Below are 109,413 nucleotides of genomic sequence, written 5' to 3' on the forward strand. Positions count from 1 at the left end.
TCCTCCGGAACCGCAAGCCCGGCTGGCGGCTGCAGGTCGGTCGAAAGGGGCGGGACAGCGTCGAGCGCGGCCGGCTCAGTTGGCCGGTAACTCGAGGGCGCGCCGGCCTCTGCCGTGTTGAAGTCCTTCTCCGACTGCGGATCGAGGAGCATGGAGCCCTCATCGATTGGAGAACTGACCACCTGCTCCGGCGCCAGATTGCGGTTCAGCAGCGCCCACGCACCGCCGTAAGACGCTGCCAGGACCGCGATAGCGCCGCAGCCGAGCATCAGGCGCCGGCGCAGGGAGGTCTTGGCCGTAGTGGTCTTTGGCTTTGCAGCCTTCTTGACCTTCGTGGCGATTGGCGAGGTTGGTGCCACGGCTGCATCTTCAAGAAGCCTCGGCGCATCGACGCTGCGGACATCCGGGGCAGGTGACGTGGCGGCCTGGCGTCGTGCGGCGGCGATGAAGGATCCGCGCTCCTGCGCGGCTATGAGGGGCGCGGTCGCGGAAGCCTCGCCGGGAGCAGGGCGGGGCAAACGCTCCGCGACAAGTTCAAGCGTCTCCCGCACGGCATCGAGCATGTCGCAGGTGCGGCGTTCGCTTGCCGTGCTGCCCGCCTTCAGGTCCGCGACGAGATGAGCCACATTCTCGATGCGGCCGGCGAGTGTTCCGCCAAGGGTTTCGAGGCTTGTTTCGATGGCGCGAGCGGCGCCCGCTTCCGCTGCCTGGGCGGTGGCGGCATGGGACTCGCGGATGGCCTGCATGATTTCGGAATGGCAGGCTTCGAGTGTCGCAAATCCCCGCGCGGTGGTCTGCTCGAAATGCGCGGCGAGGCGGCCAACGGCCTGCTCGACCGTTTCGTGCCCATGCTCGGGCAAGTGGGCGTGTTGGAGAATGGAGGCTTCCGGCTCGATCTGCTCGAAGGGCAACTCGACTTCGGCAGCAAGCGGCTCGACCGGAATTTCCGCGGTCACGGCTTCCGATGCAGCCGGGCTCCTGCTGGGGGCGCCGAAATAGCTGTCGATGGCGTCCACCTCGGTGGCCGCCGCCTGCGCAGAAAGGCTGTTCTGGCGTGCGATGATATCGGCGAGGGCAAGGTGGAGAGCCGGCCCGACGAAGTCTCGCGGAGCCTCTTCGGTGTCCTTCTCCAAGCCCGGCTCAACTGCGATGCCCGCGGCACCTTCCCGAGCCTTGCGGGCTTCGAGACGGCGGTTCAGCATCTCCGCGAGCCCTACCGACTGAAGGGGAGGCTCGCCCGCCTTCACGCGGTCGAATTGCGCCGTGAGGCGGTTTAGGACAGGCGTAGAGCCGCCCTGCGGGACAGGGCTGTTGCCCGGCGGGTCCATGCGCCGCGCCGCCGGTGGCGTTTCCTGGTGGCGCAGCCAGTCGGACAGGCGCCGAGCCTCGCGTCCGCCCGTACCCGTGTTCGAAGCTGCGTCCGTGTTCTTCGTCATCTGCCCTCGCGCGCCGTCCGCCATCGTCGCCCCGCCCTCAGGAATGCAGGTCAAAATTGCCGACAGGTCCGGCAATGAAGGTGCGGACACTCCGCGCCGGTCATGACCACGACCCAGGCGCCAGTTTTCCGCCGTCGTGGTAAACAGCGGGTTAAGGTTAAGCATCTCGAAACCATGCCGTGTATGCTGCGTTGCAATCCTGCCTGAAAGATCGGCCAGGCGCGTTGAACCTGCGCCCGCCTGTCTTCGTTGAAGCTTGACCCAACAAGGAGAGCGCCATGCTCACCCGCATCCTCTTCGCTGCGCTTGCGCTGACGGCCGTATCCTTTCCCGCGAGCGCACAGGATCAGGCGGATGCCCGGTTCCAGCTGGAGCGCCGCGGCGACAACATCATTCGGCTCGATCGCCGCACCGGAACAATCTCCACGTGCACGGAGAGGAACGGCTCGCTCGATTGCCGCGCGAGCGCGGACGAACGCGCTGCCCTGCAGGAGGAGATCGACCGGCTCGCCGCCGAGGTGGATCGCTTGAAGGGCGGGACCGGCAAGGCGGAGGCGTCCGACGGCAAGTCCGTGACCCTCAAGCTGCCGTCGGAACAGGAGATCAACGGCGCGCTGGATTTCCTGCGCGAATGGGGCCAGCGAGCGGTGGACGCCGTCCGGGCCCTGATCAACGGCAATGCCTGATGGGCTCTACCGGCGGTGAACTAAGAGCGCTGCACCGGGAACTCGACGCCGCCACCTCCGGAGAGGGGTTCACCGACATCACGCGGCCCGTGGCCGACTGGCTGTCGAAGATCGGCGCTGGGGTAGGGATGCTTACCCTCTTCGTGCGCCATACATCGGCATCCCTGACTGTTCAGGAGAACACCGATCCCGATGTGCAGGCGGATCTCGTCGACGTGCTAAGGCGTCTGGCTCCGGAAACCGCGCGCTACCGGCACGATCTCGAGGGCCGCGACGACATGCCGGCCCATATCCGGTCCATGCTGACGACGACGAGCCTGTCCGTGCCTGTCGCGGACGGCCGTGCGGTGCTTGGCACCTGGCAGGCGGTTTATCTTATCGAGCATCGGGCGCAGCCGCACCGCAGGCGGGTATTCATGATGTTCATGGGTGCGCTGGCGCACGGGACTTGAATGCATTCGGGGCTGGTTCTACGAACAGGGGCAGCAACCGCTGTCCGCTAGGCAAGCTGCGGTTGTCGCCGTTTCCCGGTCCTTGTCCCACGCTCACCTCCACACGGCAGGCCCGATGCCCCAAGGTCACAGATTCATCATCGCAGACGATCACCCCCTGTTCCGGGGTGCCTTGCGGGCAGCGATCACGGGCTCCTTCCGCGATTGCAACATCGAGGAAGCGGGCTCGATCGAAGCTCTCGTCGCCGAACTGGAGAAGGGGCCCGAGACCGATCTGATCCTGCTCGACCTTTCCATGCCCGGCGTGCGTGGTTTTTCAGGGCTTCTCCTGCTGCGGGCGCAATATCCCGGCATTCCCGTGGTCGTGGTGTCAGCGCATGAAGAGCCGGAAGTGGTTCGCCGCTGCCTGGAGTTCGGTTCTTCGGGCTTCATCCCCAAGACCACCGATGTCGAGACCATGCGCAAGGCGCTTCAGACCATCCTGGTCGGCGGCACATGGACACCGCCCGATCTGAACCTGTCCACCTCCCCCGATGACGAAACGACTGCGCTTGTGCGGCGGCTGGCAACGCTGACGCCACAGCAGGTTCGGGTGCTGATGATGCTGTCGGAAGGCCTGCTGAACAAGCAGATCGCCTACGAGTTGTCGGTCTCCGAAGCGACCGTGAAGGCGCACGTTTCTGCGATCCTCCAGAAGCTGAACGTGGACAGCCGTACCCAGGCAGTCATCGCGGCCTCGCGCATCGAGGCGGGACAATGGCTGGGTAGCGCCGCCGACGAGTAGCTATTCGGCGGCCGAGCGAGCAAGGCGGTATTGGCCGAGCAGCGCGCGCAGCGATGCCGGCCGCAACGGCTTGTGAAGCACGGTGATGCCGTCGCGGTTCGCCGCCTCCCGGACCGCCGCGCCGCGGTCGGCCGTGATGAGGATGGCTGGAATATCCCGTTCGATCTCACGCCGGATCTTGCCCACGGCCTCTATGCCGTCGCCATGATCGAGATGATAATCCGCGATGACGACGTCGGGTGCGCCGAACTGCTGAAGTTTGAGCAGCGCGGCCTGCAGGGTGGGCGCCTCATGCACCACGCACCCCCATCCGGTCAGCAGGATCTGCATCCCCTCCAGGATCGCCGGTTCATTGTCGATGCACAGGATGCGCATGCCCGTGAGAGCCAGGCCGGGAGGCGTGGCGCTTGCCGGTACCAGCAGCGTTTTCTCCTCCGGCGGCTCGGCGCGCGGCACCTCGACACGGAAAGATGACCCTCGCTCCGGCACCGAGTGCATCTTCAGCGGCAGATCGAGCACGCGGGTGATGCGTTCGACGATGGACAGGCCAAGCCCAAGCCCCGTGGCCACCCGGGCCCCCGATTCGAGCCGCTGGAATTCGCGGAAGATCAGCTTCTGCTTGCTGGGCGCGATGCCGAGCCCGGTGTCGCAGACCTCGACCACGAGCTTGCTGCCGCGCCGCCTGCACCCGACGAGAACCCGCCCGCGCGGCGTGTACTTCACGGCGTTGGAGACAAGGTTCTGCAGGACCCGGCGAAGCAGCCTGCGGTCCGTCGTCACCCAGTAGCTTCCGCCGCTAATAGTCAGCCTCAGGTCCTTGGCGGTAGCGAGAGGCGTGAATTCCAGTTCCAGTGCACGAAGCACGTCGCCCAACTGGAAGGTGCTGATGTCGGGCTTCAGCGCACCGGCATCGAGCCGCGAGATATCGAGAAGGGTGGAGAAGATCTCTTCGACGGACTGGAGCGCGGCATCGATGTTGCCGACAAGGCCCTGGTTCGGCCCGTTGTCTGCCCGCTCGGCAAGACTGGACACGTAGAGGCGCGCCGCGTTCAACGGCTGCAGGATGTCGTGGCTGGCAGCGGCCAGGAAGCGTGTCTTGGAGAAGTTGGCGGTGTCGGCCGCAGCCTTCGCGCGGGAAAGTTCCTGGTTCAGGTGCACGAGTTCGCGCGTGCGTTCATTGACGCGTTCTTCCAGCGCGCGCTCGGCCTCCACGGTTTCCGTCACGTCTGTGAAGGTGCCGACCAGTCCACCGTCGGGCATGCCGTCTATGCGTGTTTCGATGACGCGGTTCGTCGGAAAAACCACCGTGCGATACACGCCTGCACGTCCGGAGATCCGCTCCATCCGCTCGGCGAGGTGCTCATCCACGCTGCCGGGCCCGTAGATGCCCCGCACCGCGATGGACCGCATGATGGCATCGACCGGCGTCCCAACCTTCAGCAGTTCAGGGGGAATGCTGAAGATGCGGGCGTATTCGCGATTCCAGCAGACGAGGGTCATGTCCTGATCGAGCACGACCATGCCGTGATGGGCATGGTCCATCGCCGTCTGGAGCAGGTCGCGGGAGTATTGCAGGGCCATGGACGCGTCATCGAGCAGCTTGATGGCGCCTGTCTTGCTCATGGCGCCGTGGCGCAGAAGAAGAGACAGCACTAGGCGAGACGACGAGGTGCCGATCGCGCCTGCGAGGAGATGCTCGGCATAGCGCAGCAGATGGACGTCTGCCTTGTCGCTGTCCGCCAGTTCCGTATTGCGCTTCTGCTCGAAAGCGCGAAGAGCTTCATCGACGGCGCCTTCCCCGAGGTAGCGGCCGAGCGTCTGCCGCAATTGGCCGACGCTTACCGGCGCGTGCCAGCCGCGGAAGCTCTGGGCCATGTCGGCATCGCTGTTGCCGATGAAGGCGTTTGCCTGCAGCCGCTCCAGGGGGGAGGGAGTGGTGCTGAGCGACCCCGCGACATAGGCAAACAGGTTGACGGCGAGGCTCCAGAAAACCCCGTTCACCAGGGGATCGATGTTTAGCCCGAACAGCGCCTGCGGCCGCAGCCAACCGAGCCCGAGTGGACCTTCGGAGAGCATATGATCGCCGAGGAGGTTCGGCCCGAGGCTGGGGAGCAGAAGCGTGTAGGCCCAGACCGCCAGCCCGCCACCGATCGCCAGCAGCGCCCCACGTGCCGTTGCCCGCCTCCAGATCATGCCGCCAAAGAAGGCCGGGGCGAACTGCGCGATAGCCGCAAAGGAGATCAGTCCGGTCTGGACCAGCGGCCGGGTTGTCGCAAACCCCTGGTAGGCGAAGGCCAGCAGCAGGATGCTCAGGATCGACAGCCTCCGCATCACCAGCAGGAAGCCACGGACATCATCGATCTCCCGCTTCTGGCGGCGCACCATCAGCGGGAAGACAAGGTTGTTCGACACCATGATCGCGAGCGCGACTGCTTCAACGATCACCATCGTCGTTGCGGCTGAAAGGCCGCCGACGAAGGCCACCATGGCGATGGAGTTTGCGCCAGCGCTCAGCGGCAGCGTCACGACGTAGAGATCGGGAGAGGTGGAGCCATCCCCGAACATCAACATGCCTCCGATCGCCAAAGGCACGACGAAGAGGTTGATGGCGATCATGTAGATCGGCACGAGCCACGCCGCGTACCGCATCTCCCGCTCGCCCGTGTTCTCCACGATGGTCACGTGGAACTGGCGCGGCAGCAATATGGTGCCGGCAACCGAGATCAGCGCTACGGCCACCCAGATGGACGGACGGGGCATCTGCTCGAAGGGACCCAGCAAGTTCACGAACGCGGCGCGTTCGATGAGATCGTCCGGTCCGTTGAACATGAACCAGGTGACGAAGATGCCCACCGTGAGAAAGGCGAGCAGCTTCAGCACGGACTCCATCGCGACGGCGAGCATCAGGCCATGCTGGCTTTCGGACGCGTTCACGCGCCGGGTGCCGAACAGGATTGCGAAGACGGCGAGGACAAGCGCGACCACGAGGGGAAGATCGGCGCTGAGGGTCGCCGGCTGCACGCCTTCCTTCTCGAGCATGGCTCCGACCACCTGCGAGATGGCTCGCAGCTGAACCGAGATATACGGCACGACCCCGATCACCGCGCCAATGGTGACCAAGGTGGCAAGGCTCTGGCTTTTGCCGTAGCGCGCGGAGATGAAGTCCGCCACGGAGGTGATGTTCTGGGACCGCGCGATCCTCGCCAGCCGGGTGAGAAGCGGCGAGCCGAGCGCGAAGACAAGGATGGGCCCGACATAGAGAGCCGAGAACTCCAGCCCGTGCCGCACCGCCAGCCCTATGGACCCGAAGAAGGTCATGGCCGTGCAGTAGACCGCGATGGAGAAGGAGAAGATGAACGGGCGCGCGCGGCCGGTCATCCACGACGGCCTCTTGCGGTCACCGAAGGTTGCGACCGCGAAGAGGAGGCCGAAATAGAAGAGCGTTGCCGTGACCACAGCCCAGCTGTGCAGCATTTTGTTTCATGAACTCCACGGGGAACTAACCCCTACCAGTCGGCCATCTTCACCGCCAGATGAACGGTAGCGAACCAAACGCGTCCGCGCGTGTTGTGCTCACGGAGGTGCCGACATGGGCCAGCGCACGCAGAAACTTGTGATCGCCACCTTGCTGGTGGCTGCTTCGGCAATGGCCATGCCTGCGGTCTCGCGTGCGGAAAGCCCGCTCGATTTCTTCTTCAACCAGCATCGCCGGGCCAACGCGGCCCAGGAAGCCCCGCCGCAGGCGGCGCCGCCACCGCGCAGGGGTTTTTTCGAAGGCTTCTTCGAGGCTCCGCGCGTGCAGCGCGCGCCCCGCATATCGCGGCCCGCGCAGCCCCGGCCAGCCCCCGTCGAGACCGCGAGCTACCGGGGCGATCTTGAGCGCGTGGTGTGCCGCCGCGTGTGCGACGGCAAGGAGATCGCGCTGGGCATTCTGCCGGAGAGCAAGAACCATGGCGACCAGGAAGCGATGTGCCAGGCCGCCGGACACGGTCTCGCGACCGAACTGGTCGTGCAGGACTTCACGCCCGGAGCAGGCTTCACGCCTCTGGTCGCTTCAGCGCCAGTCAAGGAAGGACGCGCCGCTGCCTCCGACACGGCGGTCTCCGCAGAGGCTGCCGATCAGTGCGCATCGGCAAGCGCGGCCAGCGATTTCATGGTGCCGCTGCTAAACGATGCCACGCTTCGGCGCGGCGACATCGTAGCCACCGCCGACGGCTTCAAGACTTTCGTGGGACGCGGATCGCCGCCTTTCAAGGATAGCGATTTTGTGGATCCGGAAGACAAGAGGTTGCCGAAAGAGGTGCGCTCACTGCAGATCGCCACCCGCTAGGTCTGCTTGCGGTTGCGCGCCGCCAGATCCGGCGCAACAATGCCCCGCACATCGCAGGGGGCCTCTTAATGCTTGATGAGTTCAAGAAATTTGCATTGAAGGGCAATGTCGTTGACCTCGCCGTGGGCGTGATCATCGGCGCGGCCTTCAGCCAGATCGTCACATCCCTGGTGGCCGACGTGGTGATGCCCATCATCGGCTTCATCACCGGCGGACTCGACTTCTCCAACTACTTCTTCCAGCTGACCGGAGAACCTGCGCCTACTTACGCGGCGGCGAAGGCGGCAGGCGCCACGATCGGCTACGGCCAGTTCCTCACCGTCGCGCTGAACTTCATGATCGTGGCGTGGATCCTGTTTCTCGCGGTGCGCGGCATCAATCGCTTGCGCCGTGCTGAGGAAGCCAAGCCCCCGCAGGTGGCTGAAGTGCCGCGCGAGCAGAAGCTGCTCGAGGAGATACGCGACCTGCTGGCAGCGCGTTCCGCACCGCCGCCGCCGATGGTCTGACCATCCGGGGCCGGGACTACTCGGCGGCTATTGCCATCTTTTCGAGGCGAAGGGCCGCCCAGGTCTCGTCCAGCGCGTCGGCAAGTTCGAGGACCAGATCATCGGTGTGGAACGGCGTCGGCGTGAACCGCAGACGTTCCGTTCCGCGCGGCACGGTGGGGTAGTTGATCGGCTGGACGTAGATGCCGTGACGCTCCAGCAGTCGGTCCGACGCCGCTTTCGCAAGCGCGGGATCCCCGACCAGAAGCGGCACGATGTGCGTGTCGCCGGGCATCACCGGCAGCCCGCGGGCTGCGAGAGCGCGCTTCGTGGCGGCCGCCTGCCGCTGCTGCATCTCGCGCTCCACCCCTGAGTTCTTCAGGTGGCGCACGGACGCCGTGGCGGCTGCCGCGACGGCAGGTGGCATGGTGCTGGTGAAGATGAACCCGCTGGCATAGGAGCGCACGACGTCCACGATGTCGGCAGACGCCGCGATATAGCCGCCCACGACGCCGAAGCCCTTGGCCATGGTGCCTTCGATCACGTCCACGCGGTGCATCACGCCGTCACGCTCGGCCACTCCGGCACCCCGGTCGCCGTACATGCCGACCGCATGCACTTCGTCCAGATAGGTCATGGCGCCATAGCGATCCGCGAGATCGCAGATGTCGCCGATGGGGGCGACGTCGCCATCCATGGAATAGATGCTCTCGAACAGGATGATCTTGGCCCGCTCGCGCGGAACCGCCTTCAGGATCTCTTCGAGATGACGGAGATCGTTGTGGCGGAAGATCTTCTTCTCCACGCCTGAATTGCGGACGCCCGCGATCATCGAAGCGTGGTTCAGTTCGTCCGAGATCAGCAGGCAGTCGGGGAGCACGCGCGCCAAGGTGGAGATCGCGGCTTCATTGGCGACGAAGCCCGAGCTGAACACCAAAGCGGCATCCTTGCCGTGCAGGTCCGCAAGCTCGTGTTCCAGCACCACGATAGGGTGGTGATTGCCCGAGATGTTGCGCGTGCCGCCGGCACCGGCGCCCGTCTTGAGCGCCGTTTCGGCCATTGCTGATACGACGTCGGGATGCTGGCCCATGCCCAGATAGTCGTTGGAGCACCAGACCACGACCTCGCGCGGGCCTTCCGGATGATGCCAGATCGCGCGCGGAAAGCGCCCGTTCTGGCGTTCCAGATCCGCGAACACACGGTATCGGCGCTCGCTGTGGAGCCGCTCGATCGCAGTGCGGAAATGCGTGCCGTATGCGGGAGAGGGGGATATCGATCGCTCAACCATGGAAACAGTCTAACCTGCCGGGCGGCCCCTGTCGCCGGGCCAAACCCACAAATTTGGGATGTGTCTTGGACAAAACGCCTCAGCAAGCGTCCGCGCCTCGATGGCGATAGGTTGCAAGGAAGGTCTGCACTGCCTGGGTGACGGAGGCTTCGGCGCGCAGTTCCCGCTCGTGCGCCGAGAGGTTCACGCCGAAGAGCAGCGGGCGCGACAGATTGCTCTGGCACATATCCGCGAACTGGAGGGCGGCAAGAGCGGTGTTCTGGATCGCCAGTTCACCTGCCGCCACCTTCCGATCGAGATAGGCAGCGAACACGCGCGCGCTGTGGCCCGGCCCATTGTCGTAGAAGCGCGCCCCAAGCTCCGGCATCTGCTCTGCGATCCCGGTCACCGTCCTGATGGCCATGATGACCTCGGGCTCAGCCACGAAGCGCGCCAGTGCCATGCCGAAGCGGCGCAGTTCATCTTCGACCGGTGCCTCATCGTGGAAGTCCAGGACGCGGGCGAGAAAACTGCGGCGCTTCTCGTCGATGCAGGCTTCGAACAGCTGCTCCTTGTTCTGGAAGTAGACGTAGAGAGTGCCTTTCGAGACCTCCGCAACGCGCGCTATTTCGCCCATGCTGGCCCCGTTGAAGCCCTTCGACATGAAAACACTGCTTGCGCCGGCGAGGATCTGGCGACGCTTGAGGCTTTCGCCTCCGTCCCAGCCTTCCTCAACGGGCCGCGCCTGCGTGCTGGATGACATCGGCATCCTTTTTCGACCCCTTTTGAACGATCCGCCCCGTCGCGGCTTGACGTAGTTATACGGTGATCCTACTTCAACCGCTACAGAACTGAACGGTTCGGTCAATGACCTCTTGAGGCGGTTTCGTCAAGGTTTCGAACATGGCCAGCATCAACAATCGCCAGAACAAGGCCGCACCCGCGGACGTCACCCTGCTGCGGCCCGGTCCTGCTCCGACAGTTCCCCCTGTGGATGTTCCCGCGGACCAGCCGAAGGGGGATGCGGCAGCCGCGCCTGCGGAGGGCAAGCCCAAACGCTCGCGGAAGCTGCTGATCGGGATGTGCGTCGGTCTCGTCGCACTGCTGGCAGGCAGTTATTTTGGCTGGAACTGGTGGACGGTGGGCCGCTTCATGGTCTCGACCGACGACGCCTATGTGCAGGCAGACGTGACGACCCTCGTCGCCAAGGCCAGCGGCTATGTCTCGAAGATCAATGTGCAGGACAATGCACGGGTCAAAGCGGGCGACGTGCTCGCCGAGATCGATCCCGTGGACTACCAGCTCGCCGTAACGTCTGCGCGTGACAAGATCACCGCAGAACGGGCAACGATCGCGCGCATCGAGTCGCAGATCCCGGCATCGGAGGCCGCCGTCCAGCAGGCACAGGCGCAACTCGATGCCGCAGAGGCGACGCGGGTGCGTGCACAAGCGGACTTCGACCGTGCCCAGCAGTTGGCGGCGCGCGATTTCGGCTCGCGGCAATCGCTCGATCAGGCGAGGGCGGCGCGTGACAACGCCATCGCGAACGTTGCCAGTGCGAAGGCCGCTCTTGCTCAGGCGCGCGCCAATGTGGATGTGACGAAGGCGCAGCGCGCGGAAGCCGAGGCGGCACTTGCCGGGCTCCAGACGCAACTGCAGTCCGCCGAGCGCGACCTGTCCTTTACCACCATACGGGCGCCCGCCGATGGCGTCGTGGGCAACCGCGCCGTGGATGTCGGCTCCTTCGTCAACACGGGCAGCCGCCTGATGGCACTCGTGCCCACCGGCACCGTCTATGTTTCCGCGAACTTCAAGGAGACGCAGCTGGCAGAGCTCGTGCCGGGGCAGGAGGTCTCCCTCAGCGTGGATGCTCTGGAGAAGATCGAGATCAAGGGCAGGGTGGAGAGCATCGCCCCGGCTTCGGGCTCGGTGTTCAGCCTGCTGCCGGTCGAGAATGCCACGGGCAATTTTACCAAGATCGTCCAGCGTGTTCCCGTGCGGATCGCGATCTCGGCGGACGACGCGCTGCGCGCCCATCTGCGGCCGGGCCTGTCCGTGGTCGTGGACGTCGATACCCGGACCACGCCCGCAGGCGCGCGCCCGGCCGAGGGCTGATCATGGCCACCACCGCAGCGGGCGCACCCACGGCGGAGCCCGTGGTGGATACCCGAAAGATGATCGCCTTCCTGGCGATGGTCTTCGGCATGTTCATGTCCATCCTGGACATCCAGGTGGTCTCGGCCTCGCTGGCCGAGATCCAGGCCGGCCTCTCCGCATCCTCGGACGAGATCTCCTGGGTGCAGACCAGCTACCTCATCGCCGAAGTCATCATGATCCCGCTGTCGGGGTTTCTGGCCCGCCTGCTGTCCACGCGCTGGTTGTTCGCGGGCGCGGCGGCCGGTTTCACGCTGACGAGCTTCCTGTGCGCCACGGCGACCAGCATGGACCAGATGATCGTCTACCGCGCGCTGCAGGGTTTCATCGGCGGCGGCATGATCCCGAGCGTGTTCTCGGCCGCCTTCACCATTTTCCCGAAGTCGAAGCAGGCCTTCGTCTCGCCCATGATCGGCCTTGTGGCCACTCTGGCGCCCACGGTCGGCCCCACCATCGGCGGCTACCTCACCGAATACATGTCATGGCACTGGCTGTTCCTGATCAACATCGTGCCGGGCATCATCGTCACCGTCACGACGGGAAGCCTCATCGACTTCGACGAACCCGATTTCTCGCTGTTCGAGCGCTTCGACTGGTTCGGCCTCGCCTTCATGGCCGGCTTCCTCGGCTGTCTCGAATATGTGCTGGAGGAGGGGCCGAACAATGACTGGCTGCAGGATGAGGCGGTGGCCATCTGCATGGTGGTCTGCGGTGTATCCGGCGTGCTGTTCTTCTGGCGCGTGCTGACGGCGGAGGAGCCTATCGTCAGCCTCGCCGCGTTCAGGAACCGCAATTTCGCGACGGGATCCGCCTTCTCGTTCATTCTCGGCATCGGTCTCTACGGGCTGACCTATGTCTACCCGCAATATCTGGCGCATATCCGGGGCTACAACTCGCTGCAGATCGGCGAGACCATGTTCGTGACCGGCCTGACCATGTTCTTCATGGCGCCGATCACGGGCATTCTGTCGCGCAAGCTGGATGTGCGCATCCTTCTGGTGGTCGGCATGATCATCTTCGGCACCGGCACCTGGATCGCCAGCCATCTCACGGCGGACTGGGATTTCTGGGAGCTGTTCATCCCCCAGATCCTGCGCGGGATGGGGCTGATGATGTGCATGGTCCCCATCACCAATGTGGCGCTGGGGACGCTGGACCCGCCGATGATGAAGAACGCGTCCGGCCTGTTCAACCTGACCCGCAATCTGGGGGGCGCCGTCGGGCTCGCGCTGATCAACCAGGCTTATAACAGTCGTCTCGACCTGCATCTCCAGCGGCTGCACGACGGCGCGAACTGGGCAAAGTCCTACACGCTGGAATATCTCGACACCCTTCAGCGCGGGCTGGCTCCGCTGGGCGATCTGGCCGACGTCGCCGCGCTCAAGCGGCTGAGCATGCTGGTGCGCCAGCAAGCCATGGTGATGGCCTATGCCGACACCTTCTTCCTGCTGACCTGCCTGTTCGCACTTACCGCGTGCTGCGTGGTCATCCTGAAGAAACCGCAGGCCGCGCCGGCTGGCGGCGGCGGGCACTAGAAAGAGAAGCGGGTGGAGACGCTTTCCCGTCGTCTCCACCCTCCCTCACGCAGCAATCGCTTACTGCGGTATGGCGCTGCTGCTGGTCGTCGTGCTCTTCACCGGCTTCTCGCCGGGCTCGTGCGACATGGTCTTCGTGCGGGATTCTACCTCACCCGCCTTGACCTTGGTCTTCGTCTTGGAGTCGCTCCAGGTTCCGCCGTCCTGCGCGCGCGCCTTGGCCATCCCGTTGAGGTTCTGGTCGTTGCCATTCACGCGCGAACTGGTGGATGTGCGCCCCTCGGCGGCGGCCGCACTGCCGCCCGTTGAGCTGGATGAGGACGTGCCGGCTTCACCGGCGGACGTCGCGCCGACGCCGACCGTGGAGGCAGACGTTCCGCCACTGGCGGCGCTGCCGCCCGACCCGGCCGTCGCGCTGCTTGTCGGCAACGGTGCCTGTGCCATTGCCGTGGTGCTCATAAGAGCGGCGGCGAGGAAGGCTCCTGCAAAAGCTTTCATGATTTCCTCCTAGTCGTTCTTCGTGGCCGTGCAGGCACGACCGCCCGCCATGGCCACCATGTTGGTGCCGCCGGCGGAGGTGGAACTCGAACTGGTGGACTGCGCCTGAACCGGCTCCTCGGTGCCGAAGCGGATCTGAGTTCCGCCGCCGGCACTCGTGGTCTTTCCGCCGGGCATGGTCGTGGAGGCGGACACCTGGCCGTTGCCGGCCGTCACCTGCGTCGACATCTGCGACCCGCCGGTGCCGGTGGCCCGTTCGATGATGATCTCGCAGGACTGGCCATCGGACGTACGGCCGATCACGCTTTCGCTTCCGGCCATGGCGTGTGCCGTGACCGCGAGTGCCGTGACGAGAGCGCCTGCGAAAGCTGTTCTGATCTTCATGCCAACCTCCTCGGCTTCGGGGCGCGGATCGACCGCGCCCCGTTTGCTGATGACCGCTGATCAGTCCGCCTTCTTCATCTGCCCGGGCGCCTGTTCCTTCTTCGTCTGGCCAGGCGCCGAAGCGCGGCCCGACTCAGCCGAACTGCCGCCGGTGCCGACGGAGCTGCTGCTCGATCCGCTGCCTGCGGAAGAGCCGCCCGTGCCAACGGTCGACGAGGATGAACCGCTGCCGGAGCCAGCCGTGGACCCGCCCGTGCCCACGGTGCTGCTGCTGTCCCCGCCGCCGGCCGAAGACGATCCCGTGCCGACTGTGGAGGAGGAGCCTGAACCGCTGCCCGCGGCCGAACCGCCGGTGCCGATGGACGTGCTGGTCTGCCCGCCGCCGGCCGAAGCTGCGCCGGTGCCAAGCGTGGACGCGCTGCCGGAGCCGCTGGTCGACGACCCGCCGGTGCCGATTACGGTGTTGCTTTCGCCGCTGCCGGCGGTGCTGCTGCCGGTGCCGACCGTTGAGCTGGTCTGGGCCATGGCGAGGCCGGATGCGCCGGCAAGGAAAGCAATGGCAAGAGCGGACGTCCTGAGATGCTTGAGATCCATAAGTCGTTCTCCATGTGCTGCTGCCCCGCAGCAATCTGCGAAACCCAGGGTGAAGAACGAGTCGTTGCGAAGGTTTATTCCAGGATGCCAAAAAAAATATGCGCATCAGAGCGGATCATGGCGAATTCGTGCGCGATTCTCATGTCAGCATAAAGAGTAGGGCTAGGAGGCGACGCCTTTCATCTACGCGGCACCTATCCGTGATGATGGAACTTTAGCCGGAGAGGTAGCGTTTTTGTTCCAGTTCTGACGGGAGAACATGCATGAACAAGATGTTGATCGCGGCCGGCTTGCTGGTCCTCACTTCGGCGCCTGTGCTGGCGCAGACCGTGATTGTCGAGCCGGCACCGCCTCCGCCGCCACCGTCCTCCACCGTGATCGTTACCGAGCCCGCGCCACCGCCGCCGCCAATCACCGAGTGCCGGACAGAAACCAAAACCGAGGACAAGCTCATCGGTTCCGAGAGCAAGACGACAAAGGAATGCGCGACCGTCGTTCCGCAGTAAGCCCAGCTTCCAGACTGTGAGAACCAGCCGCGGCGTGTCCGCGGCTGTTTTGCGTTCTCAGGCGTCGCTGTCCTTGGCTGGGGGGCGGGGGCAGCTTTCATCCTCGCCCGCTGCCATGGCCTCGTAGAACCGGCTCAGGCCTTCGAAGGTCCGCCGGCTCTCGGCCGTGTAGTCGATGTTCACGGCGAGGCGTCTGCAGCGTTCTGCCTCGATCTCGAACCACTCAGGATCGAACCGATCACCACCGGGCTGCCGATTCCGTGCCGCACTCATGTTGCAAGTAAGGGCGCATGCAGGCGCTGGTCATTAACGTGCATCAACGCCAGCCACCGGTGCGGTAGTGCACCGGAACCGCCCCGCCGCGCCAGCCGTATCTCAAGCGATGCCGATCTACCGCTTCCATGTCCCCACGGGGGTCGATCCCGAGCCTGTGGAACTGCCGCACGATGATGCGGCGTGGTCGGAGGCGGTCACCCTTTGCGGTGAGATGCTGCGCGATGTTGACGGCAACCTGCCATCGCCGACAGGATGGTTGTTCGAGGTCTTCGACGCGAGTGGCGGCAGGATCATCGAGATCGAAGTAAGGGCCCAGAGGCACGGCGCGGCTCCTGAGCAGCAGGGAGACTAGCCCATGTCGCACCCGCTCATCGCAGCCCTTGAGAAGCATGGGCCACTGACCGACGAGGAAAAGGACGTTCTCCGTCAGATATCCTCCCGCGTAGTGAGTTTCGCGCCGAAGTCCGAGATCGCGTCCGAGGGCACCCTGCAGTCGGAGAGCAAGCTCCTCATCGAAGGCTTCGCGATCCGCCACGTCCATCTGGAGGACGGCGACCGGCATATCAGCGCCTTGCACATTCCCGGCGATTTCGTCGACCTGATCAGCTTCCTGCTCAAGAAGATGGACCATGGCGTCGCCGCGCTGACGCCGTGCAAGGTGGCGCTGGTGGCGCACAGCGACCTCCTGGAAGTGACGCGGCGATATCCTTTCCTCACACGTGCATTCTGGCTCCTGACGCTGGTCGATGCGGCGACTACCCGTCAATGGCTGACCGGCCTCGGCCGAAAATCGGCCCGGCAGCGGCTGGCGCACTTTCTCTGCGAGATGCACTGCCGCATGGAGGCCATCGGCATGGCCCGCGACGAAAGCTTCGAACTGCCCGTCACACAGGAAGAGCTTGGCGATGCGCAGGGCCTCACCACCGTGCATGTGAACCGGACGCTTCAGGAACTGCGTGCCGACGGCCTCATCAGGTCGTCGGGAAGAACGATCGTGATCAGCGACTTGCAGGCTCTTCGCGAAGAGGCGGAGTTCGACCCGGCCTACCTGCATCTGCATCAACAGTTGGAGCGGTGAGCGGCAGGTGCGACCTCCGTCGTGAAGGCGGGCCGCTGAACAGGTATGTCAGGGAAACGGCAGGGGACTGGTGCCGCAGGGGAGGATTGAACTCAATGCGAGAAAGCTAAGTGGCTGATACTGCTTTCTTTTATATAGGACTAAGATCCTTTTTGTAACATTGGAATGTCTGTGGATATGTTCAGCTGAGCAGCCATTGCGCCCCATTGACCAGCGCGGCTAAAGCTCCTGCGAGGCTTCCGAAAAGCACAAGCCCCGAAATTACCGGATGCGCTTGCACTGCTCCAAGCACGCGGGCAAGCCAACCTGATTGTGTTTTCAGGGAACCATCTTCCACCCTGCTGATGATCGCACCGAAAAGATCCACCTTCCTCAGCGTGGAGCGATGTAGGTCCAAGAACCGGCCCTGATCCCAAGCATCAGATTCTTCCTGCCCATTGAGGAAGCCTGTCGTTGTCATCGCGTTGCTCATCACGAGCGATTCAAGCCGAGGATGGCCAGTGTAGTCGCGCCCGTATCGGTCCACTAACAGCCGGGCAAGATCGATGCGGTTCTGTTCCGGCACGCTCGCGCGAGGCGAACCACCTAGGACTTGGTAGCGTCTCTTGATCGCCTCAAAGCCGTAGTTTTCATCGCGCATGTTCCAGTGGACCCACTTCACATGCGCATTCTCAGCAATGAACTCGTAAAACTCGTCGAGCATCTTTCGCTCTAGGGCGTCATAATGATCTCTTATCCGGTCCATAGGAACGCAGTCGATCTCTGCCATTTTGTGGATTGAGAACGATATCGTCTGCCCTGAGCCATATCTCCGAGCTGCTATGGATGTGATCCTGGGTGAGCGTCCATCGGTCTTGTAGAAGCTTTCGCAGGAGTAATGGACGAGCAGCGCCGAATTAGGATTTTTGAGAATCTGATCGAGCTGTGCTTGCGCGGCTTGCTGGCGACGGTAATCGACAATCAGACTCACGTTTTGATTCCCTCACCTTCAAGTGGAAGGTGACACCATCTGCTCTCACGAACAAACTTGTGCAGCCTGTGAGGGAACGTACAGGTTGAACATTCCTACCTCTAGGAACATAGACCTGCAACCGGTATACTTATCCCAAGTTGAAATCACCTTGGGATCGAAGTGCGTCTATCAGCAACAATCGGAACAGTTCGGAGCTGGATCGGGCTCGACACCAAGTCCGGTCTAACGTCTCCAGAACCGTGGCTGTCCGACATGTTCGGCGGTTCTCCGGTTGCGTCTGGCGTGGCTGTCACGCCGCGCACGGCGATGACCTGCGCACCCGTGCGTTGCGCCGTTCAGGCCATTGCAGAAGCGATCGGTCAGCTCCCGCTTCACGTCTATGAGCGTGATGAGGATGGCTCGAAAGAGCGCGCGGCGGATCATCCCGCCCAACGTGTTCTGATCGATCCGAACGACTGGACCGCTGGCCCTGAGTTCCGCGAACAGCTCACCCGCGATGCTCTGCTCCACGGCAACGGCTATGCCTTCATCAATCGCGTGGAGGGCCGACCCGTCGAGCTGCTTCGGCTCGATCCCGAGAGCATCAGCGTCACCGCCCATCCGGTCACCGGCGAACCCGTCTACAGCCGCAAAGACGGCAACGTTCAGCGCATCATCCCGCGCTCTGAGATCCTCCACATTCGCGCTCCAGGATTCGACGGCCTAAGCGGCACAAGTCCGGTCCAACAGGCTCGCGAGACGATCGGCCTTGCTCTTGTGATGGAGCAGCATGCGGCACGACTCTTCGGCAACGGCGCACGCCCATCCGGCCTGATCACCTTTGCCAACACCCTGACACCTGAAGCCGCTGCCCGTCAGAAAGCTGCTTGGCAGGCGGCTCACGGTGGCAGGAAATCCGGTGGCACGGCAGTGCTCGACAGCGGCGCTTCCTTCCAAGCGCTCACGATGACGAGCACCGACGCTCAGTTCCTCGACCTCTGGAACCGCACCGTTCTCGACATCGCTCGCGTGTTCCGCGTGCCGCCCGTCCTGATCATGGATTACAGCCGCCAGACCTGGACCAACGCGGAAGTTGGCGGTCAGCAGTTCGTGACCTACGCGCTTGCCCGCTGGCTCGCAGCCTGGGAAGGCGAGGTTCGCCTGAAGCTGATCGCTCCTGAAGATCGCGACACTTTCTTCGCTGAGTTCATCCTCGACGCGCTCGTGAAGGGCGATATTGCCGTTCGCATGGAGGCCTATAGCAAGGCCATTGCGGCACGCATCCTCTGCCCGAACGAAGCCCGCGCTGCCGAGAACCGCCCGCCTTACGAAGGCGGCGACACCTTCGAAAACCCCAACACCATGACAGCCGCACCGGCTCCAAAGCAGGAGGCCGTGTGATGGCCGACACCTCTGTCAGCCGCTTCTTTGGCGATGCTCAGCGCACCTTATGCCTCACACCTCCAATGATCTTGGAGCTGGAGAAGCAGACGGGTGCGGGGATCGGCTCTCTCTTCCGCCGCATGCTGGCTGGCGAGTTTCACCATGGCGACATGGTGCAGACCATCCGCCTTGCTTTGATCGGCGGCGGTGCCACGCCCAAAGACGCCGCGTCTCTGACAGCGACCTACGCCACGGAACGTCCCATCGGTGAAGTCTACCCGCTCGCGGTCGAGATCCTGGACGCGCTCTACAGCGGCACGCCTGCGGAGAAGTTCGACGTCGATAAGCTCCGCGCCGACATCGCTGAAGCCTTCGAAAGCGGGGCCGAGTGATGGATCGCCTAGAGATCAAAGCCGCCTTCACCGTCTCGGTTGAAGGCACCATCACCGGAATGGCGTGGCCTTTTGGCTCGCCTGATCGCGTTGGCGACCTGATCGAAAAGGGTGCTTTCGCCACCACGACAACCCGCCTGCCGATGCTGTTCGCTCACGATCAGGCGCAGGTGATCGGCGTCTGGGAAGAGATCACGGAAACTGACAAGGGCCTGATCGTCAAAGGCCGTCTGCTGGTCAATGACGTGGCGCGTGCTCGCGAAGTGCGAGCGCTTGTTCTGGAGGGTGCCGTTAGCAGCCTCTCGATCGGCTTTGTCAGCAAGAAAGCCGCGTCCCGTCGCGGCGGCGGGCGCACGATCAGCGCCCTCGATCTCCACGAAATCAGCATTGTTTCTGTCCCGTGCCACCCCGGCGCGCGGATCATCACGGCCAAATCGGCCAACAAGGAGGGCCGTTCGGCCATGGAAGAAGAGAACACCGCGCCCGACCTGTCGGCGCTTGAAGCCAAGATGACCAAGCTGGAAACCGAGACGAAGAGCCTCGCCAAGATTGGCGATCGCCTCGACAAGATGGAAGCCAGGCTCAACCGCCCGTCGATCATCGCCAATGATGAGCCGGCTGAACTCACGCTCTCTCGGAAGGCGTTCGTTTCGTTTGCCCGATCCGGTCTTGAGCGGATGCCGCAGGAAGAAACCAAGTCGCTGACCGTCGCTAATGACGCATCGGGCGGCTTCCTCGCACCTGAGCAGTTCGCCAGCGAAATTCTGAAGAAGACGGTCGAATATAGCCCGATCCGTCAATATGCCCGCGTGGTCACCATCGGCGCTGCTGAGATCAAGCTCGCGCGTCGCGTCAGCGGCACAACGGCAACTTGGGTTAGCGAGATCGCCGACCGCACCGCCAGCGAGCCGGTGTTCGATCAGGTGACGCTCACTCCTTTCGAGCTGGCGACCTACACGGATGTCTCCACTCAGCTTCTCGAAGACAACTCCTACAACCTTGAAGGCGAGCTGACTGCTGACTTCGCGGAGAGCTTCGGCGTTGCCGAGGGTACGGCTTTCGTGAAGGGCACCGGAACGGGCCAGCCGAAGGGCCTCCTGACGGCAACTGGCATTGCCGAAGTGAAGACCGGCCTTGCTGCGAACTTCCCAGCCGCGAACCCTGCCGATGTGATCATCGGCATGTTCCACGCCTTGCCGACAGTTCATGCGCAGAACGGCGCGTGGGTGATGAACCGGAAGACTCTGGGTGAGATGCGGAAGTGGAAGGATTCCACGGGGCGCTATCTGGTCATCGATCCGATTTCGGAAGGCGCAGCGACCACGCTCCTAGGCCGTCCGATCGTCGAAGCCCTCGACATGCCCGACATCGCGGCGAACGCTTATCCGATCCTCTTCGGTGATCTGCAGGGCTATCGGATCGTTGATCGCGTCAGCCTCTCGCTGCTCCGTGATCCCTTCACGCTCGCGACTAAGGGGCAGGTCCGCTTTCACGCGCGACGCCGTGTAGGCGCGGACGTCACGAACCCTGACAGGTTCGTAAAGCTGAAAGTCGCGGCCTAAAACCATGCAGCTCGCAGCCGACGACATCTCGATCCAGCTCGCAAACACGCGGCTGATCCTGCGGCCTACGCTGCGAGCAGCAACGCGCCTAGAGCGAAGGTTCGGGGGCTTCCAGCCGCTCGCTCATGCAATCACCAAGGGCAACATCACGGCGCTTGCGCAGGTGATCCAGGAGACGGCAGCGCAGCCGACCGAGCTTCCTGACCTGCTCTATGAATTTGCCGCGTGGCCTCTGCGCGACACATTGGCGGCAATCACCGGACCGTGCCTGGAGGTGATCATCGCCCTTGCAGGTGGTGATCAGGAGCAGAGCCAGCCTTCCGGCAAGAGCACCAGCTCCACGACCTATTCCGAGTTCTTCGAACAGCTTTTCCAAATCGCCACGGGCGTTCTCGGCTGGAGCCCTGACGCCGCTTGGAAAGCCACGCCTGCTGAGATCGTCACCGCCTATCGCGGTCGCATGGATCTCCTGAAGCAGATCTTCGGCAGCTCCAGCGACGCCGATGAAGACGCCTATGACCCCACCAACACCGCCTTTGATCGCGAGGGCCTAGCTCAACTGAAGATGATGGGAATCTGACGTGCCGAACCTCTCCGAAATCCTCCAGGCCGTCACTGATCGCGAAAGCGCCTCTTATTCTGGTGTCCAAATCCAGGGCCTTTTCGCCTGGCGCTCATTCACGCCGAACACGACCGCGTCCGGCTTCCCCACGAAGCCGCCGATCGGTGTCTTTGTCTCGGAAAGCGGCTCATATGAGCTGGAGCTTGCGACCGAGGGCAACGGCACCTCTGAGATCGTGACGCTGCCCCTGATGGGCGGCGTTCCATACGAGATCGCAAACCTGCTCAGGGTCCGCTCAGGCGCGCCTTCTGTCATGCTCCTGTATCCGGCTGAGTGATGCCGATCCGAGCCCCACGCCTCTGCTTATGTGGAAAGGTAGTCGCCAGCGGCACACGCTGCGAATGCCAGCTCAAGCGCGACACTGAGCGCAAAGCCCGCTTCGACGCCAAGCGCCCTTCATCCCGTGAGCGTGGCTATGACAGCAAGTGGCAGCGAGAGCGCGCAGCGTATCTGCAGGCGCACCCTGTCTGCGTCCGCTGCCCTGAGCCGTCCAAGGTGGTGGACCACATCACCCCGCATCGTGGCGACCTGAAGCTGTTCTGGCGGCGCTCCAACTGGCAACCGCTCTGCGTCTCCTGTCACTCCCGCGCTAAGCAATCGGAAGAGCGCAGGGCAGGGCCAATGACACGACCTGATCGCTCACCAGAAACGACGGCGTAGCCGTCCGATGACGATGAATGTTCCTACAGCAGCACCGCTCCCAAGGATGAGCATCAGCGTTTCAGCGGATCGGTCAACGCCACCGTGGTTCGAACACGCGCCAGATCGCCCGATGGAGGATGACGCCCAACCGTCGCGACATGTCTGCGAACCCGACAGCAGGCCGACCATGATGGCAACGGCAAACCCGACGAGCCCAGACACAATGAATCGGTTCTTGAACATGCCCCGATCATCTACGCGGCCTGCCGGGGGTGGGGAAGAACTTCCGAAGAAGCCTAAGGACCGGCGGAGGATGGTTCGCGCAAGATTGCGTCTGAATAGGATTTTTTGCTCGTGATCTCTGCCGACGACTTCAAGGCTCACGCCAACATCAACTTCGACACTGACGACACGCTGATCGAGGCGAAGATCCTCGCGGCGTCAGAATACGTCTCGACCTTCCTCGACCCCGAAGTCATGGCCCGCTTTAGCGACACACCGGCTCCGGTCAAAGAGGCCGTGCGTCAGCTCGTGTCGCACTTCTATGAGGACCGGGAAGGCGAGGACGGCACGCCTGAGAGCGTGCTCCAGCTCATCGAACCCTATCGAAAGTGGGTGTTCTGATGGCGAAGAGCCCTGGTCTTGCCCGCTTGGAGAAGCGTCTCGCTGCCATTCCCGTCGAGGTGAAGAGGGCGATCGAGCCTGCGCTCCAGAAGAGCGGAGACGAGCTGGTCGCGCGCATGAAGCTGCTCGCTCCTGTAGACGAAGGCCACCTTCGCGACAGCATCGTCGCCACACCAGCGGGGCAGGCAACCCCGCCCTACAGCCAGCCGGGCGGCGCTGCCCTGGTCCCTGAGCTGACGGTTCGCGTGACTGTCGGAAACGATGCCGTTCGCTACCCGCACCTTGTGGAATACGGCACGACCGACGCCGCTGCTCAGCCGTTCTTCTGGCCCGCCTTCAGGCTCTCCCGAAAGCGCCTCGATAGCCGCATCAAGCGAGCGATCAGCAAGGCTGTCCGCGACGGATGGGCGAAGCGATGATCGACCCCTCGCTCGCGCTCCAGGCCACGGTTCGCGCCCGCCTTGTCGCTGATCTCACCACCGTGCCGGCAGGCTCCATCGTCTCTATGGCGGCGAAGCCTGAGCTGTTTCCGTGCGTGATCCTCCGCGACGGGCAGACCGTTTATGGCGACGACTTCGACAGCTTCAGCGACCGCACCTTCCTCGATCTCCACGTTTGGGCCGACTCGGATGAGACAGTGAAGCGCATAGCGGGTGAGGTAAGGGCGGCTCTTCGTTCGCGTCCCTGGAACGTGGAAGACCATGTCTGCCACGCTCTGACGATCGCTTCAGCTCGCTACGTCACCGACCCATCCGGCAAGGGCCATGGCGTGCTCACGGTCGAGGCTGTTCTCCAGGCGAGGGCAGCAGCATGAAGGCCGGAAAGCTCGATCGGCAGCTAACGCTTCAGAGATCCACCACAGCTCCGAATGAGTTCGGAACGCCCGTCGAAACCTGGAGCACGGTCGCGACCTTGCGCGCCGAGCTTGTCAGCGGCGGCACAGATGAAGCGGCGCGGGCTCATGGCGACAGCGCCGAGACCATGCTCACATTCCGCACCCGCTACAGCCCCGGCGTCAGCGTTGCCGATAGGCTCACGTTCGAAGGCCGCGCCTACGACATCAAGGCACTTTCGGAGATCGGCAGACGCCGCGAGCTGGAGATCCGCGCACTGGCGCGGGGCTTCTGATGCGCGGAAGGAAACCAGACGCGATAACGCCTGGAACGATCCAGGACGTGCCGAAGCCGCCCGCATGGCTCTCCAAAGACGCGAAGGCCGTCTGGCGATCCGTCGCCTCTATCCTCACGGTGGAGCGGAAGACCCTCACCGAAGGCGATCTCGGCACCCTAGAATCGTATTGCACGGCGACCGGCACCGTTCGCGAGACGCAGCGAGTGCTTAGCCGCGATGGCGTCGTGATCGTGAACGCCAAAGCGGAGCTGAAGCGGCACCCGGCCATCGGGATCCAGAATGCCGCCATGCAGACCGCGCGCCTTTGCGCCTCCGAGCTAGGCCTCACGCCTGTCTCGCGCTCCCGCCCCTCAGTCCGCGCCGAAGAAGCGACAGATGACGACGATAATCCGCTCGCCATCTAGCACCTATCCAGGCTGGATCTATGACGGCTCACCGATCGAAGACACGTTCGGGGATGGCGAGCGCGCAGTCGAGTTCTTGCGTCGTCTTCGGCATCCAAAGAGCGGCTTGCCGAAGAAGGCATTCCAGCTCGACCCATGGCTGGAGCGCATCATCCGGCGCATCTATGGCCCTCGAAATCCTAACGACGGCACCCGCATAGTGCAGCGCGTAACGCTGCTTTTGCCGCGCGGAAACCGAAAGACCTCCACCGCTGCGGCGTTGGCGCTGCTCCACACAATCGGCCCTGAGCGCGTTCCCCATGGCGAGGCGATCTTCGCCGCGCTTGATCGGACGCAAGCCAGCATCGCTTTCCTCGAGGCCGCTGGCATCGTGCGTGCTGACCCGCGGATCGCGAGGGCGGTGAAGATCTATGACGCGCACAACAGCGCGAAGAAGATCGTCTTCACGAAAGACCGGGCAACGCTGGAGGTGATCTCCGGCGAAGGCGGTCGCGTTCACGGCAGAACCCCGAGCTTTGTCCTAGCTGACGAGATCCACCTCTGGCCTAACGGCGATCTCTACGAGGCTCTGAGCACCGGCCTGGATAAGTCGGACGAGTCGCTTCTCGTCATCGCGACAACGGCAGGTCGAGGGAACGAGAACATAGCCTGGAGGCTGATCGAGGATGCTCGGAAGATCGCCCGTGGCGACGTGGACGACCCGACACACCTGCCGATCCTCTTCGAAGCCGATCCCAAAGCCGATTGGGAGGATGAAGCCCTCTGGCTTGCCGTCAATCCAGGCATGGAGTTCGGCTATCCGCCGATCAAGAAAATGCGGGATGCTGCAAAGCGCGCTGAGCGCAGCGCCATGGAGCGCGAGAGCTTCCGACAGCTACGGCTGAATATGTGGGCGGAGAACAGCGAGTCTCCCTTTGTAGACATGGCAGTTTATGACGCGGGCGCTGCGCCGATCGATCTCGACGCTCTCGCAGGCAAGCCGTGCTGGCTTGGCGTAGACATGAGCACCACGACCGATCTCAGCGCCGTGGTCGCCTGCTTCCGCGATGACGATGGCATCTTCACCGTGCTCCCGCACTTGTTCTGTCCTGGTGACAATCTTCGAGCTCGCGCTGATCGCGACAAGGTGCCGTATCCGACCTGGGCTGAAGAAGGCTTCATCACCGCCACACCGGGCAACGTGATCGATTATCGCGCCGTTGAGCAGCACATTCGCACGCTTGCTGAGCGCTATGAGGTTCGCGAGATCGCCTTCGATCCGGCCTATGCCAATCCGGTGATGTCGCCGCTCCTAGATGACGGCTTCCCGGCGATCACCATGCGCCAAGGCTGGGTGACGCAAAGCCCTGCTCTCAATGAGCTGGAGCGCGCCATCGTTAGCGGCAACTTCCGCCACGGCGCGCATCCGGTGCTCAGGTGGTGCTTCTCCAATGTCGCAATCCACACCGATAGCGCGGGCAACCGCACGATGCACAAGGGCAAGAGCACCGACCGCATCGACGGCGCGGTCGCGACCTGGATGGCGCTCTCGCGTGCCGCCGCGCACGAAACTCGCACCTCAATCTATGAAAACCCGGCGATCACCGCCGACGATCTTGTCTGGTAGGAGCCAATGGCCGCTGAGAACGAACGCCTAGTTGTAGATGTCGAAGCCCGTATCACGCAGCTCGAAAAGGGCATGGTGAAAGCCAGCCGGGTTGCGAACGATAACTGGGGCAAGATCGAAGGCCGCACGAAGCGCGCGGGCGCTCAGATGCAAAGGGATACAGCGCAGGCTTCGGCTGGCGTGATCTCCAACTTGCGGGGCATCGGCGCGGCATTCGCAGGTGGTTTCGTCGGCGGTGCGGCGTTCTCGGCTCTCCAGCAGCTTCCGCGCGTCGTGCGTGACGTGACCAGCGAACTAGCGAACCTGAAGGCCGAAGCCGCGCGCGCCGGCATCGATGTCGAGGATTTCCAGGCGATCGGCATCGCGGCATCTGAGAGCAAGGTGAGCCTTGACGCGCTCACGGACGGCCTGAAGGAGATGAACCTCCGCGCTGATGAGTTTGTGCTGACCGGCGCGGGCAGCGGTGCCGAAGCGTTCCAGCGTATCGGCTATCGCGCCGACGAGCTGAAGACGAAGCTCCGAGATCCGTCTGCGCTGTTCTTGGAAATCATCGGCAGGCTTCAGCAGCTCGACCGCGCGGCGCAGATCCGTATCTCTGACGAGATCTTCGGCGGCACGGGCGGTGAACAGTTCGTGCAGATGCTCCAGCGTGGCGAGGTTGGTATCCGCTCCAGCATGCAGGCGGCACGCGATGCAGGGCAGGTGCTCGATCGTGAGATGATCAACAAGGCCGCTGAGATCGACCGGAAGTTCCAGGATATCAGCCGCACGATCGGCACGACCATGAAGGGCGCTATTGTCGATAGCATCACCGCGCTTTCGTGGTTTAGCAGTGAGGTATCGAAAGCGCTCCAGGTTGCAGGCGATCCCTTCGCGGCGATCGAGGAAGGCGCGAACCGCTCGACCGATGCGCAGATAAAGCGCGCCGCTGCTCTCAAGCGCCTCCGCGACGGTCTTGCCGATGGCAGCAAGGCCGATGGCGCTTTCAGCCGTGCCGATCTTGGCAAACCCACGCCGCTGACGTTCACGCCGATCCTTCCGAAAACGAAGGAAGACGGCGCTCGCGCAGCCAAGCTGAAGGCGATCCAACGCGAGAAGGAGGCCGTATCCGAGCTGATCGATGAGCTGTCCGAAGAGCTTCGCTTGGTTGACGCCTCCGAGGTTCAACAGCGTGTCGCGGCAGAGCTTCGAAACGCTGGAGCCGCTGCTACCGATCAGCAGCGCCAGAAGATCACGGCGCTGATCAACTCGATCGAAGCGGAGAAGGCTCAACTCGCGGACCTAGAAGCAGCCATGGAGGGAATGAAGGGGGCGGCGAAGGACGTCTTAGGCGGCATGGTCAGCGACTTGCGCGCAGGGAAGACCGGCGCTGAGATGCTGCTCAATGCCTTCAACAGCATTGCCGACCGCCTGATCGACATCGCCATCAGCAACCTTGTAGAGAACGCTTTCGGCACCGCGTCCAAGCCTGGAGGGCTTGGCGGCATCGTAGGTGGTGTCGGGAAGCTCCTAGGCTTCAGCGAAGGCGGCTACACCGGCAACGTTGGTACGGGGAAGGTGGCCGGTGTCGTCCATGGCCGTGAGTATGTGATCAACGCCGACGCCACTGCTCGCTTCCGCCCGATGCTGGAGGCGATCAACGCTGGCAAAGCGCCCTCAATCTCGCTGCCAGCGATGCAGCCGGTGAACTCCGCACCGACACAAATGATCTCTATTTCCGCACCCGTCACAGTCAACGCGACTGGAGGCACTGCGCAGCAGAACGGTGATCTCGCGAAGCAGGTCTCTCGCGAAATGGAGAATGCGATGAGAGCGGTAGTTGGTCGCGAGCTCCGCGCGCAGATGAGGCCTGGGGGCATACTGAGCCGATAGCGTCACTTCGCATTAACCACGATCTTTCCATACTGAGCGATGGAGAGGGTGCCTACTGATGTCGAGCAATTCCGAAGAGTATCGTCGCCAAGCTGATCATTGCCGCCGAAGTGCGGAAAAGGCGTCAGATCAGGCCGAGAAAGCGACGTGGCTCAGGATGGCAGATCAGTGGGAGAAAATGGCCGAAAGGCGTTCTGCTAATGCTGATCGTCCAACCGCTGCGTCAACAAGCAGGCGGTTGCAGTGAATAGCGTTTTACCACTCTCATCTCTCACGCTGATCGTCACGGGTGTCGGCCCAACTTTAAGAAGCAGCTCGCGGCAGATTTCCGCTGCCGCTAACGTTGCTTCGCGTTCGGCTTCGTCAATGCCCGCAAGAACGACTCCCACGTCGTCAGGGACGAAGCGCTCGCCTTCGGTCGAGTCGAAAAAGAACCTCTCCATAAAGTGCCAACACCCGTAGGGCGGTGCTGTTGCCGTTCGGTGGCGCACGGGCTTCGGGGAAAAAAGCCTCCGGGCCGAGCAAAATATCTCTGATGGTCCGATGTCCGCCCGCTATAATAGTGCTAATTCAACCAGCGTAAGGACGCGACAGAGTGCAACCCGTAATGATCCGCCTGCCTGCCGAACGTGGCTTGCAGCTCAAATTGATAGCCAAGGACTTGGGCGTTACGCTCACAGAAGCGATCGAGACCCTGATCAATCGAGAGATCGAGGCTGGCCGTCTCGAAGATCAGCTTCCGCTCTGGGATATCGACGTCTTCACAGACGGGATCATCTTCGACGCCCCGACCTTTGCCCTTCCGAAACTTACCGCTCAGCAGGCGCTTAACGTCGCGAACGCGGTCGACAAGGTGATCGAGCGAGCTGAAAAGGGCGGCTTCAACCTCATCTTGGAGGGAGAGAAGGTGCTCACCATCGCCCGCATCGGACGCGGCATCACGTTCGCCTCTGGCGAGAAGGCGGAAAGCGTCACGGTGATGATGGCTCAGGATCTCGCGCGCCAGCTCCGCACCGCCGCCAAGGCACAGTCCAACTAAAGAAAAACCGCCCGACCTGATGCTGACTGGTCGAGCGGTTCTGGAGAATACAGTTTTGCTTACACTGTCCGGATATAATAGCGAAGTAGAAGATGGCGTTCAAGAGTCAGCAAGCGAGTTCGATGAACTTGCTGCTTGGCTTGGTGAGCACATGCACGATGCTTTCCGTGATCCCGTGTCTGACGCGGAGATCGACGCATGCATCGCAATCCTCGGCACGATCTAGGCCGTGGCAATGCAGGCGCGCGACCCCTCAGAAGCAGGCGAAACAGCACCTGCAAAAAACGCGAATAAAGGTAAAATCCGGCCTGTCCGCTCCAGGCGTCGAGGGACGAAAATCATTAGAGCTAAGAGGCGTTTAGACCGTTCGAAGGCTGCTGGTGCAAGACGCTTACACGTAGCGAACACCCACACCCCTTCTAACCCCTCTAATCAGCCCTCTTACACAACCCTCTCATACAGTCAGACCAGCACTCAGAAGACGGCTTCTAACGATAACACCCCTAAGAGAAAGCCGGGGAAGGCCTTCAGGCCGGATCGATGGGAGACCATCCCGGATAACGTAAGGCTCTGGTCGGCGGCGCTTGTCTTGTCTGCAATGGATGAGACCTACGCCTTCACCTTGAACCTGGGTCACCAGATCGATGAGAAGGCCCGCGCGGCGGCTGCGAACGACAACTCACCGGGCGCTGCAGATTTCATGCGCCGTCGTATCATGCGGGAGCTGAAGCCCGCGCTCGACCGCCTCGGCCTGCCTCTGTTCTGGTTCGCCCTGGAGATCAGCCCTGACGGCAAACTCCACATTCACGGCGCGATCGCAGCCAGAAAACATGAGATCCCGGCCATCGAGAAGGCGCTGTGTCGGGCAGGGGGCGCTTGGACGCCTGTCCCTGGTTCGTCTCAGGTCCATACCAAGCGCCAGTTCAACGCCGAGGGCTGGTTCAACTACTGCGATGAGGATCTCGCTAAGACAGGCCGGGTGATCGATGGTCCGCTCTTCTACATCCCGGATGAGCTGAGACGCCGTGCTAGAGCTCGCTACATGGCGGATCGTGACGAGCTGATCGAGTTTCTTCGCGGCGAGAATCAGCGACGGATGCGGCCATAGCTGGAATAGCCCGAAGTCGTTTAACCTGTGGATTGCTGTTGATACCCGCTTTGCGTTTGACAACGCTCTGCAAAGCGCTCGTGATCAACCTGACCGACCCGACCAACCACACCAAACGCTTTTTCAATGGCGAGGTGTGTCCGTGGCTTATCTTCGAAATCTGATCTCCCGCATGGTGGCCTTCTTCAAGGCGCACCCGAACACGCTCATCAGCGTGGCCCTGCTCATCATCCGGGAGGGCATCATCCCGATCATCTTCGGCGACCGTCTGTAGCGCTCCAGCAGGCCGGGAGATCGTTAGCTCGCTGGTGTTCATCCCCGACGAGCTGAGACGCCTTGCGAAAGCTGGCTACATGGCGGATCGTTCGGCTCTCATCGGAGCGAGAACATGAAGAAGGTAGCTCGTGCGCTGGTCGCATGCGGGTTGATCACGGCGACGATCACCTCGGCAGGCGCTGAGGCGGTAAATTGGCAGACAATGAGCACAGAGCAGCTCAGCAAACTAACGCCTGAGCAACTTGCACCCTTGCCTCTGCTAGAGGTGGGGAAGAAAATTCAGCCCGATTACGCTGCCATGCTGCTCCCGGCTGTCTCGATGGCGTTGAGCCGTCTCTACTACGGCATGTCCGTACCGATGATGCCGTTTGAAACGTACGTTCCGATCGCGGTTCGCGAGTTTCAGCAAGACATTGGTGCCACAGCAGATGGCTTGATCAAAGCCAGAGAGTTCGATGACTTGATAAGCCGGGCAAACCGCGTGAACCGTGATGCCTCCCCGATCTTTCCTTCTACCGAACAGAAAATTTCGATTAGTGGCGATCTAGCTACATTTGGGGGCACCTGGATCATAGAAGGCGAAAAGCACGCCTTCCCGGTGAACTACTCGCTCTACAAATGCTGGAAGTCACGTGCTCTCTGCGATGTGTCAGAGGGCATTGTCTACCGCCCCGCAGGGCCAAGCGGGACGATGAACATCACCTCGGAGACGTGGAAGGTAATCAAGTGGGATGCCGCTGAGATCCTGATGGAGTCGAGCGCCGCATGTCGCGTCACCACCATCAGCGCGAACATCGCCTCCAAAGAGGTGTTCCAGATGACGAGAAACAATGGTGACAGCTGCGGCGACGATGCTGTTCTGCCAAAGCTCGCCTCTCCGAGGATCGCCCGGCTAGTAGATGGCCTGCAAGTGATTTCGAGTTTGCACAACCAAGAACGCGATGAGAGTAACAAGCTCCTTAGTCACTCTATGCAGAAGGTGATGAGCGATTTGAAAGAATCCTCTGAGCGTCTGATTAGAAGATAAGTCAGTATTGACTGTCGCAACTTATTTTACTTACTTGTTGATCTGCAACGAAGCCCCTGTCACTATGATCTAGCTGAGAAGCTAACCATGCGATTAGAGGCTGATATGTCTACATACGTCAACGACGAAACCTACCAGAACGCTGTCACCGCACTCGCGAACGCTTGCTTTGATCCTATCACCGGCAGGCCGGACGCATCACTGATCAAGACCATCCTGGGCGAACAGCTCGACATCTGGCCTCAAGCGATCCGGCTCGATGTCGCGCGCTCAGACGCGCACCTGGACCTAACGCCCTACCGGAAGCCTGGTGGTGGCTATGAGCTGGATCTCAGCGCCTACAAGGACGATGCGAACATAGCCGCTCACGAGCCGAAGCCCGGTGACCTCCTGCGCAACGCGAAAGCCATGGTGTTCGCCTCAGTGCCAATGGAGCGCCTGGAGAAAGAGGCGAGGGCGCATGAACTCGCCAAGCGGAAGATCAAGCCGGAAGAGCAGGATTGAAGCAGCTTGCAACGCGAGTTCACAGGGCGAAAGATCCTGGAACTCGCGCCACCGAGATGTGTAGGAAGCCGCATGTTCCCGACTTGTTCCGGGGCCAGTTGCTGCTATATGTGGGTTCAGTATATGCAGGGGAGATTAGAGGACTTTCCGATGCCTGGACCATATGACGCGAAGGCAGTCGCTAATGCGATCCTGGAGAAGAGCTTCCAGGAGAAGAAGCCTGTGAGCCCTCTTAAGCTACAGAAGCTCCTCTACTACGCGCATGGCTACTACTCTGCTGCAGCCGGCGTCCCGCTCATTGACCAGCCATTCGAAGCTTGGGAATACGGCCCTGTAGTGCCCTCGCTGTATCGCGAGTTTCGTCATTGCGGGAACTCGCCGATCAACTCGCTTGCCAGCGATTACAGCTGGGAACTCGAGGATTTCTGCCCAGTTCCGCCGGTGTCAGACGATCGTAAAATGAGGCGGGTGATCGACTTCGTTTGGGAGGCTTATGGCGACTACTCACCAATCGAGCTTTCGGAAATGACCCATCAGCCAGACAGCCCCTGGGACAGAACGAGAAAGAAGAATAAGGGCATTAAGAATGCCGATATCTCCCAGGAAATGATTGAAGCGTATTTCTCGCCTCTGGTGAATAAGAAGTCTGCATGAGCTGCGATGACACGCCGGAATTCAAGAAGGATGAGATTCCGAAGGTCGAGACTACCGCCATCGCTCAAGCGGAGCAGGCTTTCTTTGATTCTCCGAAGCCGCCGAACACCTTCGAGCTGCGCTTCGGCAAGTTCGGCCACATCTCCTGGCATAGTGACAACAGCACTGCGGTGCTTGCGTTAATCGTTCTTGTCCTTCTCTGTGTAGTGGTCCTGATTGTGTCGATCGTCGGCGCTTGGACCACCGACAAGGGCTGGCTTGATTCGATCCTGCGCATCTTGGGAAACGCGATCTCAGCTGTTGCTGGAGCGGTTGTGGGTGCGAGTGCGGGTGCTACGAGCACTCGGCGGCGTAAGTGACGCGGCGCTTCGTGGCTCCCTGTGTGTCGAGGTCGGAAAGTAGGTACGAGGGAAACATCGCGATTGTTATCGCCCTCGCCTTGAGTGTCACGTCGCCATAGTCATCCCCTGCGGTTCGCGCAGCATGACCCTGGATCGCATCTAAGACGCGAGGATCGACGCCAGCCTCGCGCCCCACTGTCTTCATCCGGTGTCGCCAGCCGTGGTTCGGATCGACATCGCTAGGGATGATCTTCAGCGAGCGCAGCCAAACGCCAATTTTCGAGCTGTTGTTCTTGGCCGGATGAAGCTTGCCCTTTCGATCCGCACGCTCGGAGTAGAACAGCGGTCCAGGTTCTGAAGCCGCGACAAACTCCAGGAAGCCGCGCTCGACTAACTGCGGGTGCAACGGCACGTCGCGATACTGCCCGGTCTTAACCGAACCAGCGTCGGGCGTGATCCGCACGAAGTGAATGCCGTTCTCCGTCCGCACGTCCTGCTTCCGAAGCTGCGTCATCTCGGAAACCCGCGCCCCTGTATGAGCGCAAAGCCACGGCGCCCACTTCTTTGCAGCGCTGAGCGTGGGATGCTCGCGGCGTTGTGCGGCGCTGGAGTAGGGCGGTCTATAGTCGCTTGCCGCCTTAAGCACCGCGAGAGCTTCTTCCAGCGTGTAGCCTTTCTCGCGGGAGCGAACGGCCCTTGTGACGCGGACCTTCACGCCAGCCACGGGATTGCTTTTGATCCGGTCGTTTTCAGTCGCCCATTGGAGCACGGCCCGAAGCGCGGCGATGTTCACGTCGCGCACTGTCTTTGCGGCCCTGGTGAGCAGAAGCTCGTCTTTCCAGCGGAGCACGTCGCCCTTCGTCACGCGAGCGGCATCGTCGTGCTTCAGGAACTCGGTGAACTGACGGAAGCAGGGCTTCCAACGCTTCTCTGCTTCAGCGCCCTTGCCGGAGGCCCTCAGCTCAGCAAGGTAGCCAGAAAGCAGCCCCATGAGCGACACGGGTGAAGCGCGCTCAGGTTCGGCTGGCAGCTTCAGCAGCGGGTGTTTTGGCTCGGCTGGCAGTTCGCCTGCGTCGCGCGTCTTAGACCGCTCCAGCGTCTCCAACTGGACGGCTGCCAGCACGCGTGCTGTTTCGCGCCACTCAATCGAACCTGGCTCAGCGGTGATGTTCCCGCGATCGCGAAAGCGATCGATCGCCCATCCGATCACAGCGCCGATCTCGTCATTCCCCGCCTGACCGGAAACAACTCGCCTAAGCACGGCTGCTAAGCCATCACGGAAGAGGTGCTCATACTCAGGGTGATAGATCGGGCTTCCATCCTCGCCAGTCAGGTTGCGGAGGTTCTCATCCAGGATGTCTTCTTCAGCGAAATGCGTCTGAGCGACCTCCGAGAGGTTCATGCGCCGATAGGAGAGCGGGCCGCTGGGCAAACCGGACTTGCGTCGGGCTTGATCGATGACATCGTTAAACCGCGCAACAGCAGCGGAAAGCCTGCGAGTGGCCGTCCTGCGGTCTGGGCCGAGGGCTTCGCGAAGCTCCGACTTCCCGATGATTGAGCGTAGCTCTGAAGGCACCACCACGCGTGCGAAGTAGCGCCCGTCACGCTCCAAAAGGTGCCGCACCTTGCCCGTCATTCCACACCCGTTTGTAACGACGTTTGTAACGTCAGAACGGACGAAAAACCCTGAGTTTTCAAGAAAGTCTAGATCTTCTAAGGGGAATGATGGTGCCGCAGGGGAGGATTGAACTCCCGACCTCACCATTACCAATGGTGTGCTCTACCACTGAGCTACTGCGGCCAGATGCGCGTGTGCGGCCGACGCAAAGCGGCGGGCGGCGCGGGCGGATAACTGCCATAAGCCGGCATGCTGCGCAACCATGCTTGCCAGCTTCCCGCAGCTTCTGTTCATGTGCGGCATGAGTAAGGATCAGCGCCCATCTCCCGAACAGGCCGCGCGCGCCGAAAGGCTTGCTGCGCAGCTTCGCGAAAATCTGAAGCGGCGCAAGGCGCAGGCGCGCGGCAGGCGCAGCGATGCGCCCATCGTCGCAGGCGAGGGGGCTGGCAAGGGCGAGCGGGAGCCGTGATGTTCCCGCGCCTTGTTTAGCCCCTGCGCTTCCGATACATCGCGAGGTTTCCTGCGGCCTCAGCCGCGACATCACAGGGTTCCTGCATATGGACCGCATCCGCATTGTCGGTGGCGCCACGCTCGAGGGCGTGATTCCGATTTCCGGCGCCAAGAACGCCGCCCTGCCGCTGATGATCGCGAGCCTGCTCACCGAAGAAACGCTGGTGCTGGAAAATGTGCCGCGCCTGGCCGACGTCATCCAGCTCAAGCGTATCCTGTCGAACCACGGCGTAGACATGGGCGTGCGCGGACGGCGCCATGGCGAGACCGATACCGATGGCGAGACTCTGACGCTGAACGCCAAGACGATCGTCGACACCACGGCTCCCTACGAGCTCGTCTCGACGATGCGCGCGAGCTTCTGGGTGCTCGGGCCCCTGGTGGCGCGCATGGGGCATGCCAAGGTTTCGCTTCCGGGCGGCTGCGCCATCGGCACGCGTCCGGTCGACTTCCTGCTGCAGGTGCTGGAAGCGCTCGGCGCGCAGATCGAGATCGACAGCGGCTATGTCATCGCGACCGCGCGTCACGGGCTTAAGGGCGCCGAGATCAACTTCCCCAAGGTTTCGGTGGGCGCCACGCATACGGCCCTCATGGCGGCGAGCCTTGCCGATGGCGTCAGTGTCATCAGCAACGCGGCGCGCGAGCCGGAGGTGACGGACCTCGCGGACCTCTTGGTCAAGATGGGCGCGAAGATCGAGGGCATTGGAACCTCGACGCTGACCGTCACGGGCGTCGCGCAGCTCCACGGCGCCACCCACCGCGTCATCGCAGACCGCATCGAGACCGGCACCTTTGCGCTTGCCGTCGCCATGGCCGGCGGGGATGTGACGCTTCAGGGCGCGAGGACCGATCTTCTGGAAAGCGCGCTCGACTCGATGCGCCAGGCGGGCGCCGAGATCGAGGCGCTGCCGAACGGCATCCGCGTGTCGCGCAACGGCAATGGCCTGCAGGCCGTAGACGTCACCACCGAGGCGTTCCCGGGCTTTCCGACGGACTTGCAGGCGCAATTCATGGCCCTTGCCACCCGCGCGCAGGGCACGTCGCGCATCCGGGAAACCATTTTCGAGAACCGCTTCATGCATGTGCAGGAACTTGCGCGCCTCGGCGCGCGGATCCGGCTCGATGGCGACACCGCCTTCGTCGATGGGGTGGAGCGGCTGAAGGGCGCGCCTGTGATGGCGACCGATCTGCGGGCCTCCGTCTCGCTGGTCATTGCGGCCCTTGCCGCCGAAGGAGAGACGGTGGTCAACCGCATCTACCACCTGGATCGCGGGTTTGAGCGGCTGGAGCACAAGCTCTCGCGTTGCGGCGCGCAGATCGAACGCATCAGCGGCTGAACACTCCTCATTGCGCGCGCTAACAGCCCTTCCTAAGTGAAGGCATTCACGCACCATGGCGGCCCGATGCTCGACGATGCACCCTTGAAACTGCTGGCGTTCGACGCCGAAGACCTGAAGGTTCTCTCCGTCCACCTTCAGGACGCTGAACTCACGACCAGCGATCTGATCTACCTTCCGCGCGAGAGGCGGTTCGCCTTCGCAGCCGACCGCTTCGATTGGGAAGCCTCCGTGTCCGGAAAGGGCACGCGGCGGCGCCGCACGGCCGTGCATTTCGAGGGCGTGACGGCGGTTCGCTCCCGAGGGGTGGACACGGCGAAGAAGGACCAGGCGCTCACGCTTCTTGCGCTCGCATTCGAGCCCGGCGAGGCCCCTGGCGGCTCCGTTCACCTGCTGTTTCTCGACGGCGCCTGTGTGAAGCTCGACGTCGAATGCCTTGAGGCAGCCTTCAAGGATCTCGGGCCGACCTGGACCTGCAGCTGCTGCCCCAGCCATCCCGAAGCCGACGAACCTGCCAAAGCCGAGGTCGCCTGACATATGGCCGTTTTGCTCGATGCTGGCGCGCATGATTTCGAAGCACGCTTTTCCGCCCTGCTGGGCGCGAAGCGCGAGAGTGCCGAAGACGTTGATTCCGCCGTGCGTGACATCATTGCTGAGGTGCGTTCGCGCGGCGACGAGGCCTTGTGCGAGTTCACGCGCCGGTTCGACCGCTTCGAGATAACGCCGGCGCAACTGCGCGTCACCGACGCCGAGATCGACGCCGCTTGCGCCGAGTGCAGCGCCGAAACGCTGGAGGCCCTGGGCGTCGCACGCGACCGCATCGAGAGCCATCATCGCCGCCAGCTTCCGCAGGATGAGCGGTACACCGACGCGCTGGGCGTGGAACTCGGTCATCGCTGGACCGCGGTGGAAGCCGTTGGGCTCTACGTTCCCGGAGGCACGGCTGCCTATCCGTCTTCGGTGCTCATGAACGCGATCCCGGCCAAGGTGGCGGGCGTGCCTCGCGTGGTCATGGTGGTGCCCACGCCGGACGGAAAGCTGAACCCGCTCGTTCTGGCGGCCGCTCGTCTTGCGGGCGTGGATGAGATCTACCGCGTGGGTGGTGCGCAGGCCGTCGCCGCGCTGGCCTATGGCACCGACACGATCAAGCCGGTCGCGAAGATCGTCGGACCGGGCAATGCCTGGGTGGCCGCGGCCAAGAGGCGCGTATTCGGCGTGGTCGGCATCGACATGATCGCTGGCCCCTCCGAGGTCGTGGTGGTCGCGGATGGCGATGCGAACCCGGAATGGGTGGCCGCCGATTTGCTCGCGCAGGCCGAACACGACACCGCTGCGCAAGCCATCCTCATCACCGATTCGCCCGCGCTCGCGGCTGCGGTCGAGAAGGCGGTTGCGCATCAGCTCGCAGTGCTGCCGCGCGGAAACATCGCCGGCGCGAGCTGGGCCGAGCACGGGGCGATCATCCTTGTTCCGGACCTGGACGCCGCAGTGCCGCTCGTGGATCGGCTGGCCCCGGAGCATCTCGAAATCGAGACGCCGGATGCGGACGCCCTGGCCGCCAAGATCCGCAACGCCGGTGCGATCTTCCTGGGCTCGCACACGCCGGAAGCCATCGGCGACTATGTCGGTGGTTCGAACCATGTGCTGCCCACCGCCCGGTCCGCCCGCTTCTCCTCCGTGCTGTCGGTGCTGGATTTCGTGAAGCGCACCTCGATCCTGAAATGCTCGCCGAGTTCACTGGCGACGCTCGGCATTTCGGCGATCCGGCTCGCGGAAGCCGAGGGCCTTCAGGGCCATGCCCGCTCCGTGTCCATCCGGCTCGAGAACGCCTGATGGACAGCGGCGGCGCCGGGGATGACTTGTCCCGCGACCGCCTGGTCTCGGTCGAGATCGACGAGCGGTCATTGGGTGCGGCGAGCGCCGAGGCCGAGCACGAATGCGAGGTCGCGATCTACGACCTTCTCGAGGAAAACAGCTTCGCGGTAACGGGGCAGGATCTCGGACCCTACCGGCTGCGGCTGGCACTCGAGGGCGCGCGGCTGATGTTCGCCGTGAAGGACGAGGAAGGCCGCGATGTGGTGGCCCATTTCCTTGCTTTGGGTCCCTTCCGCAAGACAGTCACGGACTATGTGACGATCTGCCAGCGGCACTATGCGGCCATCCGCACGGCGTCTCCATCGCAGATCGAGGCCATCGATATGGGACGGCGCGGTCTCCACAACGAGTCGGCCACCATCGTGCGGGAGCGCCTGGCGGGGAAGATCGAGATTGACTTCGCGACCGCCCGCAGGCTCTTCACCCTTCTGGTTGCCCTGAACTGGGATGTCTGAACCGGGCGCGATGCTTGCTTCGATTTCAGCCCTCCCCATATGGGGATTGGTGCGCGGTGCCATCCGGCGTTGTTAAAACGCGCGTCTTTGATTAGGTTTCGCGCCTTCCACAAAGGTGTTCCCCTGGCAGACATGCCGGTGGGAGGTGCTTTGTCGTTTTCTGGAGCCGGTGCCGCGCATCGCGCGCCGCTCTAACAGCAGGTTTGCATGTCCAAAGAAGAACTGCTCGAGTTCCCGGGTGTTGTCTCCGAACTTCTGCCGAACGCGATGTTTCGCGTGAAGCTGGAGAATGACCATGAGATCGTCGCCCATACGGCGGGCCGCATGCGCAAGAACCGCATCCGCGTTCTGGCCGGCGACCGCGTTCTGGTCGAGATGACGCCTTATGACCTGACCAAGGGCCGTATCACCTACCGCTTCAAGTGACCGCGCCGCGGCGCCGTCCGCTGCCCAGCCGAGCGACGTCATGACCGGCCGTCCAAAACTTGTCCTCTCTTCCGCATCGCCTCGCCGACTCGCCCTGCTGGAGCAGATCGGCCTGCGGCCTGATGCGCTTCTTCCCGCCAGCATCGATGAAGAGCCGCTGCGGTTCGAGCGACCGCGGGCGCTCGCGGAGCGTCTGGCCGTGGAAAAGGCGCAGGCCTCACGGACGGTCGGGATTCAGGACGAGGCGTTGCGTGACGCGTTTTATCTCGCAGCCGATACTGTCGTCGCGCTGGGGCGCCGCATCTTGCCCAAGGCTGAGACCCTGGAAGACGCGGAGGAGTGCCTGGGCCTTCTCTCTGGCCGCGCCCACAGGGTCTACACCGCAGTCAGCATGATCACGCCGAGCGGCAAGCAGCGCAGTCGCGTCGTGGAGAGCCGCGTCCGCTTCAAGCACCTCTCCCATCGCGAGATGGAAAGCTACCTCGCCTCGCGGGAATGGGAAGGCAAGGCCGGCGGGTATGCCATTCAGGGAATCGCAGGCAGCTTTATCGTGCGGCTGGTCGGATCCTACACCGCCGTGGTTGGCCTGCCTTTGTACGAGACGCACAACCTGCTGACCGGAGAAGGACTCCAGGTGCACGAGGGCTGGCGCAACCCGTTGGAAGGTGTCTCGTGAGCAGCCGCGCTCCCGCTGGCGGCAAATCCTGCCCCATCTGCGGAAAGCCGGCCGCGCCGGACCATCGCCCCTTCTGCTCGACGCGCTGCGCGGACGTGGACCTGAACCGCTGGCTCAGTGGCGCCTACCGTGTCGAAACCGACGAGCCGCCGTCGGATGCGACATCTTCGTTACAAGAAGGCGAGGAAGCGTCTGGACAGGCGCCGCGACGCTTCTTATAAGGCCCCCACTCGAACGGGCAGCGCCCGCTTCGGCGCCCAGGTAGCTCAGTTGGTAGAGCATGCGACTGAAAATCGCAGTGTCGGCGGTTCGACTCCGTCCCTGGGCACCATTTCCCTTCCCCCCGTCCGAAACCGACCTGCAGACCGACAGCGGACGTCGCTACGGCCTGACCATAAGCTCGAACCACGTTCGCCAAGCTGCTGCAGCGGCTGCTGGCGGATCACGAGCTGAACGGAAAGCGGGAAAGCTGTTCCCAAGGGCCGCCGAGATAGCGCCACAGCAGCAGGCCACGCGCCTTGATCGTGAAGGGCTCGAACCCTTCCGATAACCGGTTCAGCAATAGCCGGGCCTCTTCCGGAGTGACCTTGTTCTGGATCGTCACATGCGGGCGGAAGGCTTGCTGGTCCTGTGCGCCGAGCTTGTCCTGCCAGTGTGCCGCCAATGCTTTCCGAACCGCCGCCAGCTGCTCCGAGTTCAGTGTGAAGGCCACGCCGCGTCCGAGCGAGCGAAGGCCGGTGACCGGCAGCTCGAACGCCGCCTGCTGCTCGCAGAGCGCCTTGAGCACTGCCTCGACCGCGGGAAGTTCCTGGCCCGGCAGATGATGGAACAGGGTCAGATGGGCTGGGATCAGGTTCCGCTCGACGGGGAAGTGGGCGCGTCGCAAAGCGTCGAAGCTGGCCGACGATTCGTCGTCCATCCACAAGGTCAGGATCAGAGGATCGGACACCGGCCCCGCTGCGCCGCCAACACTCACCGGAACCTCATCCACAGCGGTCTGGCCGCCGATTAACGGAAACGAAGGGGAAGTTAACGGGGGTTAACCCGGCATTAACCATTAGGGGCCGTAATCCATAACAGAAGATTAAGGACAGCGGTCTTGAGCGGCATCACCACGTCACGGCAGGCTCTGCGTTTCAAGGGCAAATCCTATCTGGCGCTCGTGCTGACGCCGGAAGCTCCGCTCGAGGCATGGCTTGAGGATCTGCTGGATCTCAGCACGCGTTCGCCCGGCTTTTTCACCACGCGTCCCGTGGTGCTGGACCTGAGCGATGCCGGCCTTCCGCCCAAGGACGTGAAGGCGCTGATCAACGCGCTGGACCGCATGGGCATCCGTGTCATGGGCATCGAGGGCGCACGTCATCTCAAGCTGCCGGCCGGGATGCCGCCGGTGCTGAATGGGGGCCGCAAGACCGGCGATGTGGAGGCGCAGGAGGAAACGGCATCCTCACGCGCGCCGAAGACGGGATCCATGATCGTGGAGAACGTCCGCTCCGGCCAGAGCATCGCCAATGGTGATGGCGACATCACCGTCATGGGTTCGGTGGCCTCGGGTGCCGAAGTCATCGCCGCCGGCTCCGTCCACATCTACGGCGCCCTGCGCGGCCGCGTCATCGCGGGCGCCTATGGCAATCCGCATGCCCGCATCTTCGTCAAGAAGCTGCAGGCCGAGTTCCTGGCCATCGACGCCGTCTACCTTGCAGCGGAGGGCATCGACCCTGAGCTGATGGGCCAGTCGGTGCAGATCTGGTCCGAAGACGACACCATCAAATTGAGCAATTTGCGCTGAATACGCAGGAGATAGCCGTCATGGGCGAGGTAGTTGTAGTTACATCGGGCAAGGGCGGCGTCGGAAAGACGACGACCACTGCAGCTCTCGGTGCGGCTCTGGCCGCCGCCGGCGATACGGTGGTGGTCATCGACTTCGACGTCGGTCTTCGCAACCTCGATCTCGTGCTCGGTGCCGAGCGCCGGGTGGTGTTCGATTTCATCAATGTCATCCAGGGGCATGCCAAGCTCTCGCAGGCCCTGATCCGCGACAAGCGGCTCGAGAACCTGTGGCTGCTGCCGGCCTCCCAGACGCGCGACAAGGATGCGCTGACGGAAGAGGGCGTTGCCATCGTCATCAACGAACTGCGCGCGCGCTTCGACTGGGTCATCTGCGACAGCCCGGCCGGCATCGAGCGTGGTGCGGCTCTCGCCATGCGCCATGCCGACGTCGCCGTTGTCGTCAGCAATCCCGAAGTGTCCTCGGTCCGCGATTCCGACCGCATCATCGGCCTGCTCGACGCCAAGACTGAGCGCGCCGAGCGCGGGGAGTTCATCCCGAAATACCTGCTGCTCACCCGCTATAATGCCGCCCGCGCCAGCCGCGGCGACATGATGGCCGTGGAAGACGTGCTGGAAATCCTGTCGATCCCGCTGCTGGGCATCATTCCGGAAAGCGACGAAGTGCTTCGCGCGTCGAACCTTGGCACGCCCGTCACGCTGAACAGCCCCACCAGCAAGCCGGCCATGGCCTATGCCGAGGCGGCCCGCCGCCTGCGCGGCGAAAACCTCGATGCTGTGCAGATCCCCGTCGAGAAGCAGGGCCTGTTCAACAAGCTCTTCGGCCGGAGGGCGGCATGAACATCCGCAGCCTTTTCACCCGCGGCAAAACAGCGGCCACAGCACGCGACCGGCTCCAGATCCTGCTCGCGCATGAGAAGACCGGCGGCCATGGCGGCGCCTCGCAACTGATCGTGGCGCTGCGCGAGGAAATCCTCGCGGCCATCGCGAAGCATGTCGACGTGGACCAGACAAAGGTCAACGTGAACATGAAGCGCGAGGACGACATGGCGATCATCGAGATCGACTTCGAAGTTCCGGAAGCGCAACTGCCGCAGGCACAGTACGCCCTCGCGGGCTGAGACTTCGCCCTCCTCGAACGGAGAGCGTCTTCTGCTTAGAAGCGGGGCTGGGAGTGATCCCGGCCCCGTTTTGCATCCGCAGAGTCAGGCCCTGCGAAGTGCCACGCCCTTTATCTGCGCGAAGACCTCCGCGCTGTCGGCGAGCGCGAGGTCAGTCCAGGATTTCCGCGTCACGCGCGCTACCAGCCGTGCGCCCGCGCCGTCCAACCCGAGACCCAGCACCGCCGCGACTTCGTGTTCGCCGGCCGCCGACGACGACAGCACCCGAGCCGGAAGGACGTTCAGGATGGTGCTTGGGCCGGGCACCTGCCGGCTCAGGCTGATGTCGCCGGCGCCCACCCGTATGCGTTTCCGGCTGCCGACAACCGCCGCCGTGCCGGGCGTGATGAAGCGGCCGCCATCCACCTCCAGCACCAGCAAACCATTTTCGGCATCATGCGCGACAACGCGCGCATCGAGGCTGACCGCCGCCTCACTGCTCGCCGCGAGCGGTAGTCCGGGATCGCTCTGCAGGTCGGCCAGCGGCCCAGAGGCAATGACGCGCCCGTTCTCCATCAGCACCAGATGGTCCGCGAGGCGTTCGATCTCCGCCATGTCGTGGCTGACATAGAGGATGGGCAAGCGCAGCGTCTCGTGCAGGCCTTCGAGGAAAGGCAGGATCTCGCTTTTCGTGGCGCGGTCGAGCGCGGACAGCGGCTCGTCCATCAGCAGCAGGCGAGGGTTCGACAATAGCGCCCGGCCCACGGCGACCCTCTGGCGTTCCCCACCTGAGAGATTGCGGGGCGCACGGTCGAGAAGATGAGCGATGCCGAGCAGGTCGGCGATCTCCGCCAGCTCCGGCCCTCCGGCGCCGGTTTTACCCGCGCCGAACAGAAGGTTGCGAGTCACCGACAGATGCGGGAACAGGCTCGCTTCCTGAAAGACATAGCCGATGGGCCGGCGATGCACGGGCACGAAGCGGTTGGCGTCCTGCCAGACCTCGCCCTCGATCCGGCACACGCCATCCGGCACCCTCTGAAGCCCTGCGATGCAGCGCAGCACGCTGGTCTTGCCGCAGCCGGAGGGGCCGAAAATGCCCGTGATCCCGCGCGCGGGGACGCTGAACTCCGCGTCCAGCATGAAGCGGCCGAGCAGACCGCGGAACCGGACCTCTATGTTTTCGATCATGTGTCAGACGCCCACGCGCGCCATGCGCTTGCCGAGAAGCGTCATCGCCAGAACGACGGTAAGCGCGAACACCACCATGCCGCCGGCCAGGATGTTGGCCTCGCGCCATTGCGCCGTTTCGACATAGTCGTAGATGGCGACGGACAGCACTTTCGTCTCGCCGGGAATGCTGCCGCCGATCATCAGCACCACCCCGAACTCGCCCACCGTATGGGCGAAGCCGAGCACGGCGGCGGTCAGGAAGCCGGGCAGCGCCATCGGCACCGCCACGGTCCAGAACGCGCGTAAGGGCGACGCGCGCAATGTGGCCGCCACCTCCAGAGGCCTGTCGCCCATAGCCTCGAAGGCGTTGCGCACCGGCTGCACCACAAAGGGCATGGAATAGAGCACGGAGCCGATCACCAGACCCTCGAAGGTGAAGGCGAGCGTACGCGCGCCCCACAATCCGGCGATGGGCCCGCCCACGCCGTTGGGCCCAAGGGCGACCAGAAGGTAGAAGCCGAGCACCGTGGGCGGCAGGACGAGCGGCATCGCCACCACGGCGGCCACCGCCTCCTTCCACCATGCGCGCGAGCGGGCAAGCCACCAGGCAAGCGGCGTCCCCAGCACCAGGAGGACCAGCGTAGTAATGGCGGCGAGTTCCACCGTGAGGCGAACCGGCTGCCAGATATCGGGAGGGAGACCGAGCATCGCGATCTCAGTCGACGACGGCGTAGCCGTACTTCTCGATGACGGCGCGCGCTTCGGCCGATTTCAGGAAGTCCATGAATGCCGTGGCCGCCTCATTGCCCGCGCCCTTCTTCAGCAGCACGGCGTCCTGCCGGATCGGCTCGTACAGATCCTGCGGCACGTTCCAGCTAGAACCGGCCTTGCCCACGATTTGCGAAAGGGCGACGAAGCCCACTTCCGCATTGCCCGTCTCGATGAACTGGAAGGCCTGAGCGATGCTGTTGCCCTGCACGATCTTCGGCGCCAGCATCTCGTAGAGCCCGAGCGCCTTCATGGTCTCCACGGCGGCCGCGCCATAAGGAGCGGCGGTGGGATTGGCGATGGAGATCTTCTGGAACGTGCCGACCTTCAGCGTGTCCTCACCCTTCACGGCACCCACGTCCTTGCTCCACAGCACCAGCTTGCCCACCGCGTAGGTGAAGACGCTGCCGTCCACGCCCAGTTCGTCCTTGACGACCTGCGTGGGACGATCGTCATCGGCCGCGAGGAACACCTGGAACGGCGCATCCTGCCGGATCTGGTTGTAGAACTGGCCGGTCGAGCCGAAGCTGAGCACGGCAGTGTGGCCGGTCCTGTCCTTGAAAGCGGTGGCGATCTCCTTGGCCGCTTCGGTGAAATTCGCGGCGACGGCCACATTCGTCTCGGCGGCGAGGGCGGGCGCCGAGGCGAGCCCGGCGGCGAGACCGATGACGGCTGTGAACGTGCGCAAAAGCTTCATGGCAGGAGGTCTTTCGGGTCAATCGATGGCGATGATGACGTGCGCGGCATCGAACAGCGCGCAGGCCTCCGCACACTCAGTCAGGTCGAGCGCCTCGGCGCTGCGTGCGGAGATGGTGGCTGCAAGCGTGCGGTCGTCGCCGATGTCGAGCACGATTTCGGCGCTGACGGAGGTGGTCTCGCAGCGCCGCACCGTGCCGGGAATGCAGTTGCGCATCGAGACGAGGGGCGGCGTCGTACCCGGCGCGATGATGACGAAAGGCGCCTTTATGAGGAGGACGACCTGCCGGCCCTCGACGAGGCCGAGATCCCGCACGCTGCCGTTCGTCACAAGAGCGTGGATCGTAGTCGTCGCGGTCACCTGCACCGCGATCTCGGCCATAAGAGCGTCGGAGGTTATCGCCGTCACCGTGCCGCGGAGGGCATTGCGCGCGCTGGTCCGCATCAGAAATCCAGACATCAGGTTGAGGGGCGAGACGCCGGTGCCGGAAAGCTCCGGCTCTAGGGCGCGGACGACACGCGCCATCTCGGCTTCCATCCGGTGGAAGGCGGCGATCACGCGCAGGCCGGTCGGGGTCAGGTGGGCGCCGCCACCGGCTTTGCCTCCGGCGCGGGCCTCTATGAGCGGCTGGCCGAACAGATTGGCCATGGCGTCCAGCCCATCCCAGGCGGCCTTGTAGGTGATGCCGATGTGGCGGGCGCCTGCCGAGATGCTGCCTTCGCGCGCCACCGCCTCGAGCAGGCGGATGCGGTCGCGCCCGACATTGGGCGCTTCGCTGCTGCGCAAGGTGACGAGGGCTTCGATGGACATCCGCAGCTTCTGGTTCGCTATGTTGTGAAACTATATAGCGCCGCTCATCCTCGACTCTCAAGTCCCCTACGAAAAACGCCCGCGGCAGGTGCCGCGGGCGCTCTATGAAGCTCAGCGAAGAAAGCCGAAGAGGCTCAGGCCTCTTCTTCGAAGGTCACCGCCACATTGGCGTTCGCCGAGAGGCGTACCTTATCGCCTTCGACTTCGGCGACGAGGCTGCCGGGAATGTAGTGATGATGGCCCTTATGAGAGCCTTCGCCGCTGTCCTTCTTCGTCAGCTTGATGCGGTCGCCTTCCACATGGTCGACCGTACCGACATGCGCGCCATCGGCGCCGATGACTTCCATATGTTCCTTGATGCTGTCGAGATGAGCCATCTGCGGGCCTCCTGTGTTGTCCTGCGAGAACGCCGGGACGGACGAAAGGATGCATGCGCTGCGGACGACACGGGTCAGCGCAGATCGACGCCCTCGAAGATGTGGCGTCCCAGCGGATCGATGAGGAAACCCGCGACCTCTTTTCGCGCGGCCATCAGCACCACGGAATGGGCCAGCGGCACCCAGGGCGCCTGATCCTTGAACACCTTCTGCGCCTGCCCGTAGAGCGCGGAGCGCTCCGCCTGGATCGCGGTCAGCTTGGCGCGGGTGACCAGGGCATCATAGGAAGGGTCGCACCAGCGCGCGACATTGCTGCCTCCGGGACGCGCCGAGAGACAGCTCAGAAGCACCTGCAGGAAGTTGTCGGGATCGCCATTGTCGCCGGTCCAGCCGAACAGGGCCATGGTGTGCTCGCCGGCCTGCAGCTTTGTCCGGTAGGCCGACCATTCGTCGGTGGCGAGGCGCAGCCGCACGCCCACCCGCGCGAGGTCGGCCTCCAGCATCTCCGCCACGCGGCGGCCATCGGGAATGTAGGGCCGGCTCACGGGCATGTACCAGAGGTCGGTCTCGAAGCCGGCCGGAAATCCGGCTTCCGCCAGAAGACGCCGCGCACCATCCGGATCGTAAGGGTAGTCCTGCACGCTGTCGTCATAGGACCAGAGCGTCGGCGGTATGGGGTTCTTGGCCACCGCACCCACGCCGCCATAGACCGACTCGATGATGGCCTTCTTGTCGACGGCCATGTTGATGGCGCGGCGCACGCGCGCATCGTCGAAGGGCGGCTTCAGGGTGTTGAACGCCATGTAGCCGATGTTCAGGCCTTCCTGCCGCAGCAGGACCAGGGAGGGGTCGGCCGTAATCCCCGCGACATCGTCTGGGCTGGGGAATGCCATCACGTGGCACTCGCCGGCCTTCAGCTTGGTCAGCCGCACCGTGGCGTTGGGGGTGATCGAGAACACCAGATTGTCGAGCGGCTGACTGCCGCGCCAGTAGCCGGGAAAGGCGCGGAACCGCACCGCCACGTCGCGCGTGAAGCCGGCGAACATGAACGGCCCCGTGCCGATCGGCTGCGTGTCCAGAAGATCGGGCGTGCCGGCCTTCTCCAGCGCGGCCGCGTATTCGGCCGAGTAGATGGCCGCGAACGGCATGGCCATGTCCGCCAGGAACGGCGCCTCGGGCCGGGCGAGCCGGATGCGGACCGTATGGTCGTCCACCTTGTCGATGGATTGCAGCAGATCGGGCATCCCCATATCGCCGAAATAGACGAAGCCGGAGACGGTGGCGGGCTCCCGGGATTTCCACTGCCGCGTCAGCGAAAAGACCACGTCGTCGGCGTTCATCTCGCGCGTCGGCTGGAAGGTCTTGCTGGTGTGGAACCGCACCCCGCGTCGCAGGTGGAAGATGTATTCCTGCCCGTCCGGCGAAACCGTCCAGCGCTCTGCCAATGCGGGCACCAGTTCCGAGGTGCCGGGCGTGAATTCCACGAGATTGTTGAAGATGGGGCGGGTGGCGTTCATGCCCGTGGTGGTCGTCGCCATGTGCGGGCTGAGCGTCTCTGGATTGCCTTCCGAGCAGAAGACCAGTGTCTTGGACCACGCAGCGGGAGCGGAGAAGGCGAGGGCAGCGCACGCGGCGAGAACGATGAGGCGCACGGGGATATCCTCTCAGGTTGTCGGAAGGTGGCGCTCGGCTGGGACGCCCAAGGCCAGTGGAAGATCGAGGATGAACCGGGTGCCGCCGCGCGGCGGGCTGTCGATGGCGATGCGCCCCCCGAGCGTTCCCGTGACGAGATTGTAGACGATGTGCAGGCCAAGTCCCGTGCTGCCGAGACCGCGCCGGGTGGTAAAGAAGGGCTCGAACACGCGTGACAGGTCTGCGTCCGGGATGCCGCGCCCGTCATCGGAGAAGGTGATCCGCACCCGGCCCTTGCCGCTCCGGGTCACGGTCAGCCGCATCGCACCGGGCGTTCCGTCCTCGAAGGCATGGGCGATGGCGTTGGTGATGAGGTTGGTGAAAACCTGTGCCAGGGCACCGGGATAGGTATCGGCCTGTATGCCTTCGGGACAGGTGAGGAGGAGTTCGTGTCCGCTCCGCCGCAAGACAGGCCCGAGGCTAGTCAGGAGTTCATCGAGCCATGTCTTCAGGTCGAAGCTTCGCCGCTCGCCGCTCGCCTGATCCGCCGACACCTGCTTGAAGCTGTGCACCAGATCGGCCGCGCGCCGCAGGTTGGACGACAGAAGGCCGGCGCCCTCCGTCATCCGCGTCACGAAGCGCTGCAACTCAGACCGCCGCAACTGGCCGGAGGCGGCGCTGTCGCCGAAGCGCCGCACCTCATCCTCCACCACGCTTGCGGTGGTGAGGGCGATGCCCACGGGCGTGTTGATTTCATGAGCCACGCCGGCAACGAGGCCGCCAAGGGAGGCGAGCTTTTCCGCCTGCAGAAGGCTGTCCTGCGTGTGCCTGAGCTCGTCCAGAGCCGCGTCCGCACGGTTCTTCGCCTCGCGAAGGGCGGTCTCGCGGCGGCCGATCTCGGTGACGAAGAAATTTGCGGCACGCGCCATGTCGCCCAATTCGTCGCGCCGCGTCGCTTCCGGCAGATGCGCCGTGCCGGGATCTTCCGCGAGCGCCAGCATCCGATGCTGGAGGCGCTTCAGCGGCCGGGTGATCGAACCCGCGACATGAAGGGCGAAAGCCGAGCCGAGCAGAAGACCAATGGCAGCCCCGACGATCAGGAGTTGCCGCACGGAGTGCCCGATGCTTTCCGCGTGTTCGGTGAACATGCGGTTCAGCGCGCGCGCACCGTCGCTCATCGCCACGGCGCTTCGATCCATGTCCTCGATCATGACGTTCTGGCTGCGCAGGCCCTCGGTGGCGCGCGACAGGCCGGCGCGCCACTGGTCCATGGCGTCGATCATCTCGGTCTGGATCAGGGGTGAGATCGGCAGTTCGGCGATGGTGTAGGAGAGCCGGGCGCTCTCCTCGATCAGGCGTGCTGTCGTCTGCGGGTTGCGTTCGGCCAGGGCTTCCGTGGTCTGCTGGCCGAGCTTCAGGGTGGAGATCGCGATGTTCTGCGTGGCCTGCTCGGTTTCGGAGGCGCGCACGGTGTAGGAGAGAAGCTGCGCCATCTCCTCGTGCACGGCGCGCTGGCGGGTCGAGCCGACCTTCAGCATACGCTCCGCCCAGGTCAGGATGTCGCGCGCGGCGGATCCTGCTGCGGGCGCGAGCGCCTGTCCCGTCAGTGCGCTGTCGTAACGTGCGACGAGGCCGGCGATCTCCTGCGCCTGAGCCGCCTGCGCATCACCGTTCAGGCGAGCCGAGAGCTCGTTGCCCACGAGGGCGAGGCGCGACAGCAGGAAATCCAGCCTTTGCCGTCCGTCGAGCGGGCCATCCTTTTCCCCTTCGCCGAGCCTCATCAGTTCCAGCTCGGAAACATTGCCGCGGAGTTCCTGGGCGCTGCCCACCAGTTCCCTCGTGGCGCGCAGTTTCCGGTCACGCTCGGCCAGCGAGGAGAGGATGTCGGTGTTCGAGGTGTGCTGACGGGCGCGTGCATCGTCCGTGAGGTGGATCAATGAGGCCGCCCGGTCGTCCATGTCCGCTGCGAGGAGGTCGTTTCGCACGGAGAGCCGCGTGAAATCCCTCATTCGCGAGACATACTGGTCCAGCGCCTGCCGCACATCGGCCGTCGCCGCCTTGCGCTGCGGATCCACGGCAAGGTCCGACAAGGCTGCAAGGTCGCTCGCGGCCTGGCCGGAGAGCTCGTTGAAGCGCGCGATATGCCGGCCACGGTCGAAGCGGGAGGCGTGCACATAGGCGTCGCGTGCCGTCACCGCCAGTTCGAGATTGCGGTAGACGCTGCCACCGAGAACGGCGGCGTTGCGGACGCGGTCCGCCTCGCCCAGCAGCAGCCAGGCCGCCAGTGCTATGCCGGCGGCAACCACGATCGGGATCGCCCCGACGACAATGATCCTGTAGGCGATGCGCATTCCGGGCCCCGTGCGAACTTCGCGCGGCGCGACGTCCGGTGCAACCTCTGCTGGAGCCCGGAACAGCGTGGGTTCGAACGGTTTCAGCGGTTGGCCGTCTGGATCACCGGGCGTGACAGCAGCACGGAACCCGTCGGTCCGGATGCGCGGGCGATGGTGATGACGCGGCTCGGCCGTGCCGTGTTGGTGTCCAGCCCGGAGATCCGGCAGGCCTGCGGGCCATTCGGCCATTCACGCCCGCACAGCTCCCGCACATCGGCGAGGTCCGTCTTGCCCGCACGGGCCACACCGGCATAGGTGCCGAACTCGCGGAAAGCGGTCTCGACGCGGGTGGATGGCTGGACGCCGTAGCCGAATCCGGCCGCGGGGAGGGGCAGCATCGTCGCCGCAACAAGGCTGGCGGAAACGGAGAAGGCGCCCGAGGCAAGTGCAAGTTTGAAGAAGAAGTCCATGGCCGCCCCCTAGCTGCCGCCTGTCGATGACGAGGTGTTAAGCCGTCACTGTTTCCGGCGTTTTGCTTGGGCACCCGGCATGTGTTTCGTCGTGGCCGCAGCCATGAAATAAATGGATCAGGTCTCTCTTTCGTCGGGGCAGAACATATAGCCGGCGCCACGCACTGTGCGGATGATGCGGGGATTGCCCGGTTCCGGCTCGATCTTGCGGCGGATCCGCGTCACGCGCACGTCGATGGCCCTGTCGAAGGCGTCGACATCCCGGGCGTTGGCAACATCCAGAAGGAACTCGCGTGACAGCACCCGGCGCGGATGATCGGCGAAGGCCTTGAGGAGGTTGAACTCGGACGCGGTGAGGGACTGCTCACCGCCATCGGCATCCCGAAGCGTGCGCCGGTCGATCTCCAGCCACTTCGTGCCTATGCGGATTGCCGGCGTCCCTCCGGCGGGCGCGGGGGGACTTGCGCCGCCGGAGCTGCGCCGCAGCACGGAGCGGATGCGCGCCAGGAGCTCCCGCAATTCGCAGGGCTTTGCGAGGTAATCATCCGCGCCCAGTTCGAGGCCGACCACCCGGTCGATCGGGCTCGCGGTCGCCGTAAGCATGATGACCGGTGTCCCACCATTCGCCTTCAGGTGGCGGATGATCGAAAGCCCATCCTCCTCCGGCATGTTGAGGTCCAGCACCACCAAATCCGGCTGCTTGCGCGCCAGCCCCGCACGAAGGGATGCGCCGCCGTCGAACAGCTCCACCGCGAAGCCGTGCAGCCCGAGATATTCGCCCGTCATATCGCGGGCGGCCTTTTCGTCATCGACGACGAAGATGGTCTGCGTCCCGCTCATGCCGGCGGCCCTTCCAGGGGAAGGATCATCGTGAAGCAGGCACCCGTGCCAGCGTGGGCGCTTCCGGCGACGATGCGGCCATGGTGCAGGTCCACGATGCGCTTGACGATGGACAGCCCAAGCCCGCTGGAGCTCTCGCCCGCGGTGGGCTTGGCCGACAGCCGCTGGAACCGGCCGAACAGCCGCTCGGTGTCCTCAGGAGACAGGCCCGGACCGCTATCGGTGATCCGGACCACGGCATCGGACGTGCCTCGGTCCACCTCCAGCACGATCCTGCCGCCGACCGGCGAATACTTGATGGCATTGCTGACAAGGTTGTCGAGCGCCTCTCGCAGCCGGTCGGGATCTCCGAGGACGGCGCAGGGGTCGGCCGGCAGCATCCGCATGTCCTGCTGCTTGCGTTCGGCGCCCGGCCGGTTTGTTTCCAGCACCTCGCGCGCCAGCGCCGTGAGGTCGAACCGCGCGGGGCGCAACGTCATGGCCTGTGCTTCGAGCAGCGCGTCCGCGATCAGTTGATCCACCATGCCGACCAGCCCGCGTACCGCGTCCCGTATATGGCCGATCTGGTCATGCGCCCGCTGCACCGGAACCGGGGACATTTCGATGATCTCGGACAGGATCTCGGCCCGGCCCTGAACCACGCTGAGCGGGTTCTTCAGGTCATGGGCGATGACGCCGAGGATCTCGTTCTTGAATGCATTGGCGTCGCGCAGCCGCGCCCATTGCTCCTGCAGTCTTCCGTTCGCTTCCGAGAGATCGCGCGTGCGCTCTGCCACGCGGCGCTCCAGTCCGGCATTGGCGTCCTGAAGCCGCTGGTAGAGGGCGACATTGTCGAAGGCGATCGAGAGGCGCGCGCAGAACACGCCGACAAGCGCACGGTCGGTGTCCGACAAGCTCCGCCCGGATTCCAGGAGCACCACCAGTTCGCGGCCTGTCCCCGTGCCGACATAAAGGACCGAGCGGCCATCGGAGAACACATGCTTGCGGCCGCAGAAGCCGCTGTCGATCAGGGCGCGAAGATCTTCCTCCAGGCCTTCATGCCGGAGATTGGCCATGTCGCTGTAGCAACCGGAGCCGGCCAGAACGAGAAAGCCCTTGTCGCTGGCCTGCTCCCTGACCACGAGGATGCCGACGCATTCCGCATCGATGAGGGTGGCCAGTTGGGTCAGCACGCCTTCGGCGAGACGCTGCATGGAGTTGAAGTCGAACAGCGTGGGTGCGGCGTCGATGATGATCTCGAGCCCGCGCCTGGTTTCAACGAGCTTCTTCAACTGCTCGTAGCTGCGCAGCGCCGCCGTGATCGTCGTGAACATCTTGTCGGCGGTGAGCTCTGTCTTCGCCTTGTAGTCGTTGATGTCGTAATCGACGATCACGCGCTGTTCGGGAGCCTGTCCGGGCTGGCCCGTGCGCAGGATGATGCGGACGATCTCGTTACCGAGGTCGCGGCGGACGAACTCGACGAAGTCGAGACCGGCATTGTCCGTCTCCATCACGACGTCGAGCAGCAGGATCGCCACGTCCCGATGCGCCCGCAGCAGATCCCGGGCCTCGGCGGCCGTGTGGGCGGCCAGCAGCTCAAGGCCTCGGCCGTTCAGCGAGAATTCGGAGAGGACGAAGCGGGTGGCGCTGTGCACCGCTGGATCGTCGTCCACCACGGCGATCTTCCACGGCGGCAGCAAGCCCACGGAGGGCGCGGGACCGTCTCCGTCCTCGATCAGCGTTACGAATTCGGCTTCGCCCATCTCCGCCCCCCGCAGACGCAAGCCGACGATCATTACCGTCTTGCGCCCCTGAAATCTATCAGGGGTTGCGGCGAGAAGAAGCGGGGAACCGGCCTGACTGCAGGAGGTTATCCCCGCGAGTACATCCAGGAGAGTCGAGCCATGGGCGACAAGGATCTGAAGGCGCTGCTGCTGCATCAACTGCGCGACACGTTCTACGCCGAGAACGCGATCATCAAGGCGCTGCCGAAGATGGCGGAAGCGGCAAGCTCCGAAGAACTCAAGGGCGCCCTGGCGGTGCATCTTGAGGAGACGAAGAACCATGTGGAGCGGCTGCGCCAGGTGTTAGACCTGCTCGGCCAGAAGGCAGAGGGCGAGCAGTGCCCCGCGATGGATGGCATCATCGAGGAGGGGCAGGAGATCATGTCCTCCTTCGCCGGTGGCGAGGCTCTGGATGCCGGTCTCATCGCGTCCGCGCAGGCGGTCGAGCACTATGAGATCACGCGCTACGGCACCATGCTGGCATGGGCACGGCAGATGGGCCTCTCCGAAATCGAGGATCTCCTGCGCGAGACCCTGATCGAGGAAGAGAACACCGACGAACTGCTGTCGGAACTGGCCGAGGATGCCGTGAACCCGCAGGCGGCCTGACGCGGCTGTAGAATTACGAATTGTGGGAGGGCTGCCGGGCAACCACCTGCAGCCTGCCCAATCGGGTTCTGTACGACAGGAGCACGTCTATGATGAACGATCAGGATCGCGCGGCGATCGATGGCCTCTTCCAGAAGCTGGGTCAGGTCAGCCGGCAGGGCGTTGCGCGGGATCCCGAGGCCGAAAGGCTGATCGCGGCGCGCATCGCGGAGATGCCGGGCGCTGCCTATTACATGGCGCAGACCATCATTGTTCAGGAGCAGGCGCTCAAGCAGGCCGAGCAGCGTCTCGAGGAAGCAGAGAGCGCACCTCCGGCGCAGTCCAGCGGTGGCGGCGGCTTCCTCTCCTCGATCTGGGGCAACAGCAACCGGGCTGATCCGCGTCCAGCCACCCCGATGGGCCGCGGCTCCGTGCCGAATTCAGGAGTCGGCTACAACGCGCCCGGAGCAGCGCCCGGATTTGGCGCTGGCGCCGGTGCGCCCGGGATGGCCGCACGCGGCGGTGGCGGCTTCCTTGCCGGCGCGGCTCAGACAGCCATGGGTGTTGCGGGCGGCGTTCTGCTCGGCAGTGCGATCGGCAGCATGTTCGGTGGCGGCAACGAGGCGCAGGCCGCGACAGGTGCGGCAGGGGCCACGCCCGCTGCCGACACCGGCAGCGGCGCTGAAGATGCAGGCGGAGGGATCGAGCAGGCGTCCGATGAGGGCGGCGGCGGCGGCCTCTTCGACGGCTTCTTCGGCGGCGGAGACGATTCCGGCGGCTTCGGCAGCGAAGACATCTAGCCCGGCTGCAAGGAACGCGACTGAGGGGCCCCACGGCCCCTCAGTTATATTGAAGGTGCCGCGGGCACAGTCCTGCGTCTTCGCGCGTTTTCCTGTCATGGTCTTGGCGCATGCTGCGTGCATGCTGGAGGGCTTGGATGGCAGGAGGGGATGACGACCGCATGAGCACTGAGGGAAGCACCATTCCCGCGCGGCGGTTCGCTCGTCTCAGGAGGCCGCGCCGCAAACGGGTCACCGCGACCAAGATGTCAGAGGTGCTGCTCGAACTTGCTCGTGACGAAAGCCACGATGAGGTTTCCGTGCGCGACCTGCTGGTCGCCATGCGGCATCGCGCGATCGGCGCCCTGATGCTTGTTTTCGCTTTTCCCAACATCTTGCCCACCCCGCCCGGGACATCGAGCGTGCTTGGCGCTCCGCTCGTGTTCCTGGCCGCGCAGATGATGCTCGGCCGGCCACCATGGCTGCCGAGGTTCATCACCCGCAGGGCACTAAGCCGCTCGGACTTCTCGAAGTTCGCCGAGAAGGCGGCCCCGTGGCTCGGCAAGGCCGAGCGCCTGTTGCGACCCCGCCTTCCGGTGCTCACCGGCCCGCCCTTCGAATATGTGGTCGGAGGCATATCCCTCCTGCTGTCGATTATCCTGCTGCTGCCGATCCCGCTTGGCAACATGCCCCCGGCCCTGGCCATCGTGCTGTTCGCGCTTGGTACGCTGGAGCGCGACGGCGTGTGGATCATCGCCGGGCTGGTCACCAGCGTGGTCTCCGTCTTCATCGTTTCCGGCGTGCTCTACGCCATGGTTCAGAGCTGCTGGTATCTGCTAACCGGCTATCTTGGCTTCTGAAACCATCCGTTAAGCGGGCATTAACCATAGGAGGGCAAAGGTTAACGGCGCCGAACAGGTGCTTTGCGGAACCCACGACGGGCGGCGTGCGGAATGACGATGAATCCCTCCCTTCGCTGTGCAGTGCTTGCAGTCGCCGGACTTGTCCTGGCGGGTTGCGGCGGAGCACGCCAGGGCCCCACGCTCACCAGCCAGTTCACCCAGGTCACGGCAACAGAGGCTTTCGCAAGCCTGCCGCCGGGTGCACCGGAGACTGTCGCCGTCATCCAGAAGAACTTCCGAAATGCCCGCTCGCAGGACATCATCCTGTCGACGGTCTCACGGACGCCCGGACAGAACCGCCTTACCGTAAGCATGTTCGGCCCCATGCCGGACAATACGGGCTCGGACAATGTGCTGCCGAACCCAATCGATACGATACCGGAACTTGGCGTGGAGGTCCGCAAGGAATTCCAGACGGTTCCGATGCAGATCTCGACCTATTTCGTACAGAACAAGTATGGCCCGTTCGGGTATGCCATGGGGCGGCCGGCTCCCGGCGAGCTCTGCATGTATGCGTGGCAGCGGATCACCCAGACCAGCGGTCCCAACGTCAATCTGTTCTTCACGACGCGCGGCGCCATCGTGGTGCGCATGCGCATCTGCGAGACGGGAGCGACCGAGTCCAGCCTGATTGCGCTGATGTACGGCTACGTCATCAACGCCACCTTCACCGAGGGCAACTGGAATCCCTATGGCACGCCGGTGCAGATCGACCACGATCTCGGCAAGGCGGGCGGCGACCCGGTGACTCCGATCGGTCTCCTGGGCGACGCGACCGTTCTGGAAGGCGTAGTCGGTCCGGCTCCTGAAACGGTTGTCACGCGTCGCAGTTCAGGTGCCATCTACAAGGATGCCGAACTGCGCCAGCCAAACGAGCGCAACTCCTGGCGCCCGGGTGCGGCATCGGCTCCGCAGGAGCCCGAGCGGGACTATTCGGGCTATGCGAGCGTGCCGCCGCCGCCGGGAGGCAACTAGAAGTGGCATGCGCGTCGCATCCACCGCTGCGCGCGGCAGAAATATTAACCCGCATACGAGAGTTTGACCGGCAAGGATCCTTGCACGGTGGGTGCGGACGCGCATCCCGGGGCGAAACCAGATGTTGCTGAGAATTTTCCTCGCCCTGACTTGGTTGGTGTGCGCGGCGGCAGTGATTTTCCTCATCACGCTGCCCATCAGCCTGCAATCCCATCTGATCGCCGGCACCTTCGTCGTCGCCATCATGATCGTGCTGAAGGCGGTCGGCGCGGGCGGCGTGTGGCGCATCATCTCCCTTTGCCTGGGCACCGCCATCGTGCTGCGCTACGCCTACTGGCGTACGACGAGCACCCTGCCGCCCATCAACGAGCTGGAAGACTTCATTCCCGGCCTGCTGCTCTACCTAGCCGAGATGTACAGCGTGTTCATGCTGTTCCTGTCGCTGTTCGTGGTGGCACGCCCGCTGAAGGAAGGGCAGGTGGCTCCGCCGACCAAGACCTTCCCGATGGTCGATGTTTTCGTGCCGACCTACAACGAGGAAGCCAGCCTGCTGACCTCGACGCTCGCCGCGGCGCAGGCCATGGACTATCCCAAGGACCGCTTCAACGTATGGCTGCTGGACGACGGCGGCTCCGACCAGAAGTGCAATTCGAACAATGCCGAGGAAAGCGAGGCGGCACGCGAGCGCCGTGCCGAGCTTCAGGCTCTCTGCGAAAACATGGGTGCGCGCTATCTGACCCGCGCCCGCAACGTTCATGCCAAGGCCGGCAATCTTAACAACGGGCTCGAGAACTCGACCGGTGAACTGGTGGCGGTGTTCGACGCCGACCATGCTCCGGCACGCGACTTCCTGAAGGCGACCGTCGGCTATTTCGAGCACGACCCCAAGCTCTTCCTCGTCCAGACGCCGCACTTCTTCATCAATCCCGACCCGGTGGAGCGTAATTTGCGCACCTTCCAGGTGATGCCGTCCGAGAACGAGATGTTCTACGGCATCATCCAGCGTGGCCTGGACAAGTGGAACGCCGCGTTCTTCTGCGGGTCGGCGGCGGTGCTAAGCCGCGAATGCCTGAAGGTCACGAACGGCTTCAGCGGCGTCTCCATCACCGAGGACTGCGAGACCGCGCTGGAACTGCATTCGCGCGGCTACAACAGCATCTATGTCGACCGCCCGCTGATCGCGGGCCTGCAGCCTGCCACCTTCGCCAGCTTCATCGGCCAGCGCACCCGGTGGGCGCAGGGCATGATGCAGATCAACATGTTCCGCTTCCCGCCCCTGAAGCGTGGCCTGACGATCGCGCAGCGGCTTTGCTACATGTCCAGCACGATGTTCTGGCTGTTTCCCATCGCCCGGATGATCTTCCTCGTCGCGCCGTTCTTCTATCTGTTCTTCGGGCTGGAGATCTTCACCGCGTCGGGGCCTGAATTCATGGCCTATACGTGGACCTACATCCTCGTGAACCTGATGATGCAGAACTACCTCTACGGGTACTTCCGCTGGCCATGGATTTCCGAGCTCTACGAGTTCATCCAGTCAGTCTACCTGTTCCCCGCGCTGATCTCGGTGATGCTCAATCCTCGTCGCCCCACCTTCAAGGTGACCTCGAAGAACGAGGATCTCCAGACGGCGCACATCTCTGAACTCGGCCGGCCCTTCTACATCATCTTCGCACTGCTGCTGGTCGGTGTCGGCGTCACCATCTGGCGCGTGATCGCGCATCCCTACGAGGCGGACGTCACGCTCGTCGTCGGTGCGTGGAACATCCTCAATCTCATCATGGCGGGCTGCGCGCTGGGCGTTGTGTCCGAGCGCACCGACCCCAGGCACAGCCACCGCGTCAACGTGCAGCGCCGCGCGGAATTCCTGTTCGGCGATCAGGTGGTGCCCGCCACCATCGAGGACGTGTCCTATGGCGGCGCAAAGATCCGCTTCGGCAGCGCCAAGCGCCTGCAGGGGCTTGCCTCGGGCGCCATCGCCACCATCCGCTTCCAGCCTCATGGGCAGGAGGAGATGAAGGAGCTTCCGCTGCGGGTGCGCACCATGACGCACGAGGACGGCGTGTTCCTGGGCACGCAGTTCATGCCGGGAACGGCCGAGCATCACCGCCTCATCGCAGACCTGATCTTCGCGAACTCCGACCAGTGGACGCAGTTCCAGCGCTCGCGGCGCCGCAATCCGGGCATCCTTCGGGGCACGTTCTGGTTCCTCGGCACGGCGTTCTGGCAGACCGGTCGCGGGCTCGTTTATCTGGTCCGTGCCATGCGGCCCCGGCATGCGGAAGCCGGCGCCACGGCCAGTTCGGGGCACTGACATGCTGCGTGGCTACCTTCTCGCCATCGCCCTTGCGGCACTTGCCACAGGCCCTGCCGCTGCGCAGAGCGGCGGCAATGTGGCGCCGTTCGACATCGGTGGAACGGGTGTCCGCCCCGCACCGCGCGAGCCCGAACCGGCTCTGCAACCCGAGCCTCAGGCGCCGGTGGCACCAGAAGCCGCCCAGCCGGCGGCAGCCCAGATCAGCCGGTATCTCGTTCCGTTTCCGACCATGCGTCTGCAGGGTGAGATCGACAACCGTTCATGGGTGCTGCACCTCACCCGCGACGAGGCGGACGAGAACGCGAGCCTTTCGCTGCGCTACCTGAACTCCGTCATGGTTATGCCCGAGGCGTCCCGCCTGCGGATATTCATCAACGGTACCCGGGTGCTCGAGCAGGCGATCTCGTCGTCCAACGAGCCAGGGCGTGCGACCGCGCCGATTCCGGCCGGCGTGCTGCAGGCTGGACCCAACACCATCCGCGTCCAGGCGGTGATGTACCACCGCACGGATTGCACCACGCAGTCCACATTCGAACTCTGGACTGACGTCCAGCCTGAGGGCACGGGGCTGGTTCTGGGCAACCAGAGCGGGGCTCCCCGCATCACCAATCTGGAAGACCTCGCATCCGTCGGCTTCGATGTGGACGGACGAACCACCATACGCGTCCTCGTGCCGTCCAGCGGGCAGTCGCAGGTCGCGGCGCCCCTGATGCGCCTGTCGCAGGCGGTGGCCCTGCGCGGGCACTTCGCGCATCCGCAGGTGCGGGTCTACGATCGTGCGTCCGACGTTCCGACCGCCGGGCCGGGCATGCTGACGATCGTCATGGGCACCGGCCCCGATCTGCCGCGCATGCTGGCGCGTCCGCCCGCCGAGGCCTTGGCACGCGCGTCGGTTGTATTCGCCGAGGATGCCAAGCTAGGCCCCGTGGCGATCGTGGGAGGTCCCACCTGGACGGAGGTGCGGGCGGCCGTGGACAGCGTCGCCGCAGCCCTCGAACGCCCTGTCTCGGTACCGCGCACGAGCCTCGACACCACGGGCTGGCTGGCACCGGAGCCGCCGTTCATCACAGAACCGCGCAGCGTGCGGCTGGCGGATCTCGGGGTTCCGACGCAGGAGTTCGCAGGTCGCGTCTTCCGCACCCGTTTCGCCGTCGGCCTGCCGTCGGACTTCTTTGCAAACGCCTATGGCACCGGCACGCTCTATCTCGACGCCGCCTACGGCGCGAGCGTGCTGCCGGCCAGTCATCTCGATGTCTACGTCAACGGCAATCTGGCCTCGACGCTGACGCTTACCGAGCAGGAGGGTCGGATCTACCGGCATTTTCCGCTTGATGTTCCGCTGCGCCATTTCAGGCCGGGCGTGAACCAGATGATGATCGAGGCCGTGGTGAACACGGCCCAGGACGCCGCGTGTGCGCCCGGCGCCACCATTCCCGGATCCAGCCGCTTCGTGCTTTTCGACACCACGGAATTCGCGGTTCCCCGTTTCGCCCGTCTCGGCAAGCGGCCGGATCTGGCGGCCACCGCCGGCACCGGATTTCCCTACAATCGTGCTCCGCAGCCGACCGGGCTCATCCTGGGCCGACAGGACGCCGTGACCTTCTCGGCCGCCGCGACGCTGATGGCGCGCATGGCGCAGGCCGCCGGACGGCCCATCGCGCTCGACACGACGATGTCCCCGGCCAACGCCACGTCGCGCAACGCCATCTTCGTGGGCGCCGTCGGCCAGATGCCGCCTGGTGTCCTGAACCAGCTGAAGCTCGCCGAGGACATCGCCACCAGCTGGCGCGCTCCCGACATGCAGCAGGCGGCGTTCACGCCTTCCGACCCTTACGTGAACGCCCTGGAGGCCTATCAGCGTTCCCTCAGCGTTCGAGATCCTCGCCAGACGAAGGCCACGCCTGAGCCGCGCGATACGGAAGAGGTCTATGACCGCTGGCGCGAGGATCTGTCCGGCGGCGGCGGCATCCGGGGCCAGTACCAGGCCTTCCGCGAATGGCTCGAGCGCAAGTTCGACCTGTCCTCGCAATCGCTCAGCATCCTCCCGGCAGAGGAGGCCCTGTTCACGCCGGCGCCGGCAACGGCTCTCCTGATGACGCAAGGCGGGAGCCCGGATGGCGCGGGCACCTGGACGCTTGTGTCTGCTCCCACCGGCGACGCGCTTCTCACCTCCGTCTCGGATGTCGCGGCTCCGGGCCTCTGGAACACCATCGGCGGACGCGTCAGCACCTATGAGGCCGTGACCGGGCGCGTGCGGGTGCAGGCTCCATCGCGCCTCGAATATGTGCAGACCCAGCCGCTGGCGGCGACCAATGCGCGGCTGATCGCGGCGAACTGGCTTTCGGCGAACACCGTCTACTACGCGTCCGGCCTTCTGCTGCTGTGCACCTTGCTTGGCGCGTACACGTTCAACTTCCTTGGTCGCCTGGGACGGCAATCATGATCGGTCGTACCTTCAAGACCTGCGCGAAGATCCTTGCGGCCGGGGTCGCCTGCCTCGTCCTGGGCGTATCGCTTTCCGTGGCGCAGGAAACCAAGATGGTGGGCAGCGTCACCGACGCCGAGTGGGGCGCCTACAAGCAGAAGTTCGTGCAGCCCAACGGCCGGGTGGTCGATGACGGCAATGGCGGCATCTCGCACACCGAGAGCCAGGGCTATGGAATGCTGCTGGCAGTCGCGGCAAACGATCCCGCCGGCTTCGAGCAGATCTGGACCTTCACCCGCACGCAAATGCTGCTGCGCGACGACGGGCTGGCCGCGTGGAAGTGGGATCCTAACGCGAAGCCGCACATCACCGACATCAACAACGCAACGGACGGCGACATTCTGATCGCCTACGCGCTCGGGCTGGCCGGCACGAACTGGAAACAGACGGGGTATACCCGCGCCGCGCGAAGCCTCGCCAAGGCGATCTCCACCAGAACCATCGCCGAGCACAACGGCATGTCCATCATGCTGCCGGGCGCATCGGGTTTCGCCAAGGCGGACCGCGCCGACGGACCGGTGGTCAACCCATCCTACTGGATCTTCGAGGCCTTCGACGAACTGAAGCGGCTCGATCCGGAAACGGACTGGGCCTCCCTGCAAGCGGGCGGGCTTAAAGTACTCGACATGGCCCGCACCGGGCCGTCCGGCCTTCCACCCGAATGGCTGTCCCTGGCCGGCACTCCGCACCCGGCCGACGGATTCCCGGTGCAGTTCAGCTACAACGCCATCAGAATTCCGCTCTACTTGCTGCGCGCCGGGCTTGACGAAGCAGGCCGCCTCGCGCCCTACAAGAAGGCGTGGGCAAGCGGCATCCCCTCCGTGGTGAACCTGTCGAGCGGCGCGCCAGCGACCCAACTTGGCGAACCTGGCTACAGGATGGTCGCCGCCTCGTTGTTCTGCGCTTTGGACAAGGCGGCCGTGCCCGCTTCGTTGAAGCAGTTCAGTCCCACCCTCTACTATCCGTCCACCTTGCATCTGCTTGGTCTGTCGCTTGTTCGGCAAAGGTATTCGACATGCCTGTGAGCCGTATCGCCATAGCCGTCGTGGTGTCCGGCCTTGCCGCAGGATACCTCGTAAGCGGCGGCTCGCCGGACGCGCGGGACGTGCAGGACACCCGGCCGGTAGGGTCGGGCAGGGCCGATCCGCTCTACACCGGCAGCCTGCCTCGTGGCCGGGTTCTCATGGCGCAGGCCGAGGGCGCGTCCGCCGGCGCGGATGCTGCTCCCGGCACAGCCCCGGCTGCGGGGGATGCTCCCAAGCCGGACCTCACCGCGCTGCGGTATTTCTCACGACAGGGCGACCAGCGCCGCGTCGACGCGGAGATCGCCCGCCTTCGCCTTCTCTATCCCGGTTGGTCTCCGCCCGATAACCTTAACGAGCCCGAACAGGTTGGCGACCCGGAGCTCGACCGGATGTGGCAGCTGTTCGCGGACGGCAAATACGCCGAAGCGCGCAGCGCGGTCGCAGCCCGCCGCGCGGCCGATCCCAGGTGGACGCCGCCTGAAGACCTGACCGCCCGCCTCAACGAGGCCGAAGGGCGCGCCCGTTTGATGAACGCGTCCGACGCCAAGCAGTGGGAGACGGTGCTGCAGGTTGCGGCCGAGGTGCCGAACCTGTTGACCTGCGCCGACCCTGAATCCCTGTGGCGTGTCGGCGAAGCCTTTGCCAACACCGATCGGGCCGACCGCGCCCGCGATGCTTTCCAATACGTCCTGAAGAACTGCGACGACGCCGGCGTGCGCCTCGCCACGGTGCAGAAGGCTCTGGCCGTGCTCGACATCGCCCGGGTCGACCAGCTGCTCACGCTTGAGAGGAAAGGGGCAGACGGCAAGAGCGAGTTCGAGACGGTTCGCGCCGACATCGTGCGCTCGAAGATCGGCCGCGCCGCCGAGACCAACCAGACGGCAGCCGCAGCCGATCTTTCCATGCTGGAAAACGTGGCCCGCACCGGCACGTCGGCCGACGATCCGCTGGTGCTCGGCTGGTATTACCTGCGTCAGAACCACGCCGATCAGGCGCTCACCTGGTTCCAGATGGCGACGAGCCGTGAGGACACGGCGAAATCCGCCGAGGGGCAGGTGCTGGCGCTGAGCGCTCTCGGCCGAAATCAGGAAGCCGAGCAGGTGGCTTACCCGGCCCGCACCAAGTCCGACGACATGCTGAAGGCCTACCGCATCGTCGCGACGGCGCTGCTGGCGACAGATCCCGCGCCGCGGCTCGAGGCCGGTGTCCTGGCGCGGACCGCTGACGAGCTGGGACGTGCCCGCGAGGCTTCCGGCGCACAGGCCGTCGGCTGGTACTCCTACAACACCAACCAGATCGGCACGGCCATCCAGTGGTTCACCACCGCGCTGGGGTGGGATCCGAACGACGAGCCGTCCGCCTACGGGCTGGCCTTGTCCTACCAGAACCAGAAGGACCGCGCGGGTTTCAACCGGATCCTCCAGCAATGGGGGAGCCGCTCGCAGCGCATAGCCGACCTTGCTGTAGATCCTCGCCGCCGCCGCTCGGCAGCCCCGCCGGTTGCCATTCCCGCTCCGAAGATCTCGACGGCGCAGATTGCCCCGCCCGCCGTGCGCGACCCGGTTCAAACCGGCGGCATATCGGGCTCGATATCGCGCGCTTCCGATGCCATTCGCGCCGAGCGTGCGGCCGCCGCGGCCGCCTATACGCCCAGCCGCGTCCAGGCCGCCGCTTCGGTGCCTGCGCCGCCGCAGCCCATTGCACCCGCGATGGTGCGGGAGACGGTTCGCGAGACCGTGTCCGAACCGGCGCCCCGCGCCCCCCGTGCGATGAGCCGGGAAGATCTGGCTTCCAGCATGCTGGACGACTTCTCGGAGCCGGTTCGCGCCCCGCGCGAGGTCACGGTGACCCAGGTCAACCAGCCCGCTGTTCGTGGCGCGAAAGGCCCCTCGGGCTGTCCGTTGGCAAGGAACCCCACGACCGCCGCCAATCGCGGCTGGTGCCTGATGGAACTGGAACGCCCGATGGAGGCGATCGCGGCGTTCGACGTCGCGATTCAGACGGGCACTGGACAGGTCAAGGAAGATGCCGCCTACGGAAAGGCCTTGGCCAATCTGCGTGCGGGCCTCACGGGCAATGCCGCCGTTGCCGCCACCGAGGCTGCGCAGTCACCGCGCCGTTCGGTCGAGCTCTCGGTTCAGATCCTGACGCAGCGGGCCATCGCGTCCTACCGGGACGAGAAATACGCCGAGACCATCATCGCGCTCAACGAACGCTCCCGCTACGTTCCCGAGCAGAACGACCTGATGATGATGAGGGGGTGGGCCTACTTCAACCTGCGGCGCTACTCGGATGCGCAGCGCATCTTCACGGCTGTCTCCAAGACCGGCGACGCGGCGGGCATGCGTGGACTGGTGGCGATCGGCGAAGTGACCGGGCGCATCAAGGACTGACGGCCGAAGGCGTACACTCGCGGAACCTTGCAATGGCGTGCCGGTTGATCCGGATCGACCGCGAGGCGCGTCATGCTGGAAGACACGGCACATCGCCTGTTCCTGAACGCGCTTCGCAATGTCCGCGCCATCGAACACGAGGGTCTTGCGCTCATGGGGCACCAGTTCGGGCAACTGGAGCACCTTCCCGAACAGCGCGCCGCTCTCCAAAGGCACCGTCTGGAAACAGAGGAACAGATCCGGCGCCTCGACGAGATCTTCGCGGGCCTCCATGAGGAGCCGTCGACGCTGAAGGAAGCCGCGGGCGCCCTTCTGGGCAATCTTGCAGGTTTCAGCCACAAGCTTGCGGACGACGAGATCCTCAAGAACCATCTCGCGCTAACCGCCTTCGAGAACCTCGAGATTGCCAGCTATCTCGGGCTGATCGTGCTGGCGCGTGCCTCCGGGTTCAACGCCTACCTGCCGCACCTGCAGGCCAACCTTGCGGAAGAGCGTGCCATGGCGGCGTGGCTCCACGCCGGGGTGCCGGAGATCACACGAAACGTACTGGCCCGAGCGGCGTTTGGTCAGTCAGCCCGCGCCTAGCACCCATCAGGAGAATTGCATGACGACGACAACACGCCCCTTCGCGGTGGTGACCGGAGCCTCCTCCGGCATCGGCTACGAACTTGCAAAATGCTGCGCGCAGGAAGGGTTCGACCTGCTGATCGCAGCCGACCTCCCGGAGATCGAAGATGCGGCCCACACGCTGCGCGGGATGGGCGTGGATGTGCAGGCGCTGAAGGTGGACCTGGCCTCAACCGAAGGCGTCGACCGCCTGGTCTCTGCGGCCGGTGAGCGTCCCGTGGACTACCTGCTCGCCAATGCGGGTCATGGCCTCGGCGACGCATTCCTGGACCAGGACTTCGATGCCGTGCGCCACGTCGTCGACACCAACATCACGGGCACCATCTACCTGATCCAGAAGATCGGGCGCGACATGCGCAACCGCAACGAGGGCCGCATCCTAATCACCGGCTCCATCGCCGGCTTCATGCCGGGCAGCTTCCAGGCGGTCTACAACGGCACCAAGGCCTTCATCGACAGCTTCTCATTCGCCCTGCGTGATGAACTCAAGGACACCGACATCACCGTGACCTGCCTGATGCCGGGGCCGACCGACACCGAGTTCTTTGAACGCGCCGAAATGGAAGACACCAGCGTCGGCGCCGGCAAGAAGGACGATCCCGGCATGGTGGCACGCGTGGGCTTCAAGGCCATGATGAACGGCGACGGCGACGTGGTGGCCGGATGGAAGAACAAGATCCAAACCACGCTCGCGAACATCACGCCTTCCAGCATCCTGGCCGCGCAGCACCGCAAGATGGCCGAACCCGGGTCCGCCGAGTAGAACGATGGATCTGGAGTCCTTTGTCGGCCTGTTCGCGGCGGTGGTGACGACCGCCGCGAGCATTCCGCAGGTGGTGAAATGCTGGCGCACGCGCTCCAGCGGCGACCTCAGCCTGCGGATGCTCGTCATCCAGATGACCGGGCTGTCGGCGTGGGCGGTCTATGGCGTGCTGAAAGGCGATCTCATCATCATCACGTCGAACAGCGTCGGGGTCGCGCTGTTCGCGACCCTCGCCGTCTTCAAGCTCACCTTCAAGGAGAAGACGGCACAGGCGCAGCCTGCTCAGTAGTGCGGCGGCGGCGGCTCGGGCTCCTCGGAGCCCGCGGCTTCCTCGGCGCGCTGCAGCCGTTCGGCCAGGCGCTCGAACTCACGAGACAGGCGCTCGATCTCCTTCCACTGAGAGGCTACGACCTCGTTCAGGTCCTCGATCGTCTGGTCCTGATAGGCGACACGGATCTCGAGCGCCTCGAGGCGCGATGCCTGCTGCGGGTCATCAGTCATGGCCGCTCTCATCCTCCATGGGCTCTCGAAGCGAGAGGCCGTGCCCCAGCGCCTCACGCTCGTCGAACACGAAGCATTCGCCCTGCCAGAGGCTCTGCTCGGGCGGAACATCCTCCAGATAGCGCAGGATGCCGCCCTTCAGGTGGTACACTTCGCTAAACCCCTGCGACAGCAAGTAGGAGCTCGCCTTCTCGCAACGGATGCCGCCCGTGCAAAACATGGCGACCCGGCGATCGCGCGCGGGATCGAGTGTGCGGGACACGAAATCGGGGAAGTCGCTGAAGCGCGCGGTTCCGGGGTCCATGGCTCCCCGCATCGTGCCGAGAGCAACTTCGAAGGCGTTGCGGGTATCGATGACGACGACGTCCGGATCAGCCACCAGCGCGTTCCAGTCTCCCGGATCAACATAGGTGCCGACTGTCTGGGTGGGGTCCACGCGAGGCTGCTTCAGCGTGACGATCTCGCGCTTCAGGCGTACCTTCATGCGCCCGAACGGCATGTCGCGCGCGGCTGAGAACTTCAGTTCCAGATTGTCCAGCCGGCCGCCGAACAGCGCGCCATGACGGAGCTCGGACATGAGCGTGTCCACCGCCTCCGGCTCTCCGGCGACGGTGCCGTTGATGCCTTCGGGCGCCAGCAACAGCGTGCCGCGGATGCCCAGGCCTGTGCAGAGGTCGAGAAGCGGCTGCCGGAGTTCGGCGAGGTCCGGCAGGGAGACGAACTGGTAGAGGGCGGCAACCTTCAGGGTCATGGGGCCGCTCTCTAGCAGCGTGGGGCGAGACTGGCGAGATGCGTCACGCGGGTGTCATGGCTTTGCCGGATGCAGCGGTTCGCTGATGGACGGAGGACTGAGATGATCGAGATCAATCAGGGTGAGCCGGAGGCTCCCTGGTACGATGAGAAGGGCCTTGGCGAGGAGCCCGTCATCCATCCCTCGGCGACCGTGCTGCGCACCCGCGTCGGCCGCTGGACCTCCATCGCCAAGGGTTGCGAGATCACCGACAGCGACTTCCTCGACTACGCCTATGCCACGCCGAATGTGCAGATCTTCAACGCCGACATCGGCAAGTTCTGCAACATCGCCACCAATGTCCGCATCAACCCGACCAATCATCCGATGTGGCGGGCGACCATGCACCACTTCACCTATCGCAGCCGCTGCCACCATATGGGGCCGGACGACGAGGAGATCTTCGAGTGGCGCCGCAAGGCCCGTGTGGTCATCGGCCCTGATGTTTGGATCGGCCATGCCGCGATTATCATGTCGGGCGTCAATATCGGCACGGGTTCGGTGGTGGGTTCGGGTGCCGTCGTCACCAAGGACGTGCCGCCCTACAGCATCGTGGTCGGATCGCCGGCCCGCGTCATCAAGCGCCGCGTGGACGAGGAGACAGAAGCTGCCCTCATGCGCGTGCGCTGGTGGGACTGGACGCATGAGGAACTGACGGCGGCGATGGCGGACTTCAGGAGCATGGACGCGTCCGCCTTTGCGCGCGCCTATGACGGTGCACCCCGCCGCGTGAGGGCAATCTAGCGCTCGACGACAAGCTCCACACGGTCGGCCACGAAGCGCGATTGCGTTGCCTGTATGCGCACGCCCGCCGGATCCACGTTCACGCTTTTGACGACGAGCAGGGTCTTGCCGGGCGGAATGGCAAGCGCCGTGGCTTCCTCCGGCTCCGCAGGCCGTGCCGAGATCCGGGTCGAGAGACGGCGGTAATCGTCCACGCCGAGCTTGGAATAGGCCTTGGTCAGCGAACCCTTGCGGGCAAACAACTGGTCCAACCCGCTGAAGCGCGGCAGGGGCAGCCAGGTGCGGGAGAGCGACAGCGCCACGCCGTCAGCGCGGTTCACCGTGTGCATTTCCAGCACGGGCGCGCCGATCTCGACCGCCAGCGCCTCGGCTGCTTCCGCATTGGCGGAAATGTGCTGGGCGAACAGGAGTTCTCCGCGCGCCTCCTTGCCGGCCTTCGCCATCACCTCGGAGAAGCGGGTTTTCTCGCCGAGCGGATAGGCGAGGGGGCGCGGCTCGACAAAGGTGCCCTTGCCCTGCGCGGAGCGGACAAGGCCGCTCTGCGCGAGATGGGTGAGGGCGCGGCGCACGGTGTGACGGTTGACGCCGAAGCGCTCGGCCAGCTGCATTTCCGGCGGGGTGCGGCTGCCCGCAGCCAGGCGGCCCGAGACGATGTCGGACTCGATGGCGTCGGCGATCTGCCGCCATGCCGCCATGCCGCCGCCCCGCACGAGCGGGTCCAGTCTTCCCTGAGCAGCCGTCATGAAAAGTTCACTGGCCTTCTGTGCCGAGTTGTCTATACGAATAGACAACATGTTGCGAAAAGAATCTATGAACGACGATCTTAAGAGACACCAGACGGCACGGCAAACGGCGATGGGCATCTATGCCCGCGCCACCGCAGCCGAACTCGTCGAGGCGCTACGGGTCCTTGCTCCCGGAGAGGGGATCGAGGATCTGCGTCCCTCGGAACTCGGGCTCGTCATGGCGCGTGGCCGGATCGGTGGAACCGGCGCTCCTTTCAACGCCGGCGAGGTGACGGTGACGCGCGCTGCGGTGCGCCTGCCAAGCGGCGAGGTCGGCGTGTCTTACCTGCTGGGCCGCGACAAGCAGAAAGCCCGCGCCGCCGCAGTGCTCGACGCTCTCTGGCAGACGGACAAGAGGGGCGATGTCGATGCCGCACTCCATCCGATCGCTGTTCGCATCCGCGAGGACCGGGAAATTCGTCAGCGCAAGGTTGCTGCCACGCGCGTCGATTTCTTCACGCTCGCACGAGGGGAGGACTGATCATGCAAAGCGGTTTTGCCAATCCCGTCTTTGACGCGCAGCGAGCCTTCCGGGCAGCCATGAACGCGCTGGCCCAGCCGGGCACGCTGCAGGCGCTGGAGCCCAGCCTCATCCCGCCAGCCCCGCTTCCCGCCGAACTCGCGGCGCTCGCGCTGACCCTGTTCGACCATGAGACGCCGTTCTGGATGGATGCGCCGCTGGCGACCCCTGACGTCGTGGCGTTCCTGCGCTTCCACACGGGCGCGCCAGCGGTCTCCGACCCGGCTGACGCGGCGTTCGCGCTGGTCCTCGATGCGGAGTCCTGCCCCGCGTTCAGCGCCTTCGCGCAGGGAAGCTCGGCCTATCCCGACCGTTCGGCGACCCTCCTCCTCGCCGTGCACGATCTGGCGGCCTCAGGAGACCTCGTGCTGAGCGGGCCGGGCATCCGCGAGCAGGCCACGCTCTCCGCGAGTCCGCTGCCCTCAGACTTCATCGCCCGATGGGCTGAGAACCGCCAACTCGCCCCCTGCGGGGTGGATGTCCTGCTGGCGGGCGCGGGCTGCGTCGCGGGCCTGCCCCGTTCCGTTCAGATCGAAAGGCGCTGACATGTATGTCGCGGTTAAAGGCGGCGAGGCCGCCATCGAGAACGCCCACGCGCTTCTGGCGGAAGACCGGCGAGGCAACCTGTCCATTCCGGACCTTTCTGTGGAGCAGATCCGCGAGCAGATGACCCTGCTGGTGGATCGCGTGATGACCGAGGGCTCGCTGTACGATCCCGATCTCGCGGCGCTCGCCCTGAAGCAGGCGCGCGGCGATCTCATCGAGGCGGTGTTCCTCGTCCGCGCCTTCCGCACCACGCTGCCCCGCTTCGGAGCCTCAGAGCCGATGGAGACCGACAGGATGCGCGCCTCCCGCCGCGTCTCCGCCATCTTCAAGGACCTGCCGGGCGGGCAGGTGCTCGGGCCGACCTTCGACTACACGCACCGCCTCGTGGACTTCGCGCTGGCGGCCGGCGGCGATGTGCCCCCCGTGCTGCAGGCGGACGCCCGCGATGAGGCAATGCCGCATGTGATGAACCTGCTCGACCATGAAGGGCTGATCGAGGCCGTGCCGCAGGACAGCGGGATGCCCGTCGCCGATCTCACCCGCGAGCCGCTGGACTTCCCGGCAGGCCGCGACCTGCGCCTGCAGGCTCTTGCGCGTGGCGACGAGGGCTTCGTACTGGCGCTCGGCTATTCCACGCAACGCGGCTATGGCCGCACGCACCCGTTCACCGGCGAAATCCGGGTGGGGGAGGTCGAGATCGAGTTCACGCCCGAAGAGCTCGGTTTCGCGGTGCCGCTGGGTGATGTCGCGCTGACGGAGTGCGAACTGGTGACTCAGTTCGCCGGCACGTCCGATGCGCCGCCGCAGTTCACCCGCGGTTACGGGCTCGCCTTCGGGCGCGGCGAGCGCAAGGCGATGGCCATGGCGCTGGTGGATCGTGCCTTGCGGGCCCGGGAACTTGGCGAGGATGTCGTCTCGCCTGCACAGGACGCGGAGTTCGTGCTGTCGCATTGCGACAACCTTCAGGCGACCGGCTTCGTGGAGCACCTGAAGCTGCCGCATTACGTAGACTTCCAGGCCGAGCTCGATCTCGTCCGGCAGCTTCGCGCGGAACATGAGGCCCGGCGTGCGCCGCAGCCGGAGAGGGAGGCAGCGGAATGAGCACCCCCGTGACCACACAGGACGGCTACAACTTCGCCTATCTCGATGAGCAGACCAAAAGGATGATCCGCCGCGCCATCCTGAAGGCCATCGCGATCCCCGGCTATCAGGTGCCGTTCGCCAGCCGCGAAATGCCCATGCCCTATGGCTGGGGCACGGGTGGCGTGCAGGTGACCGCAGCCATTCTCGGCCCCGATGATGTGTTGAAGGTCATCGACCAGGGCTCCGACGACACGACGAACGCGGTGTCGATCCGCAAGTTCTTCGCGAAGACGGCCGGCGTGCGCACCACCACGCACACCGCCGATGCCAGCATTATCCAGACCCGCCACCGCGTTCCCGAGCGTGAACTCGTAGCCGGTCAGATCCTTGTCTATCAGGTGCCCATCCCCGAGCCGTTGAGGTTCCTGGAACCGCGCGAGACCGAGACCCGCACCCTGCATGCGCTTGGGGAATATGGCCTGATGCATGTGAAGCTGTACGAGGACATCTCGCGCCACGGTCACATTGCCACGACCTACGCCTACCCGGTCGAGGTAGAGGGCCGCTATGTGATGGACCCGTCGCCGATCCCGAAATTCGACAATCCGAAGCTGGACGACTGCCCCGCACTGCAGCTGTTCGGCGCCGGGCGCGAGAAGCGCATCTATGCCGTGCCGCCGCACACGCGGGTGCGGAGCCTGGACTTCGAGGATCACCCGTTCCGGGTGCAGACCTTCCGCGAGCCGTGCGCCTTGTGCGCGGCCGAGGGCGTCTACCTTGACGAGGTGGTGCTGGATGACCGGGGCGGGCGCATGTTCGTGTGCTCGGACACTGATTTCTGCGAGGAGCGCCGGGATGCCGGCCACCGTGGACCTATGGCCGGCCACGCGCTGGCTGCCCCGAAGCCTGCGACGGAAGAGGCACGATCATGAGCACGCCTCTCCTGACGGCGCGGGGCCTGACCAAGAGCTTCGGCACACGCACCGCCTGCGATGCCATATCGCTGGATCTGCATGAGGGCGAGGTGCTGGCCGTCGTCGGTGAATCCGGCTCCGGAAAATCGACCCTTCTGAGCCTGTTGTCGGGCGATCTCGCCGCCGATGCGGGGCGGGTGACCTACCGCCTGCGCTCCGGTGAGGTGCGTGACCTGACCGAACTTGGCGAAGCCGAGCGCCGCCTGCTGGCGCGCACCGACTGGGGCTTTATCCGGCAGGATGCGACGCAGGGCCTGCGCATGCCGGTGTCCGCCGGCGGCAATGTCGGCGAGCGGCTGATGGCAGTCGGCGCGAGGCACTATGGCGATATCCGCACCGCCGCATCTGACTGGCTGGCGCGCGTGGAGATCGATCCGGCGCGCATCGACGAGAGCCCGCGCAGCTTCTCCGGCGGCATGCGGCAGCGCCTGCAGATCGCCCGCAATCTCGTGACCTCGCCCCGCCTCGTCTTCATGGACGAGCCGACCTCGGGGCTCGACGTTTCGGTGCAGGCGCGCCTGCTCGACCTCATCCGCGGCCTCGTCCAGGAGATGGGCCTCGCCGTCGTCATCGTCACCCATGACCTCGCGGTGGCGCGGCTGCTCTCTCATCGCATGATGGTGATGCGTGGCGGGCGCGTAATCGAGACCGGCCTCACGGACCAGGTTCTCGACGATCCACGCGAGCCCTACACGCAGCTTCTCGTTTCCTCCGTTCTGGCGGCCTGACCCATGACACCGCTCGTCTCCCTCGAAGGCGTCTCCAAGGCGTTCACGCTCCACCTCCGCGGCGGCACCATGCTGGATGTCGTGCGCGATGTCGGGTTCGACGTCCTGCCCGGCGAATGCGTGGTGCTGGGCGGCCCTTCAGGCGCAGGCAAGTCCTCGCTGCTGAAGATCATCTACGGCAATTACCGCTGCGACAGCGGCCGCATCCTGATCCGCGATGGCGAGGAGATCGTGGACGTCGCCAGCGCTGAACCTCGCCGCATCCTTGCCCTGCGCAAGAACACGATGGGCTATGTCAGCCAGTTCCTGCGCGTGATCCCGCGTGTCGGCACCCGCGAAGTGGTTGCGGCGGCCGGGCGCGAAGGCGGGCTGGGTCGGGACGAGGCTGCGCGCCGCGCAGGAGAATTGCTCGATGCGCTGAACCTGCCCGAGCGTCTCTGGGATCTGCCACCCGCCACGTTCTCCGGCGGCGAGCAGCAGCGCGTCAACATCGCACGTGGGCTGATCGCCGATCTGCCGGTGCTGCTGCTCGACGAACCGACGGCTTCGCTGGATGCCGCCAACCGTGCCGTCGTCGTTGATCTGATCGAGAAGAAGAAGGATGCGGGCACCGCCATCATCGGCATTTTTCACGACGAGGATGTTCGGCGCAGCGTGGCCAGCCGCGTCGTGGACGTGACACGCTTCACCGCTAGATCGGCTGCCTGAGGACCAAGATATGCCGGACACATTGCGCCTGATCGAGAACGCGGAACTGGTGCTGGGCGACCGCGTGGTGCGCGGCTGGCTGGCCGTCGAGAACGGCGTGATCGCCGAGATCGGAGAGGGCGCGGCGCCCGAGCGGGGCATCGACGCCGGCGGCGACTACCTGATCCCCGGCCTTGTCGAGCTGCACACGGATCATCTGGAAAGCCATTTCCTGCCGCGCCCCAAGGTGCGGTGGAACGCGCTCGGCGCCGTCATGGCCTATGACGCGCAGATCGCCGCATCCGGCATCACCACGGTGTTCGATTCGCTGCGAGCCGGATCGGATCTCGACGGCGGCGGTCTCGGAGCCGATCTGATGGACCTCGGAAAGGCCCTGCAGCAGGCGCGGGAATCAGGCCTGATGCGTGCCGAGCACCTGACTCATCTGCGCTGCGAAGTGCCGTCGCCCGATGTGGTGGAGGCCATCAACGGTTTCGCGGAGCGCTTCCCGATCAGCCTGATGTCGCTGATGGACCACACGCCGGGCCAGCGCCAGTTCCGGGATATCGACAAATACCTGATCTACTACACCGGCAAGACCGGGCGTTCGGTCGAGGAGTTCCGCGCGCAGATGGAACGTCGGGTCGGGGAAAATGCCGCTCACAGCGAGCGCAATCGTCCGGAGGTCATCGCCTTCGCGGAAGCGCGCGGCATTCCGCTTGCCAGCCATGACGACACCACGCCTGACGAAGTGGCGATGTCGGTCAGGGAGGGTGTGGCGCTTGCCGAGTTCCCGACCACGATGGAAGCGGCGCTTGCGCTGCGAGGCCATGGCATTGCCGTGATGATGGGCGCGCCGAACATCATGCGTGGCGGCTCGCATTCGGGCAATCTGGCCGCGCTCGATCTCGCGGCCCATGACGGTCTCGACATCCTCTCGTCCGACTACGTGCCCGGCAGCCTGCTGATGGCCGCTTTCGCATTGCCGCGCATGGCCGGCATTCCGCTGGCGGACGCCATCCGCAAGGTGACGCGCACGCCCGCTTTGGCGACCGGCCTTTCCGATCGCGGAGAGATCGCGCCCGGCCTTCGCGCCGATCTTGTGCGGGTTGCGGCCATCGGCGACATGCCGGTCGTGCGAAGGGTGTGGCGCGGCGGGGAGCGGGTCTCCTGATGCCGGAGCACACGGGGATCGGCGGCTTCGTGCTGGTTGGCGGTCCAAGCGGCGCGGGCAAGGACAGCCTGATTGACTTCGCGCGCAGCGCATTGGCCCGCGATCCGCGCTTCGTGTTTCCCGAGCGCGTGGTGACGCGGCCAAGCTCCGCCTACGAACAGCACCAGACCATGGATGAGGCCTCCTTCGCGGAAGCCGAGCGTTCCGGCGCGTTCGCCGTAAGCTGGCGTGCCCATGGCTTGGGCTATGCCTTGCCCCGCAGCGTTCTGGACGCGGCGCACCGGGGATCCGTGGTGATCTGCAACGTCTCCCGAGGCGTGGTGCCATGGTGCCGCCTCAACTTTCCCGGCGTGCTGGCGGTCGAGATCACCGCGCCGCCCGAGGTGCTTGCGGCTCGCCTGGCCGGTCGAAACCGCGCGGAGGATGGCGATCTCGCGAAGCGGCTCAGCCGGTCTGCCGAGATTTGCAGCGTCAAGGCAGACCGCACCATCGTGAACGATGGCGCTCTGGGGGACGCCGGCCGCGAACTCACCGAAGTGATCACGCAGCACGCAGCGGCACTGAACCAGCTGTCAGTCCCTAACACGCTACATCTGTCAGGTGCGCCATGAACATCGAAGACCAATCGGCCAGCGGGTCGGTTCTGTCCGTCAGCCGCCGCCCCGGCCACAGCTTCAGCAAGGATGTGGAGCCGTCCATCACCCTGCTTGAGGGCCTGGGCGTCGAGGGCGACGGGCATCTCGGCGTCACCGTGCAGCACCGCTCGCGCGTGGCGCGCGATCCGACACAGCCCAATCTGCGGCAGGTTCACCTGATCCACTCAGAACTGTTCGATGAACTGGCGGCCGGAGGCTTCACCGTTCGGGCGGGAGACCTCGGCGAAAACGTGCTGACCCGCGGGATCGCCCTGCTGGACCTGCCTGAGGGCACCCGCCTTCACATCGGACCTGACGCCGTGGTCGAGGTCACCGGGCTGCGCAATCCCTGTTCGCAGATCGACGCGTTCCAGCCCGGCCTGATGTCGGCGCTGCTCGGCCGCGATGCCCAGGGTGGGCTGGTCCGCAAATCGGGGGTCATGTCCGTGGTGGTGAAGGGCGGACGCATCGAGCCGGGCGACGAGATCCGTATCGAGCTTCCGGCAGGACCCCACCGCAAGCTCGACAAGGTCTGAGAGCGCCCGGCCGCCGCTGCTAGATGAAGCGGCGGCGGATCATCTGGCTGACGATGTCCAGCGTGGACACGGCCAGGATCACCATGATCAGGATTGCGCCGGCCTTCTCGTACTGGAACGAGCGCATGACCTCGTTGAAGGTCATGCCGATGCCGCCGCCGCCCACGATGCCGATGACGGTGGCCGAGCGCACATTGCTCTCGAAGCGATAGAGCGTGAACGAGATCCAGAGCGGCAGGACCTGCGGGATCACGCCGAACACGATCTCCTGCAGCTTGGTCGCGCCTGTGCCACGGATCCCCTCGACGGGGCCGTGGTCGATGGCCTCCACGGCCTCCGAGAACAGCTTGGCGATGATGCCTGTGGTGTGCAGGAACAGCGCGAGCACGCCGGCGAACGGCCCGAGGCCCACGGCGGCGATGAAGATCAGCGCGAAGACCAGTTCGTTGATGGCGCGCAGCGCGTCCATCAGCCGCCGGATGGGGATGGTGATCCACGCGGGCGCGATGTTGCTGGCGGAAAGCAGCGCGAAGGGAATGCCGACGATCACGGCGAGCAGGGTGCCCCAGACCGCGATGGCGAGGGTCTCGGCCAGTCCGCGCAGGTAGAAGCGGCCATCTTCGAAGTCCGGCTTCAGGAAGTCCTTGCCGAGCTCGGCCATGTTTCCGGCATCGCGCCAGAGCTGGACCGGAGCCATCTCGGCGCTGTTCCATGCCCAGACGAGAACCGCGACAGCCACACCGGTGAGCGCCGTCCTCACGAGGATCCGGACAGGTGAAATCGGCTCGCGGAAATCAGCGGCGGTGGTCGTCGGCGTGGCGGTGGTCATGCTGTGCTTTCAGGTGGTGCGGGAGAGAGCAGGGGCTCTCTCCCGCGATCCGGCTTACATGTTCGGCGTGCTGGCCATGGCCTTGTCGAGCTCGGCGAGCTTGGCGTCGATCTCGGCGATCTTCTTTGCCTTCTCGTCGGCAGCCATCTTGTCGTCGTTCTGCATCTTGGTCTTCGACTTGAAGAGCTCGAGCTGGCGGATCGGGTAGAGCTGCGCGTTGGAGGACGGCGCAAACACGCCCCAGCCGTCGGACGTGGTCTTCAGGATGTCGCGGGCGCGGGTGACTTCCTCGGGCGTGCCGAGGCGGCCATAGCCGAGGAAGAAGGCGAGAACCTTTGCCTTCATCTCGGGCGCGAGGTCAGAACGCCACACCAGCGGATCCGAAGGGATGAGCGGCGAACGCCACACTTCCTTGATCTTGGCGCGCGCTTCCGGACGGGTGATCTGGAGGCGGTCCATGCTCTCGGTGTTGTTGGTGGCGATGTCGACCTGGTTGTTGGCGGCCGCCATGGCATTGCCTTCGTGATTGCCGGTCACGACGCGCTTGTAGCAATTGTTCGGGTCAACATTGTTGAGCGCGAACACGTAGTAGCTCGGCACAAGGTTGCCGGAGGTGGAGTTCACGTCGCCGTTGCCGAAGTTGTATCCCTTCGAGCAATCCAGCACGTCCTTCAGATCGTTGATGTCGGAACGATCCTTGTTGGTGATGATGAGCGGGTAATAGCCCTTGGTGCCGTCCGGCTTCGTGGTCTGCGCGAACACTTCGCCGCTGGCGCGGTCGACGGCTTCCATGGCCGACTTGTTGCCGTACCAGGCCAGATCGACCTTCTTGAAGCGCATGGCTTCAATGACGCCGGCATAATCCTGCGCGAAGAACGCCTTGACCGGAACGCCGACGGCCTTTTCGAGGTCCTTCAGCATCGGCTCGAAGCTCTTCGACAGGGCCGCCGAGGACTCCGTGGAAATGATGCCGAAGTTCAGCTGCTTGGGTGCTTCCTGGGCGCTGGCGCCGCCGGCCAGCATGAGCGCGGCGAACGCGCCTACGACGAACGTCTTCATGGTCTCTCTCCTAGATTTGCCGTGTCAGGACGCGCGGGCGATGTCTTCAGCCGCGCGGATGCGCTGGACGTCGAGGATGCCCCCCTCAAAGTCCGTCCCCGGGCCCGACTGGCCCGGCAGGATCAGTTCTTCGGCGCTGGCGCCGTAAAGTTCGGTCAGGAAGGACGGCGTCAGCCGGTCGGCCGGTCCGTCGAAGACCACCGTGCCCTGTCGCATCGCGATGACGCGGTCGAAATAGGCGCGCGCGTAATCCACCTGATGCAGGGAGACGAGGAGCGTGATGCCCTTCTTGCGGTTCAGTTCGGCAAGGAGGTCCATGACCCGCTTGGCGGATTTGGGATCGAGCGAGGCGATCGGCTCGTCCGCGACGATGATCTCGGCTTGCTGGACGAGGGCGCGGGCGATGGCGGCGCGCTGCTGCTGGCCGCCGGAAAGCTGCTCCGCCCGCTTCTTCGCGTGTTCGGAGATGCCGACTTCAGCCAGGGCAATGCGGGCGTTGTGCCGGTCTTCCTTGCTGAACAGGCCGAGCAGGCCGCGCAGCGAGGAGTGGCGGCCAAGCGAGCCGATCAGGACGTTGGTGGTCACCGAGAGCCGGTTCACCAGATTGAACTTCTGGAAGATGAGCCCGACCCGCCGGCGCACCATCCGCACATCGGATGCGAGACGGCCATTGGCCTGGACGAGCTCGCCGAAGATGCGAACTTCGCCGACGTCGCGGTCCGCTTCCAGAAGGCCGGAAGCCATGCGGATGAGCGTGGACTTGCCGGAGCCCGATGCTCCGATCAATGCGACCCGTTCACCGGCTGCGATGCTGATGGAGACGGCGTTGACCGCCGTGACGGCGCCGTAGCTCTTGGACAGATTGCGGACGGAGAGTGCGGGTGACGTTGCGTTCATGCCGCTTGCCCTAGCGGCCGTGGATGACGCACGGATGACGTGTTACCGGCCCGCCGTCACGCTAGGATCAAGCCATGAGCGAGAATGCAGAGCCCAAGCTGTCGGCACCCTTCGGGGCGTCCACCAAGTGGCGGATGGACATCAGGCAGTGGCGCGTCCTGTTGATGCCGGCCGTCGCCGTTGCAGCCTTCGTGCTGCTGGAGTGGCTCAGCTTCATGCACGAGCACAAGGGGGTGCCGGTTACCCCCTGGAATCCGGGGCTGGGCTTCCTGTTCGCGCTGATGCTGGTGCGCGGCCCCGGCTATGCGGGGGTTCTGTTCTGCGGCGTCATCCTGGCCGAACTCGTGGTGCTTCAGACGCGGCTGTCCTGGCCGCTGATCCTTGGCATCGCCTTGATCATCTCAGCGGTCTATGGCGGCACGGCCTATCTCGCCCGCCGTTATGGCCGCCTCGAACTGGGCATGAACCGGCTTTCCCACATCATTGTCGTTCTCGGTGCCGGTGCCGCCGGAGCAATGCTTGCCACGGTCATGTTGCCGCTTCTCCTCGTGCTCGATGTCGACTTCGGCTGGCAGGATGTCCGCTTCGCGTTTTTGCCGCTGTTCCTGGGAGACGTCATCGGCATCGCGGTGATATCGCCGCTGCTTCTGCGCCTCATCGGGGTCAGGGACACCACCGTGCCTGGCCTGCTGCGCCGGCCCGAGGTCCTGCTCCACGCTTTGCTGGTAATGGCCGGCATGGCGATCATCGCGGGCATCGGGCTCGAAGCGGGCATCCGCCACTTCTATCTGCTGTTCGTGCCCGTCATCCTGTCCGGTGTCCGCTTCGGCATCGACGGCGCATGCCTCTCCCTTGCCTTCACGCAGTTCGCCCTTGTCGGTCTCCTTCGTGCGCATGGATCGGACACGGCGGTTTTCACCGAGTTCCAGACCCTGATGTTCGTGCTGAGCGGGACCGGATTGACCGTCGGCGCCGTTGTCAGCGAACGCCAGAACGCGAACGCGCGGGCCCGTGCCGCCGAGGCAAGGCTGAGAGACATGGAGGCCAAGGCGGCTCAGGCTGATCGCTTTCATCTGGTCAGCGGAATGGCCTCCGCTCTCGCCCACGAGATCAACCAGCCCATGACAGCCGCGCGCGCTCTGGCGCGTTCTGCCCAGCACATCCTCGATGCCGGAGATCCGGACCTCAAGCGTGCCCGCGTCAATCTGGCGAAGGTCATGGCGCAGATCGACCACGCCAGTTCCGTGCTTCGACGCATGCGGGACTTCCTGAGGCGCGGGCAGCCGCATCGCAGCAAGGTCGAAGTGCGGCCGATGATCGCGGATGCCCTGCTGCTGGTGGAGGCGGAAGCCCGTGCCAAGCACATCAGCCTGCGCTTGAGAGTGCCCGAAAATCTACCCGAGATACGGGCCGACCGCGTGCAGTTGCAGCAGGTCGTCCTCAATCTCGTGCGCAATGCCATCGACTCCATCTCGGAGGCGGAACAGCGCAAAGGACAGGTCGATATCTCGGCATTCTATCAGGCCGAGCCTGAGCGGATCGAGATTTCGGTTGCGGACAACGGACCGGGCCTCGGCCCTGATTTTGCCGAAAGAGTGTTCGAACCTTTGATGACATCGAAGCACGGAGGTCTTGGATTGGGGCTGCCGATATGTGTATCCATAGTGGAGTCCCACGGCGGCAAGGTCTGGCTGCATTCAGGCAGGTCCGGTGCCACTGAATTTCGTTTCTCAATTCCTCTGAACACTAGCGCGGCCAACTGACATGTCTCCCTCGACCATTTTTGTAGTTGACGATCAAGAGGCCGTGCGTGCTGCACTTGCGGAGATGCTCAGCGTCTTCGGCTTCCACGTGGAGACCCACGCATCCGGCCGTTCGTTTCTGGACGCCTACACCCAGGGCCGGCGCGGATGCGTGGTGGCCGACGTCCGGATGCCGGAGATGGACGGCATCGAGCTTGTTCGGGAGTGCGTGCGACGCGGCATCCGCCTGCCCATCATCCTCATTTCCGGCCATGCGGACGTTCCCATGGCCGTGGATGGCATCAAGGCAGGAGCGGAAGACTTCATCGAGAAGCCCGTGGACGATGTGCAACTGGTCGCCGCCATCAACAGGGGCATCGAACGGGCCCTGGCGCAGCAGGACGCGGAAAGCTCGCGCGAGAAGCTGGCTATCCAGTTCAACCGCCTGACCAAAAGGCAGGCCGAGATCTTCGACCTGGTGGCTGCGGGTCACACAAGCCAGGCCATCGCGGCGCAACTCGACATTTCTTCCCGAACCGTCGAAAGCTATCGCGCGGTCATCATGGAGAAGATGCAGGCCGAGAGCGTGGCTGTCCTTGTTCGGCAGGCCGTGAGACTAGGGCGCATCGCACTGTAAATCTACGGCAGTGTTGCTGCGAATACCGCGACGGTAGTTATCCCGGTACTCTCTTGAGGAATGCAAACGGTTCCGTTTGCTCGTCCGAAAGGGAGTAACGCCGTGGCACAGGGTACCGGGGGTCGTTGGCCTTCTTTTGCACCCTTCCGGGCGGCAGGCTGGCAGGCGCAGACGGCCGTTATGGCTGGCGCAGCCCTGGCCGCCTTTGGCGCACTCGTTCTCATACTTCCCACGCCTTTGGTTCTGCCGGCCTTCGCCGCAGTCGCTTTTGGCGTGGGGCTCGCTGTGGCCGCCTGGGGCTGGTTCTCCGGTGCGCAGCAGCAGGGCAATCGCATCACGTGCTGGGATGTTGCCAGCACGTGCGTCTTCATCGGCTTTGCGGCGGGCGTCCTGAGTGAGCCCGGCCAAGTGGCACAGTTATCGCCTCTGCTGTCTGCGAATTAGAGGCTTAATAGGACCAGGCCGGGCCCCGCTGGCAGCTTAAGGGCTGCGATGTCGGACTGGAATTCTCAAGGGACGTTGGCTGGCAGCCACGGACCCGCACGGCATGCCGTGTGGTGAGAACGACCAGTTCGCCCTTCCGGGGGACGATGACGGCCGTCGGCTGCCCGCCCGTGTCCCTTCAACGCTGAAGGGAACTAGGGGTATGGCGGAATTTTTTACAGCCGAGGCGCTGACCGCGCTGATGCAGGTCATCATGATCGACCTCGTGCTGGCGGGCGATAATGCGGTCGTTATCGGCTTGGCGGCCGCGGGGCTGCCCAAGGAACAGCGCAACAAGGTCATCCTCGTCGGCATCGGCGCCGCGACGGTCCTGCGCATCATCTTCGCTCTGTTGACGACCCAGTTGCTGGCGATCGTCGGTCTGCTCTTCGCCGGTGGCGTGCTGCTGCTGTGGGTCAGCTGGAAGATGTGGCGCGAACTGCGCACGCCGCACTCGCATGAGCACGAGGCGGCCGAGAACGTCGACGACGCGACATACGACACGGACGGCAAGGTCGCTTCGAGTGGACGCGCGCCTACCAAGACCTTCAAGCAGGCCACGATCCAGATCATCGTCGCCGACGTCTCGATGTCGCTCGACAACGTGCTCGCCGTCGCCGGTGCGGCACGCGAGCATCCGGAGATCCTGATCTTCGGCCTCGTCCTGTCGATCGCCTTGATGGGCCTCGCGGCCTCGTTCATCGCCAACCTGCTGCAGAAGCACCGCTGGATTGCCTATGTCGGTCTGGCCGTCATCCTCTACGTCGCGCTCGACATGATGTGGCGCGGCTGGCAGGAGATCTCGCCCTATGTCATGGGCGCCGCCTGATCTCCTAGATCAGCATTGAACTTAAGCAGGGCGGGGTGGCGAAATTCGTCACCTCGCCACATTGTTTTCGGAGTTAGCGCGTCCATCCGCATATCTTCTGTCCACGGGGCGCGATGACTTCCTTCCGAAAACTGATGCTCGCGCCACTTGCCGGGCTCCTCCTGCTCGTCTTCTCCGGGGTCTACGGGGTGGCGCAGGAAGAACAGAACCGCCAGCTCGACGCGACCAAGGCAACGCTCGATGCGATAGAAGTGGAGCTTGCCAAGCCTGACCTCGACGATGGCGCGCTTGGTGAACTGGTCACCCGGATCAACGAGGCCAGAAGCGGCATCGGGGACGTTCAGGGCTCGCTGACGCCCCAGCAGCAGGCGATCAACACCCGGATAAGCCAGCTGGGAGAGAAGCCTGCAGAGGGCGCACCCCCGGAAAGTCCCGAGATCACGCAGGAACGCGATGCGCAGCTGGCCACACGCCAGCCCATCGACGAAGCGCTTAAGCGCGCCGGCCTGCTTCTTGTCCAGTCCGATCAGGCGCTGGAGCGCGCCACCGCGAAGCGACGAGACCTTTTCGCCAGCCGCGTCCTGAACCGCTCCTACTCACTTCTTTCCCCCCAATTGTGGACGGCCGTTGCCAGCGAGGCGCCACGCCGTTGGGCGGCTTCACAGGCTCTGCTCAACCAGTTCGCCAATCAGTTCACGGGCAAGCTGAGCCCTCAGACCGGCGCCATTCTCGCCGGCGCGATCCTGCTTGCCATCGTCATCGCGTGGCCTCTGCGGGTAGCGGTGCAGCGCCTCGCGCGCCGTTACGTGTTCGCGCAGGACACGGGACCGGGCGTCAAGAGATCGGCGGTGGCATTGCTGCTGGTGATCATCATCACCGCCGCGCCCCTGGCCGCAGCCTTCATCGTATTCCAGGGCCTTGTCGGGCCCGGACTGGTTCCGAACCGCCTCATCCCCTTCATGACCAGGCTGGTCATCCTGACCGGTGTGCTGGGGCTCATCGCGGGCCTCACCCATGCCGTGCTGGCGCCCGGCCGGCCATCCTGGCGGCTGACCGACCTGAGCAATGCCGCAGCGGAAAGGCTGAGGCCCTATCCGCTGTGGATCGGCACGATCTATGTCCTGACACGGGCCGTGAGGGCTTTCCTCGACTCCACCGGCGTCGGGCTCGCTCCCACAGTCGCGATCGATGGCATCTCCGCGCTGCTGGTGGCTGCGGCATTCGCGGCCGCCCTCCGCCCGTCGCTCTATGCCGCCGAAACGGCCGATGCGCCGCGTCCTGAGCAGGACGCGGGCTGGGGCAGGGGCGTGGTCCGGGTGGTGGCCTGGATCCTGATCGGTGCGGTGCTGGTCTGCCTTGTCGCCGGCTATGTCTCTCTGGCCTTCTTCCTGGCGCAGCAGATGATCTGGCTCAGCATCATCGGCGCCATGTTCTACATGCTGAACCAGCTCGTCGACGGGCTGTGCGCCGGCTCGGCCAGCGCCATCGGGCGGTTCGCGCAGGGTACGATCGGGTTGCGCGACCAGAGTTTCGACCAGCTCTGCGCCATCTTCTCCGGCGTCATGCGCCTGCTGCTGATCACGCTTGCCCTCTTCATGGCGGCCGCACCTTGGGGCGTTCAGTCGGGCGATGCGGTAGGCTGGTTCCGCCGCGCCTTGTCGGGTTTCCAGCTCGGCAGCCTGTCGGTTTCTCCTGCGGCCATCCTGGGCGCCTTGGTGTTTCTCATCGGCGGGGTGCTCCTGACCCGGGGCGTGCAAAGATGGCTGGAGAAAAGCTACCTTCCGCACACCCGGTTGGACGAGGGCCTCAAGAACTCGATCCGGACCGCGACCGGCTATGCCGGTGTGCTGGCCGCCGTCGCCGTGGCGGTGTCGTCGGTGGGCTTCGGCCTCGAAAAGCTGGCTATCGTGGCCGGTGCCCTTTCGGTCGGTATCGGCTTCGGCCTGCAGTCCGTGGTCTCGAACTTCGTCTCCGGCCTCATCCTCCTTGCCGAACGGCCGGTGAAGGTGGGCGATTGGGTGAGCATCGGTTCGCAGGAGGGCAATGTCCGGCGCATCAGCGTGCGCTCCACCTTAATCGAGCAGTTCGACCGCTCGACGGTGATCGTGCCGAATTCCGACCTGATCACGAAGCCGGTGCTGAACCGCACACACCAGAATCCGTTGGGCCGGGTGCAACTCAATCTTGGCACCGGCTTCGCCGCAGGTGTTCAGGAGGTGCGCAGCATCCTGCTGGAGGTGGTGACCTCGCACAGGGCGGTGCTGTCGAGCCCCGCGCCGATCATCCAGATCGTGTCCACGACCGATTCCGGCGTCCAGTGGCAGGTCTTCTGCTACGTCGCCTCTCCGAGACAGGTGGCCTCCACGAAAGGTGACCTGTATTTGGACATTCTTACGCAATTGCAGGCTAAGGGTCTGAACATCACGGCTTCACCGTGAGCGCTACAGGATCGTCCATCGTGTCACACAAGTTGCCGTCCCGGATCTTCTCCCACGCCGCGGCAGGGCTGCTGGCGGCGGCTCTGCTGTCCGGATGTGCCGGTGCGCCGCCGGCCTATATCCCGCCTCAGGAGCCGGCAATGTATCGCAGCCTGGTGCCGCCGGGCGCGCAGGTCGATGGAGAGACCACGGCCGAGATGGTCTCGGGCTTCCGCCGCAACAATGGTCTGGGACCGGTGACGCTGGATCCCGCATTGAGCCGGATCGCGCTCGAGCATTCCCGGGCGATGGCGCGCAAGGGCCAGGTCAGCCACAATTCGGGCGACGGCCCGCTGGACGCACGTGCCCGTTCGCAGGGCTACCGCTACACACGCATCGCGGAGAACGTGGCCGGCGGTTACCACACGCTCGCGGAGGCCTTCTCGGGTTGGCGGGAGTCGTCGGGCCACCGCAAGAACATGCTGATGCCCTCGGCGACCCGTATCGGCATCGCCGTCGCTCAGGCTCCCGGGCATAAATACAAGGTGTTCTGGACCATGGTGGTGGCGGAGCCTGACACGGGCACGGGCGGCCCAGCCGTATGGGGTGCGCCGCCGCCGGCCGGCGTCGCGGCCCTGCTCCCGTCACGGTGACTCGCCTTAGGCCTGAGGGCGCGTTAAAAACCACCCGTCCTCGGTACTGAAAGGTCGGACAGACTTCATGATGACCCGTTCGTTGCGTCTGATGCTTTGCGTGCTGCTTGCCGCGATGGGCCCGGCAAGCTTGGCAGCCGCGAAGCCGGCGCTCGTCATTGATGCAGATAGTGGACGCGTCCTGTATGCGCAGGAGGCGACGCATCGCTGGTTTCCCGCATCGCTGACCAAGCTGATGACGACCTATGTCGTGCTGAACGCGGTCAAGCAGGGCCGCATCAGCCTCGACACGCCTCTGGTTTACACGCAGCGCGCGCAGGAAGAGCAGCCCAGCAAGATGGGCTTCCCGGTCGGCACCGTCATCACGGTCGAGAACGCGCTGAAGCTTCTGATCGTGAAGTCCGCCAACGATCTGGCCGTGACCCTTGCCGAAGGCGTGGGTGGTAATGTCGAGACCTTCGTGACGGAAATGAACGCCGTCGCCCGGCAGCTCGGCATGCGCGAGAGCAATTTCACAAATCCCAACGGCTGGTACGATCCGCTCCAGGTCACGAGCGCACGCGACATGGCCATCCTGGCGCGGGCGATCTACCGCGACTATCCACAATCGGCCATGCTCTACAAGGCAACCGGCGTCCAACTCGGCAAGCGCCTGATCCGCGGGCACAACAGCCTGCTGGGCCGCTTCGAGGGCGCCGACGGCATGAAGACAGGCTTCACCTGTCCGTCCGGGTTCAACCTCGTGGCATCGGCGCAGCGCGGTCAGCGCCGCCTCATCGCGGTTGTCATGGGCGAGGCGAACGCCAAGGAGCGCACCCAGCACGCGGCTCAGATGCTGGAGGCCGGCTTCGGCAGCTGGACATTCTGGCGGACCGGACAGGAGGTCCAAACGCTCGCGAGCGTGGCGTCCGAAGCGCCGAACATGCGGGCGGAAATCTGCGAGAAGAAGAAGGTTGCTCCCGAGGCTGTCGGTGAAGTCGCCGACAATGGCGAGGGCGATCTGGTCGGTGCCGGGCCCGGCGCGCTGAAGGCGGGCCTGACGATGAGCTATACGGGCGATGCCCAACGTCCACTGCTGCTGGAAAAGCCGGAGCCCGGTCCGGTGCTGCAGGGCTTCCTCGGTCCCAATCCGAACGGACCTCCTGAGTTCATCGCGTTGGCCGAGCGCCTTGCGCCGCCCGCACCCGTGATCGAGAAGACAGCTTCCGGATCCGATGTTCCGATGCCGCGGCCCCGCCCAGCCAAACTGACGAAGTGAACGCCGGCACGCTGCGCGGAGCCATTCCGCTCACCGTCCTCACGGGCTTTCTGGGAGCAGGCAAGACCACGCTGCTGAACAGGCTTCTGAAGGAGCCGGCCCTTCAGCGCAGCCTCGTGCTGGTCAACGAGTTGGGCGAGATCGGAATCGACGATCATCTGCTCGCCGAAAGCGTGGACGGGGATGTCGTGACCTTGGCGGGCGGCTGCCTCTGCTGCGCGGTGCGCAGCGATCTGGTGGACACCCTGGCCGACCTCGTGATGCGGCGCGACGAGGGTTCCATCGCCAGTTTCGACCGCGTGATCCTCGAGACCACCGGCCTCGCCGACCCCGTGCCAGTGCTGCACGCGCTTCAGGCCCATCCCCTGGTTCAGATGCGCTACGTGCTCGACGGCGTGGTGACGGTTGTGGACGCCATGACCGGGCGACGCTCGCTGGCCGAACACGAAGAGGCGCGGCGTCAGGTTGCCGTGGCAGATCGCATCGTTCTGACGAAGACGGACATGGACGAGCATGGCGAGGCCGGACGTGCCACCCGCGACGGAATCCGGGCGCTCGCGCCTCTCGTTCCGGTGCTGGACATGGCCCGTGATGGTGCTTCCGCTTCGCAGCTTTTCGGCGTCGCGCCGTGGGGCGAAAACGTGAGGGCCTCGAATCTGGGCGAGTGGCTCGGAAGCGCACGTTCTTCTGAGGTCCCAGCCGGGCACGAGGGCGACATCCGCTCCGCCGTGCTGTGGAGCGAGGCACAGCTGCCGCCTCAGGCCTTCGGCATGTTCGTCGATCTTCTGCGCGCGGAGTTCGGTCCGCGCATCCTGCGGCTCAAGGGGCTGGTCTGCACGACGGACGATCCGGATCGCCCCGTGGTCATCCATGGCGTGCAGCACATCTTCCACCCGCCGCGCAGGCTGCCCGCCTGGCCGGACGAGGATCGGCGCACCCGCATCGTCCTGATCGGCAAGGATCTGGACGGCGAAGCGGTGATCCGGCTCTACGAGGCCTTCGCCGACGCCGCCGCGATGCCGTCCGTCGACCCGTTGCTGGCGCCACACCTTTCTTAATCCCGGGCGTGTAAGCACGCAGGAAACAGGGACAGTGCGTGGGCCAGCCCGATCATACCCGAACCGTCACGGGGGCACGCCTGCGTGCCTTGTTCTCCGGAGACGGACATCTCGCCGTCGCCCGCCGCATGGCGTCCACCACCTTTCTCCTGCGTGCGGGGAATGCCGGTCTCGCCCTTGTGCTGCAGGTCTTGCTGGCCCGCTGGATGGGGGCTCATCAGTACGGTCTCTACGCCTATGCCTGGGTGTGGGTGTTGCTTGGCGGAGGTCTGGCCGGTGTCGGGCTGTCGGCCGCGGCGCAGCGGCTGATCCCCGAATATAAGGACAGGGGACAGGACGGGCACCTGCTGGGCTTTGCGCGCGGCGGCGCGGCTTTGGCCATCCTCATCTCTGCCATGGTCAGCCTTGCCGCCGCGTTTCTGGTGGAGCGTCACGCAGGGCCGGAACTGAGGCTTCCTTTGCTGCTGGCCTGCGCCTGCATCCCCGTCTTCGTCGCCATCGATTTCCAGGAGGGGATCGCCCGCGCCCATCACTGGGCAGGGTTGGCCTACGTGCCTGCGTATCTGGCACAGCCGCTCCTGATCCTGCTGGTCGCGAGTGGGCTCGCCGCTGCCGGCTGGATGCTGGACGCCGCGGTCCTGCTCGGCTTGAGCTTCGCGTCGCTTCTTCTGTGCTGGCTGGTGCAGTGGATCCTGCTGCGCGGCAGGCTGCGTTCGCGGGGAGTTGTCCGAAGCTTCGAGCCAGCGGCGTGGCTCTCCATGGCCTGGCCGCTCCTCCTCATGAACGGCTTCTACCTTCTGCTGACCTATGTCGACGTGCTGGTGATGGAGCGCTTCGTCCCGGCCTCTGAGATCGCGCGCTACTTCGCGGCTGCCAAGCTGATGTCGGTCATGTCCTTCATCATGTTTGCCGTGCAGGCCGCGAGCGCTGCGCGCTTCGCCGAATATCATGTGCAGGGAGACAGAGAGCGCCTTTCGGCTTTCGCACGCACCTGCCGGCGATGGACGCTGTGGCCTTCGCTTGCCGTGGCACTGGGACTGCTGGCCGCAGGTTGGCCCTTGCTGTGGCTGTTCGGCCCGGACTTCACATCCGCCTTCTACCTCCTCCCGCTGATCGCGGCCGGTCTGCTGGCGCGGGCGGCGGCTGGTCCGGTGGAGCCCTTGCTCGCAATGGCCGGACAGCAGAAAGCCGCGGCGGCCATTGCAGCACTCGCCTTGCTGCTCAACCTGGTGATGAACCTGCTGCTCGTGCCGCGCTATGGCGCCGGAGGGGCGGTTGTCGCGACGAGCCTCACTTTGGCGCTGCAATCGGGGGCGCTGGTGGCGCTGGTCCGCCGCCGCCTGGGCATTGCGCTGGTCTAGAAGTCGGAAAAGTCCTGACCATAGCGGGCCACATTCCGCATATAGCCCTCCGCCGTCCGCAGGCAGCGGGCGATCTCCTCGTCCGTCAGGTCACGGACCCGCTTGGCCGGCGAACCTAGGATCAGCGATCCGTCCGGGAAGACTGCGTTCTGCGTGAGCAGCGCATTGGCTCCGACAAGGCAATTGCGTCCCACCACGCAGCCGTTGAGCACCGTCGCGCCCATGCCGATGAGCGAGCCCTCGCCGACGGTGCAGCCGTGCAGAATGGCCCGGTGTCCAACGGAGACATGCTTCCCCAATGTCAGCGGGAATCCGGGATCGACGTGCAGCACGCAGCCGTCCTGGACATTGGAGCCGGAGCCGATGTCGATCAGTTCGCAGTCGCCGCGCAGCACGGCGCCGAACCAGACGGTCGCGCCCTCGCCAAGCCGCACATTCCCGATGATCCGGGCGTCAGGTGCGATCCAGTAGTTTCCAATCGATGGCAGGTCGGGCGCAAGCGCGCCGAGGCGATGAAGGGGCATGGCCCGCCTTTACCAGATTGCGCATCGCCGCGCATCCGCCGCACACTACGGGCATGAACCACGGAGGAGGCGGCATGCCGGAAAAAGGCTCAGGCGAACCCGAGGTACTTGGCTTTCCCGTAGACGGTGCTTTCCCCAACAATGGCAGCCTGCCGGTCCTCATCTATCGGAAGGCCGTGCAGAGAGACGGCGCGGCCGACGCCCTCGAACAGCTGTTCGCCGCAAACGGTTGGACGAACAACTGGCGCAACGGGCTCTACGATTTCGACCACTTCCACTCGAACGCGCATGAAGTGCTTGGGATTGCGAAGGGACACGTCACGGCCGTGCTGGGCGGACCGAACGGCTCGTCGATCAGCCTCTCTGAGGGCGATGTCGTCATGCTTCCCGCGGGAACGGCCCATCGGAAAGAGGAGGGCAGCACAGACCTACAGATCGTCGGCGCCTATTGGGACGGCCGCGAACCCGACCTTCGCCGCGGAGAAGAATCCGAAGAGCTTCAGGTGAGGGACAATCTAGGTGCGCTGCCGCCACCCGAACGTGATCCGGTGAACGGCCGGACTCTCTAGGTCGGTTTAGGAGTTACGGCCGGTGGCGCGGAAGGCGTTGTCGATGCGGTTCATCGAGAGGCTGTCCGCTTTGGGCGCGGCGGCAGAACCGCGCTGCGAGGCAGGGCTGCGGTAGACGACGCGACCCTGCTCGTCGAGCAACAGGATGGACGCATCCCCATCGCCCAGCACCTGCACCTGGCGCACAGTGACGGGCGCGGGAAGCAGGTTGCGGTCCACGCGCACCGGCGTTGCCGCGACCACGAGGTCGCCCTTGGCCGCCTTGTTCGAGATGAACGTCTCGGTGCCCGGGGCGTACCCTGCATTCGCCACGGCAGGAGCGGGAGACAGGGCGAAGCTGGCGCCCACGCCGACGAAGATGCCGATGCCAAGTCCTGCGAGAATGTCGATCGTGCGTGCCATGTTGAACCCCGAACCCCGCCGTGTGTCAGCCCGTTTGGGGTAAGAACGCGCGAATTCGCAAAACGGCGACGCTGGCAAGAGAATTTTTAGCGGCGCACCCAATTTTCCAGGAATGCGAGCACCGACTCCGGCGGAACGTCACCCGCGATGAAGCTCTGGCCGATCCCGCGGACAAGGATGAAGGTCAGCTTGCCCGCCTTCACCTTCTTGTCCTGCCCCATCAGGTCCAGCAGGTGAGCCGCGCTGCCGATTTCGCCGGGGATCTCGGAGACGCGGGTGGGCAGGCCCACCGCGCGAAGATGCGACTCCACGCGTTCGGCATCACCGGTCGAGCAATGTCCCAGCTCCGCCGAGAACCGGAAGGCAGCCGCCATGCCGATGGCGACCCCTTCACCGTGCACCAGCCGCGTGCCGTCGTAATCGACTGCAGCCTCGAGAGCGTGGCCGAAGGTGTGGCCGAGGTTCAGAAGCGCCCGTTCGCCGGTCTCCGTCTCATCCCGCGCAACGATCGCTGCCTTGGCGGCGCAACCGGTTGCAATGGCGCTCATTCGCGCCGTGCCTCCGAGGAAGACGTTCTCCCAATCGCGTTCGAGCGTGTCGAAGAAATCGGCATCGCCGAGCAGGCCGTATTTCACCACTTCGGCGTAGCCGGCCCTGAACTCGCGCGGCGACAGGGTATCCAGCACGCTGCTGTCGGCCAGCACCAGGCTCGGCTGGTGGAAGGCGCCGATCAGGTTCTTGCCGGCACGCATATTGATGCCGGTCTTGCCGCCGACGGATGAATCGACCTGCGCCAGAAGACTGGTCGGCACCTGAAGCACGCGGACGCCGCGCCTGAGGATGGCCGCCGCAAAGCCGGCGAGGTCGCCTATGACGCCCCCGCCAAGGGCAACGACGAGATCGCCGCGCTCGATCCGGGCTTCGAGCAGCTTTGCGCAAACCTCTTCCAGATGACGGAAGCTCTTCGTCGCCTCGCCCGGGGGCAGCACGATCTCCGAGATGCCGACGCCCGCTTCCGCCAAGCTGCGGCGCAGGGTGTCGAGGTGAAGGGCCGCGACATTGGCGTCCGTCACCACGGCCACCTTGCGCGCGCCGAGCTCGGCTGCTGCCGGCCCGACGGACGGCAGCAGGTTGTGGCCGATGCGGATTTCATAGGACCGCTCGCCCAGTTCCACGGGCACGCGGATCACACGGTCTTTCACGGCTTCGGTCATGGCGTCCCAGGAGGCGGTAGGAAATGGTCGAGTGCCCGCAGCGTCTCCGAAACCATGGTTTCCTGCGGCACCTCGCGGGAGAACACGGTGATGTCGGCTTCTGCGTAGAAGGGTTCGCGAACCTTCAGCAGGCCGCGCAAGGTAGCGTCGGGATCGCCGGTCTTCAGCAGAGGGCGGTTGCCGCGCTTGCGGACACGGCGGAGCAGCACGTCGGCATCGGCCTTCAGCCAGACGGAAATGCCGCAGCGGCGCACATGCTCCCGGGTTTCGGGGTTCATCCACGCGCCGCCGCCCGTCGCGATGACGCTGCCGCCTTCATCCAGCAGACGGCTGAGGACGCGCGTCTCGCCGGCGCGGAAGTAGGCTTCCCCATGCCGCGCGAAAATCTCGGGAATCGACATGCCCGCCGCCTGTTCGATCTCCGTGTCGGCGTCGAGGAACGGAAGGTCCAGCACCTTTCCGAGCCGCCGCCCCACCGAAGACTTGCCTGCGCCCATCATGCCGATCAGCACCACGGATCGGGTGCCAAGCCGCGCGCGCACGCCGGCCGCCAACCGCACCTGCGGGTCGTCGGGGGGCAGTGGCTGCTGGGATGATGCGTCCGTCATAATGCAGCGCTTGGTTTTCACGAAAGCGTGGGGCATGCAAGTGCGCTGCACGTTGCGCAGAGGCATGCAGCATAAGCTATCATCACGCCTGATTCCGCGCCGAGGTGAACCATGCCCAGCACGTTCCGGCTGCTGCGCAGGCTGGCAGTCATCCTTTCCTGCACCTTCCTGCTGATCTGGGCATTGGCCACCTTCGTGGAGCCGCAGCCGCGCGAGATGGTGGTGACCGTGCCCATCGATGCCGAGCGCTAGGATGCTGTCGTGACGCCATCCAGGCTTCTGGACAGCTTCCTCGAGATGCTGTCCGCCGAACGTGGTGCCGCCGCCAACACGCTCGACGCGTACCGCCGCGACATCGAGGACTACACCGAATTTCTCGGTACGCAGGGATGCGATGCCCTGACGTCGCGGCCCGAGAACATCCGTGCCTGGCTTGCGGACCTTTCCGCCCGGGGGTTCCGGACGTCGACGGCGGCCCGCCGCCTGTCGGCTGCGCGGCAGTTCCACCGCTTCCTCTATACGGAGGGGCTGCGCGGGGATGACCCCGGAGCCTCGTTGACCGGCCCGAAGCGGGGCAGGGCGCTGCCGAAGATTCTCTCGATCGAGGAGGTCGACCGGCTGCTGTCCTCGGCGGGAGAGGGCGCGGACGATCCCGAACGGCCGCTGCGGGAGCGATTCCGTGCCGCGCGCATGCTGGCGCTCCTGGAAATGGTCTATTCGAGCGGAATGAGGGTGTCGGAGCTTGTCAGCCTGCCGCGCAGCGCGGCGCGCGCGGGAACCCGCGTGTTGACGGTTCGCGGCAAGGGCGGCAAGGAAAGGCTGGTGCCGCTCACCGGGGCGGCCCAGCGCGCTGCGGCCGCATATGTGGATCTTCTCGTTGCCATGACCGAGACCGCCGAGAGCCCGTTCCTCTTCCCCTCGCTCAGCGAGGCCGGCCACATCACCCGGCAGGCTTTCGCCCGCGACCTCAAGGACGTGGCCCTGCGTGCCGGCCTGAACCCTGCGCGTGTAAGCCCACACGTACTGCGGCATGCCTTCGCCAGCCACCTGCTGCAAAACGGCGCGGACCTGCGCTCGATCCAGCAATTGCTCGGCCATGCGGACGTCGCAACCACCCAGATCTACACGCATGTCCTCGACGAGCGGGTCTCTGCAATGGTGCGGGACCTTCACCCACTCGCCGATCCCAAGAGCACTGCAAAGCCTTGACTTGCGGGGCTGCTCCCATCAGGTTGCCGGCCGCTCGGGGGAGCGTCCGTGACTACGGACAAGGAGATGCGGTAAACGCACCGAATGCGCAGCTATCTCGACTTCGAAAAGCACATCGCCGAGCTCGACGGCAAGATCGACGAGCTCCAGGCCCTCGGGACGACCGGCGAAGCCGTCGAGATCGAGGACGAGGTCGGCCGCCTGCGCCGCAAGGCGCATGATGCCATCGTCGAGCTCTACGAGAAGCTGACGCCCTGGCAGAAGACCCTTGTGGCGCGGCATCCCAGCCGCCCGCACTTCTGCGACTACATTTCCGAACTGTTCACCGAATTCGACGAGCTGGCGGGCGACCGCAAGTTCGGAGATGACGCCGCCATCGTCGGCGGCTTCGCCCGCTTCCGGGGCGAGCCCGTCCTCGTCATGGGCCATGAGCGGGGCTCCGACACCGAGAGCCGCCTGAAGCACAATTTCGGCATGGCCCGGCCGGAAGGCTACCGCAAGGCCGTGCGCCTGATGGAGCTGGCGAACCGCTTCGGCCTGCCCATCATCACGCTGGTGGATACAGCCGGCGCCTATCCCGGCATTGGCGCCGAGGAGCGCGGACAGGCGGAGGCCATTGCGCGTTCCACCGAGGCCTGCCTCAACCTCACCGTGCCGAATGTCTCCATCATCATCGGCGAAGGCGGCTCCGGCGGGGCCATCGCCATCGCCACGGCCAACAATGTCCAGATGCTGGAGCACTCGGTCTACAGCGTGATTTCGCCGGAAGGCGCGGCCTCCATCCTCTGGCGCGACTCGGCGCGCGCGGCGGATGCGGCCACCAACCTGAAGATCACGGCACAGGATCTGCTGCGCCTCGGCATCATCGACGGCGTCATCACGGAGCCCCTCGGCGGCGCCCATCGTGCTCCGGACGTCGCCGTGCAGTCGGTCGGCGAAGCGATCCAGAACGCCCTTGGCGACCTTTCTGGCATGGATGGCACCGCAATCCGCCAGCACCGCCGGGACAAGTTCCTGGCCATCGGGCGCTCCATCCCGACCTGATTGTGGTTGCGGTAACGTCTTCGTAAGGCTAAGCGTCTTTAAGTCGGGGGACGAGGCCGAACTGCGGCCGGATGATGGATTCTGGTATCTATCCCATGACGAAGCGCCCGCTCAGCCTGTTTGTCGTTCTTGGAGTTGCGGCGCTGGCGCTCGCCGGCTGCAAGACGGACACGGCCGCGGTTCCCGGCAAGGAAGCAAAGCCGATCCCGCCCAAGGTGGCGGCGCTGATGGCCGAGAAGGGCATGCGCAAGGAGGATCCCATCCTCGTGCGCATCTACAAGGAAGACTCCCAGCTCGAAGTCTGGAAGAAGCGTCAGACGGACGGCCGCTACGCGCTGCTGAAGACCTATGAGATCTGCCGCTGGTCGGGTGATCTGGGGCCGAAGAAGACGGAAGGCGACAAGCAGGCGCCGGAGGGCTTCTACACGGTGTCCGCCGGGCAGATGAATCCGCGCTCCGCCTATTACCTGTCGTTCGACATGGGCTTCCCGAACTCCTACGACCGCAGCCTCGGACGCACGGGCAAGCACCTGATGGTGCATGGCGACTGCCTTTCGGCCGGCTGCTATGCCATGACCGATCCTCAGATCGCCGAAGTCTACGCGCTGGCTCGCGAAGCCTTCCGTGGCGGGCAGAGGTCTTTCCAGGTGCAGGCCATGCCGTTCCGCATGACCGCCGAGAACCTGGCGCGCCGCCGCAACAACCCCAACCTCGCCTTCTGGAAGAACCTGAAGCAGGGCTCCGATCATTTCGAGGCCACGAAGCAGGAGCCGAAGGTCGCGGTTTGCGGCAAGAAGTATGTGTTCGACGCCAAGGCCACGGGCGGCGCCTTCGACCCCAGCATGGCCTGCCCGACCTTCGAGATCGAGCCGTCCGTCGCGCTGGCGGTGGCCCCGAAGATGGAGCGCGACGAGCAGAAATACGCGCAGCTGGTGGCCGGCAATGTCGAACTTGCGGCAGCTTACGTCCCGCAGAACGGCCGCATCCGGCGTTCGCTGGACGAACCGGCTGCCCCGATGACCATGTTGGCTGCTGCGCAGCCCGAGCAGGCCCCGCCTGTCAGCGCGCGTCCGCAGCCGACCATGGCTCTCGCGATGGCCGACACGTCGAGCGCTCCGGCACCGATCTCGTCGCCTTTCGTGCCGTCGCGTCCGGCGTCGCAAGTGCCTGAACAACTGCTCTCGCCGCCCTCGCGCAATCCGCTGGCTTGGTTCGGCGGCGGTAAGCCTAAGGAACTGGAGACCGCGGCAACGCCCGTCCAGACCGCCACGGCGGAGACCCCGCGCGCTGCAACGCCGACATCCCAGCCGGTGGCACCTGCCGGCCCTGTGCTCGGCGCAGAAGCTCCGATGACGGCGTCGCTTGGCGCGCCGGGCGGATCCGACTACCGCTCGATCTACCGACAGGTGGTCGGGCTCGGCAGCGATCGCCGTGATGCGGCATCCAGCGCGGAGCGCCGTCCGGCGGCATCCTCTTATGCACGTTCGGCTCAGCGTCCGGCGACGCCGCGACCCGCTGCGGCGCCTTCGGCTGTAGCCTCTGCACCGGCTGCCAGCGTGCCCTTGCCGGTTCCTGAGCCGACAGCCGCGGCCCCCGCCCGAACCGCTTCGGCAACGCCCAATCTGCCGAGCTTCAACACGGGCATGATGTCCGCACCGATACTCAGTCCTGGCACGTTTACGCGCTGACACGATCATCCCAGGGTCAAACCGGGAAGACATGAAAAAGGCCGCTCACGCGGCCTTTTCTACGTCTTGAGGCGGGGTAACTCGGCCGTCAGGCGAAGCTGCCGTGACAATGCTTGTACTTCTTGCCGGAGCCGCAAGGGCAGGGTGCGTTCCGCGAAACCTCGCCCCAGGTGGAGCGGTCTTCCGGATCCACGCCGGCATTGGCAAGGGCCATCTCGTCCTCGCCGCTGAACGGGTTCTCGTGGTGAGCCTCCATGAAAGGCAAGCCATCGTCGTCGCCATCCTGTGCCGGCGGCATCAGCTCCACACGGGACATCTGGGCCGTCACCACTTCACGCAGCCGGCCGAGCATGGTCTGGAAGATGTCGAACGCTTCCGTCTTGTACTCGTTCAGCGGGTCGCGCTGGCCGTAACCGCGCAGGCCGATGACCTGCCGCAGATGGTCGAGCGTCGAGATATGCTCGCGCCACAGGCCATCGAGCGTCTGGAGCACGACCGCCTTCTCGATCTGGCGGATCACATCGGTGCCGAAGCGGGACGCCTTCGCAGCCATGGCTTCGTCCGATGCGGCCTTGATGCGCTGGCGGATTTCCTCGTCCGCGATGCCTTCTTCCGCAGCCCAGTCGTGAACCGGCAGGTCCAGTGCCAGCGCCTCGGCCATCTCGGACTTCAGGCCGTCGATGTCCCACTGCTCGGCATAGGCATTCTCGGGGATGTGCCGGGCCACGATGTCATCGATCAGGCCGTGGCGCATGTCGGCTACGGTGTCGGACAGGTCGTCCTCGTTCAGGAGTTCCCGGCGCTGCTCGAAGACCACCTTGCGCTGGTCGTTCAGGACGTCGTCGTATTTCAGCAGGTTCTTGCGGATGTCGAAGTTGCGGGCTTCCACCTTCCGCTGCGCACGCTCCACCGCCTTGTTGATCCAAGGGTGGATGATGGCTTCACCTTCCTGCAGCCCGAGCTTCTGCAGCATGCCGTCCATGCGGTCGGAGCCGAAGATGCGCATCAGGTCGTCCTGAAGCGACAGGAAGAACTTGGAACGGCCAGGGTCTCCCTGGCGGCCCGAACGGCCACGAAGCTGGTTGTCGATGCGGCGGCTTTCATGCCGCTCGGTGCCGACCACGCAAAGCCCGCCGGCGGCGAGCGCCACCTGCTTCTTCGCGGCGATGTCGGCTTTGATCTCGGCGATCTTTGCGTCGAGTTCCGGCCCCTCGGGTATGCCGCCGCACTCCTGCTGGATGCGCATTTCGAGATTGCCGCCAAGCTGGATGTCGGTGCCGCGGCCCGCCATGTTGGTGGCGATCGTGACGGCACGCGGCACGCCGGCCTGCGCAACGATGAATGCTTCCTGCTCATGGTAGCGGGCGTTCAGCACCTGATGGGGGATGCCGGCCGTCTTCAGCTCTTCCGAAAGCGTTTCCGACTTCTCGATCGATGTGGTGCCGACGAGGATCGGCTGGCCGCGCTCGAGACAATCCCGAACCAGAACCGCGATGGCCCGGTTCTTTTCCGCGTTGGTGCGGTAGACCTCGTCGTCCTCGTCGACGCGGGACACGGGAAGGTTGGTCGGCATCTCGATGACTTCGAGGCCGTAGATGTCGCCAAACTCCTCGGCCTCGGTCAGCGCCGTGCCGGTCATGCCGGCAAGCTTGCTGTAGAGGCGGAAATAGTTCTGGAACGTGATCGAGGCCAAAGTCTGGTTCTCGGGCTGGATCTGCACGCGCTCCTTGGCCTCGAGTGCCTGGTGCAGCCCTTCGGAGTACCGGCGGCCCGGCATCATCCGCCCGGTGAACTCGTCGATGATGACGACCTCGTCGTTGCGGACGATGTAGTCCTTGTCCCGCTGGAACAGCTTGTAGGCCCTCAGGGCCTGGTTCATGTGGTGGACGATCGTCACGTTCTCGAGGTCGTAGAGGCTCTCCCCGCGGAGCAGGCCGGCTTCGCGCAACGGGCCTTCGATGAACTCGTTGCCGGCTTCCGTCAGCGAGACTGCGCGCTGCTTCTCGTCGAGCTCGTAATGCTCCGGCAAAAGCGATGGGATGAAGGCGTCGAGCGTCTTGTAGAGATCGGAGCGGTCTTCCAGCGGACCGGAGATGATGAGCGGCGTGCGGGCCTCGTCCACGAGGATGGAATCGACCTCGTCCACGATGGCGTAGGCATGGCCGCGCTGCACCATTTGCGCGACATCATACTTCATGTTGTCGCGCAGATAGTCGAAGCCGAGCTCGTTGTTCGTCGCGTAGGTGATGTCGCACTGATAGGCCGCGCGGCGCTCCTCATCGTCCAGGCCGTGGACGATCACGCCGGTCGTCATGCCGAGCGCGCCGTAGACGCGGCCCATCCACCCGCTGTCGCGGGAGGCGAGATAATCGTTCACGGTGACGACGTGGACGCCGCGGCCGGGCAGGGCGTTCAGGTAGGTTGCGAGCGTTGCGACGAGGGTCTTGCCTTCGCCCGTCTTCATCTCGGCGATCTTGCCCTCGTAGAGCACCATGCCGCCCATCAGCTGCACGTCGAAGTGGCGCTGCCCGAGCACGCGGCGCGCCGCCTCACGCACGGTGGCGAAAGCCGGGACGAGCAGGTCGTCCAGGCTGGCCCCGTCGGCAAGCTGCTGCCGGAAGATGCCGGTGCGGCCCCTCAGTTCCTCGTCCGAGAGGGCTCTCAGTTCCGGTTCGAGCGCGTTGATTTCCGCGACGCGGGCGCGGTAGGTTTTCACACGACGGTCATTCGACGTGCCGAACAGACGGGCTATGGCGCCAAGCATAAGGCCTCACGAGCGCGCTGATCGCGCAGGGTCGGGACAAGCCGGCCGCCGGGCATCCGGGCCAACCCTCAGAAACGGGGGTGCAACCTGGGCCTGCGACGCAGCGTGGTTCCCCGGGGAGAAGTCGCCGCTCCAAAGGGAACGTCGGGTGGAGAATTATGAACGCCCCGGAGGGTTGTCAATGCGCCCCGTTTCGGCGCAGTGTCCCGCCGCAAGGCCTGGGGCCGTGATGTAAGGTGACCATTCCCATGATCTCGACGTTTGCTGGCTCCGTATCCGCTGGCGTCAGCCGGCTCGCGCTGGTGATTGCCGCAACCGGCCTGCTTTCCCTTCCTGTCGCCGCGCAGGCGCAGACCACTCCGGCTGAAGCGCCGGCTGCGAGTGCTGCTCCGGCAGCGGCTCCCGCTGCGCCCGCCGATCCTAGTGCCGTGGTGGCCAAGGTCGATGGCGACGACGTGACGGAACGTGAAGTGCGCATTGCGCTGGAAGAGCTCGGTCCTTCGCTCGCCGGCATGGTCGACGAGCAGAAGCGCGAGCAGGTGATCGGCTTCCTGATCGACATCAAGCTCGCCGCGCGTGCCGCCGAGAAGGCGAAGCTGGCCGATGGGCCGGATTTCCAGGCGCAGCTCGAATTCCTGCGTGAGAAGGCTCTGATGCAGACCTATCTCGACCAGCAGGGCAAGGCTGCGGTGACCCCGCAGGCCGTGCAGCAGATCTATGACGAGACGGTCAAGGAGATGAAGCCGGAGCCGGAAGTCCGCGCCCGCCATGTCCTGGTCGAGACCGAGGATGAGGCGAAGGCCGTCGAAGAGCGCCTGAAGAAGGGCGAAGATTTCGCGGCCGTTGCCAAGGACGTCTCGAAGGACCCCGGCTCTGCCGGTGAAGGCGGCGATCTCGGCTTCTTCGGTGAAGACCAGATGGTGCCGGAATTCTCTGCCGTCGCCTTCAAGATGGACGCGGGCAAGGTCTCGGATCCGGTGAAGAGCCAGTTCGGCTGGCACGTCATCAAGGTCGAGGAGAAGCGCCAGAAGCCGGTGCCGACGCTCGATCAGGTGCGTGACCAGATCGAGGCTTATGTCGGCCGCCGCTCCCAGCAGGAAGCCGTGCAGAAGCTGCGCGAGGGCGCCAAGATCGAGCGCATCGGTGCGCCCAAGCCGGCGGCGTCCGGCTCGACCGTTCCGGCCACCCCGGCGCAGTAAGCCGGCAGGACATGACGAAGGTCTCTCCGCTCGCTCCAGAGCGTTTTCCGGAGCTGCCGCCGGTCGCGGGCGTCACCATCGCGACGGCGGAGGCGGGCATCCGCTACCGCAACCGCACAGACGTGATGCTGATGCTGTTCGAGCCGGGTACGGCGGTTGCGGGCGTTTTCACACGCTCACGCTGCCCCTCGGCGCCGGTGGATTGGTGCCGTTCCGCGTTGAGCGGCGGCAAAGCGCGCGTTTTGGTCGTGAATTCCGGCAATGCCAATGCATTCACGGGCGCGAAAGGCCGCGAAGCGACGGAACGCACCGCAGCGTTGGCCGCATCAGCCGCAGGCTGCAGCGAGGGTGAGGTCTTCCTCGCGTCTACCGGCGTCATCGGCGAACCCTTGGACGCAAGCCGTTTCGGGCCGGTGATGGACGGTCTCGTGCGCGATGCGGTTCCAAACCTCTGGGAAGACGCTGCCCGCGCCATCATGACGACCGACACCTTCCCCAAAGGCGCCTCCGCCGTCGTGGATTTCGGCGGTACGCCGGTCACGATCTGCGGCATCGCCAAGGGCGCGGGCATGATCGCACCCGACATGGCCACCATGCTGTCCTTCGTTGCGACGGACGCGCCAATAGCCTCCCATGTTCTCCAGGACCTCCTGAGCGAAGCCACGGCCCGCAGCTTCAATTGCGTGACTGTCGATGGCGACACCTCCACCTCGGATACGCTGATGGCGTTTGCAACCGGGCGCGCCGGTGGCACGCCGGCGGATCGGGCGGACGATCCGCGGCTCGCCGGCTTCAGGACCGCGCTGGACACCGTGCTTCAGGACCTCGCCCGGCAGGTTGCGCGAGACGGCGAGGGTGCCACCAAGTTCATCACTGTCGATGTGGAGGGCGCTGAAAGCGACTCTTCGGCCCATTGCATCGGGCTATCCATCGCCAATTCGCCGCTGGTGAAGACGGCTGTCGCGGGTGAGGATGCAAACTGGGGGCGTGTCGTCATGGCCGTCGGCAAGGCCGGAGAGCCAGCCGACCGTGACCGTCTCGCAATTCATTTCGGCCCCATCCGGGTGGCTTTGGATGGTGCGCGCGATCCCTCATACGAGGAGGCCGTGACATCGGCCTATATGAAGAACCAGGACATCACCATCCGGGTGGAACTTGGCCTCGGCAGCGGACGGGCGCGCATCTGGACGTGCGACCTGACCGGCGAATACATCGCCATCAACGCCGATTACCGCTCGTAATCGGTTAACGCGCGTTCACGAGTTGCAGTGAACCCACGGCATTATGCGTTAACAAGTCTGGTCCATTGATAGGTGTGGTGTGGGTGTTGCGCTCGTAACTGTTGCAGCCTGCGCTCTCGTCGATGCGGACGGGCGTGTTCTTCTGGCACAAAGACCGGAAGGCAAACCGATGGCCGGCCTTTGGGAGTTCCCCGGGGGCAAGCTCGAAGCTGGCGAGACTCCCGAGGAAACGCTGATCAGGGAGTTGAACGAGGAACTGGGAATTACCGTCCGGCAGGCCTGTCTCGCGCCTTTGACCTTTGCGAGCCACGCCTATGAACGTTTCCATCTGCTGATGCCGCTCTACATCTGCCGGCGTTGGGAGGGAATCGTTCAGCCGATGGAAGGGCAGGCCCTGAAATGGGCCGAGCCGAAGCGGCTAAGGGACTACCCCATGCCGCCGGCGGACGAGCCCTTGATCCCCATGCTCATCGATCTGCTCTGATCCATAAACGGATGAACGATGACCCTGTGCTCGGAAGGACTGAAATGGCTGGCCGGGCGATTTCTCCGCTCACGGTCAGGCTCGGTCCCGATTGAGTATGTGCTTATCGCGGGGGCGATCACTGTCATGCTCGTGCCCGCCATCTATGGTGTCCGGGATGCACTTCAGGGCCTCGAGTGGAAGAGGCTCCAGGACGCGATCACCATGAACACTTCGGACGGCGACTAGCTTCCGGGCTTTACGCCGCTGGGGATCTCTTTCGCGTTCAGCGCGTCGGCCAGCCGGTGGGTGGCCGATCCGGGCCGCAGCGGCTTCTGCTGGCTTTCATGAGGCGCCCAACCGGATAGCCAGACGATCTCCACGGTTACGCGCAGGCGTCCGTCGGGATCGGAGTACCGCTCCTGATAGATCTCGGCGAGCCGCGCCAGCACGTCCCGTCTCAACGGCGTGCGGCTGCGCGAGAGCAGGCTGTTCGTCGCGCCCAGAGCCCGCAGGTCACGGAACAGGCCGAAGACATCGGCATAGCGCACGGTCAGCTTTTCGGCATCGACGACCGGCAAGGCGAAGCCCGCCCGCTGCAGCAAGGCGCCGAGATCCTGCACGGTGGCGAAGGGAACGACACGCGGGCTCATGCCGCCGACCACGTCGGCTTCCGCTTCCGCAAAGGACTGCCTGAGTTCGGTGAGGGTGTCGCCGCCCGCTAGAGCCGCGAGGAACAGGCCGTCCGGCTTCAGGGCCCGGCGGATTTGCAGGAGCAGCCCGGGAAGATCATCCGCCCATTGCAGCGCCAGCCCGGAGACGACGAGGTCCAGCGAGCCCGGTTCATAGGGCAGGGCATGCTTGCCGCTGATGATGTCTCCCCCGGCGTCGGCTGCCTGCACTACTTGTCCCACGCTGTGCACAGCGCGGATCGCCTCCGCCAGCCCGGGGCCCTGGGTGCCGAGGTCAATCGCGAGCGGAAACTCACGCATGACCGTGTTGAGACGGATCGCAAGTTCCTCGGCGACCATCGGCAGCAGCACGGTGTCGGGTTCCAGCCTGCGCAGGCTGTGGGCGCGGAAGGCGTGGTCGAAAAGGAGCGGTGCGGACATGCAAGCCATATGGCGGCTGTCCGTCGCATGGTCAAATCCCATGTCGCGCGTACCCCCGGATGCTGTACGCAAAGGCGTGTTCGGCACTTCGCACCTCCTGCGCGACCGCGCGGCTCGTCTGGCTCGCTATACCGGGCGGGCCGTGCTGGACGTGGCGCTTCCTCCGCTCTGCCTTGCCTGCAACAAGCCGGTTGGGTCGGTCGGTGCGCTATGTCCCACCTGCTGGACAGGGCTTCACCAGATCACCGCGCCAGTCTGCACCCGGCTGGGCACGCCTCTCCCATCGGATCTCGGATTCGACATCATCTCGCCGAAGGCGATTGCCGAGCCGCCGGCATTTGGCCGCGCGCGTTCGGCCGTCAGATTCGAGGGCACGGGGCGGCTGCTGGTTCATCGGCTGAAATACGGCGATCGGCTGGATCTTGTGCAGGCCATGGCGGGATGGATGAAGCGCGCCGGCTCGGACCTGCTGGCCGATGCGGATGTGCTCGTTCCCATACCTCTGCATCGCACGCGCTTGTGGTGGCGGCGGTTCAACCAAGCCGGCGAACTGGCGAAATCCCTCTCGCGGATGAGCGGCGTGCCCGTGGAACACGATCTGCTCCTGCGCGAACGCCGCACGCAGCGGCAGGTTGGGCTCAGCCGCTCGCAGCGCGCCCGCAATCTCGCTGGCGCCCTCAGTGTGCCCGATGGCGCCAAGGCGCGGGTGATGGGGCGGCGCATTCTCCTGGTCGATGACGTGCTGACGTCCGGTGCTACACTGAACGCCGCCGCACGTGCATTGCGACGAGCCGGCGCATCGGAAGTGGACGCGCTGACCTTCGCGCTTGTCGTGGATGAGGTCTGACCTCATATCCGGTCGAGTCAAACTGCGAGGATCGAATGGCAGCCGTCACCATCTACACCAAGCCCTACTGCCCGTACTGCGAGGGCGCGCGCGAGCTGCTGACCAAGAAGGGCGTGCAGTTTCAGGAGATCGACATCTCCGGCAAGCCGGACCTGCGGGCCGAAATGATCCGGCGCGCGAATGGAGGAAGCACCGTTCCCCAGATCTTTGTTGGTGAGCGCCATCTCGGCGGCTGCGATGACATCTATGCGCTCGATGCGAGGGGCGGTCTGGATCCGATCCTCGCCGGCTGATCCATGACACAAGGGTTCATCGCCGGGCTGGTGCAGATGCGCAGCGGCCGTTCGGTGCGCGAGAATGTAGAGCAGGCATCGCGGCTGATCCGCGAGGCGGCGGGTCGCGGCGCGTCCTATGTGCAGACGCCCGAGATGACCACGCTCCTCACGCGCTCCCGCGATGAACTCGCGGAGGCGGCAGACCCGGCTGCGACCGAGGAGGCGCTGGCCCGCTTCCGAAGCCTTGCGGGCGAGCTGGGAATTTGGCTGCACATCGGCTCCATGGCGGTCAGCCTTCCAGGTGCGGAGAGGATGGCCAATCGCGCCTTCGTCATCGGCCCGGATGGGACGCTGCGCGCCTCCTACGATAAAATCCACATGTTCGATGTCGATCTGCCGAACGGCGAGAGCTGGCGCGAATCGCGAACCTACCAGCCCGGCGAGAGCGCGGCGCTGGTGGACCTTCCATGGGGCAGGTTGGGGCTGTCGATCTGCTACGATCTGCGGTTCGCGACGTTGTTCCGAGCGCTTGCGGAACGTGGCGCCGATTTCCTGACAGTGCCGGCAGCCTTTACGCGGCAGACGGGCGAGGCGCACTGGCATGTCCTGCTTCGCGCCCGAGCGATCGAAACCGGCACTTTCGTGCTTGCCGCGGCACAGGGTGGAACGCATGAAGATGGCCGCCAGACCTACGGACATTCGTTGATCGTCGATCCGTGGGGCCGCATCGTTGCGGAAGCCGAGGGCGACAATCCCTGCATCGTAATGGCCCGGATCGACCCCGCACAGGTGCAAGAAGCCAGGAAGCGCATCCCGGTGCTGGAGCATGGCCGGCGCTTTGCCCTGCCAGAGTCCGGCGCGATGAAAGATCCGGTCCAGTGATCCACTACAGTTTGCGTTGCGAAGCCGAGCACGAATTCGACGGCTGGTTTCGGTCATCGGCCGATTATGAGGATCAGCGTGCTGGCGACCTGCTGACCTGTCCGCTCTGCGGGTCCCGCGACATCAGCAAGGCCCTGATGGCGCCGGCTGTTCAGCTTGCGGAGGACAAGCCGGCGTCCGCGACGCACGACGTTGCCCTGCTCGGCGAACGTGAGCGCAAGATCCGGGAGATGATGCGTAACATCCGTGAGGAGGTGACGCGGAACGCCAGGGATGTGGGGCCGCAGTTCGCGGACATGGCGCGGCAGATGCACGAGGGCGAGATCGAGCGCGATTCGATTTACGGCCGGGCCTCGGCGGACGAAGTTCGCTCATTGGCGGAAGATGGCGTCGAATTCTATCCGCTCCCGCCCATCGTGGACGAGACGAACTAGAGCGCCGCCCGCCCTGGCGATCAGCTCTTGGTGGCGCTCATCCAGTAATTCACGGATGCATCCTCGGAGAGGCTCCAGGCGTCACGCAGCGGATTGTAGACCATGCCGCGTGGCTCGCCGGGGTGCAGGCCAGCAGCGCGCAAGTGGCCGGACAGTTCGGCGGGCGTGACGAATTTGCGCCAGTTATGGGTGCCCGCCGGCACCCAGCGCAGCACATATTCTGCTCCCAGGATGGCGAGCGCATAGCTGCGGGCGGTGCGGTTCAGGGTCGAGATCAGGACCATGCCCCCGGGCTTGGCCAGCGCCGCGAGGGTGTGCACAAAGCCCGCTACGTCATGCACATGTTCGATCACTTCGGAGGCGATCACGGCGTCGAAGCGCTCGTCTTCACCGAGCAGGTCTTCGGCGGCGAGGGCCTGGTAGCGGATGTCCAGACCCGAGGCCGACGCATGGGCGCGCGCAATGGCGACGCTTTCTTCAGCGGGTTCGATGCCGGTGACGTCAGCACCCAGCCGTGCCAGCGGTTCGGAGAGGATGCCGCCACCGCAGCCCACGTCCAGCACGGACAGGCCGGCTAGGCTGTCCAGTGCGGTCGCACTGCGCCCGAACTGTTGGGCCAGATGGTCGCGGACATAGGCCACCCGTGCCGGAGTCAGCTTGTGCAGGGGCGCGTAGGGACCGCGCGGGTTCCACCATTCGGCCGCCGTCGCGGCGAACCGCGCAACTTCCTCGCCGTCGACTGAATCCGCCACGTCTGCCTCGTTCACACGGCTTTCACATACCGGCCGCGGGCGATTGCCCCGGTGCACGTGCGCCGCTATGTATAGCCGCCTTTCCGGGGGCGGGGCCATGTCAAAGCAGCGCCTCCAGCATCCATCATCCCCTGCCAGATAGACCATGGCCCGCATTGTCATGAAATTCGGCGGCACGTCCGTCGCCAATATCGAGCGCATCCAGAACGTGGCGCGCCATGTCCAGCGCGAAGTCGCGGCCGGGCACGAGGTTGCCGTAGTGGTGTCCGCCATGTCGGGCGTCACCAACCAGCTGGTGGCGTGGTGCCGCGAGGCCTGTCCGGAATACGACCTGCGGGAGTACGACGCGATCGTCGCCTCGGGAGAGCAGGTTACCTCCGGCCTGCTGGCCCTTGCCCTGCAGAACCTCGGCATCGCCGCACGCTCCTATCAGGGCTGGCAAATCCCGCTGACGACCGATTCCGCGCACAGCGCCGCACGCATTACCGGCATGGACGGCGATGCCATTATCTCGGGAATGCGCGCAGGACAGGTGGCCGTCATCGCCGGCTTCCAGGGCATCGGCCCCGAGAACCGCATCGCGACCCTTGGGCGCGGCGGTTCCGACACCAGCGCCGTCGCCGTTGCGGCGGGTGTGCAGGCGGACCGCTGCGACATCTACACGGACGTCGATGGCGTCTACACCACCGACCCGCGCATCGTGCCGAAGGCCGGGCGTCTGGAACGCGTGGCGTTCGAGGAAATGCTCGAGATGGCTTCGCTCGGAGCCAAGGTGCTGCAGGTGCGCTCGGTCGAGCTCGCCATGATTCACAAGGTTCGGGTGTTCGTGCGCTCGAGCTTCGATGCGCCGGATGCACCCCAGGTCGGCCCGGGCGGTCTGCCGCCGGGCACGCTTATTTGCGACGAGGACGAGATCGTGGAACAGCAGGTCGTCACCGGCATCGCCTTCTCAAGGGATGAGGCTCAGGTCACCCTTCGTGGCGTGCAGGACAAACCGGGCGTCGCCGCCCGCGTGTTCGGCCCGCTCGCGGAAGCCAACATCAATGTCGACATGATCGTGCAGAACATCTCCGATGACGGGCGCACGACGGACCTCACCTTCACCGTGCCGGTCGCCGATTACGATCGCGCCATGAAGCTGCTGGGCAGCCTTGAAAGCGACCTCGGCTTCGAGAAGCTCGATGGCGCGAACGAAGTGGTCAAGGTGTCGGTCGTGGGCATGGGCATGCGCAGCCATGCCGGCGTGGCGGCCAAGGCGTTCAGCGCGCTCGCCGAGCGGGGCATCAACATCCGCGCCATCGCGACATCCGAGATCAAGATCTCCGTCCTGATCGACGCCGCTTATACCGAGCTTGCCGTTCGGACTCTCCATTCGGTATACGGGTTGGACAAAGACTGACCTCCAGCCGGCGGAGCCCGACTGGAAGAAGATCATTCTGGAAGCGCTCGGCGCTTCGTCCCGGAGGCTGACCATGCGAGGCGCTTACGGCGGCCCGCGCGTGCTCTTGCGCCGGCTGCGCGAGGTGATGGCGGAGCCCGTCACCGCTCAGGAAAAGCTCGACAGGATCGTCATCCTCATCGCGGCCAATATGGTTGCGGAGGTGTGCTCCAGCTATGTGCTGCGCGTGGACGGGGAGCTTGAGCTCTACGCCACCGAAGGCCTCAATCCCGGCGCCGTCCATCAGACGACGCTCGCGCGGGGAGAGGGCCTCGTAGGTCTCGTCGCGCAGCAGGCCGAGCCGCTGAACCTTTCGGATGCGCAGGCGCATCCATCCTATTCCTACAAGCCGGAAACGGGCGAGGAGATCTACCACTCCTTCCTCGGCGTGCCGATCCTGCGCGCAGGCAACACGCTTGGCGTGCTCGTGGTGCAGAACAAGGCGCACCGCACCTATTCCGAGGAGGAGGTGGAGGCGCTTCAGACAACCGCCATGGTGATGGCGGAGATGATCGCCTCCGGCGAATTGTCGGCCATCGCCCGGCCGGGTGCCGAGCCTGCCGTGCAGCGCCCGCTGCATGCGCAAGGTGTGCCATTGGCGGAGGGCATCGGGCTCGGCTACGCCGTGCTTCACGAGCCGAGGTCGCTCGCCACCGAGAACCTGATCGCCGAGGACGTGAATGTCGAGGTGCAGCGGCTCGACGACGCCGTTGCCAAGCTGCGTCACTCACTGGATGAGCTGCTGGAGCAGGGCGATGTCGCGCGGCAGGGCGAGCACCGCGAGGTGCTGGAAGCCTTCCGGATGTTTGCGCATGACCGTGGCTGGGTGCGCCGCATGCGCGAGGCAGTGCTTCAGGGCCTGACGGCGGAAGCGGCCGTGGAGCGGGTGCAGTCGGACACCCGCGCCCGCATGATGCGGGCGACCGAGCCCTTCATGCGCGAGCGCCTGCACGATCTGGACGATCTTGCGAACCGCCTGCTGCGCGTGCTGACCGGGCGCGAGCATGGGCCGAACGTTCAGGACATGCCGGAGAACGCGATCCTCGTCGCCCGCAACATGGCTCCGGCCGCTTTGCTGGACTATGAGCGGGCGCGACTGCGCGGCCTCATCATCGAGGAGGCGGGCCCGACCAGCCACGTCATCATCATCGCGCGGGCGCTGGGCATCGCAACCGCCGGGCAGGTTCCCAACATAGCCTCGCTGATCGAGAGCGGCGATCCGGTCATCGTCGATGGCAACACCGGCGATGTCCACGTCCGACCGCCCGAGGATGTGCAACTGTCCTATGTGGACAAGGTGCGGCTGCGCGCACGGCGCCAGGCCCTGTTCCAGGAGCACCGGGACGAACCGGCAGTGACACGCGACGGCGAGACCGTGAAGCTGATGCTGAATGCCGGCCTCATGGTCGACATGCCATCGCTGGCGGAGACCGGCGCCAACGGCATCGGCCTGTTCCGCACCGAACTGCAGTTCATGGTGTCGCCGACCCTGCCACGCGCCGGCGAGCAGGAAAGCCTCTACGGCACGGTGCTCGATCTGGCCGACGGCAAGCCGGTGACCTTCCGCACGCTCGATATCGGCGGCGACAAGGTGCTGCCCTATCTGCGCACGGTGGATGAGGAAAATCCGGCTCTCGGCTGGCGTGCCATCCGTTTCGGCCTTGATCGGCCAGGCATTTTGCGTTCCCAGGTGCGGGCTCTGGCGCGCGCATCGGCAGGGCG

At 64.8% G+C, this 109,413-nt stretch carries 120 protein-coding genes and 2 tRNA genes (2 of these 122 only partly in view); 86 read left to right on the forward strand and 36 right to left on the reverse strand.

What is annotated here, in order from left to right:
- Window positions 1-1,436: the 5' portion of a tetratricopeptide repeat protein gene (locus SCD90_RS10000; protein ID WP_319844533.1), read on the reverse strand. 751 nt of this gene lie to the left of the window's left edge; the window shows 1,436 of its 2,187 coding nt (coding positions 1-1,436); it begins with the start codon at window positions 1,434-1,436; the stop codon falls past the left edge of the window.
- Window positions 1,437-1,714: 278 nt separating this feature from the next.
- Between SCD90_RS10000 and SCD90_RS10005 the strand changes: the two genes are divergently transcribed.
- From SCD90_RS10005 to SCD90_RS10015, 3 genes are all read left to right on the forward strand, one after another.
- On the forward strand, window positions 1,715-2,122 hold the full coding sequence (locus tag SCD90_RS10005; RefSeq protein ID WP_319844534.1) for a hypothetical protein: 408 nt from the start codon (window positions 1,715-1,717) through the stop codon (window positions 2,120-2,122).
- Window positions 2,122-2,574 (forward strand): secondary thiamine-phosphate synthase enzyme YjbQ, encoded by a 453-nt coding sequence (locus SCD90_RS10010; RefSeq protein WP_319844535.1) that lies wholly within the window; start codon window positions 2,122-2,124, stop codon window positions 2,572-2,574. Before SCD90_RS10005 ends, SCD90_RS10010 begins: the two co-directional genes overlap by 1 nt.
- 115 nt (window positions 2,575-2,689) lie before the next feature.
- Window positions 2,690-3,358 carry a response regulator transcription factor gene (locus SCD90_RS10015; protein ID WP_319844536.1) on the forward strand — a complete coding sequence of 223 codons (669 nt, stop codon included), beginning with the start codon at window positions 2,690-2,692 and terminating at the stop codon, window positions 3,356-3,358.
- Here the strand turns inward: SCD90_RS10015 and SCD90_RS10020 are convergent, their stop codons facing one another.
- A complete protein-coding gene (locus SCD90_RS10020) occupies window positions 3,359-6,832 on the reverse strand; it encodes a PAS domain-containing hybrid sensor histidine kinase/response regulator (protein WP_319844537.1) in 3,474 nt (1,157 codons plus the stop codon).
- A 115-nt stretch (window positions 6,833-6,947) separates the two neighbouring features.
- Between SCD90_RS10020 and SCD90_RS10025 the strand changes: the two genes are divergently transcribed.
- Window positions 6,948-7,688, forward strand: a complete 741-nt coding sequence (locus tag SCD90_RS10025; RefSeq protein ID WP_319844538.1) for a DUF2865 domain-containing protein — start codon at window positions 6,948-6,950, stop codon at window positions 7,686-7,688.
- Window positions 7,689-7,756: 68 nt separating this feature from the next.
- Window positions 7,757-8,194, forward strand: coding sequence for a large conductance mechanosensitive channel protein MscL (gene mscL, locus SCD90_RS10030; protein ID WP_319844539.1), 438 nt, complete (start codon window positions 7,757-7,759; stop codon window positions 8,192-8,194).
- Between the two features lie 16 nt (window positions 8,195-8,210).
- Here the strand turns inward: mscL and hemA are convergent, their stop codons facing one another.
- Window positions 8,211-9,461, reverse strand: coding sequence for a 5-aminolevulinate synthase (hemA, locus tag SCD90_RS10035; RefSeq protein ID WP_319844540.1), 1,251 nt, complete (start codon window positions 9,459-9,461; stop codon window positions 8,211-8,213).
- Between the two features lie 79 nt (window positions 9,462-9,540).
- Window positions 9,541-10,203: a TetR/AcrR family transcriptional regulator gene (locus tag SCD90_RS10040; RefSeq protein WP_319844541.1), complete on the reverse strand. Its 663-nt coding sequence runs from the start codon at window positions 10,201-10,203 to the stop codon at window positions 9,541-9,543.
- 140 nt (window positions 10,204-10,343) lie between these two features.
- On the opposite strand from SCD90_RS10040, the gene SCD90_RS10045 reads away from it, so the two are divergent.
- Both SCD90_RS10045 and SCD90_RS10050 read left to right on the forward strand, forming a co-directional pair.
- On the forward strand, window positions 10,344-11,555 hold the full coding sequence (locus SCD90_RS10045) for an HlyD family secretion protein (protein ID WP_319844542.1): 1,212 nt from the start codon (window positions 10,344-10,346) through the stop codon (window positions 11,553-11,555).
- Window positions 11,556-11,557: 2 nt separating this feature from the next.
- On the forward strand, window positions 11,558-13,129 hold the full coding sequence (locus SCD90_RS10050) for a DHA2 family efflux MFS transporter permease subunit (protein ID WP_319844543.1): 1,572 nt from the start codon (window positions 11,558-11,560) through the stop codon (window positions 13,127-13,129).
- Between the two features lie 60 nt (window positions 13,130-13,189).
- On the opposite strand, the gene SCD90_RS10055 is transcribed toward SCD90_RS10050, so the two are convergent.
- The 3 genes from SCD90_RS10055 to SCD90_RS10065 are packed head-to-tail and all read right to left on the reverse strand — an operon-like array spanning window position 13,190 to window position 14,605.
- Entirely contained in the window at window positions 13,190-13,627 is a 438-nt protein-coding gene (locus tag SCD90_RS10055; RefSeq protein ID WP_425265672.1) for a hypothetical protein, read from the reverse strand.
- Window positions 13,628-13,636: 9 nt separating this feature from the next.
- Window positions 13,637-14,011 carry a hypothetical protein gene (locus SCD90_RS10060; RefSeq protein WP_319844544.1) on the reverse strand — a complete coding sequence of 125 codons (375 nt, stop codon included), beginning with the start codon at window positions 14,009-14,011 and terminating at the stop codon, window positions 13,637-13,639.
- A gap of 60 nt (window positions 14,012-14,071) precedes the next feature.
- Complete coding sequence (locus SCD90_RS10065; RefSeq protein ID WP_319844545.1) at window positions 14,072-14,605, reverse strand: hypothetical protein; 534 nt, start codon at window positions 14,603-14,605, stop codon at window positions 14,072-14,074.
- Between the two features lie 263 nt (window positions 14,606-14,868).
- Between SCD90_RS10065 and SCD90_RS10070 the strand changes: the two genes are divergently transcribed.
- The gene (locus SCD90_RS10070; protein ID WP_319844546.1) at window positions 14,869-15,111 is read left to right on the forward strand and encodes a hypothetical protein; all 243 of its coding nucleotides are present in this window, start codon (window positions 14,869-14,871) and stop codon (window positions 15,109-15,111) included.
- A gap of 57 nt (window positions 15,112-15,168) precedes the next feature.
- On the opposite strand, the gene SCD90_RS10075 is transcribed toward SCD90_RS10070, so the two are convergent.
- Window positions 15,169-15,294 carry a hypothetical protein gene (locus tag SCD90_RS10075; protein ID WP_319844547.1) on the reverse strand — a complete coding sequence of 42 codons (126 nt, stop codon included), beginning with the start codon at window positions 15,292-15,294 and terminating at the stop codon, window positions 15,169-15,171.
- Between the two features lie 199 nt (window positions 15,295-15,493).
- Between SCD90_RS10075 and SCD90_RS10080 the strand changes: the two genes are divergently transcribed.
- Together SCD90_RS10080 and SCD90_RS10085 are read left to right on the forward strand one after the other, a co-directional pair.
- Complete coding sequence (locus SCD90_RS10080; RefSeq protein ID WP_319844548.1) at window positions 15,494-15,739, forward strand: DUF6894 family protein; 246 nt, start codon at window positions 15,494-15,496, stop codon at window positions 15,737-15,739.
- Window positions 15,740-15,742: 3 nt separating this feature from the next.
- Complete coding sequence (locus tag SCD90_RS10085) at window positions 15,743-16,465, forward strand: Crp/Fnr family transcriptional regulator (RefSeq protein ID WP_319844549.1); 723 nt, start codon at window positions 15,743-15,745, stop codon at window positions 16,463-16,465.
- Window positions 16,466-16,646: 181 nt separating this feature from the next.
- Here SCD90_RS10085 and SCD90_RS10090 read toward each other — a convergent pair whose 3' ends face one another.
- Complete coding sequence (locus tag SCD90_RS10090) at window positions 16,647-17,435, reverse strand: hypothetical protein (protein WP_319844550.1); 789 nt, start codon at window positions 17,433-17,435, stop codon at window positions 16,647-16,649.
- A 255-nt stretch (window positions 17,436-17,690) separates the two neighbouring features.
- Between SCD90_RS10090 and SCD90_RS10095 the strand changes: the two genes are divergently transcribed.
- The 13 genes from SCD90_RS10095 to SCD90_RS10155 all read left to right on the forward strand — a co-directional run bounded on the left by SCD90_RS10095 (window position 17,691) and on the right by SCD90_RS10155 (window position 27,655).
- Window positions 17,691-18,818, forward strand: coding sequence for a phage portal protein (locus tag SCD90_RS10095; RefSeq protein WP_319844551.1), 1,128 nt, complete (start codon window positions 17,691-17,693; stop codon window positions 18,816-18,818).
- The gene (locus tag SCD90_RS10100; RefSeq protein ID WP_319844552.1) at window positions 18,818-19,192 is read left to right on the forward strand and encodes a gene transfer agent family protein; all 375 of its coding nucleotides are present in this window, start codon (window positions 18,818-18,820) and stop codon (window positions 19,190-19,192) included. Before SCD90_RS10095 ends, SCD90_RS10100 begins: the two co-directional genes overlap by 1 nt.
- Window positions 19,192-20,754, forward strand: coding sequence for a phage major capsid protein (locus tag SCD90_RS10105; protein WP_319844553.1), 1,563 nt, complete (start codon window positions 19,192-19,194; stop codon window positions 20,752-20,754). Before SCD90_RS10100 ends, SCD90_RS10105 begins: the two co-directional genes overlap by 1 nt.
- 4 nt (window positions 20,755-20,758) lie before the next feature.
- Window positions 20,759-21,334 (forward strand): hypothetical protein, encoded by a 576-nt coding sequence (locus SCD90_RS10110; protein WP_319844554.1) that lies wholly within the window; start codon window positions 20,759-20,761, stop codon window positions 21,332-21,334.
- Between the two features lies 1 nt (window position 21,335).
- Window positions 21,336-21,653 (forward strand): hypothetical protein, encoded by a 318-nt coding sequence (locus SCD90_RS10115; protein ID WP_319844555.1) that lies wholly within the window; start codon window positions 21,336-21,338, stop codon window positions 21,651-21,653.
- Window positions 21,653-22,036: an HNH endonuclease signature motif containing protein gene (locus SCD90_RS10120; protein WP_319844556.1), complete on the forward strand. Its 384-nt coding sequence runs from the start codon at window positions 21,653-21,655 to the stop codon at window positions 22,034-22,036. Before SCD90_RS10115 ends, SCD90_RS10120 begins: the two co-directional genes overlap by 1 nt.
- A 336-nt stretch (window positions 22,037-22,372) precedes the next feature.
- Complete coding sequence (locus tag SCD90_RS10125; protein WP_319844557.1) at window positions 22,373-22,642, forward strand: head-tail connector protein; 270 nt, start codon at window positions 22,373-22,375, stop codon at window positions 22,640-22,642.
- Window positions 22,642-23,061 (forward strand): HK97-gp10 family putative phage morphogenesis protein, encoded by a 420-nt coding sequence (locus SCD90_RS10130; RefSeq protein ID WP_319844558.1) that lies wholly within the window; start codon window positions 22,642-22,644, stop codon window positions 23,059-23,061. The genes SCD90_RS10125 and SCD90_RS10130 overlap by 1 nt, the downstream gene beginning before the upstream one ends.
- A complete protein-coding gene (locus SCD90_RS10135) occupies window positions 23,058-23,456 on the forward strand; it encodes a DUF3168 domain-containing protein (RefSeq protein ID WP_319844559.1) in 399 nt (132 codons plus the stop codon). The genes SCD90_RS10130 and SCD90_RS10135 overlap by 4 nt, the downstream gene beginning before the upstream one ends.
- Window positions 23,453-23,770 carry a phage head closure protein gene (locus tag SCD90_RS10140; RefSeq protein ID WP_319844560.1) on the forward strand — a complete coding sequence of 106 codons (318 nt, stop codon included), beginning with the start codon at window positions 23,453-23,455 and terminating at the stop codon, window positions 23,768-23,770. Before SCD90_RS10135 ends, SCD90_RS10140 begins: the two co-directional genes overlap by 4 nt.
- Window positions 23,771-23,817: 47 nt before the next feature.
- Window positions 23,818-24,177 (forward strand): phage terminase small subunit P27 family, encoded by a 360-nt coding sequence (locus SCD90_RS10145; protein WP_319844561.1) that lies wholly within the window; start codon window positions 23,818-23,820, stop codon window positions 24,175-24,177.
- The gene (locus tag SCD90_RS10150) at window positions 24,149-25,783 is read left to right on the forward strand and encodes a terminase large subunit (protein WP_319844562.1); all 1,635 of its coding nucleotides are present in this window, start codon (window positions 24,149-24,151) and stop codon (window positions 25,781-25,783) included. Before SCD90_RS10145 ends, SCD90_RS10150 begins: the two co-directional genes overlap by 29 nt.
- A gap of 6 nt (window positions 25,784-25,789) precedes the next feature.
- Window positions 25,790-27,655 (forward strand): hypothetical protein, encoded by a 1,866-nt coding sequence (locus SCD90_RS10155; protein WP_319844563.1) that lies wholly within the window; start codon window positions 25,790-25,792, stop codon window positions 27,653-27,655.
- 197 nt (window positions 27,656-27,852) lie between these two features.
- On the opposite strand, the gene SCD90_RS16620 is transcribed toward SCD90_RS10155, so the two are convergent.
- On the reverse strand, window positions 27,853-28,098 hold the full coding sequence (locus SCD90_RS16620; RefSeq protein ID WP_425265673.1) for a DUF6894 family protein: 246 nt from the start codon (window positions 28,096-28,098) through the stop codon (window positions 27,853-27,855).
- A 164-nt stretch (window positions 28,099-28,262) separates the two neighbouring features.
- Between SCD90_RS16620 and SCD90_RS10160 the strand changes: the two genes are divergently transcribed.
- The 7 genes from SCD90_RS10160 (at window position 28,263) to SCD90_RS10190 (ending at window position 32,622) form a co-directional block, all read left to right on the forward strand.
- Window positions 28,263-28,694 carry a hypothetical protein gene (locus SCD90_RS10160; RefSeq protein ID WP_319844564.1) on the forward strand — a complete coding sequence of 144 codons (432 nt, stop codon included), beginning with the start codon at window positions 28,263-28,265 and terminating at the stop codon, window positions 28,692-28,694.
- A 598-nt stretch (window positions 28,695-29,292) separates the two neighbouring features.
- A complete protein-coding gene (locus tag SCD90_RS10165; RefSeq protein ID WP_319844565.1) occupies window positions 29,293-29,802 on the forward strand; it encodes a hypothetical protein in 510 nt (169 codons plus the stop codon).
- Between the two features lie 142 nt (window positions 29,803-29,944).
- Window positions 29,945-30,076 (forward strand): hypothetical protein, encoded by a 132-nt coding sequence (locus tag SCD90_RS10170; RefSeq protein WP_319844566.1) that lies wholly within the window; start codon window positions 29,945-29,947, stop codon window positions 30,074-30,076.
- Between the two features lie 114 nt (window positions 30,077-30,190).
- Window positions 30,191-31,105, forward strand: a complete 915-nt coding sequence (locus tag SCD90_RS10175) for a hypothetical protein (protein WP_319844567.1) — start codon at window positions 30,191-30,193, stop codon at window positions 31,103-31,105.
- A 105-nt stretch (window positions 31,106-31,210) separates the two neighbouring features.
- Entirely contained in the window at window positions 31,211-31,609 is a 399-nt protein-coding gene (locus SCD90_RS10180) for a hypothetical protein (RefSeq protein WP_319844568.1), read from the forward strand.
- A 150-nt stretch (window positions 31,610-31,759) separates the two neighbouring features.
- On the forward strand, window positions 31,760-32,263 hold the full coding sequence (locus tag SCD90_RS10185; protein WP_319844569.1) for a Panacea domain-containing protein: 504 nt from the start codon (window positions 31,760-31,762) through the stop codon (window positions 32,261-32,263).
- Complete coding sequence (locus SCD90_RS10190) at window positions 32,260-32,622, forward strand: hypothetical protein (protein ID WP_319844570.1); 363 nt, start codon at window positions 32,260-32,262, stop codon at window positions 32,620-32,622. Before SCD90_RS10185 ends, SCD90_RS10190 begins: the two co-directional genes overlap by 4 nt.
- On the opposite strand, the gene SCD90_RS10195 is transcribed toward SCD90_RS10190, so the two are convergent.
- Together SCD90_RS10195 and SCD90_RS10200 are read right to left on the reverse strand one after the other, a co-directional pair.
- Window positions 32,597-34,240 carry a DUF6538 domain-containing protein gene (locus SCD90_RS10195; RefSeq protein WP_319844571.1) on the reverse strand — a complete coding sequence of 548 codons (1,644 nt, stop codon included), beginning with the start codon at window positions 34,238-34,240 and terminating at the stop codon, window positions 32,597-32,599. The two genes, SCD90_RS10190 and SCD90_RS10195, sit on opposite strands and share 26 nt — an antisense overlap.
- Before the next feature lie 90 nt (window positions 34,241-34,330).
- Window positions 34,331-34,405: transfer RNA gene (locus SCD90_RS10200), tRNA-Thr, on the reverse strand.
- Window positions 34,406-34,523: 118 nt separating this feature from the next.
- Here SCD90_RS10200 and SCD90_RS10205 point away from each other — a divergent pair.
- From SCD90_RS10205 to SCD90_RS10245, 9 genes are all read left to right on the forward strand, one after another.
- Complete coding sequence (locus SCD90_RS10205; protein WP_319844572.1) at window positions 34,524-34,691, forward strand: hypothetical protein; 168 nt, start codon at window positions 34,524-34,526, stop codon at window positions 34,689-34,691.
- A gap of 88 nt (window positions 34,692-34,779) precedes the next feature.
- On the forward strand, window positions 34,780-36,069 hold the full coding sequence (gene murA, locus SCD90_RS10210) for a UDP-N-acetylglucosamine 1-carboxyvinyltransferase (protein WP_319844573.1): 1,290 nt from the start codon (window positions 34,780-34,782) through the stop codon (window positions 36,067-36,069).
- 66 nt (window positions 36,070-36,135) lie between these two features.
- Window positions 36,136-36,603 (forward strand): DUF2948 family protein, encoded by a 468-nt coding sequence (locus SCD90_RS10215; RefSeq protein ID WP_319844574.1) that lies wholly within the window; start codon window positions 36,136-36,138, stop codon window positions 36,601-36,603.
- 3 nt (window positions 36,604-36,606) lie between these two features.
- Window positions 36,607-37,902 (forward strand): histidinol dehydrogenase, encoded by a 1,296-nt coding sequence (gene hisD / locus SCD90_RS10220; RefSeq protein ID WP_319844575.1) that lies wholly within the window; start codon window positions 36,607-36,609, stop codon window positions 37,900-37,902.
- Window positions 37,902-38,399 carry a UPF0262 family protein gene (locus tag SCD90_RS10225; RefSeq protein WP_319844576.1) on the forward strand — a complete coding sequence of 166 codons (498 nt, stop codon included), beginning with the start codon at window positions 37,902-37,904 and terminating at the stop codon, window positions 38,397-38,399. Before hisD ends, SCD90_RS10225 begins: the two co-directional genes overlap by 1 nt.
- Window positions 38,400-38,606: 207 nt before the next feature.
- A complete protein-coding gene (infA, locus tag SCD90_RS10230) occupies window positions 38,607-38,825 on the forward strand; it encodes a translation initiation factor IF-1 (protein WP_319844577.1) in 219 nt (72 codons plus the stop codon).
- 40 nt (window positions 38,826-38,865) lie between these two features.
- Window positions 38,866-39,501 carry a Maf family nucleotide pyrophosphatase gene (locus tag SCD90_RS10235; RefSeq protein WP_319844578.1) on the forward strand — a complete coding sequence of 212 codons (636 nt, stop codon included), beginning with the start codon at window positions 38,866-38,868 and terminating at the stop codon, window positions 39,499-39,501.
- Window positions 39,498-39,722, forward strand: coding sequence for a DNA gyrase inhibitor YacG (gene yacG / locus SCD90_RS10240; RefSeq protein ID WP_319844579.1), 225 nt, complete (start codon window positions 39,498-39,500; stop codon window positions 39,720-39,722). Before SCD90_RS10235 ends, yacG begins: the two co-directional genes overlap by 4 nt.
- A 34-nt stretch (window positions 39,723-39,756) precedes the next feature.
- Window positions 39,757-39,832, forward strand: a tRNA-Phe gene (locus SCD90_RS10245).
- A 111-nt stretch (window positions 39,833-39,943) separates the two neighbouring features.
- Here the strand turns inward: SCD90_RS10245 and SCD90_RS10250 are convergent.
- Window positions 39,944-40,420, reverse strand: a complete 477-nt coding sequence (locus tag SCD90_RS10250; protein ID WP_319844659.1) for a 2'-5' RNA ligase family protein — start codon at window positions 40,418-40,420, stop codon at window positions 39,944-39,946.
- 180 nt (window positions 40,421-40,600) lie between these two features.
- Here SCD90_RS10250 and minC point away from each other — a divergent pair, with 180 nt between their 5' ends.
- Genes minC through minE form a run of 3 tightly spaced genes read left to right on the forward strand, consistent with a single transcriptional unit; the run spans window position 40,601 to window position 42,410 of the window.
- Window positions 40,601-41,290 carry a septum site-determining protein MinC gene (gene minC / locus SCD90_RS10255; protein ID WP_319844580.1) on the forward strand — a complete coding sequence of 230 codons (690 nt, stop codon included), beginning with the start codon at window positions 40,601-40,603 and terminating at the stop codon, window positions 41,288-41,290.
- A gap of 20 nt (window positions 41,291-41,310) precedes the next feature.
- On the forward strand, window positions 41,311-42,129 hold the full coding sequence (gene minD, locus SCD90_RS10260; protein WP_319844581.1) for a septum site-determining protein MinD: 819 nt from the start codon (window positions 41,311-41,313) through the stop codon (window positions 42,127-42,129).
- Complete coding sequence (gene minE, locus SCD90_RS10265) at window positions 42,126-42,410, forward strand: cell division topological specificity factor MinE (protein WP_319844582.1); 285 nt, start codon at window positions 42,126-42,128, stop codon at window positions 42,408-42,410. The genes minD and minE overlap by 4 nt, the downstream gene beginning before the upstream one ends.
- A gap of 84 nt (window positions 42,411-42,494) precedes the next feature.
- On the opposite strand, the gene modC is transcribed toward minE, so the two are convergent.
- The 10 genes from modC to SCD90_RS10315 form a co-directional block, all read right to left on the reverse strand.
- The gene (gene modC / locus SCD90_RS10270) at window positions 42,495-43,577 is read right to left on the reverse strand and encodes a molybdenum ABC transporter ATP-binding protein (protein ID WP_319844583.1); all 1,083 of its coding nucleotides are present in this window, start codon (window positions 43,575-43,577) and stop codon (window positions 42,495-42,497) included.
- A gap of 3 nt (window positions 43,578-43,580) precedes the next feature.
- A complete protein-coding gene (modB, locus tag SCD90_RS10275) occupies window positions 43,581-44,267 on the reverse strand; it encodes a molybdate ABC transporter permease subunit (RefSeq protein WP_319844584.1) in 687 nt (228 codons plus the stop codon).
- 7 nt (window positions 44,268-44,274) lie between these two features.
- Window positions 44,275-45,024: a molybdate ABC transporter substrate-binding protein gene (gene modA, locus SCD90_RS10280; protein WP_319844585.1), complete on the reverse strand. Its 750-nt coding sequence runs from the start codon at window positions 45,022-45,024 to the stop codon at window positions 44,275-44,277.
- A gap of 18 nt (window positions 45,025-45,042) precedes the next feature.
- The gene (locus SCD90_RS10285; protein ID WP_319844586.1) at window positions 45,043-45,834 is read right to left on the reverse strand and encodes a TOBE domain-containing protein; all 792 of its coding nucleotides are present in this window, start codon (window positions 45,832-45,834) and stop codon (window positions 45,043-45,045) included.
- 134 nt (window positions 45,835-45,968) lie between these two features.
- Window positions 45,969-46,211, reverse strand: coding sequence for a DUF2171 domain-containing protein (locus SCD90_RS10290; RefSeq protein ID WP_319844587.1), 243 nt, complete (start codon window positions 46,209-46,211; stop codon window positions 45,969-45,971).
- Between the two features lie 74 nt (window positions 46,212-46,285).
- Window positions 46,286-47,869, reverse strand: coding sequence for an ABC transporter substrate-binding protein (locus tag SCD90_RS10295; RefSeq protein ID WP_425265674.1), 1,584 nt, complete (start codon window positions 47,867-47,869; stop codon window positions 46,286-46,288).
- 6 nt (window positions 47,870-47,875) lie between these two features.
- A complete protein-coding gene (locus tag SCD90_RS10300; RefSeq protein ID WP_319844589.1) occupies window positions 47,876-50,194 on the reverse strand; it encodes a sensor histidine kinase in 2,319 nt (772 codons plus the stop codon).
- A gap of 83 nt (window positions 50,195-50,277) precedes the next feature.
- Window positions 50,278-50,646, reverse strand: coding sequence for a hypothetical protein (locus SCD90_RS10305; protein ID WP_319844590.1), 369 nt, complete (start codon window positions 50,644-50,646; stop codon window positions 50,278-50,280).
- Between the two features lie 117 nt (window positions 50,647-50,763).
- On the reverse strand, window positions 50,764-51,486 hold the full coding sequence (locus tag SCD90_RS10310; protein ID WP_319844591.1) for a response regulator: 723 nt from the start codon (window positions 51,484-51,486) through the stop codon (window positions 50,764-50,766).
- Window positions 51,483-53,228, reverse strand: coding sequence for an ATP-binding response regulator (locus SCD90_RS10315; RefSeq protein ID WP_425265675.1), 1,746 nt, complete (start codon window positions 53,226-53,228; stop codon window positions 51,483-51,485). The genes SCD90_RS10310 and SCD90_RS10315 overlap by 4 nt, the downstream gene beginning before the upstream one ends.
- Before the next feature lie 141 nt (window positions 53,229-53,369).
- Here SCD90_RS10315 and SCD90_RS10320 point away from each other — a divergent pair, with 141 nt between their 5' ends.
- The 11 genes from SCD90_RS10320 to SCD90_RS10370 all read left to right on the forward strand — a co-directional run bounded on the left by SCD90_RS10320 (window position 53,370) and on the right by SCD90_RS10370 (window position 66,389).
- Window positions 53,370-53,858, forward strand: coding sequence for a YciE/YciF ferroxidase family protein (locus SCD90_RS10320; RefSeq protein ID WP_319844593.1), 489 nt, complete (start codon window positions 53,370-53,372; stop codon window positions 53,856-53,858).
- Window positions 53,859-53,947: 89 nt separating this feature from the next.
- Window positions 53,948-54,637 (forward strand): DUF2076 domain-containing protein, encoded by a 690-nt coding sequence (locus tag SCD90_RS10325; RefSeq protein ID WP_319844594.1) that lies wholly within the window; start codon window positions 53,948-53,950, stop codon window positions 54,635-54,637.
- 161 nt (window positions 54,638-54,798) lie between these two features.
- On the forward strand, window positions 54,799-55,476 hold the full coding sequence (locus tag SCD90_RS10330) for an exopolysaccharide biosynthesis protein (protein WP_319844595.1): 678 nt from the start codon (window positions 54,799-54,801) through the stop codon (window positions 55,474-55,476).
- A 93-nt stretch (window positions 55,477-55,569) separates the two neighbouring features.
- Window positions 55,570-56,493, forward strand: coding sequence for a cellulose biosynthesis protein BcsN (gene bcsN / locus SCD90_RS10335; RefSeq protein WP_319844596.1), 924 nt, complete (start codon window positions 55,570-55,572; stop codon window positions 56,491-56,493).
- A gap of 121 nt (window positions 56,494-56,614) precedes the next feature.
- A complete protein-coding gene (bcsA, locus tag SCD90_RS10340; RefSeq protein ID WP_319844597.1) occupies window positions 56,615-58,804 on the forward strand; it encodes a UDP-forming cellulose synthase catalytic subunit in 2,190 nt (729 codons plus the stop codon).
- A gap of 1 nt (window position 58,805) precedes the next feature.
- Window positions 58,806-61,250, forward strand: a complete 2,445-nt coding sequence (locus tag SCD90_RS10345) for a cellulose biosynthesis cyclic di-GMP-binding regulatory protein BcsB (protein ID WP_319844598.1) — start codon at window positions 58,806-58,808, stop codon at window positions 61,248-61,250.
- Complete coding sequence (locus SCD90_RS10350; RefSeq protein WP_319844599.1) at window positions 61,247-62,317, forward strand: family 8 glycosyl hydrolase; 1,071 nt, start codon at window positions 61,247-61,249, stop codon at window positions 62,315-62,317. Before SCD90_RS10345 ends, SCD90_RS10350 begins: the two co-directional genes overlap by 4 nt.
- The gene (locus SCD90_RS10355; RefSeq protein ID WP_319844600.1) at window positions 62,308-64,710 is read left to right on the forward strand and encodes a tetratricopeptide repeat protein; all 2,403 of its coding nucleotides are present in this window, start codon (window positions 62,308-62,310) and stop codon (window positions 64,708-64,710) included. The genes SCD90_RS10350 and SCD90_RS10355 overlap by 10 nt, the downstream gene beginning before the upstream one ends.
- 72 nt (window positions 64,711-64,782) lie before the next feature.
- Window positions 64,783-65,295, forward strand: coding sequence for a DUF892 family protein (locus SCD90_RS10360; RefSeq protein WP_319844601.1), 513 nt, complete (start codon window positions 64,783-64,785; stop codon window positions 65,293-65,295).
- A 19-nt stretch (window positions 65,296-65,314) separates the two neighbouring features.
- Window positions 65,315-66,100, forward strand: a complete 786-nt coding sequence (locus SCD90_RS10365) for an SDR family NAD(P)-dependent oxidoreductase (RefSeq protein WP_319844602.1) — start codon at window positions 65,315-65,317, stop codon at window positions 66,098-66,100.
- 4 nt (window positions 66,101-66,104) lie between these two features.
- On the forward strand, window positions 66,105-66,389 hold the full coding sequence (locus SCD90_RS10370) for a SemiSWEET family sugar transporter (RefSeq protein WP_319844603.1): 285 nt from the start codon (window positions 66,105-66,107) through the stop codon (window positions 66,387-66,389).
- Here the strand turns inward: SCD90_RS10370 and SCD90_RS10375 are convergent.
- Entirely contained in the window at window positions 66,383-66,601 is a 219-nt protein-coding gene (locus tag SCD90_RS10375) for a SlyX family protein (protein WP_319844604.1), read from the reverse strand. The genes SCD90_RS10370 and SCD90_RS10375 overlap by 7 nt on opposite strands.
- Entirely contained in the window at window positions 66,594-67,352 is a 759-nt protein-coding gene (trhO, locus tag SCD90_RS10380) for an oxygen-dependent tRNA uridine(34) hydroxylase TrhO (RefSeq protein WP_319844605.1), read from the reverse strand. Before trhO ends, SCD90_RS10375 begins: the two co-directional genes overlap by 8 nt.
- Before the next feature lie 102 nt (window positions 67,353-67,454).
- Between trhO and SCD90_RS10385 the strand changes: the two genes are divergently transcribed.
- Window positions 67,455-68,135, forward strand: coding sequence for an LbetaH domain-containing protein (locus SCD90_RS10385; protein WP_319844606.1), 681 nt, complete (start codon window positions 67,455-67,457; stop codon window positions 68,133-68,135).
- Here SCD90_RS10385 and phnF read toward each other — a convergent pair.
- Entirely contained in the window at window positions 68,132-68,878 is a 747-nt protein-coding gene (phnF, locus tag SCD90_RS10390; protein WP_319844607.1) for a phosphonate metabolism transcriptional regulator PhnF, read from the reverse strand. The two genes, SCD90_RS10385 and phnF, sit on opposite strands and share 4 nt — an antisense overlap.
- Window positions 68,879-68,945: 67 nt before the next feature.
- Here phnF and phnG point away from each other — a divergent pair, with 67 nt between their 5' ends.
- From phnG to SCD90_RS10435, 9 genes are read left to right on the forward strand one after another with little or no spacing between them, the layout of a single operon-like run.
- Window positions 68,946-69,401: a phosphonate C-P lyase system protein PhnG gene (gene phnG / locus SCD90_RS10395; protein WP_319844608.1), complete on the forward strand. Its 456-nt coding sequence runs from the start codon at window positions 68,946-68,948 to the stop codon at window positions 69,399-69,401.
- A 2-nt stretch (window positions 69,402-69,403) separates the two neighbouring features.
- Window positions 69,404-69,985, forward strand: coding sequence for a phosphonate C-P lyase system protein PhnH (phnH, locus tag SCD90_RS10400; protein WP_319844609.1), 582 nt, complete (start codon window positions 69,404-69,406; stop codon window positions 69,983-69,985).
- Window position 69,986: 1 nt separating this feature from the next.
- A complete protein-coding gene (locus tag SCD90_RS10405) occupies window positions 69,987-71,087 on the forward strand; it encodes a carbon-phosphorus lyase complex subunit (protein WP_319844610.1) in 1,101 nt (366 codons plus the stop codon).
- Window positions 71,084-72,001 carry an alpha-D-ribose 1-methylphosphonate 5-phosphate C-P-lyase PhnJ gene (locus tag SCD90_RS10410; protein ID WP_319844611.1) on the forward strand — a complete coding sequence of 306 codons (918 nt, stop codon included), beginning with the start codon at window positions 71,084-71,086 and terminating at the stop codon, window positions 71,999-72,001. The genes SCD90_RS10405 and SCD90_RS10410 overlap by 4 nt, the downstream gene beginning before the upstream one ends.
- Window positions 71,998-72,771 (forward strand): phosphonate C-P lyase system protein PhnK, encoded by a 774-nt coding sequence (gene phnK / locus SCD90_RS10415; protein WP_319844612.1) that lies wholly within the window; start codon window positions 71,998-72,000, stop codon window positions 72,769-72,771. The genes SCD90_RS10410 and phnK overlap by 4 nt, the downstream gene beginning before the upstream one ends.
- 3 nt (window positions 72,772-72,774) lie before the next feature.
- Entirely contained in the window at window positions 72,775-73,479 is a 705-nt protein-coding gene (gene phnL, locus SCD90_RS10420) for a phosphonate C-P lyase system protein PhnL (RefSeq protein WP_319844613.1), read from the forward strand.
- A gap of 10 nt (window positions 73,480-73,489) precedes the next feature.
- Window positions 73,490-74,632 carry an alpha-D-ribose 1-methylphosphonate 5-triphosphate diphosphatase gene (locus SCD90_RS10425; RefSeq protein ID WP_319844614.1) on the forward strand — a complete coding sequence of 381 codons (1,143 nt, stop codon included), beginning with the start codon at window positions 73,490-73,492 and terminating at the stop codon, window positions 74,630-74,632.
- Window positions 74,632-75,243 (forward strand): phosphonate metabolism protein/1,5-bisphosphokinase (PRPP-forming) PhnN, encoded by a 612-nt coding sequence (phnN, locus tag SCD90_RS10430; RefSeq protein ID WP_319844615.1) that lies wholly within the window; start codon window positions 74,632-74,634, stop codon window positions 75,241-75,243. Before SCD90_RS10425 ends, phnN begins: the two co-directional genes overlap by 1 nt.
- Window positions 75,240-75,803 carry an MOSC domain-containing protein gene (locus SCD90_RS10435; protein WP_319844616.1) on the forward strand — a complete coding sequence of 188 codons (564 nt, stop codon included), beginning with the start codon at window positions 75,240-75,242 and terminating at the stop codon, window positions 75,801-75,803. The genes phnN and SCD90_RS10435 overlap by 4 nt, the downstream gene beginning before the upstream one ends.
- A 19-nt stretch (window positions 75,804-75,822) precedes the next feature.
- Here SCD90_RS10435 and phnE read toward each other — a convergent pair whose 3' ends face one another.
- From phnE to phnC, 3 genes are read right to left on the reverse strand one after another with little or no spacing between them, the layout of a single operon-like run.
- Window positions 75,823-76,632 (reverse strand): phosphonate ABC transporter, permease protein PhnE, encoded by an 810-nt coding sequence (gene phnE, locus SCD90_RS10440; protein WP_319844617.1) that lies wholly within the window; start codon window positions 76,630-76,632, stop codon window positions 75,823-75,825.
- 54 nt (window positions 76,633-76,686) lie between these two features.
- Window positions 76,687-77,691 carry a phosphonate ABC transporter substrate-binding protein gene (phnD, locus tag SCD90_RS10445; RefSeq protein WP_319844618.1) on the reverse strand — a complete coding sequence of 335 codons (1,005 nt, stop codon included), beginning with the start codon at window positions 77,689-77,691 and terminating at the stop codon, window positions 76,687-76,689.
- A 24-nt stretch (window positions 77,692-77,715) separates the two neighbouring features.
- Window positions 77,716-78,588, reverse strand: a complete 873-nt coding sequence (phnC, locus tag SCD90_RS10450; RefSeq protein ID WP_319844619.1) for a phosphonate ABC transporter ATP-binding protein — start codon at window positions 78,586-78,588, stop codon at window positions 77,716-77,718.
- Window positions 78,589-78,662: 74 nt separating this feature from the next.
- Here phnC and SCD90_RS10455 point away from each other — a divergent pair, with 74 nt between their 5' ends.
- The 8 genes from SCD90_RS10455 (at window position 78,663) to SCD90_RS10490 (ending at window position 89,026) form a co-directional block, all read left to right on the forward strand.
- The gene (locus SCD90_RS10455) at window positions 78,663-80,351 is read left to right on the forward strand and encodes a sensor histidine kinase (RefSeq protein ID WP_319844620.1); all 1,689 of its coding nucleotides are present in this window, start codon (window positions 78,663-78,665) and stop codon (window positions 80,349-80,351) included.
- A 1-nt stretch (window position 80,352) separates the two neighbouring features.
- A complete protein-coding gene (locus SCD90_RS10460) occupies window positions 80,353-80,967 on the forward strand; it encodes a response regulator transcription factor (RefSeq protein WP_319844621.1) in 615 nt (204 codons plus the stop codon).
- A gap of 646 nt (window positions 80,968-81,613) precedes the next feature.
- Entirely contained in the window at window positions 81,614-82,279 is a 666-nt protein-coding gene (locus SCD90_RS10465) for a TerC family protein (RefSeq protein WP_319844622.1), read from the forward strand.
- Window positions 82,280-82,413: 134 nt separating this feature from the next.
- Window positions 82,414-84,717 (forward strand): DUF3772 domain-containing protein, encoded by a 2,304-nt coding sequence (locus SCD90_RS10470; protein ID WP_319844623.1) that lies wholly within the window; start codon window positions 82,414-82,416, stop codon window positions 84,715-84,717.
- A gap of 20 nt (window positions 84,718-84,737) precedes the next feature.
- Window positions 84,738-85,349 carry a CAP domain-containing protein gene (locus SCD90_RS10475; RefSeq protein WP_319844624.1) on the forward strand — a complete coding sequence of 204 codons (612 nt, stop codon included), beginning with the start codon at window positions 84,738-84,740 and terminating at the stop codon, window positions 85,347-85,349.
- A 67-nt stretch (window positions 85,350-85,416) separates the two neighbouring features.
- Window positions 85,417-86,607, forward strand: a complete 1,191-nt coding sequence (locus SCD90_RS10480) for a D-alanyl-D-alanine carboxypeptidase family protein (RefSeq protein ID WP_319844625.1) — start codon at window positions 85,417-85,419, stop codon at window positions 86,605-86,607.
- Entirely contained in the window at window positions 86,604-87,665 is a 1,062-nt protein-coding gene (locus SCD90_RS10485) for a CobW family GTP-binding protein (protein ID WP_319844626.1), read from the forward strand. The genes SCD90_RS10480 and SCD90_RS10485 overlap by 4 nt, the downstream gene beginning before the upstream one ends.
- 38 nt (window positions 87,666-87,703) lie before the next feature.
- The gene (locus SCD90_RS10490) at window positions 87,704-89,026 is read left to right on the forward strand and encodes a lipopolysaccharide biosynthesis protein (protein WP_319844627.1); all 1,323 of its coding nucleotides are present in this window, start codon (window positions 87,704-87,706) and stop codon (window positions 89,024-89,026) included.
- On the opposite strand, the gene SCD90_RS10495 is transcribed toward SCD90_RS10490, so the two are convergent.
- Complete coding sequence (locus SCD90_RS10495) at window positions 89,023-89,550, reverse strand: gamma carbonic anhydrase family protein (RefSeq protein ID WP_319844628.1); 528 nt, start codon at window positions 89,548-89,550, stop codon at window positions 89,023-89,025. The genes SCD90_RS10490 and SCD90_RS10495 overlap by 4 nt on opposite strands.
- 74 nt (window positions 89,551-89,624) lie before the next feature.
- Here SCD90_RS10495 and SCD90_RS10500 point away from each other — a divergent pair, with 74 nt between their 5' ends.
- On the forward strand, window positions 89,625-90,119 hold the full coding sequence (locus tag SCD90_RS10500) for a cupin (RefSeq protein WP_319844629.1): 495 nt from the start codon (window positions 89,625-89,627) through the stop codon (window positions 90,117-90,119).
- A gap of 6 nt (window positions 90,120-90,125) precedes the next feature.
- Here SCD90_RS10500 and SCD90_RS10505 read toward each other — a convergent pair whose 3' ends face one another.
- The 3 genes from SCD90_RS10505 to SCD90_RS10515 form a co-directional block, all read right to left on the reverse strand.
- Window positions 90,126-90,521, reverse strand: coding sequence for a hypothetical protein (locus tag SCD90_RS10505; protein WP_319844630.1), 396 nt, complete (start codon window positions 90,519-90,521; stop codon window positions 90,126-90,128).
- A gap of 86 nt (window positions 90,522-90,607) precedes the next feature.
- Window positions 90,608-91,735: a 3-dehydroquinate synthase gene (gene aroB / locus SCD90_RS10510; RefSeq protein WP_319844631.1), complete on the reverse strand. Its 1,128-nt coding sequence runs from the start codon at window positions 91,733-91,735 to the stop codon at window positions 90,608-90,610.
- The gene (locus tag SCD90_RS10515; protein ID WP_319844632.1) at window positions 91,732-92,343 is read right to left on the reverse strand and encodes a shikimate kinase; all 612 of its coding nucleotides are present in this window, start codon (window positions 92,341-92,343) and stop codon (window positions 91,732-91,734) included. The genes aroB and SCD90_RS10515 overlap by 4 nt, the downstream gene beginning before the upstream one ends.
- Window positions 92,344-92,454: 111 nt before the next feature.
- On the opposite strand from SCD90_RS10515, the gene SCD90_RS10520 reads away from it, so the two are divergent.
- The 4 genes from SCD90_RS10520 to SCD90_RS10535 all read left to right on the forward strand — a co-directional run bounded on the left by SCD90_RS10520 (window position 92,455) and on the right by SCD90_RS10535 (window position 96,284).
- Window positions 92,455-92,595 carry a histidine kinase gene (locus tag SCD90_RS10520; RefSeq protein WP_319844633.1) on the forward strand — a complete coding sequence of 47 codons (141 nt, stop codon included), beginning with the start codon at window positions 92,455-92,457 and terminating at the stop codon, window positions 92,593-92,595.
- Between the two features lie 9 nt (window positions 92,596-92,604).
- A complete protein-coding gene (locus SCD90_RS10525) occupies window positions 92,605-93,552 on the forward strand; it encodes a site-specific tyrosine recombinase XerD (protein WP_319844634.1) in 948 nt (315 codons plus the stop codon).
- 84 nt (window positions 93,553-93,636) lie between these two features.
- The gene (locus SCD90_RS10530; RefSeq protein ID WP_319844635.1) at window positions 93,637-94,596 is read left to right on the forward strand and encodes an acetyl-CoA carboxylase carboxyltransferase subunit alpha; all 960 of its coding nucleotides are present in this window, start codon (window positions 93,637-93,639) and stop codon (window positions 94,594-94,596) included.
- Between the two features lie 95 nt (window positions 94,597-94,691).
- On the forward strand, window positions 94,692-96,284 hold the full coding sequence (locus SCD90_RS10535; RefSeq protein ID WP_319844636.1) for a L,D-transpeptidase family protein: 1,593 nt from the start codon (window positions 94,692-94,694) through the stop codon (window positions 96,282-96,284).
- Between the two features lie 88 nt (window positions 96,285-96,372).
- Here the strand turns inward: SCD90_RS10535 and secA are convergent, their stop codons facing one another.
- Window positions 96,373-99,048, reverse strand: coding sequence for a preprotein translocase subunit SecA (gene secA / locus SCD90_RS10540; RefSeq protein WP_319844637.1), 2,676 nt, complete (start codon window positions 99,046-99,048; stop codon window positions 96,373-96,375).
- 248 nt (window positions 99,049-99,296) lie between these two features.
- Here secA and SCD90_RS10545 point away from each other — a divergent pair, with 248 nt between their 5' ends.
- The 4 genes from SCD90_RS10545 to SCD90_RS10560 all read left to right on the forward strand — a co-directional run bounded on the left by SCD90_RS10545 (window position 99,297) and on the right by SCD90_RS10560 (window position 102,200).
- On the forward strand, window positions 99,297-100,247 hold the full coding sequence (locus tag SCD90_RS10545) for a peptidylprolyl isomerase (RefSeq protein WP_319844638.1): 951 nt from the start codon (window positions 99,297-99,299) through the stop codon (window positions 100,245-100,247).
- Window positions 100,248-100,258: 11 nt separating this feature from the next.
- Window positions 100,259-101,488, forward strand: a complete 1,230-nt coding sequence (argJ, locus tag SCD90_RS10550) for a bifunctional glutamate N-acetyltransferase/amino-acid acetyltransferase ArgJ (protein ID WP_319844639.1) — start codon at window positions 100,259-100,261, stop codon at window positions 101,486-101,488.
- A 79-nt stretch (window positions 101,489-101,567) separates the two neighbouring features.
- Window positions 101,568-101,972 carry an 8-oxo-dGTP diphosphatase MutT gene (gene mutT / locus SCD90_RS10555; RefSeq protein ID WP_319844640.1) on the forward strand — a complete coding sequence of 135 codons (405 nt, stop codon included), beginning with the start codon at window positions 101,568-101,570 and terminating at the stop codon, window positions 101,970-101,972.
- An 18-nt stretch (window positions 101,973-101,990) separates the two neighbouring features.
- Window positions 101,991-102,200: a Flp family type IVb pilin gene (locus SCD90_RS10560; RefSeq protein ID WP_319844641.1), complete on the forward strand. Its 210-nt coding sequence runs from the start codon at window positions 101,991-101,993 to the stop codon at window positions 102,198-102,200.
- On the opposite strand, the gene SCD90_RS10565 is transcribed toward SCD90_RS10560, so the two are convergent.
- Window positions 102,197-103,063, reverse strand: a complete 867-nt coding sequence (locus SCD90_RS10565) for a methyltransferase domain-containing protein (protein WP_319844642.1) — start codon at window positions 103,061-103,063, stop codon at window positions 102,197-102,199. The genes SCD90_RS10560 and SCD90_RS10565 overlap by 4 nt on opposite strands.
- Before the next feature lie 40 nt (window positions 103,064-103,103).
- On the opposite strand from SCD90_RS10565, the gene SCD90_RS10570 reads away from it, so the two are divergent.
- Genes SCD90_RS10570 through SCD90_RS10585 form a run of 4 tightly spaced genes read left to right on the forward strand, consistent with a single transcriptional unit; the run spans window position 103,104 to window position 105,501 of the window.
- On the forward strand, window positions 103,104-103,910 hold the full coding sequence (locus tag SCD90_RS10570) for a ComF family protein (protein ID WP_319844643.1): 807 nt from the start codon (window positions 103,104-103,106) through the stop codon (window positions 103,908-103,910).
- Between the two features lie 35 nt (window positions 103,911-103,945).
- A complete protein-coding gene (grxC, locus tag SCD90_RS10575; protein ID WP_319844644.1) occupies window positions 103,946-104,203 on the forward strand; it encodes a glutaredoxin 3 in 258 nt (85 codons plus the stop codon).
- A 3-nt stretch (window positions 104,204-104,206) separates the two neighbouring features.
- Complete coding sequence (locus SCD90_RS10580) at window positions 104,207-105,067, forward strand: carbon-nitrogen hydrolase family protein (protein ID WP_319844645.1); 861 nt, start codon at window positions 104,207-104,209, stop codon at window positions 105,065-105,067.
- The gene (locus SCD90_RS10585; protein ID WP_319844646.1) at window positions 105,064-105,501 is read left to right on the forward strand and encodes a DUF1178 family protein; all 438 of its coding nucleotides are present in this window, start codon (window positions 105,064-105,066) and stop codon (window positions 105,499-105,501) included. Before SCD90_RS10580 ends, SCD90_RS10585 begins: the two co-directional genes overlap by 4 nt.
- A gap of 20 nt (window positions 105,502-105,521) precedes the next feature.
- On the opposite strand, the gene ubiG is transcribed toward SCD90_RS10585, so the two are convergent.
- Window positions 105,522-106,268 (reverse strand): bifunctional 2-polyprenyl-6-hydroxyphenol methylase/3-demethylubiquinol 3-O-methyltransferase UbiG, encoded by a 747-nt coding sequence (gene ubiG / locus SCD90_RS10590; RefSeq protein WP_319844647.1) that lies wholly within the window; start codon window positions 106,266-106,268, stop codon window positions 105,522-105,524.
- A 130-nt stretch (window positions 106,269-106,398) separates the two neighbouring features.
- Here ubiG and SCD90_RS10595 point away from each other — a divergent pair, with 130 nt between their 5' ends.
- Window positions 106,399-107,652, forward strand: a complete 1,254-nt coding sequence (locus tag SCD90_RS10595; protein WP_319844648.1) for an aspartate kinase — start codon at window positions 106,399-106,401, stop codon at window positions 107,650-107,652.
- A 73-nt stretch (window positions 107,653-107,725) separates the two neighbouring features.
- Window positions 107,726-109,413 carry the 5' portion of a phosphoenolpyruvate--protein phosphotransferase gene (gene ptsP / locus SCD90_RS10600; protein ID WP_319844649.1) on the forward strand. It continues 574 nt past the right edge of the window, so only the first 1,688 of its 2,262 coding nucleotides appear in the window; the start codon lies at window positions 107,726-107,728; the stop codon falls past the right edge of the window.

The organism is Terrihabitans rhizophilus, from assembly GCF_033898525.1.
GTDB lineage: Bacteria > Pseudomonadota > Alphaproteobacteria > Rhizobiales > Methylopilaceae > Flaviflagellibacter > Flaviflagellibacter rhizophilus.

Coding starts and splice junctions, on each gene's coding strand:
- SCD90_RS10005 (WP_319844534.1), top strand. CDS start 1,715: ATGCTCACCCGCATCCTCTTCGCTGCGCTTGCGCTGACGGCCGTATCC.
- SCD90_RS10010 (WP_319844535.1), top strand. CDS start 2,122: ATGGGCTCTACCGGCGGTGAACTAAGAGCGCTGCACCGGGAACTCGAC.
- SCD90_RS10015 (WP_319844536.1), top strand. CDS start 2,690: ATGCCCCAAGGTCACAGATTCATCATCGCAGACGATCACCCCCTGTTC.
- SCD90_RS10020 (WP_319844537.1), bottom strand. CDS start 6,832: ATGCTGCACAGCTGGGCTGTGGTCACGGCAACGCTCTTCTATTTCGGC.
- SCD90_RS10025 (WP_319844538.1), top strand. CDS start 6,948: ATGGGCCAGCGCACGCAGAAACTTGTGATCGCCACCTTGCTGGTGGCT.
- mscL (WP_319844539.1), top strand. CDS start 7,757: ATGCTTGATGAGTTCAAGAAATTTGCATTGAAGGGCAATGTCGTTGAC.
- hemA (WP_319844540.1), bottom strand. CDS start 9,461: ATGGTTGAGCGATCGATATCCCCCTCTCCCGCATACGGCACGCATTTC.
- SCD90_RS10040 (WP_319844541.1), bottom strand. CDS start 10,203: ATGTCATCCAGCACGCAGGCGCGGCCCGTTGAGGAAGGCTGGGACGGA.
- SCD90_RS10045 (WP_319844542.1), top strand. CDS start 10,344: ATGGCCAGCATCAACAATCGCCAGAACAAGGCCGCACCCGCGGACGTC.
- SCD90_RS10050 (WP_319844543.1), top strand. CDS start 11,558: ATGGCCACCACCGCAGCGGGCGCACCCACGGCGGAGCCCGTGGTGGAT.
- SCD90_RS10055 (WP_425265672.1), bottom strand. CDS start 13,627: ATGAAAGCTTTTGCAGGAGCCTTCCTCGCCGCCGCTCTTATGAGCACC.
- SCD90_RS10060 (WP_319844544.1), bottom strand. CDS start 14,011: ATGAAGATCAGAACAGCTTTCGCAGGCGCTCTCGTCACGGCACTCGCG.
- SCD90_RS10065 (WP_319844545.1), bottom strand. CDS start 14,605: ATGGATCTCAAGCATCTCAGGACGTCCGCTCTTGCCATTGCTTTCCTT.
- SCD90_RS10070 (WP_319844546.1), top strand. CDS start 14,869: ATGAACAAGATGTTGATCGCGGCCGGCTTGCTGGTCCTCACTTCGGCG.
- SCD90_RS10080 (WP_319844548.1), top strand. CDS start 15,494: ATGCCGATCTACCGCTTCCATGTCCCCACGGGGGTCGATCCCGAGCCT.
- SCD90_RS10085 (WP_319844549.1), top strand. CDS start 15,743: ATGTCGCACCCGCTCATCGCAGCCCTTGAGAAGCATGGGCCACTGACC.
- SCD90_RS10095 (WP_319844551.1), top strand. CDS start 17,691: ATGTTCGGCGGTTCTCCGGTTGCGTCTGGCGTGGCTGTCACGCCGCGC.
- SCD90_RS10100 (WP_319844552.1), top strand. CDS start 18,818: ATGGCCGACACCTCTGTCAGCCGCTTCTTTGGCGATGCTCAGCGCACC.
- SCD90_RS10105 (WP_319844553.1), top strand. CDS start 19,192: ATGGATCGCCTAGAGATCAAAGCCGCCTTCACCGTCTCGGTTGAAGGC.
- SCD90_RS10110 (WP_319844554.1), top strand. CDS start 20,759: ATGCAGCTCGCAGCCGACGACATCTCGATCCAGCTCGCAAACACGCGG.
- SCD90_RS10120 (WP_319844556.1), top strand. CDS start 21,653: ATGCCGATCCGAGCCCCACGCCTCTGCTTATGTGGAAAGGTAGTCGCC.
- SCD90_RS10130 (WP_319844558.1), top strand. CDS start 22,642: ATGGCGAAGAGCCCTGGTCTTGCCCGCTTGGAGAAGCGTCTCGCTGCC.
- SCD90_RS10135 (WP_319844559.1), top strand. CDS start 23,058: ATGATCGACCCCTCGCTCGCGCTCCAGGCCACGGTTCGCGCCCGCCTT.
- SCD90_RS10140 (WP_319844560.1), top strand. CDS start 23,453: ATGAAGGCCGGAAAGCTCGATCGGCAGCTAACGCTTCAGAGATCCACC.
- SCD90_RS10150 (WP_319844562.1), top strand. CDS start 24,149: ATGACGACGATAATCCGCTCGCCATCTAGCACCTATCCAGGCTGGATC.
- SCD90_RS10155 (WP_319844563.1), top strand. CDS start 25,790: ATGGCCGCTGAGAACGAACGCCTAGTTGTAGATGTCGAAGCCCGTATC.
- SCD90_RS16620 (WP_425265673.1), bottom strand. CDS start 28,098: ATGGAGAGGTTCTTTTTCGACTCGACCGAAGGCGAGCGCTTCGTCCCT.
- SCD90_RS10160 (WP_319844564.1), top strand. CDS start 28,263: ATGATCCGCCTGCCTGCCGAACGTGGCTTGCAGCTCAAATTGATAGCC.
- SCD90_RS10165 (WP_319844565.1), top strand. CDS start 29,293: ATGGATGAGACCTACGCCTTCACCTTGAACCTGGGTCACCAGATCGAT.
- SCD90_RS10175 (WP_319844567.1), top strand. CDS start 30,191: ATGAAGAAGGTAGCTCGTGCGCTGGTCGCATGCGGGTTGATCACGGCG.
- SCD90_RS10180 (WP_319844568.1), top strand. CDS start 31,211: ATGTCTACATACGTCAACGACGAAACCTACCAGAACGCTGTCACCGCA.
- SCD90_RS10185 (WP_319844569.1), top strand. CDS start 31,760: ATGCCTGGACCATATGACGCGAAGGCAGTCGCTAATGCGATCCTGGAG.
- SCD90_RS10190 (WP_319844570.1), top strand. CDS start 32,260: ATGAGCTGCGATGACACGCCGGAATTCAAGAAGGATGAGATTCCGAAG.
- SCD90_RS10195 (WP_319844571.1), bottom strand. CDS start 34,240: ATGACGGGCAAGGTGCGGCACCTTTTGGAGCGTGACGGGCGCTACTTC.
- SCD90_RS10205 (WP_319844572.1), top strand. CDS start 34,524: ATGAGTAAGGATCAGCGCCCATCTCCCGAACAGGCCGCGCGCGCCGAA.
- murA (WP_319844573.1), top strand. CDS start 34,780: ATGGACCGCATCCGCATTGTCGGTGGCGCCACGCTCGAGGGCGTGATT.
- SCD90_RS10215 (WP_319844574.1), top strand. CDS start 36,136: ATGCTCGACGATGCACCCTTGAAACTGCTGGCGTTCGACGCCGAAGAC.
- hisD (WP_319844575.1), top strand. CDS start 36,607: ATGGCCGTTTTGCTCGATGCTGGCGCGCATGATTTCGAAGCACGCTTT.
- SCD90_RS10225 (WP_319844576.1), top strand. CDS start 37,902: ATGGACAGCGGCGGCGCCGGGGATGACTTGTCCCGCGACCGCCTGGTC.
- infA (WP_319844577.1), top strand. CDS start 38,607: ATGTCCAAAGAAGAACTGCTCGAGTTCCCGGGTGTTGTCTCCGAACTT.
- SCD90_RS10235 (WP_319844578.1), top strand. CDS start 38,866: ATGACCGGCCGTCCAAAACTTGTCCTCTCTTCCGCATCGCCTCGCCGA.
- SCD90_RS10250 (WP_319844659.1), bottom strand. CDS start 40,420: ATGGACGACGAATCGTCGGCCAGCTTCGACGCTTTGCGACGCGCCCAC.
- minD (WP_319844581.1), top strand. CDS start 41,311: ATGGGCGAGGTAGTTGTAGTTACATCGGGCAAGGGCGGCGTCGGAAAG.
- minE (WP_319844582.1), top strand. CDS start 42,126: ATGAACATCCGCAGCCTTTTCACCCGCGGCAAAACAGCGGCCACAGCA.
- modC (WP_319844583.1), bottom strand. CDS start 43,577: ATGATCGAAAACATAGAGGTCCGGTTCCGCGGTCTGCTCGGCCGCTTC.
- modB (WP_319844584.1), bottom strand. CDS start 44,267: ATGCTCGGTCTCCCTCCCGATATCTGGCAGCCGGTTCGCCTCACGGTG.
- modA (WP_319844585.1), bottom strand. CDS start 45,024: ATGAAGCTTTTGCGCACGTTCACAGCCGTCATCGGTCTCGCCGCCGGG.
- SCD90_RS10285 (WP_319844586.1), bottom strand. CDS start 45,834: ATGTCCATCGAAGCCCTCGTCACCTTGCGCAGCAGCGAAGCGCCCAAT.
- SCD90_RS10290 (WP_319844587.1), bottom strand. CDS start 46,211: ATGGCTCATCTCGACAGCATCAAGGAACATATGGAAGTCATCGGCGCC.
- SCD90_RS10300 (WP_319844589.1), bottom strand. CDS start 50,194: ATGCGCATCGCCTACAGGATCATTGTCGTCGGGGCGATCCCGATCGTG.
- SCD90_RS10305 (WP_319844590.1), bottom strand. CDS start 50,646: ATGGACTTCTTCTTCAAACTTGCACTTGCCTCGGGCGCCTTCTCCGTT.
- SCD90_RS10310 (WP_319844591.1), bottom strand. CDS start 51,486: ATGAGCGGGACGCAGACCATCTTCGTCGTCGATGACGAAAAGGCCGCC.
- SCD90_RS10315 (WP_425265675.1), bottom strand. CDS start 53,228: ATGGGCGAAGCCGAATTCGTAACGCTGATCGAGGACGGAGACGGTCCC.
- SCD90_RS10320 (WP_319844593.1), top strand. CDS start 53,370: ATGGGCGACAAGGATCTGAAGGCGCTGCTGCTGCATCAACTGCGCGAC.
- SCD90_RS10325 (WP_319844594.1), top strand. CDS start 53,948: ATGATGAACGATCAGGATCGCGCGGCGATCGATGGCCTCTTCCAGAAG.
- SCD90_RS10330 (WP_319844595.1), top strand. CDS start 54,799: ATGAGCACTGAGGGAAGCACCATTCCCGCGCGGCGGTTCGCTCGTCTC.
- bcsN (WP_319844596.1), top strand. CDS start 55,570: ATGACGATGAATCCCTCCCTTCGCTGTGCAGTGCTTGCAGTCGCCGGA.
- bcsA (WP_319844597.1), top strand. CDS start 56,615: ATGTTGCTGAGAATTTTCCTCGCCCTGACTTGGTTGGTGTGCGCGGCG.
- SCD90_RS10345 (WP_319844598.1), top strand. CDS start 58,806: ATGCTGCGTGGCTACCTTCTCGCCATCGCCCTTGCGGCACTTGCCACA.
- SCD90_RS10350 (WP_319844599.1), top strand. CDS start 61,247: ATGATCGGTCGTACCTTCAAGACCTGCGCGAAGATCCTTGCGGCCGGG.
- SCD90_RS10355 (WP_319844600.1), top strand. CDS start 62,308: ATGCCTGTGAGCCGTATCGCCATAGCCGTCGTGGTGTCCGGCCTTGCC.
- SCD90_RS10360 (WP_319844601.1), top strand. CDS start 64,783: ATGCTGGAAGACACGGCACATCGCCTGTTCCTGAACGCGCTTCGCAAT.
- SCD90_RS10365 (WP_319844602.1), top strand. CDS start 65,315: ATGACGACGACAACACGCCCCTTCGCGGTGGTGACCGGAGCCTCCTCC.
- SCD90_RS10370 (WP_319844603.1), top strand. CDS start 66,105: ATGGATCTGGAGTCCTTTGTCGGCCTGTTCGCGGCGGTGGTGACGACC.
- SCD90_RS10375 (WP_319844604.1), bottom strand. CDS start 66,601: ATGACTGATGACCCGCAGCAGGCATCGCGCCTCGAGGCGCTCGAGATC.
- trhO (WP_319844605.1), bottom strand. CDS start 67,352: ATGACCCTGAAGGTTGCCGCCCTCTACCAGTTCGTCTCCCTGCCGGAC.
- SCD90_RS10385 (WP_319844606.1), top strand. CDS start 67,455: ATGATCGAGATCAATCAGGGTGAGCCGGAGGCTCCCTGGTACGATGAG.
- phnF (WP_319844607.1), bottom strand. CDS start 68,878: ATGACGGCTGCTCAGGGAAGACTGGACCCGCTCGTGCGGGGCGGCGGC.
- phnG (WP_319844608.1), top strand. CDS start 68,946: ATGAACGACGATCTTAAGAGACACCAGACGGCACGGCAAACGGCGATG.
- phnH (WP_319844609.1), top strand. CDS start 69,404: ATGCAAAGCGGTTTTGCCAATCCCGTCTTTGACGCGCAGCGAGCCTTC.
- SCD90_RS10405 (WP_319844610.1), top strand. CDS start 69,987: ATGTATGTCGCGGTTAAAGGCGGCGAGGCCGCCATCGAGAACGCCCAC.
- SCD90_RS10410 (WP_319844611.1), top strand. CDS start 71,084: ATGAGCACCCCCGTGACCACACAGGACGGCTACAACTTCGCCTATCTC.
- phnK (WP_319844612.1), top strand. CDS start 71,998: ATGAGCACGCCTCTCCTGACGGCGCGGGGCCTGACCAAGAGCTTCGGC.
- phnL (WP_319844613.1), top strand. CDS start 72,775: ATGACACCGCTCGTCTCCCTCGAAGGCGTCTCCAAGGCGTTCACGCTC.
- SCD90_RS10425 (WP_319844614.1), top strand. CDS start 73,490: ATGCCGGACACATTGCGCCTGATCGAGAACGCGGAACTGGTGCTGGGC.
- phnN (WP_319844615.1), top strand. CDS start 74,632: ATGCCGGAGCACACGGGGATCGGCGGCTTCGTGCTGGTTGGCGGTCCA.
- SCD90_RS10435 (WP_319844616.1), top strand. CDS start 75,240: ATGAACATCGAAGACCAATCGGCCAGCGGGTCGGTTCTGTCCGTCAGC.
- phnE (WP_319844617.1), bottom strand. CDS start 76,632: ATGACCACCGCCACGCCGACGACCACCGCCGCTGATTTCCGCGAGCCG.
- phnD (WP_319844618.1), bottom strand. CDS start 77,691: ATGAAGACGTTCGTCGTAGGCGCGTTCGCCGCGCTCATGCTGGCCGGC.
- phnC (WP_319844619.1), bottom strand. CDS start 78,588: ATGAACGCAACGTCACCCGCACTCTCCGTCCGCAATCTGTCCAAGAGC.
- SCD90_RS10455 (WP_319844620.1), top strand. CDS start 78,663: ATGAGCGAGAATGCAGAGCCCAAGCTGTCGGCACCCTTCGGGGCGTCC.
- SCD90_RS10460 (WP_319844621.1), top strand. CDS start 80,353: ATGTCTCCCTCGACCATTTTTGTAGTTGACGATCAAGAGGCCGTGCGT.
- SCD90_RS10465 (WP_319844622.1), top strand. CDS start 81,614: ATGGCGGAATTTTTTACAGCCGAGGCGCTGACCGCGCTGATGCAGGTC.
- SCD90_RS10470 (WP_319844623.1), top strand. CDS start 82,414: ATGCTCGCGCCACTTGCCGGGCTCCTCCTGCTCGTCTTCTCCGGGGTC.
- SCD90_RS10480 (WP_319844625.1), top strand. CDS start 85,417: ATGATGACCCGTTCGTTGCGTCTGATGCTTTGCGTGCTGCTTGCCGCG.
- SCD90_RS10495 (WP_319844628.1), bottom strand. CDS start 89,550: ATGCCCCTTCATCGCCTCGGCGCGCTTGCGCCCGACCTGCCATCGATT.
- SCD90_RS10500 (WP_319844629.1), top strand. CDS start 89,625: ATGCCGGAAAAAGGCTCAGGCGAACCCGAGGTACTTGGCTTTCCCGTA.
- SCD90_RS10505 (WP_319844630.1), bottom strand. CDS start 90,521: ATGGCACGCACGATCGACATTCTCGCAGGACTTGGCATCGGCATCTTC.
- aroB (WP_319844631.1), bottom strand. CDS start 91,735: ATGACCGAAGCCGTGAAAGACCGTGTGATCCGCGTGCCCGTGGAACTG.
- SCD90_RS10515 (WP_319844632.1), bottom strand. CDS start 92,343: ATGACGGACGCATCATCCCAGCAGCCACTGCCCCCCGACGACCCGCAG.
- SCD90_RS10520 (WP_319844633.1), top strand. CDS start 92,455: ATGCCCAGCACGTTCCGGCTGCTGCGCAGGCTGGCAGTCATCCTTTCC.
- SCD90_RS10530 (WP_319844635.1), top strand. CDS start 93,637: ATGCGCAGCTATCTCGACTTCGAAAAGCACATCGCCGAGCTCGACGGC.
- SCD90_RS10535 (WP_319844636.1), top strand. CDS start 94,692: ATGACGAAGCGCCCGCTCAGCCTGTTTGTCGTTCTTGGAGTTGCGGCG.
- secA (WP_319844637.1), bottom strand. CDS start 99,048: ATGCTTGGCGCCATAGCCCGTCTGTTCGGCACGTCGAATGACCGTCGT.
- SCD90_RS10545 (WP_319844638.1), top strand. CDS start 99,297: ATGATCTCGACGTTTGCTGGCTCCGTATCCGCTGGCGTCAGCCGGCTC.
- argJ (WP_319844639.1), top strand. CDS start 100,259: ATGACGAAGGTCTCTCCGCTCGCTCCAGAGCGTTTTCCGGAGCTGCCG.
- SCD90_RS10560 (WP_319844641.1), top strand. CDS start 101,991: ATGACCCTGTGCTCGGAAGGACTGAAATGGCTGGCCGGGCGATTTCTC.
- SCD90_RS10565 (WP_319844642.1), bottom strand. CDS start 103,063: ATGTCCGCACCGCTCCTTTTCGACCACGCCTTCCGCGCCCACAGCCTG.
- SCD90_RS10570 (WP_319844643.1), top strand. CDS start 103,104: ATGTCGCGCGTACCCCCGGATGCTGTACGCAAAGGCGTGTTCGGCACT.
- grxC (WP_319844644.1), top strand. CDS start 103,946: ATGGCAGCCGTCACCATCTACACCAAGCCCTACTGCCCGTACTGCGAG.
- SCD90_RS10580 (WP_319844645.1), top strand. CDS start 104,207: ATGACACAAGGGTTCATCGCCGGGCTGGTGCAGATGCGCAGCGGCCGT.
- SCD90_RS10595 (WP_319844648.1), top strand. CDS start 106,399: ATGGCCCGCATTGTCATGAAATTCGGCGGCACGTCCGTCGCCAATATC.